Genomic DNA, 115,343 nt, shown 5'->3' with positions numbered 1-115,343 from the left:
GCTCGAGGTCGAGGCATACACGATCCTCGCCGAGATCCTCGGCGATCTCGGCGACGTGCAAGGCGCCATCGACGCGTGCGAGCGCGCGCTCGAGGTCGCGCATGTCGCCAAGCTCCAGCCACGCCTACGTGCCGAGGTGCTCCGCTCGAAGGGCGTCCTGCTCCGCCGCATCGGCCGCGTCGAGGAGGCCGCCGCGGCGCACGCCGAGGCCATCGCGGTCTTCCGCGCCGTCGGCGCGCGTCGCAGCGAAGCGCGCGCGAAAAACGCCCTCGCCTACGCGATGTTCGTCATGGAGCGCTTCGAGGACGCGATCGCGCTCGGCCTCTCCTCCATCGGCATCGACCTCGCCATCGGCGGCCGCTTCCAGATCGCCAAGACCTTGAGCAACGTCGGCCAGGCCTACGCGCGCCTCGGCGACACCGAGCGGGGCCTCAGCTACCTCAAGCGCGCCCGCGAGGCGCACGAGCGGTACGCCGATCAGGACTCGCGCGCCGACACGCTCCTCTGCTCCGCGGAGATCCTCCTCGAGCTCGGCATCGTCGCCGAGGCCTCCACCATGTGCGGCGACGCGGGCGCGCTCGTGGCCGTCACCGGCAGCGCGTACGACACCGTGCACGAGCGCATCGTACGCGCCCTGCTCGCGCGCGCCGAAAATCGCCCGCACGAGGCCGTCGTCCACGCGCAGGCCGCGCGCAAGCTCGCCGAGCCGCAAGGTCTTTTGAGCTACCACATTCACGCGACCGCCATCGAAGCGGCCGCGCGCGTCGACGCGGGCGAGCATCACACCGGTGTCCTGCTCGCTCGTACGGCGCTCGGCGCGATCGAGGCCACGAGCTTCTCCGAGTACGGCATCGAGGTCCGCGCGCTCTGCATCGAAGCGCTCCGCAAAGGAGGCTCCAGCGGTGCTCGTGACGCGCTGCTCCGCGCCGCGACGCACGTACGCAAGGTCGCCGGCTACGTCCGAGATGGCCGCCTCCGCGCGCTCTTCTTGCGAAGACCCGTCGTCGAGCGCATTCTGTCCGAGGCAGACGGATCGGACCTCGCTTCTCGGTCAGATCCGCTCCGTCGCGGCGGAATGGCATGAGTTCGAAGACCACGAAGCGAGCGGGGGCGGGCCGACGAAAGGTCGCGTTGATCCTGTCGGGCGGCGGCGCGCGCGGCGCGTATGAGGTCGGCGTGTTGTCGTACGTGCTCGACAACTTCGCCCGTGTGCGCGGCGCGGTCCCGCGCATCGACATCCTCTGCGGCACCTCGGTCGGCGCGATCAACGCGTGTTTCCTCGCCGCGCACCTCGGCGACGCCACGACCGGCATCCGCCGCCTCGCGAACCTCTGGACCGAGCTCGATCTGCCGGACGTGCTCGGCTTCGGGCTCCGCCAGGCCGTGAGCCTCCCGCGTGTCCTGCTCGGCGGCGGCAAGGCGGCGGCCGGCGTCTTCGACGTCACGCCGATGGCCAAGCTCGTCGAGCGCGAGATCCCGTGGCGGGCCGTCGCGCGCACGCTGCGCCGCGGCCACCTCAGCGCGCTCAGCGTCTCGGCGACCGAGGTCGCGTCGGGCCGCACGGTCACCTTCATGCAGACCGGACCCGACGGCGCGCTCCCCACGACGGCGCCGCCGCGCACGCTCATCCGCGGCGCGCACATCGGCCCGCTGCACGCGCTCGCCTCCGCGGCGATCCCCATCTTGTTCCCGCCGGTCCGCATCGGCCGCGAGCTCTTCATGGATGGCGGCGTCCGTCAGAACACGCCCATCGCGCCGGCGCTTCGGCTCGGCGCGACGCACGTCTTCGCGATCGGTTTGTCGCGCGAGATCACCGGCCCGAGCACCATGCCCGAGGACGAGAAGCCGCCGGGCGCGGCCTTCTTGCTCGGCAAGATCCTGAACGCGTTCCTCCTCGATCACATCCAGACCGACCTCGAGGTGATGACGCGCTTGAACCACATCATCGAGGACGCGGAGAACACCTTCGGCGGCGAGTTCCTGGAGAAGGTCAACGTGAGCGCCGAGCGGCGCGGCGGCATGCCGTACAACCGCATCCACTCGCTCGTCGTGCGCCCGAGCGAGGACATCGGCCGGCTCGCGGCCGAGTACGTGCGTCGCGGCAACATCCACGGCGGACCGGCGTTCGCGCGGCGCATGCTCACGCTCGTCGACGTCGGCGAGGCGACCGAGGCGGACCTCGCGAGTTACCTTCTCTTCGACGGCGCCTTCGCGCGCAGGCTCATCGATCTTGGACGCGCCGACGCCGAGGCGCGCAGACATGACATCGCCGACTTCTTCGGCAGCGCGGACGAGGACGACGAGCCGCGCCACGCCGAGAACACGAGCTGGACCATCCCGCCGCCGGTCGAGTGATGCTCGATCGAGGGACTATCCCTCGATCGACGCGACCTTCCTCCCCGCGCGGCTCGCGGCGTACGTGGCAGCGCGCATCATCTGGAACGGTCCGACCGGCATGATCCCGCGGCCCGCGTGGAACGGCGTGAACGACAGCGCCTCCTGATCCACGAGCGATCGCTCCTGCAGATCGATCAGCGCCACCCCTTCCCATCGCGAGAGCCGCAAGCTTTGCTCCGCCGAGCGTAGCCGCACGCCGAGCACCCCGGCGCGCGTGACCTCGAGCCGCAGCACCGCGTTCCCCGCCGCGACGGCCCGCTCCAGCCGCTCGCGCCGGCTGCCTTGCGCCCCCTTCTGCCGCGCCGGCACGAGCCGGAATTTCACGCGCCCGAGCCCGAGCACGTAGAACGGCAGGATCGCGTGGTAGTCGTTCGCCAGGTAGTCGTGCACGTTCGTGGTGAGCGGCGCGAACGGCAGTGACCAGACGTGCTGGAACGTCGCGAAGAGCAGGTCCTGATCGCGCGCAGAAGCCTCCACCGACGTCGCCGTCGGCGCGCGGCCGCAGAAGCGCACCGCGATCCCGAGCGCGTCTGGCAGCTCCTTTTCGTGACGCCACCACGCGCTCGACAGCCGCACGAGCGCAGGCCCCGCGAGCCTCTGCGCGAGCTCGCCCGCGGCGCCCTCGCGCGCGAGCGGCCGCACGTCTGCCCGGAACAAGACACCGTCCGGATGAAAGAGCCTCGCTCGACGAAGCAGGCTCCCCTCCCCCGTGATCGGAGACAAAACGCCGCCGATCGCCCGCCCCAACGCCTCCGTTGCCCGCATCGCTCCCCTCCGCCTCGGTAGAACCTGGGCGTCCGCGCCACCCTTCGGCAAGCCCTCGCGAGGCCCCAAAACCCCCTCGGGCCGCCGCCGACGGACCTCATACGTTCCCAATGATTTCGAGCTGTTAGGAGATCCCCTGGCAGGCGTCCGACGCGTCGCCGTGCCATCCTTAACGTAATGCATCACACGCTCGTGATTTCGGACATCCACCTTTGCGAAGTGGAGCCGGGTGCGGGTCCGTGGATGCGTCATCGGCAGCGAGCTTTCCTGCCGGACGGCGAGATCGCGGGCATGCTGAGCGCGGTCCTGCATGCCGTCCGCGGGCAGCGGATGACGCTCGTGCTGAACGGCGACGTCTTCGACTTCGACGCCCCGCGCGTGATCGACCGCCGCAGCGTCTGCCACGATCTCCCGCGCGACGCCGAGCATGGCGTGCCGGCGATCGCGGCGATCCTGGACGATCACCCGATCGTCCTCGAAGCGCTCGGGCGCGTGCTCGACGAGGGGCACGAGATCGTGATCGTGTCGGGCAACCACGACATCCTGCTCACGCTGCCCGAGGTCCGCGCGCACCTCGCGGCCCGCCTCTGCGACGCAGCGTGCGCCCTCCTGGCGCGTGATCGCAGCCCGAGCGCGCGTGCCGCGATCGCCGCGCGGATCCACTTCCGCGCGTGGATGCACGTCACGCCCGATCGTGTCCTCATCGAGCACGGACACCTCTACGACCCCTACTGCAGCTACCGCTACCCGATGGCCCCGTATGACGACGGCGGGCGCGAGATCGTGGCGACGATGGGCTCGATGGGGACGCGGCTGCTCGTCTCGCGTCTCGGCTACTTCAACCCGCACGACGACAGCTCCGTCATGATGACGAAGCTCGGCTATTTCCTGCACTGGGCGCGGTACTACCTCCCGTCACGCCGCTGGCTCGCGCTCATCTGGGCGTTCGGCACCGCGCGCATCCTCGCTCGCCTCTGGCGCTCGCGGCGGCCCTTCTGCCGCGCGCGCTACCGCGGCAACGTCCTCGCCTGCGCGCGTGAGACGGGCGAGCGCGTCGCGGCCGTCGCGCGTCACGCTCGCCTCTTCGAGCCGCCCGCCGAGTCGCGTTTCCTCCGCGTCGTGCGCGAGCTCTGGGTCGATCACGTGTTCGTGATCCTCGTCGGCGCGGCGCTCGGCGCTCTGTTCCTCGGCGTCGTGGGCATGCCGCTCGGGCTCCTCGGCGCGCTCGTGCCGCTGCTGCTCTTCGTGCTCTACGATCGCCTCGTCCCGAAGCCTCCGCTCGCCGAGACGTGGCTCCGCGTCAGCCGCGTGATGCACAACGTCGCGCGGATCCACGACGCGCGCGCCGTCATCTTCGGCCACACGCACAACCCCGACGGCTCGTGGGAGGGCTCCGTGTTCATCGGCAACAGCGGCTCGTGGTCCGCGGCCACCTCGGGCCCCGACGGCGCGCCTTGCATCGGCGAGCACCCGTTCGTCTGGCTGTCGAGCGACGACCACGGCGCGCTCTCGGGCGGGCTCTACGCCTGGAAGCACGGCAGGATCGAGCCCCGCATCGTCCGCGAGCCGCAGCCCGAAGCACCGCCCCGCAGCGAGGCCGTCCCGCGCAGCGAGGCGCCCGAGATCCGGAGCGACGACGCGCGGGCCATGTAGCCCCGAGGGGACGCTCTACGCCGACGCCTCGTCCGCGCGGTTCGTCGGGACGAACATCGACAGGATCACGCCCGGGATCGAGGCCGCGAACGCGAGCAGGAAGAACGTCGTGAACCCGACGCTCTGCGCGAGGTGCCCGCTCACCGATCCCGCGAGCGTCGTCGCCAGCGACATGAGCGCGCTGCCGATCGCGAAGTGCGACGCGCGGTAGGCGCCCTGGCAGCGCCGCATGATGAAGACCATGAACGCGGCCGATCCTGCGTAGGCCACGAACTGCTCGACGAGCACCACGGCGGTGATCGCCGCGATCCCCGGTCGCGTCCACGCGAGCCACGCGTAGAGCGGGATCGCCGCGCTCTGGAGGATCGAGATCGGCAGGAGCGTCCGCTCGAGGCCGAGCCGCGAGACCAGCATCCCTCCGAGGATCGAGCCCGCGATCGAGGAGACCGTGCCCCACGTGCCGCTCACGAACCCGCGCTGCGCGAGGTTCAGGCCGAGATCCTTCAGGAAAGGCGTGTGCATCGCGAACATGAGCGCGTCGCCCGCGCGGAACGTCAGGATGAACGCGAGCACGAGGCCGACCTTGGGCTGGCGCAGGAACGTGACGAACGCCTGCATGTACGAGGCGTCGACGTTTCGAACCACGCTCGCCTCGCCCTCGGCCCGCACGGGCGCCGAGGGACGCGGCAGAAACAACGCGTGCCCCACGCCGAGCAGGAGCATCATCGCGGCCGCTGCGAAGAACGCGTAGCGCCAGCCACCCGCGATCCCCGCGAGCACCACGAGCCCGCCCTTCGCGACCAGCATCGCGACCCGGAACGCCGCCACGCGCAGCCCCGAGAACGCCGCTTGCCGCTTCTCCGGCAGCGCGTCGAGGTAGAAGCCGTCCACCGCGATGTCCTGCGTCGCCGCGAGCATCGACACGGCGATGAGCCCCCACGCCACCACGGTCAGATCCCCGCGATCGGCCGGCATCGCGAGCGCGAGCACCGCGAGCCCGAGCGCGATCTGCGTCGCGACGACCCAGCCTCGCCTCTTGCCGTACACGTCGACGAGCGGGCTCCAAAGGAACTTCGCGTTCCACGCGAAGCCGTAGAACGCCGTGTACCCGATCGCCTGCAGGCTCGCGCCGAACGCCGTGAAGAGCTCGGCGCTCACCTGATGCACGATCGAGTACGGCAGCCCCTCGCCGAAGTACGTCGTGGCGACCCACGGCGCCGCTCGGAGCGGGCTCTCCGCGGCCTTCTCCTCGGCCTCACGCCGCGGCTCGACCGGCTCCGCGTTCTTCGGAGGCGCGTAGACCTCTTCGAGGGAAGCCCCTGGAGAGGCCACCTCCGCGCGGGCGGACGCTCGTTCGACGACGGACACGTTGCCGAGTCCCCTACACCAGAAAGTTCCGGCGGGCCCACCTTCTGGCCGACGCGCCGCGGAAATACGGGGGGCCTCCTTCAGAAGGTAGCGGTTTTCAGCCGTCTCGGTTAGACGTGGAGACGACATGTCGAGGCTCTGCCGGCGCCGCTCTGGGGCCACGGATTCCGTGATGAGGGAAGCGCGGTGAACGTCTACACCCGACGCGAGGAGATGCGCTGGACGATCATCGCGCTGACCGTGCTCGTGCTCTCGTTCGGAGGCGCGGTCGTGCGGCTCGTCACAGCCGAAGGACGGCTCGTCCCCGACCCCGCGGCGATCGCCGCCGCGAAGGCCGCGGACGCGAAGGCGCAGCAGGGGAAGGCCTGCCAGACCGCCGCCGATCGGCTGAACACGGAGATCCCTGTGTTCAAGGCCTCCGCGAAGGCCGCGCGCCTCGCCGCGACGGCCACGCCGAGCGCGACGCCGCCGCCGGTGAAAGGCAAGAAGCCGCCGCCGCCGAAGGAGAAAGAGCCCGACGTCGAGCTCGCCTGGCCCTCGGCGCTCCCGTCCTACAAGCAGGTCAAGCTGCTCGCGCCGTGTCGGCCGATCGTCGAGGCCGTGACCGGCGCCAAGACCGAGGCGACGGGCGGCTGGGAAGCGGTCTCGACCGCGGCTGCCGTGACGCCCGGCGAGGACTACAAGTCGCAGGTCGAGGCCGCGCGCAAGCTGCTCGCGGCGCTCGGCGAAGCGCCCGTCGACAAGGTGCTCGAGTCGACGAAACAGGCCGAAGCGGCGCTCAAGAAGGCCGCCGACGCCGAGCAGGAGAAGGCGAAGACCGCGCAGGTGCGCGAGCCCTTGCCGAAGGGCCTGCTCTCGCGCGAGCTCGCGGTCGGCCTCGGCGTGCTCATCGGTGTGATCGCGCTGCTCGCGAGCTTCCTCAGCGTGCGCGCGGCGGCCTCGCGGCGCCTCTCGACGCTCCTGCCGCTGCGCGAGGCCGCCAAGACGGGCAACTCCGGCATGCAGGCAGCGGCGCTCCTCACGCTCGCCTCGCAGCACAACGGCGGCGAGCCCGGCCTCGTCATCGGCGCGGGCGTCGGTGGGCTCATCGCCGCCTTCGTGTTCCCGCTCGACGCCGACATCTTCGTCGCGGGCGTCATGGTCGGCCTCCTCCTCGGCCTCGGCTTCCAGTGGACCGTGCGCATGTTCGAGGGCCTCTCGAACTGGCGCAGGCGCGCCACCGAGCTCGCGGACATCGAGAAGCCCGCGGTCCCCATCGTGCTCGTCCTCTCCACGGTGCACGTCGGCCGCGAGCCCGAGTTCTGGGCCTTCTTCAGCAAGCTCTCCGCGCAAGAGCAGGCCGCCACGGTCGCGCAGCTCGCCTCGCAGGCCGAGGAGCAGATCCTCGCCGCCGCCGACGCCGGCGCGGCCCAGCCCTACCCGATGCAGGCCGTCCCGCAGGGCTATCCCCCCGGCGGCGGTTATCCCCCGGGCGGTGGTTTTCCCCCGGGTGGAATGCCCCCAGGCGGCGGTTTTCCCCCGGGTGGCGGCTACCCCGGCCGCTGAGACCGACGAACTTTCTGCACGCGTCTGGCCGTCCGCGGCAATAAAGTGGCCTCTCCGCCGTATTCATGCGAGGAGGCAAAGACCCGGATGCGCTTCTTTTCCCTTTCCTCGAAGAGCCTCTACCGCATCGGCGCGCTCGTCTCGCTCCTCGGAGCGACGTCCCTCCTCGCGTCCCTGCCCGCGTCGGCCGAGGACGCCGCGCCCAAGCCCGAGGCCCAGGAAGCCAAAAAAGAGGCCGACAACAAGCCCGCGGTCCTCGTCGCGCCCAAGGCCGAGTCGGCCGGCGCGGAGGCGCCCAAGGGCGAAGCGAAGTCGAGCGCGCCCGCGAAGAAGCGCCGCGGCGGCATCCACCCCTGCATGACCCCCGACCCGGGCTTCGGGATCTACGACCGCTGGTCGAACGAGCCCTCGATCGGCCAGATGATCGCCCCGAAGAAGGGCGGCATCACGAAGAACGGCGGCTTCGACCTCGTCGTCCACTTCCACGGCCACGAGCCCATCCGCAAGGAGTTCGTCAAGACCGCCAAGGGCAGCGTCCTCGTCGGCATCGACCTCGGCATTGGCTCGGGCGCGTACGCGCAGGGGTTTGCCACGCCGAACACGTTCACGCAGCTCCTCGCCAGCGTCGAGGCGGCGATGGCGAAGAAGACGGGGAACCCCAAGGCGCACGTCCGCAAGCTCGCGCTCTCGTCGTGGAGCGCGGGGTACGGCGCGATCGAGCAGATCCTCCGCCAGCCGGCCGGCAAGAAGGTCGACGCGGTCATCCTGCTCGACTCCTTGCACACGGGCTACACCGACGAGCGCTCGAAGGCGCTGAAGACGCAGCAGATCGACGTCTTCCTGGATTACGCCAAGCGCGCCGCGAAGAAGCAGGGCTTCATGTTCCTGAGCCACTCGTCGATCATCCCGCCCGGCTACGCGTCGACGACGGAGGTCGCGAGTTACGTCATCGGTGAGCTCAAGGGCAAGCCGAAGAAGGCCAAGCGCGCGGACGTGCTCGGGCTGGATCTCATCCGCCGCTACGACAAGGGCGATTTCCACGTCCGCGGTTACACCGGCGACGACAAGCCCGATCACTGCGCGCACATCGGGCTCATGGCCGATATCGTGCGTGTCCATCTCGAAGCCCGCTGGAAAACTCCACGCGGGAAGTCGTGATCGAACGCTTCGAGCTACGCGCGTAATCGAATCGCCACCTCCGCGAAGGCCATTTCGCAGGCGTTTTGAAGCATTTCGCCGTCGCGAAGTTCTTGACGTTTCGACGCAATCCCGTAACGGATGATCACATGGGTGGCATTGGCGTCGTTCTGAACCCTCGCTCCCGACAGAACCGTCGTGACCCGGCCGCGGCCTCGCGGCTGGCGCGGACCCTCGGTGATCGAGGCGTCGTCCGCACCGCGCGGACGCGGGAGGACCTCGCGCGAATCGCGGAGGATTTCCGAAAACTCAAGATCGACGTGCTCGGCATCTCCGGCGGAGACGGCACGAATCACATCACCCTGACCGGATTCCTCGAGGTTTACAGCGACGAGCCGCTGCCGCCGATCGCGTTCCTGCGCGGCGGCACGATGAACACCGTCGCGAACGCCGTGGGTGTGCCCCGCGGCAAGCCCGACGGCCTGCTCTCGGCGCTGATCGCCCGCTACAACGAGCGCGGAAAGGCCTCGCTCCGGGTGGTCGAACGCAACACGATGCGTATCGACGACCATTACGGTTTCATTTTCGGCACGGGCGCGATCCACGGATACATGGCCGAGTACTACCGGCACCCCGAGCCGAACCCCGTCCACGCCGCGTCCACGCTTTACGAGGCCAGCAAGAACGTCATGCTCGGGCACCGGACGCCGGTCGCCGAGCGCTGGGAAGGCTCGGTCGAGCTGTCCGGCGGCGTGCGTTTGCCCATGCGGGACTACCTCTGCATCGCCGCGGGCACGGTCGACCAGATTGGCCTCGGTTTCCGGCCTTTTTATCGCTCGGGGCACGTCCCCGGCCGCTTCCACATCCTCGGCATCCACACGAGCGCGCTCGGGTTCGTCAAGAAGCTCCCGGACATCTGGCAGGCGCGCCCGATGGGCGAGGAGCACACGTACGACCACCTCGCCGAGCACGCGATCCTGGAGGCCCGCTCGGGTGTGGTGCGGTACGTGCTCGACGGAGATCTCCACGAGCATCACGGGCCGCTGGAGATGCGCGTGGGACCACGCGTGCAGATCGTCGTGGAGCACAAGGCGGGCATCCGGCCGCCGGGCGGGAGCACGTTCACGTTTCCCCCGCCCTGGATCCAGCCTGGCAATTCTTGAGGCTCACGCCTCCGGCATCTCGGAGGCGTCGAGCCGCACCGTGACGAACGTCCCGTAGCTCATCACGGTGAGCGACTCCTGATCGACGATCATCACGCGGACGCAACGCGCGGGCGCGGCCGTCCGGAGATCCTCGTACGGATCGAACGGAGCATCCTCCGCGGGAGGAAGCGCCGATCGCAGGAATGCGTGGACCTTGTCGCGATGCCCGATGAGCACGCACGTGCCGACGGGCTCATCGTCCTGGAAAAACAGCTCGTGCGCGGAGACGTCGACGACGAGCACGGCCACGTCCACGACGTCGAGCCCGCTCGTCACGCAGATCTGCTCGATGCGCGAGCAGACCGCGTTCTCCACGCTGCGGAACAGCGCGATCCGGCGCCTCTGGCCCTCCGTCAGCGAGGCATCGGCGAGGAAATTCGACAGGCTCGCCGGGATCTCCGGCTTCGCGGTGTCCTTGTTCTTGGCGTCCCCCATGCTGCTACCGCGAGGACCGCGCCGTCGGACGGGCCCGCCGCGCCTCCCGCAGGGGTTTCATGCACGAGCGTCGCCAACACCCGTCGCCGCCAAGAAGGAACGTGCCGCACGGAAAACGCCGCGGAGCGGACGGGATCGCCCGCTCCACGTGCGCCCGTCGTGCGCGTCAGGGTGCGGCCCCGAGCGCGGCTTTCGTCTCCGTTTGGATCACGAGCTGCTGACCCGCCGGCTGATTCGGTGATTTCAGGAGGGACTGCATCACGAGCGCGATCTGCCCTCGCTCGGGCATGAACCGCGTGTCGCCGACCTCGAGCTCGCCCTTGCCGCGCGACTCGTAGCGCTCGAGCGACACGGGCACGTCCTTCGGCAGGCCGGGCAAACCGAGCGTCGTGTTCGCCGCGTATTGCCGGACCTCGAGGGAGAGCGTCGCCCGCTTGCCGTCGAGCTTCTCCACCTTCGCCACGCGGTAGCGCAGCACGTCCACGCCCGACGAGCGCGCCCGATCGGTCACCATCCAGTACGCGCCGACGCCGACCGGTTTGTCGGGCAAGGGCACGGTCGACGCGAGCACCGCGTCGACGAGCGAGCCCGTCACGAGCTCGATCCCCGGCGTCGAGTCCTTGGGGTACTCGACCGCCAGATCCGTGGCGATCCCGGAAGGCTGGAGCCGGTACCGGATCACGCTGTCTTTCAGGTTCTTGAGCTCGGCCGGCACGTCGCCGCGGATCGCCTTCACCGCTCCGAGCTTCACGACCACGGGCTTGCCCGCCGGGGCCGCTTCGGCCGCCTTGTCGGTCTTCTTGTCGTCCTTCGCCTTGTCGGCCTTGAAGACGAGCTCGACGATGAGCGGCGGCAAACCTTGTTGCGCCGCGCGCACCTGGAGGAGCAGCGTCGTCTTGCGCTCGTCGCCGCCCGCGAATGCGTACGAGAGCGGGACCTTCGGCTCACTGCCGTCGCCGAAGAGCTCGATCTTGGGCGCGGCCGTGGGCGCGTGGGCGGCGTCGGCCGCGGCGGGCTCGAAGATGCCGGACTCGGGCGGACCTCCCGCGGGGCCGTCCTTCGGCGCAGCGGACTGCGCGGGCGGCGCCTGGGCTGCGGCGGCGAGGGCCTCGCCGAGCTTGCCGCCGACGACCGGCCCGGTCTGGGCATCCGTGCCCGCGTCGACGATGGGCGCAGCGGGCTTCTTCTCTTCCTGACAGCCGATCGTGGAGACCACGAGGCCGAGCGCGATCATGCTCGCGCATCGGGCTACGTTCGCGCGTAGAGCCATGGCGCACGATGTATCTCGTTTTCGCGAGGGTGTCAGGTCCGACCGGGCCGAACCGCTCGCGACGGAGACCCCAAGCGTCGACCGGGGGTTTGGGGGCGTAGCCCGGCTCGTCCGGGCGTAGCCCCCAAGCGTCGACCAGGGATGGGAGGGCGGCGCCGCGGGCCGCAGATGTTCCAGGCGCCGCGCGTGAAACGACCACGGGCGCCGGAGGAGGAGCATGCTGACGATCACGTCCACCGCGTTCGCGCCGAACGGCCACATCCCGAAGGAGCACACCTGCGAGGGCGACGATCGATCGCCGCCGCTCGCCTTCTCGTCGGTCCCGCCGGGCACGCAGAGTCTCGTGCTGATCGTGGACGATCCGGACGCGCCGGATCCACGCGCACCGAAGCGGACGTGGGTGCACTGGGTCGTCTACAACCTCCCGCCGACGGCGACGGACCTGTCCGCGGGCGCCGAGCTGCCTGCGGGCGCGCGGGCGGGGAAAAACGACTGGGGCCGCGACGCGTACGGCGGACCGTGTCCGCCGATCGGACGGCACCGTTATTTCCACAAGCTCTATGCGCTCGACGTGATCCTGCCGGACCTCGGCACGCCGACGAAGGCCGAGCTCGAGCGCGCCATGGAAGGGCACGTGCTCGAGCGTGCGGAGCTCGTGGGTACGTACGAAAAAGCCGCCTGATCAGCGGCTCTTTCGCGTCACTTGCGGGTGGCCGCCGCGATGGCCTGGATGTCCTTCAGGAGCTCGAGCGGCCGGAAGGGTTTGGCGTAGAACGCGGTCGCGCCGGCGTCCTTCACGCGCGCGCGCGACTCGGGGTCGTCCATCGCGCTGATCACGAAGATCGGCAGATCCTTCGTCGACTCATGGGCGCGCAGGCGCGCGCAGACCTCGAAGCCGTCGAGCGCGCCCGGCAGCATGAGGTCGAGTAGCAGGATGTCGAACCGCTCGGTCGAGGCGAGCTCCACGGCCTTCGCGCCCGTGGCGACGCCCACCACCTCGTGACCGCTCGAACCGACCAGCGTCTCGATCATCCGGCGGATGGCGTCCTGATCTTCGCAGACGAGCACTCGCATGATTTCACTCGCTCCGGCCCCCGAAGGGCCCGTTCGTCCCTTCTACATCGAGACCCGGGTGCGGGCCAGATCGAGCCGCGCCGATCGCCGCTCGGCCTCCCCGGAGCGCGGGTCGGGGGTATTGTCTCCAGGGTCACCTGCCCCCAAGGCCTCCCCCATGACCGTCCTGTACGAAGACCCGCACGTCGTGTGTGACGACGATGCGCTCACCATCAAGCGATATTACTTCCCCGTCGGCAGCAAGCGGATCCCGTACAGCGAGATTCTCCGCGTGGACGACCTGCCGATGGGCTGGCTCACGGGCAAGCTGCGCCTCTGGGGCATGGGCCCGGCGCCGTACTGGTTCCACCTCGACATGGAGCGACCGGGCAAGGATCGATGCATCGTGATTGACCGGGGAGGCTTCCTGAAGGTCGTGGTCACGCCGGACGATCACGCGGCCGTGCTCTCGGTGCTGCGCGAGCGCGCGAGGCGGACGTAGGGCTCGATGGCGCTGCCGATCGAACCTTCGCTCCCCGAGATCTGCGCGGCGATCGCCGAGCGGCGCCGCCTCGTCCTGGAAGCGCCGCCGGGCGCGGGCAAGACGACCCGCGTGCCGCGCGCGCTCTTCGAGGCCGGCCTCGCGGGCTCGGGGGAGATCTTGGTGCTCGAACCGAGGCGCCTCGCCGCGCGGATGGCGGCGCGGCGCGTCGCCGAGGAGATGGGGCAGAAGCTCGGCGAGACCGTCGGCTGCACGATGCGCTTCGAGGACGTGTCGAGCGCCGCGACGCGCATCCGCTTCGTCACCGAGGGCGTGCTCACGCGCAGGCTCGTGCGAGATCCGATGCTCGAAGGCGTCTCGGTCGTCGTCCTCGACGAGTTCCACGAGCGGCACGTGCACGCGGACGTGGCGCTCGCGCTCCTCGCGCGCCTCACGCGCCAGCGTCGCAAGGATCTCGGGCTCGTGGTCATGTCGGCGACGCTCGAAACGGATCCGATCGCGGCGTGGCTCGACGCGCCGATCGTGCGGTCGATGGGCCGCATGTACGACGTCGACATCGAGCACCTCGAGCGCACGGACGATCGGCCGCTCGAAGCGCAGATCGCGTCCGCGGTGCGCCGCCTCGCGCGGGACGGGCTCGACGGCGACGTGCTCGTGTTCTTGCCGGGCGCCGCGGAGATCCGCCGCGCGGGTGAGGCGCTGCGTCCGATCGCGGACGCCGAGCACCTCCTCGTCTTGCCGCTGCACGGGATGCTCACGCCGGCCGAGCAGGATCGCGCGGTGCGTCCGGCCGATCGTCGAAAGATCATCCTCTCGACGAACGTGGCCGAGTCGAGCGTGACGATCGACGGTGTCGTCGCGGTGATCGACAGCGGACTTGCGCGGGTCGCCTCGTATGCGCCGTGGTCGGGCCTGCCGACGCTCAAGGTCGCGAAGATCGCGCGTGCCTCGGCGGCGCAGCGCGCGGGTCGCGCGGGACGCACACGACCAGGCCGAGCTCTGCGTCTCTTCACGCGCGGCGATCTGCTCGCGCGTCCCGAGCACGACGCGCCCGAGATCCTGCGCGTGGATCTCGCCGAGACCGTGCTCGAGCTCTGCGCCTCGGGCGTGGGCCCGCTCGAAGAGCTTCCCTTTCTGGATCCACCGCCCCGCGCCGCCGTCACCGCTGCCGAAGAGCTCTTGCGGCGCCTTGGCGCGATCGACGAGGCGCGCCGCGTGACGCCTCTCGGCCGGCGCATGCTCCGGTTCCCGGCGCATCCGCGGCAGGCGCGGCTCGTCGTGGAGGCCGAGGCGCGCGGCGTCGCCGAGGAAGGGTGCGTGCTCGCGGCGCTGCTCGGCGAGCGCGAGGTGAGCGTCTCGGGCGCGTCGCATCGGCGCGGCGGTGGGCGCGGAGAGGAGCACCGATCGGATCTGCTCCACGCGCTCGATCAACTGGAGATGGCCGAGCTCGAAGGGCACGCGCCGGATCGGCTGCGCGCGCTCGGCCTCGATCCGACGCGCGTCTTCGCCGTGGATCGCGCGGCGAAGCAGCTCGCGCGCCTCGTCGATCGTCGCAAGGCCGAGCGGCCCGCGAGCGCGCTCGATCGCGAGCGCGCGCTGCTCCTCGCGACGCTCGCGGGCTACCCCGATCGCGTGGGCCGCATGCGCAGGCCCGAGACGGCGACGGGGAGGAGCGGCCGCGAGATCGTGTTCGCCACCGGCGGCTCGGCGGTGCTCGCCGAGTCGAGCGTGCTCGGCGTGGAGGAGTACGTCGTCGCCGTCGACGTCGAGGAACGAACGGAGGGCACGAAGGGCCGCGTCGTCGTGCGCGCGGCGAGCGCCGTCGAGGCCGACTGGCTGCTCGACCTGTTCACCGACGCGATCACCGACACCACCGACGTCCGATGGAACGCGGCGCAGGAGCGCGTGGAGGTCACGCGGCGCCTCGCGTACGAGGGCCTCGTGCTGGAGGAGTCGCGCGTAGCGGCCACCGATCCTGCTTCGATCGAGCGCATCGGCCAGGCCCTCGCGGAGGCGGCTTGCGCTCGCGGTTACCGCGCGTTTGTCCGCGGAGATGGCCTCGACCTATGGCTCGCGCGCGTCGCGTTCGTCCGGACGCACTGCCCCGAAGCGGGCATCCCCCTGTTCGACGAGGCGGCGATCGTGGAGACGCTGCGCGCGCTCTGCGTGGGCCGGCAGAGTTTTTCCGATCTGCGCGAGGCCGATCTCGGCGCGGCGCTGGCCCATCGCCTCACGGCGGAACAAGCGCGGCGCGTCGCCGAGTGGGCGCCCGAGACGATGCAGCTCCCGGGCGGGCGGCGGCTGCGGCTCGAATACGGCCCCGACGGCACGGTCTCGGCGGCCTCGCGCCTGCAGGATTTTTTTGGGTTGGCCGAAGGGCCGCGCGTGGCGCGGGGCCGGGTGCCGGTCGTGCTGCACCTCTGCGCGCCGAACCAGCGCCCGGTTCAGGTGACGACCGACCTCGCCGGTTTCTGGGAGCGGCACTACCCGGCCATCGCGCGCGAGCTCAGGCGGCGCTACCCGAAACACGCCTGGCCGGACGATCCGCGCCATGCGACGCCTCCTGCGCCCAAAGGAATGCGCCCGTCCTGAAGCGTTCGCCGTGACCGGCGTGCACGTTCGAGATGGAAACACTCCACTCGTGCTTGACATGCCCGGCCTCTTCCGCCACTTTCCGCAGCCCCGAGCGACGGGTCCCGCGCGTGACGCGCGCGAAAATGCCTGCTGAGGACGTCATGGCGAAGAGCGACATCACTGGGAAACGGAAGCTTCTGGCGCAGAACGTCTCCCACTCGAACATCAAGACCAAGCGCTGGCAGAACGTGAACATCCAGACCCGCAGGCTCTGGGTTCCGGAGCTCAAGCGCTACGTCACGCTGAGCCTCACGACGCGCGACATCCGCACCATCGACAAGCTCGGCGTCGTCGCGTACGCGAAGCGGTACGGCGTCACGCTCTAGGCTCGGCCTGGGCTCGTCGCCGCGCCGTGCGGAGCGTGTAGAAGGCAAAGCTGGCACGGAAGAGCGCGCCTCCATTCGGGGGCGCGCATGCTTTTTGTCTACCGACCGCATCGCAGCGTTTGCCCGCGAGGTCCAGCCGTGGATCGAGCGCATCGACCGCATCGCGGTCGATGCACCAGAGGTCCAGGGCTTGCCCTGGTCCGGGTCCAGGGGTGGAGAACCCCTGGTCGGGTCCGGGGTGAAACCCCGGCGAGGCGCTGCTGCAGCACCCTCTCAGGGTTGGTCGTCGGCTCGCGCGGCGCCGTCTCCGGTCGAGACCAGGAATCGCGCGTCGCGTGCGTCCCGCAGCAAGGCCATCGCCGTGAGCGCGCCCGCCTGCTCTCGCAGGTCTGCGACGGCCGTCTCTGCCGGCCATCCCTCGGCGAGCGATCGCAGCCCTGCGACGTCGACGCCTGCCTTCCCGAGCAGCGCCACGGCTGCGTAAAACCCGGCTTTGCTCACGATGGCGAGCGGGGCGGGCATGTCGAGGGGCGCGCCTGGCGACGTCCGCGGGACGCCGCGCCGCACTGGCTGCGCATGTCGGCCGAGCACGAGCTCGAGCTCGGGCACGAGCACGCCTTGCTCGCGGCGCGTCGGCACGAAGGCCAGCGCTGCGACGAGGCCTCGACCGTCGCAAGCGAGGATTGCGTCGGCCACCGGGAGCCGGCCGAGAGGCGCGTCCCAGGGCACGCTGATGGCCGTCACGTCCGATGCGACGGATGTCGACCGGGCCGGCACATCTTCCGGCATTGCGCTCTCCAGATCCTCGGCCGTGAGGATGCCGCCCGCCACGGGCCCACCTGCCGCGAGCAAGGCGCTCACGGCCTCTTCGGAGGCGAGCGCGAGCGGCCCTGCCGACCCTACGCGCTTGATCAGCGCTGCGCGTTTCGTGGCGCCTGCGGCCTCTGCCGCGGAGACGCCGGCGCGCGCGAGCCCGCCGAGCCCTGATCGACCTCGCGCTGCGTGCAGGATCGCGATCAGCCCGAGCGAGCGCGGCACGGCGACGTATGCGCCGAGCGGGATCTCTTTTTCGGTCTTCCAGCCGCGCGGACGAGCGGCGCCTTTCCCTGGCTGGAGCGAGCGCCCGTCCATCACGCGCGCTCCGGCCCCACCTCCTGCGACGATCGCCACGACGGGCGAGAGCAGCACGGAGGCGTCCTGGCCGGCGGCTGCGAAAAACCCGGCGATGACCGCGTCGGCCGCGCTGCCTCCGGCGTCGAGCGCGGCCTGGGCCGGGCCCTGCGTGGTCGACGAGCGCGCGAGTGCGAGGGCGCCGCGGATCACTGCTCCTCGTCCTCTGCGACGAGCGGGCGCACGATGGGCGCGACTGGCGCCGCGATCGATCCCGCTTCCGGTGCGCGGCTCGAGCGCGCGAGTGCGGCGACGAGCGTGGTCTTCGTGCGGATGGCTGCGCCGCGCGTTCCTTCGACCACCAAGAAAATCTCCCGACGCTCGCCGAGCCTCTTCGCCACGCGATCGAGCGCTGCGGCCGAGAGCGTCGCTTGCGCGCCGAGCGATCGAAGGCGCGTGTAGACCACGGAGCCGCGCGGCAGATCATCACGCGCGGCGTCGAACACGGGCAGCACGCCTGCCGCGCGTGCCGTGTCGATCACGTCTTCACGCTCCCACATGCCGCGCGGCTCCCAGAAGCGGAGCGCGCCTTCGGCAGGCATCCGCGCGAAGAGCGCGGCGATGCGCTTCCTGTTCGCTGCGGTCGGTCGGATCTCGGTCGAGGTCGAGAGCACGATGCATCGCGCTTCGAGCGTCGTCGCGACCTCGAGCGAGGTGGCGAGCGCGTCGTCGAGCGCCTTGCCGGGAGCGAGCTCGGCGACGACGCGCGGCAAGACCACGCTGAAGACGAACGCGGGCGGCGCCGCTTTGCGCAACTTCCGCAAGCCGGGCGGGCCGGGCAGCGACGTGTCGATCGGGCGGATCTCCACCAGATCGAGCTGATCCTTGTACTTCTTGATGTCGCCCTGAAGGGCGTGCAGGCCCACGTGGAGTCTTGCCATGGCGGGGTCTCTTTACTCGAAGTGGAACCACTGCGTGGGGTTCTCGCGCAAAAAGCTTTCCATCGCGGAGGCGATGCGACGCGCGGCGAGCGAGAGCTCGTCCTCGCTGGGCCGGCGCGGCAGCGAGATCGGCGGACAGCTCCGCACCTCGTAGCGCATGTAACCCAGCCGCCGCGTGAAGACGGGCACGATTGGCGCCCCGCTCAAGGCGGCGAGCGAGAGCGGGCCCTCGGGGACGACGAAGGGCTCGCCGAAGAGCGTGACCTCTCGCCCGCGCATCCCCTTCGGGAGCCTGTCGATCTGGACCGCCACGACGCCGCCGCGCCGGAGGTGCGACAGGAGTGGCAACGCGTCGAGCGGGCTCGTCCCCACGTGCACGATCCGCACACCCGCCTTGTCGCGCGCGTCGTCCGTCAGCGCCTCGGCGCGCTCGTCGCGCTCGTGCGCCATCACCACGACGACGTCGGCCGTGTGCACGCTGCGCAGGATCGGGCCCGCGGCTTGCCAGCCGCCCGTGTGCGCCGTCGCGATGATCACACCGCGCCCCTCGGACGCTGCGCGCACGTAGTTCTCGTCCGACGCGCAGAGCCCGACGAGACGCTCGGGCCGATCGCGCCCGACGAGGAACGCCTCCGTCAAGCAGCTCGCGAAGCTCGCGAAGACCCGAGCGACGTCGACGTTCTCGACGATCACGTTTCGCGGCCCGAGCGCGCGCCGAAGGTGCTTCCGGACCGCGCGTCGCTGCCGACCGAGCGCGATCGCGAAGGCGAGGCCGATGAGCGGCGGCGCGTAGCGCACGAAGGGACGTGGTCCGTGCGTCACGCCTGCGTCGAGCGCGCGGCGCCAGAGCACCGAGTCGTGCCGGCGCAGATCGTCGAGCAGCTTGCCGAGGTCGTCTCCGATCCCCACGGGGCCCACCTAGCGGCTCAGCGGCGCGGCGCAAAGGGCGGCGCGTCGGGATCGACGACGCCCTCGTCGGGACCGCTGGATCCAGGCTCCGGGAGAACCTTCCCGATCCGCAAAAGCCCCCACACGCCGACCTCGCGCGCCGCCGCGTCGTCGTGCGCCGCGGCCTGCTCCAAGGTCCTGAGATCATCCGCGGCGCTCGGCCCCTCGGGATCACGCGCGAGCCTGTTCGCCGCGACGATCGCGGCGTTCCGCGCGAGCCCTCCGCGCCGCGCACGCCTGAGCGGCGTCCCCTGGATCGTCTCGGGGAACGACGCCTCCTCGATCGACGCGAGATCCGACAAGCGCATCTCGGACCAGCGCGGCAGCGGATGAAACTGCTGCGTGCGCGCCTCGGGCGGCGGCGCCGTCCGGTTGTAGGGACAAACCTCCTGGCAGACGTCGCAGCCGAAGAGGTGCTCGCCGATCCCCGCGCGCAGATCCTCGGGCGGCGCCTCGTACTGCTCGATCGTGAGGTACGAGATGCACCGCCGCGCATCGAGCACGAACGGCTTGGGAAACGCGCCCGTCGGACATGCGTCGAGGCAACGCGTGCACGCTCCGCAACGCTCATGCATCGGCACGCCCGGCGTGAGCGCGAGCGTCGTGACGACCTCGCCGAGCATGACGAAGCTCCCCTGCCCCGGCACGATCACGAGACCGTTTTTTCCGACGAACCCGATCCCGGCGCGCGCGGCCCACGCGCGCTCCATCACCGGCTCGATGTCGCAGAGCGGACGCGCGTCGATCCCGGGTCCGAGCTCGCGGATGAACTCCGCGAGCCGACGCAGCTTCTTGCGGAGGAAGAGGTGATAGTCCTGCCCGCGCGCGTAGCGGGCGATGCCACGCGCGACCTCTGGATCGTGCGCCTCGGCCTCGGCCGTTCGGGCGTAACGACGGCCCACGCACACGACGCTCCGCGCGCCCGGGAGGATCGCCTCCGTGTCGAGCCTTCGCCGCTCCTCGACGTGCTCTTCGAGGTAGCGCATCGTGCCGTGCATCCCGGCTTCGATGAACGCGCGGTAGCGATCGTGCTCGACGTCGAGCGGCTCGTCGGCGCGCGCCACGCCGACCACGTCGAAGCCGAGCTCGAACGCGCGCTCCCGGACCCGCTGATCGACGTCGCTCGCGGACATCCGCGTTGCCTCCCCGCGCGCGCGGCCCGCTGCGATCGAGCTACCCGAACAGCCGATCGAGCACGATCGCGCACGCCGCGCGCACGCTCAGGTGATTGTAGCCCGTGTCCTTCGCCGCGTGGATGGGCGCCAGGCGAACGTCAGCAGCCGCGACGAGCTCACCCGAAAGGCCCCACCCCGTCCCGAACGTGATCAACACGGGTTTGTCCGTTTGCGCGAGGCGCGCGCGCGCGTCGGGATAGTTCGTCACCGGGCCCCGCTTCGCCGAGGCCGCCGTCGTCCAGAGCTCGATCCCTGCGCGCCCCGCGTCCGGCGCGAGCGACGCGTACACGTCTTCCAAGCTCGGCACGATCCGCAGGACGTCGAGCGCGTCCGCGCGATCCGGGATGCGCTTCTTGCCCGAGCCGTGGACCCAGTGATCGCGGATGCGCTCGGCGAGAAGCCTTTGCGCCGCGACCGGATGCACGACGTGAAGCTCGTGCACGCCGAACGTGCGCGCGCTCCGGGCCATGTCGTGCAGATCCAGGTTCGTGATCGCGGTCGTCACGATCTCTCCGCCGCGATCGAGCACGGGGTGGTGGACCAGGGCGAGCGCGACCTTCGTCACGACGAACCTCGCTCGGCCCGGAGGCGCTTCGCTCGCTCCAGGAGATCGGGCCTGCGCGAGGCTGTGCGCGCCTCGGCTTGCTCGCGCCGGAAGGCTGCGATCGCTGCGTGGTTACCGCCTTTCAACACCTCGGGCACCTTCATCCCTCGGAACTCCTCGGGCCGCGTGTAGTGAGGGTACTCGAGCAGCCCGTCCATCGTGGTGCTGTGCGACTCGTGCATCGCAGAGTCTGCGCTGCCGAGCACGCCGGGCAGGAGCCGCGAGCACGCGTCGACGATCGCCATCGCCGCCACCTCGCCGCCCGCGAGCACGAAGTCGCCGAGCGAGATCTCCTCGTCGATGAACGCGTGCACCCGGTCGTCGAAGCCCTCGTATCGACCACACACGAGCGTGATCCACGGCAGCGAAGCGAGCGACTCGACCTTGCGCTGGTCGAGCACGCTTCCTTGCGGCGAGAGCAGCACGCGGTGCGAGCGCGTGGCGTCCGCGCCCTCGCGCCCCTCGCGCGCCTTCTGCTCGAGAGCCTCGATGCACTCGACCACGACGTCGACGCGGATCACCATGCCTGAGCCGCCGCCGTACGGCGTGTCGTCGACGCTGCGATGGCGGCCGAGCCCGTGCTCGCGCAGGTTCGCGCAACGCGCGTCGAGCGCGCCTGCGCGCACCGCGCGGCCGACCATCCCCGTCGACAGGAATGGCTCGAACATCTCGGGGAAGAGGGTGACGATGTCGACACGCATGGTGCGCGCCTCGTCAGGTGAGGCCGTCGATCGTGACGAGCCGGACGACCCCGGCGTCGATGTCCACGGCTTCGACGAAGCCGTCGAGCAGCGGAACCTCGATCTTGGTGCCGTCCGTGCGTTCGACGACGAGCACCTCGCAGGTCGGATACGAGGTCAGCGTGAGGACGTGCCCCACGACCTCGCCGGAGCCGAGCTCGGCGCGCGCGCCTTCGACGTCGCACGCGTAAAACTCGCCTTCTTCCAGCGGAGGAAACTCGTCCCTCGGCACGAGCAGGATCGCACCGTGCAGCGCCTCGGCGGCGTCCCGATCGGCGACGCCCGCGAGTCGCGCGAGCACCGCCTTGTTCGCGCTCCGGATCGACGTGATGTCGGCCGCGCGCTCCGCGCCGTCGGGGAGCCGCAGCTTGAGCGTCGGCCGCTGCCCGAGGAGATCGGAGCCCTCGTGGTAGAGCTTGAGGCGCACCTCGCCCTGGATCCCATGGGCGCGCGCGATCTCCGCGACGGCGACGAACCGTCGCGGGGCCTCGAGCTCGGTTGTGGCGCGCTTACGCGGGATCAATCCAGGATGTCGAGGTGGGCCCGGAGGCCCGCCTTGCTGGCGGCCGCGTTGAGGAGCGCGCGGATCGACTGCGCGGTCCGGCCATCCTTGCCGATCACTTTGCCGATGTCCTCGCGCGCCACGCTGAGCTCGATACGGGGGAACCTGTCACCCGTGACCTCGCGGACCGTCACCTTCTCGGGGTGATCCACGAGCGAGCGCGCGATGAGCGCGACGAGATCCAGCAGCATGGTGGAGGACGCAGGAGACGGCGCCATGCCTCGTTACTTCGCCACCGTCGCCGCGACGACGTCCGGGCGCTTCAGCAGGAGCTCGACCGTGTGCGAGGGCAGCGCCCCGACATCGCGCCAGTGCTTCACGCGAGCCGTGTCCAGGCGGATCTCGTTGCGGCGCGGGTCGTACGTGCCCAAACGTTCGATGAACCGGCCTCCGCGGGCAGCGCGCTGGTCGGCGACGACGATACGGTAGAACGGGGTCTTCTTCGTGCCCGCCCGGGCGAGGCGGATATGAACGGCCATCGGTGAACCTCGGTCTTCTTGGAGATCCGGCGCTTGCCGGGCGCGGGCATGACCCGCTCGCATTCGCGATCCCCCGACGCAACACGCCAGGGGAACGGGGGGCGAAGGGTAGGCAGAACCCCTCCACCGGTCAAGACCGACAAGACGCAAATTCGTCCCGTCCGGTCCGCGACTCGACTTCGCGCGAGCTTGCGGCCCGGACGCACGCCGCGGCCGCGAAAAACATGGGGGCTGGGTGAAAACGAACGAGAAAGCGCCGCGCGGGAGCCCGCTCGGCGATGGGGACAGACGGGAAATCAGCCGATCTCGAGGATGATGACGCCGCGATTCGGGTCGTCTTCGTCCTCGTGAGGGTCCTTCGGCCCGCCTCCAGGGCGACGCGGGGCCGGGTACCGCTCGAGCGGAAGCTCCAGGCGCGGTCGGTTCTCCTCACGCTGCCGGCGCTCCCTCTCTTCCCGTTGTCGGATTTGTTCGATGATGAAAGGAGGTAGCATCCGGACTCCTCCGCACCGCGTCTGTGGCGTCGCTCGGATGAACGTGCCTAGCAAGAATGGGCCCGTTCATGAGTCGAATCTAGCAATGAGAGTAACGGGGTCAAGCTTATCGCCCGGGACGACGGTGATATGCTCGCCGCCTCTATGACGCAGGATGGCGTGGGATCGCCGGAGCAAGAGCGCCATGAAGCGCACGCCTCTCGGGCTTCGTCCTCGTCGCCGAAGCCCCCGGAGCGAGCGCGGGGCGCGGCGAAGCAGGCGCGCCGTTCCCTCGTGATCTGCGTGGCGCTCGGCATCGGGCTCGCCTCCGTGGACGCACGCGCCGCCGCGTTCGACGTCGCGGACACGACGTGGGAGGGCTGCTCGGAGCTCTACGGGCTCGCGGTGAACGAGCTCGGCGACGGACGCGTCAAGGCCGTCGCCGTGCTCGACTGGAACGAGGTCACGCCGAACGACGGTGTGCTCGTCCTGCACCCCTTGCAGAGCATGGATCCCGAAGAAACCGCCGCCTTCATGAAGGCCGGCGGGCGCCTGGCGATCGTGGACGACTACGGCCGCGGCGAGGAGACGCTGCGGCGCTTCCACATCGAGCGGACCGTTCTGCCCTCGCGCCCCGTGGCCGCCCTGCGCAACAACCCCCAGCTCGCCATCGCAGAGCCCGTGCTCACCGGTGACAAGGGGCAACTCACGGGCCCGCACCCGGTCGTGGCGAACGTGCAGCAGTTCGTCACGAACCACGCGACGGGGCTCCGCCACCCGAACCTCTCGCCCGTGCTCGAGGTGCGCGCCGTCGGTGAAGCGCCGACGATCGTCGCGGTCGCGGGCCAGGTCGGCAAGGGCCGGCTGTTCGCGCTGAGCGACCCCTCGGGCCTCATGAACCAGATGCTGCGCTACCCAGGTAACCGCTCGTTCGCCGTGGGCCTCGCGCACTACCTCGTCGACGAGGACGGCGGCGAACGGCAAGGCGGCCGGCTCTTCATCGTCGCCAACCGCTTCTCCGAGGAGGGCTCGTTCGGCGGGAAGTCGACGCTGCGCAAGGACATCGAGAGCCAGCTCCGATCGATCGCCGACGCCCTCGCGGAGGCGCGTCAGAACGGGCTGCCGACCTGGGCGCACTGGGTGCTCGCCTTGCTCGCCGTGGTCGGCGTGGCCGCGTGGGTCGCGCGGGCCGCGGGGCGCCCGTACAAGAGCCCGCAGCCGCGGTTCGCGCGGCCCGTGCCGCTCGTCGCGCAGGGAGGCGTGGCCGGGCGCTTCGCCTTGCTCTCGGCGCCGTCCTCGCCGCCGGGGCTGCTCCTGCTCGAGCTGAAGAGCGCGCTCGTCGAAGCGCTCTCGCACAAGCTCGGCGCGCCCCTCGATCCGTCGGCGGACGCGGTGATTTCTGCGGCCGAGCGCGCGGGGGGCCTTGACGAGCGTGGCCGCTCAGCCTTGAAAGAGGTCCTCGCCGTGATGCAAAAAGCCGAAGCGTCCGTCGTCGCCGGTCGGCCGGCCCGCGTGCCCCGCGCGGCGCTCCGGCACGCCGCCGCCGTCGTGAAGGACGTGCTCGAAAAGGCCGGCGCGATCACGCCCGAGCCGCTCGGTAAAGGCGGCGCGGCCGGCGAGAAGACTTCCGATCGCCCGTCGGGAACGAGCCCGACGAGCGACCCCTCACGAACCCCGAGCCCGCCCGCACCCGCAGAGGAGAGCGCCACTTGACCCAGGCCGTCGCCATCGAGGAGATCGCCGCCGCCAAAGAGCGGCTGGACGTGCTCCGTCGGGAGATCACGCGCGTCTACATCGGTCCCTCGCGCACCGTGGATCTCATGCTCACGGCGCTGCTCGCGCAGGGCCACGTGCTCCTCGAGGGCGTGCCCGGCGTCGCGAAGACGACGCTCGTGAAGGCGTACGCGTCGGCGCTCGGCGCGTCGGTGCGGCGCATCCAGTTCACGCCGGATCTCCTGCCCGCCGACATCACCGGCACGTACGTCCTGTCGCCGAAGGAAGGCACGTTCTCGCTCCGGCCGGGGCCGATCTTCGCGAACGTCGTGCTCGCCGACGAGATCAACCGCGCGCCCGCGAAGACGCAGTCCGCGCTGCTCGAAGCGATGCAGGAGCGGCAGGTGACGATCGAAGGCGATCGGTTCGAGCTGCCTGCGCCGTTCATGGTCCTCGCGACGCAGAACCCGATCGATCTCGAAGGGACGTACCCGCTGCCCGAGGCGCAGATCGATCGGTTCCTCGTGCGCGTCGCCATCGGCTACCCGAACGCGAAGGACGAGGTCGCGATGCTCCGCGCGCACAACGCGGAGCCGCCCCGCGCGCGCTCGGTGCTGAGCGTGGAGGAGCTCCTCTCGCTGCAGAGCATCGCGCGGAGGATCCACGTGGAGGACGATCTCTACGAGTACGCCGTCGGCCTGACGACGTTCACCCGCTCGCATGCGCGCGTGCTCCTCGGCGCCTCACCGCGCGCGACGCTCGGGCTCGTGCAGGCCGCGAAGAGCGCGGCCGTGATCGCGGGCCGTCCGTTCGTCACGCCGGACGACGTGCGCGGCGTGGCGACGTCGGTGCTCTCGCACAGGCTCGTGCTCGTGCCCGAAGCCGAGGGCGACGCGCGCGCTCGGGACGCGGTCGTGGAGGACGCCGTGCAGCGCGTGGCCTACCGGCGCGCAGTGCGGCCGGTCTAGCGCGATGCAGCTCTTTCCCACGCGCACGGCGGCGCACCTCAGCATCGCCGCGATCTCGGTCGCGGGCATCGGCCTCGTCGCGCGCGAGCCGGCCATCGTCGGGTGGGGAGGAGCGATGCTGCTCGCGATGGCGCTCGCCCGCGCCGTCACGCTCGTCTCCGTCTCGCGCATCCGCGCTGCTGGCTTCGAGATGCTCTGGAGCGGGCCGCGCCGCGTCGTGCGCACGGGCCGCGGCAGCACGATCGAGATCGAAGCCGAGGTGCGCAACCGCGACACCCTCGCCGCGCGGTACGTGCGCCTGCGGCCGATCGCCTCGTCGCAGCTCCAGATCACGATCGAGCCCTCCGCGGGCGAGGTGATGGCCTCCGGGCGGCTCAAGGTGAAGGTCTCGGTGCACGCCCCGCGCGTGGGACAACACGGCCTGCACGGCCTCGCGCTCGAAGTCCACGGCGCGCCCGGGCTCTTCGAGGTGCCTCTCACCTTCGCGAACCCCTTCGGCGTCGAGGTCCTGCCCCGCCCCTTCGCGGCGTGGCTCCCCTCCCCGCGCGGCGGTCGCAGCAAACTCCTCGCGTCGAGTGGAAGGCCCGGTCGCGCGCGCGGCGAGGGCAGCGATCTGCGCGAGCTGCGCGAGCATCGGCCGGGGGATCCGTTCCGGCGCATCGCGTGGAAGGCGAGCGCGCGGCGCGGGATCTTGCTCGTGCGCGACTTCGAACGCGAGGAGCGCGACGTCGTGTGGGTCGTGCTCGACGCCTCGGTCGAGCTCTGGGCCGGCCCGCTCGGCCGCGCGCCGCTCGATCTCGCGATCGACGAGGCCGCCTCGATCTGCGCGCGGTACCTCTCGCGCGGCGATCGCGTCGGCCTCGCGATCTACGCGTCGACCGTGCGCGCGTTCGTCCCGCCCGACCAGGGGCCCGCGCACGGGCAGAAGCTCGCCCACCTGCTCGTCACGGCGACGGGCACGCACGACGCCTCGCGCAGCGATCTCGACGAGGCCGACGTGGCCGTCCGGGTCCTCGAGCACCTCCGACCGCTCGACTCGCGAGGCCTCGCGGATCTGCGTCGCGGCGATCTCGACAGGCTCGCGTCACGCGCCGACGCGGTTCGTCCCCGCGCGCCCTTCGCACCGCCTCCGCCCGAGGGCCGCAGCCCGCGCGAGCGAACGCTGCGCCGCTACCTCGCGGCCTACGGCATCGAGTCCCCTCCGCGCGGTGAGGCCGAGCGCCACGAGTCCGGCTTCATGCTCGCCGAGATCCTCGCGCAGATCGTCAAGAGCAAGCCCAAGCCGAGCGTCGTGCACGTCGTCGCGCCCGCGCCCTCCGAGGTCGCCCAGGAAAAACCCGTCATGGACGCCCTGCGCCGCCTCTCGCGTCACTCGGCGTCGGTCACCTGGTCGATGCCGCAGTTCGATCCGGGCCTGCTCCCGCCCTGGGATGCGCCGACGCGCGCGGATGGTTCGCCCTCGGAGGAAGTCGCCGACGGGACGCGCCGGGCTGCGTGGGAGGAGACGGCCGGGGTCGCCGCCGAGGCCGTGCTCGTCCGCACGCGTGTCGCGGTCAGCCGCAGCGAGGCCGTGCTCCGCCGCCTCGGCGTGCGCGTCACGAAGATCCGCGCCACGACGACGAAGCGCCCCGACGCCGCGGACCCCAAGGCGACCTGATCGGTACGCCGCCCGTCCGCGCATCGGTTGCAACACCAACGAACATCTTCCGAGATCACGAGCCACCCATGTCGATCGCCGAACGCCTCCGCTCGCGTGGCCTCTCGCCCAAGAAGAGGTTCGGCCAGAACTTCCTGGTCGACGTCTCCGCGTCCCGCGCGATCGCCGAAGCTGCGACCACGCCGCCGGGCGGCACCGTGCTCGAGATCGGGCCCGGTCTCGGCGCGCTCACGCGCCCCTTGCTCGAACGCGCCGCGAAGATCGTGGCGATCGAGCGCGACCGGGATCTCGTGCCGCTCCTCTCGGCCGAGCTCGAAGCGCCGATCGCCGAAGGGCGCATCTCCATCCTCGAGGCCGACGCGCTCGCCGTCGACTGGGCGGCCGAGCTCGTCGGCCCGCGCCCGCACGTGATCGCGGGCAACCTGCCCTATCAGATCACGGGCGCGCTCCTCGAGCGGGCCACCGGCCTCGCTGATCGCATCGATCGCGCGGTGTTCATGGTGCAGGCCGAGGTCGCCGATCGGCTCGTCGCGCGTCCTGGATCGAAGACCTACGGCGCGCTCACCGTCTTCATGCAGGCCGCGTTCGACGTGAAGCGCCTGCTCACGGTGCGCGGCGGCGCGTTCTACCCGCGCCCGGACGTCGACTCCGCGGTGGTCGTCCTCGCGCCGCACAGGCCGCCGCGGGCCGCGGAGACCGAGGCGTTTCGCGAGGCCGTCCGTGCGGCGTTCGGCGCACGACGCAAGACGCTGCGGAATGCCTGGCGCTCGCTCTACGGTTGGTCCAAGGACGAACTCGAAGCGCGCGCCCGGGAAGCCGGGATCTCGCTCGACGTACGCGGTGAAACGCTGGCGGTCGAGGATTTCGCCCGGATTGCGGCGATGAAGGGGTAAAAACCCCTGTTCATCCGCTCCGGACCCCTCGACAGTCCACGGTGGCCGTGGTAGTGGCCGCGCGCATTCGTCGTCATGGCGATTCGCTGGAGGAGCCCCGCCCCATGTCGGTTGGAAAGATTACCCAGGTCATCGGCCCCGTCGTCGACGTCGACTTTCCGGCGGGCCAGCTTCCGAAGATTTTGAATGCGATCAAGGTCTCGAACCCGAGCATCTCGGGCGAGGCCGACAACCTCACGCTCGAGGTTGCGCAGCACCTCGGCGAGTCGACGGTGCGCGCGATCGCCATGGACACGACGGACGGCCTCGTGCGGGGCATGGAGGTCCGCGACACGGGCAAGCCGATCATGATGCCGGTCGGCCCGGCTTGTCTCGGACGCATCCTGAACGTCGTCGGCGCGCCCGTGGACGAGGCGGGGCCCGTGAACGCGGACAAGTTCGCGCCCATCCACAAGGATCCGCCGAAGTTCGTCGATCAGTCGACGAAGGTCGAGATCTTCGAGACGGGCATCAAGGTCATCGACCTCCTCGCCCCGTACCGCAAGGGCGGCAAGATCGGCCTGTTCGGCGGCGCCGGCGTCGGCAAGACCGTGCTCATCATGGAGCTCATCAACAACGTCGCGAAGGCGCACGGCGGCGTGTCGGTCTTCGCGGGCGTCGGTGAGCGGACGCGCGAGGGCAACGACCTCCTGCTCGAAATGAGCGAGTCGAAGCTCGAGTCCGGCGCGCCCGTCATCTCGAAGGCCGCGCTGATCTACGGCCAGATGAACGAGCCGCCCGGCGCGCGCGCCCGCGTCGCGCTCTCGGCGCTGACGGTCGCCGAGTACTTCCGCGATGAAGAGGGCCAGGACGTGCTCCTCTTCGTCGACAACATCTTCCGGTTCACGCAGGCCGGCTCCGAGGTGTCCGCGCTCCTCGGCCGTATCCCGAGCGCCGTCGGTTACCAGCCCACGCTCGCGACGGAGATGGGCGCGCTCCAGGAGCGCATCACGTCGACGACGAAGGGCTCGGTCACCAGCGTGCAGGCGATCTACGTCCCCGCCGACGACCTCACGGACCCCGCGCCCGCGACGGCCTTCGCCCACCTCGACGCGACGACCGTTCTCTCGCGCGCGATCAGCGAGCTCGGCATCTACCCGGCCGTCGATCCGCTCGACTCGAACTCGACGATGCTCGACCCGCAGATCGTCGGCCAGAAGCACTACACCGTGGCGCGCCGCGTGCAGCAGACGCTCCAGCGCTACAAGGATCTGCAGGACATCATCGCCATCCTCGGCATGGACGAGCTCAGCGAGGACGACAAGCTCGTCGTGCAGCGCGCCCGCAAGATCCAGCAGTTCCTCTCGCAGCCCTTCTTCGTCGCCGCGCAGTTCACCGGCCGTTCCGGCAAGCTCGTGAGCCTGAAGGACACGATCTCGGGCTTCGAGGAGATCATCGACGGCAAGCTCGATCATGTCTCCGAGCAGGACTTCTACATGGCGGGCGGCATCGACGAGGTGAAGGCCCGCGCCGAGGGCGGCAAGCGAGCCTGATCATGGCCGACACCATCATGCTGGAGATCGTGACGCCCACGGGCGTCGCGCTGCGCAAGGAGGTCACGGACGTGACCGCGCCGAGCGTGGCGGGTGAGTTCGGCGTGATGCCGGGCCATCTGCCGCTGCTCGCGGCGCTCCGCACCGGCCTCGTCACGTACCACGAGGCCGGCAAGGAGCATCGCCTCGCCGTCGCGCACGGGTTCGTCGAGGTCGTGGGCGACAAGGCGCTGCTCCTCACGGAGAAGTACGTGAACAAGGACGACGTCGATGTCGTCCGGGTTCGCCTGCGCCTGAAGGAGGTCGACGCAGAGCTCGACCACTGGCAGGGCGACCTCACGGATCCGAAGCGGCGCACGCTCATCGAGGAGGAGCAGTGGCTCGCCACGCAGCTCGAGCTGATCGGCGATCCGCCGCTGCCGCTCGTGCGTGAAGACACGCGCTTCCTCGTGGATCACGCCGAAGCGCCGCCCGTCGAGGAGATGGTCGAGGGCCAGACCCCCGACGAGAGCCTCACGGATCACAAGAAGCCGGGCTCCGCTTTCCCCGAGGCCTGAAAGGCTCCACGCGCGTCAGGCGCATCAGGGGCATCACGAACACGAACGCGCCGATCGATCTCGAGACGAGGGCTCGGGACGACCGGCGCGTTCGTCGTTATCTTGATGCCGTAGGACGATGATTCACGCCGACACGATCGCGCGGGTCAAAGAGCGCACGGATCTCGTGTCGCTCGTCGGCGAGACCGTTCGCCTCACCCGGCGTGGTCGATCGTTCGTCGGGCTCTGCCCCTTCCACAAGGAGAAGTCGCCGAGCTTCCACGTGAATCCGGAGCGCGGCATCTTCCACTGCTTCGGCTGCAAGGAGAGCGGCACGGCCATCGACTTCATCATGAAGGTCGAGGGCATGAACTTCGCCGAGGCGGTGCGCGCGCTGGCCGAGCGGAGCGGCGTGGAGATCATCGAGACCGCCACCGAGGCGGAGCGGCGCGAGGCGAACGCGGCCAGGCGCGCGCGCGACGACCTCTACGCCGTCAGCCACCTCGCGGCGACGTTCTTCGAGCAGAGCATGCGCGGGCCGAGCGCGCATCCGCTCGCGCACCACGCGCTCGCCGAGCTCGCGCGGCGCGGGCTCGACACGCGGGAGGCGACGGGCCCCATGGCCGACGCGCTGCAGGCGTTTCGCGTGGGCTACGCGCCGCCGGGCTGGGATGGGCTCGCGAACTTCCTCAAGCGGCAAGGCGTCTCGCCGGTCGTCGCGGAGAAGGTCGGCTTGCTCGTCGCGCGCGGCTCGGGCACCGGGTTTTACGATCGGTTCCGGCATCGCCTCATGTTCGCGGTGACCGACGTGCAAGGCCGCGTGATCGCCTTCAGCGGCCGGAGCCTCCCCGAGCCCACGCCCGACGAGATGCGACGCTTGGGGCTCCAACCATCGACGACGGGCGAATCGCCGGCGAAGTACATGAACAGCCCCGAGTCGCCGATCTACACGAAGGGCGAGCACCTCTTCGGGCTGCACCAGGCGAGGCACGCGATCCGGCAGGAGGGCCAGGCGATCCTCGTCGAAGGCAACTTCGACGTTCTCAGTTTGCACGCGCGGGGCATCTGCAACGTCATCGCCCCGCTCGGCACGGCGTTCACGACGCCGCAGGCGAAGCTCCTGAAGCGCTTCGCGCCCACCGTGACGATCCTCTTCGACGGCGACGCGGCCGGGCGCAAGGCCACGTGGGCCGCGCGCATCCCGGTCCACGAGGGCGGCCTCGAAGGCCGCGCGGCGACGCTGCCCGCGAAGCTCGATCCCGACGAGCTCGTACGCACCAAGGGCCCCGAGGCGCTGAAGAGCGTCCTCAAGAGCGCGAAGGAGGTCTACGAGCACCTCATCGAGGACGCGCTCCAGAACGACTCCTTCAACGACGCCACGACCGACGGCAAACTCGCGCGCATGCGTGCGGTGGCAAACCTTCTCGGGGAGCAGAAGGACCCCGTGAAGCGCCTCATGCTGAAGACGTACGCCGATCGGCTGTCGTCGAAGCTCATCGTGGGCGGCACGGCGCCGACCGATCTGCGTCAAGTCGAGCAACTCCTCGAACATGCAACGAGGTACGACGCAGAACACCCCATGGAACTCCGCGCGGCCGAGACCACCGTGCCAGGTCACCGCGCGCGTTCGCGTTCCCAGGTCCAAGAGATGGGGGAGTACATCCTGGGTGCACTTCTCGACCATCCCGTTCTGCTCGACGACCCTGAAGTGATGGATGCACTCGACGTGGTGGATGGTGACCTTGCACTGGCCGCTGGCGCGGTGCGTCAGTCCCTTGGGACGGAAACGCAACTTATTCCCGACGAATTTCTTGCGCACATCCCGGCGTCGATCCAAGCATTCGCGGCTGGACGGCTCGCGTCGCCCGTCTTCGAGACGGCCGATGTGGCGAGGGAAGAGCTCTTAAAGAACGCAGGGAAGTTGAGACGCTTGAGCTTGTCACGCGAGAAAGCCGCGACGGTGGACGAGCTCCAACGAGTCGCGCCGCTGGGGGATGTGGAGCGCGAAGCGGCACTGCTTCGCGAGGCGGTGCGGAAGGCGAAGGCCAAGTTGGGACTCGGCTGACGTTTTTTGGGCGCGCGCATGCGTCCGCGCGGGCGTGACGAACGTTTTTTTTCTCGGTGGGTTCCTTGAAGCACGTGGCCCGACGTGGGCCCGGTGGAGCGAATGGGATGGCGAGCAAGGCCAAGCAGTCTGCGGGTCGGGCAAGCGGATCGGGCGCGGGGAAAAGTGGCGGCGGAGCCGCACAAGGCGCTCGGGGGGACCGCGGGACGAGGCCGCAGGCACCGGATGGGGCGGGGAAGTCGGATCCGCGCAAGGCGCTCGAGAAGCTCGTCGATGCGGGCAAGACGAAGGGCTTCCTCACGTATGACGAGGTGAACGACGCGCTGCCCGCGGACGTTTCGCCCGATCAGCTCGACGACGTCGTCGGCGCGCTCGGCGACGAGGACATCGAGATCGTCGACGGCGCGACGCAGGTGAAGATCGCGCCGAAGCGCATCGCGGACGAGGAGGCGAGCGACAAGAAGCTCGTCGTCACGCAGGACCGCGAGGAAGAGGACGTCGACTACTACTCGAAGTCGAACGATCCCGTCCGGATGTACCTGCGCAAGATGGGGAGCGTCTCGCTCCTCACGCGCGAGGGCGAGGTCGAGATCGCCAAGCGCATCGAGCAGGGCGAGCAGTCGGTCAACGCCGCGATCCTCGACTCGCCGATCGCCGTGCGCGAGATCATCGATCTCGGCGAGAAGCTCCGGAAGCACAAGATCCGCGTCAAGGAGCTCATCAAGGACGCAGAGAGCGACGATCAGGAGTTCGACGAGGAGGAGGCCGATCGCCGCATCATCCGCCTCATCGACAAGGTCAAGCGCCTCGACAAGAAGAAGGCGGACCTGCTCGAGGAGCGCAAGGAGGTCAAGACCGACGGCCGTCGCAAGCAGCTCGACGCCGAGGTCGTCCTGACCACGGGCGAGCTCGTGACGACGCTCGAGGAGATGCGCCTCAACAAGAAGACGATCGACAAGATCGTGCAGAAGTTGAAGGGCCTCATCTCGAAGGTGGAGAAGGCCGAGGCCGGCGCGACCGAGATCGAGAAGCGCACGGGCATGAGCAAGGCCGAGCTCCGCCGCGAGCTCGCGAAGGTGAAGGGCAACAAGCTCGCCGAGGCGCGGCTCGCGAAGAAGCTGAACGTCTCGCGCGAGGACCTGCTCGACCTCGAATCCACCCTGAAGAACGCGCAGAAGGGGCTCAAGCGGGTCGAGGAAGAGCTCAACATCGACGTCGAGGCCATCCGCGGCACCTACGAGAGCATCCGCGAAGGCGAGCGCATGGCCGAGCGCGCGAAGGCCGAGCTCGTCGAGGCGAACCTCCGGCTCGTCGTCTCGATCGCGAAGAAGTACACGAACCGCGGCCTGCAGTTCCTCGACCTGATCCAGGAGGGGAACATCGGCCTGATGAAGGCCGTCGACAAGTTCGAGTACAAGCGCGGCTACAAGTTCTCGACGTACGCGACGTGGTGGATCCGGCAGGCCATCACGCGCGCGATCGCCGATCAGGCCCGGACCATCCGCATCCCGGTCCACATGATCGAGACGATCAACAAGCTCATCCGCACCTCGCGTTACCTCGTGCAGGAGTACGGCCGCGAGCCGACCCCCGAGGAGATCGCCGAGAAGATGGAGCTGCCGCTCGACAAGGTCCGCAAGGTCCTGAAGATCGCGAAGGAGCCCATCTCGCTCGAGACCCCGATCGGCGAGGAAGAAGATTCGCATCTCGGCGACTTCATCGAGGACAAGAGCGTGATCTCGCCCGCCGAGGCCGTGATCAACATGAACCTCGCGGAGCAAACCCGGAAGGTTCTGAAGACGCTCACCCCTCGCGAGGAAAAAGTCCTCCGCATGCGCTTCGGCATCGGCGAGAAGAGCGATCACACGCTCGAAGAGGTCGGCCAGGACTTCGAGGTCACGCGCGAGCGCATCCGGCAGATCGAGGCCAAGGCGCTGCGCAAGCTCCGGCACCCGAGCCGCTCGAAGCAGCTCAAGAGCTTCATCGACAGCTGACGAACGCGGGGGAACGAATGGAATCGAGGGGTGCTCCGATGCGATGGATCGCGAGGGGAGCGCCCCTCGTTCTTTTGGGCCTCGCGCTCCCGCCATCAGGCTGCGCGCGGAGCGTGACCGAGAGCGACTGCAAGGCCGTGGGCGAGCACCTGCACGCCCTCTGGACCGCCGAGGCGAAGTTCCCCGATGCGGCGAGCCCATCCGCCGAGAAGGCCGTCGCCGTCGTGAAGAGCGAAGGGCAACGGCTGGAGGAGTCGTTCGTCACCGACTGCAAGCGCGACCTCGTCGGCAAGCCGCGCGCGTCGGGCGAGTTCTCCTGCCTGAGCCACGCGAAGACGCTCGCCGACGTGCGAACGTGCGCGACGATCCCGGCGCATTAGTCCCGATGGGCACCGCCGCGCCGGGGCGCTGCCCCGGACCCCGCGGGGGCTGTTCGCCCCTCGACCCGAACCAGGGCCAGCCCTGGACCTTTTGGGGAAGAACTGCGCGATGCGCAGTTCTTCCCACAGGCTGGTGGTGTCGCGTCGCCGGTTGAACCGTCAGCGCTGCTGTCTTGGTTGGCAGGGTCGTCGCTGGTCTTGACCCGGCTGTTCGATGCACTGCGCATCGCGCAGTTCATCAACCCTCAGTCCAGCGCGGGCGCTGGTCCAGGTCCAGGAGCGGATAGCTCCTGGTGGGGCCTGGGGCAACGCCCCAGCGCAGCGCCCCCTCGATGAGAGGGAGAGAGGGTATGAGCGTACTAGTTGAGGTACCGCTTGTCCTTCGGGGGCGCCTTCGAGCCGCCCTCGATCACGCGCAGCGGGGGCCCCGAAGCGCGGCGCGCGCGAGCCGCCGCAGCCGACGCGGCAGCCTCGGCGCGCAGGGCCGCCGTCTGCGCCTGCATCTGGCGCAGGCGTAGCTTGAGGTAGAGGCGCCGGAGCGGCGAACGATCGCCGAAGAGCCAGCCGGCCAGCATGCCGCCGAACGGGGTCACGAGGCCCTCGGACGTGTGCCGGTTGAGCGCGATCACGTTCAGCACGGAGAGCACAAAGATGATCGCGACCATCGCGCCCGCCGACACTGGCAGCACGAAGAACATGCGCACCTGCGCGTCGCGGTTCTGCAGCGCCCACGCCACCGCGACGGCCTCGATCATGCCGAGCCCGCCGAACCACACGGCCTGATTCAGCTTGGGCACGAGCGCGCCCACGGCGACCTGCGTGGCGAACGCGAAGGCGCCCGAGCCGAAGAGGAAGATCAGCATGCGCCGCGCGCCCCAGCGGGATTCGAGCGTGGGCGCGAGGAAGTAGAGCCCGAGGAGCGTCATCAGGAAGGGCCCGGGGCTCGAGGTGTCGTGGAGGAGCGGCGCCGTGAAGAGGCGCCAGATCTGGCCGCGGAGCACGCCCGAGGTCGTGCCGGCCATGAACTGGGCGATGCCCGTGCCGACCTCCACCCAGTTGATGCTCAGCGCGAGGGCGACCCACAGGACGGTGATGCCAATCATCATCCCGCTGATGGCCTTGCCAGGGCGAGGCAGGACGAATTGGAACGGGCTAGGGCGCATCGTCCATGGAGCTACCAACAGGAACGCGGACGGGCAACCAGAGGGCGCGGGAAAGGGCAACGGCGGCCGTCCGGAGCGTAGCGCCGGGGTTTCACCCCGGGCCCGACCAGGGGCTGTTCGCCCCTGGACCCGAACCAGGGCCAGCCCTGGACCGTGGGTGCAAAGACCGCGATGCGGTCGATGCAGCGGATCGGTTCAGAAGAAGTTGCCGATGGTGAATTCGAAGCGGCTCGACTGTTCGTAGGGGAGCGGCCTGAACGGGAAGCCGTACTCGAAGCGCAGCGGGCCGAGCGGCGAGAACCAGCGCAGACCGAAGCCCCAGGACGTGCGGACGTTGAGGAGCTGGTCGGCCGTGAAGCAGGGGTTCGTCGCGGAGAACGGCGACGCCGGGTTCGCCTCGCAGTAGTTGCGCTCGAGGTTCCAGGCGTTGCCGAGGTCGGTGAAGAGAACGCCGCGGATGCCCACCTGCTCGAGGATCGTGAACTCGAGCTCGGCGTTCTGGTAGTACATCAGGTTGCCGCCGATGTTCGTCCCGTTGGCGAAGGGACGCGCGTTCGGATCGAGCGTCTGGTTCAACGTCAGGCGCGGGCCGACGCTGCGCAGGAGGAAGCCGCGGAGGTCGAGGATGCCGCCGAGGAAGAAGCGCGCGAAGATCGGCACGCCCTCGGGCGAGGGGCTCGTCACCGCGCCGAACTCGCTGTTCACCTTGAAGACGAGCCAGTCGCGGATCGGGTAGTAGAAGCGCGCGGTATTCCGGAACCGGACGAACTGCTGCTCGCTGCCGATGTACTTCGAGGCGAGCTCGACCGAGCCCTGGAGGAAGATACCCGACGACGGGAAGAGCTGGTTGTTGCGGGTGTCGTACGTGATCGTCGGCCGGATGCTCGACGTGATGCCGTCGTTGTAGACGTTCGCGAGCGGCACGCTCTGGAAGTAGTTCACCGACGACGCGGTGCCGAAGAGCGTCGACGTCGTCTGCGTGGAGATCTCGTTCGACTCGAGCGTGTACGTGAGCGACGCGCGGAGCTCGGGCTGGATGATCGGGTAGCCGAGCGTGAGCGCGCCGCCGAGCGAGGTCTGCGAGAAGTCGTTGTAGACGCGGAGCTGATCGTAGGCGCTGATCGCCGCGGAGAACTGCGTGTCGAAGAGGTACGGCTCGAAGAACCGCACGTCGATGAGCTGGCGGAGGCCCGAGATCTGCGCCTGCAGCGAGAGCGACTGGCCGCGTCCGAAGAGGTTCTGCTGCTGGACCTGCGCCGTCGCGATGAAGTTCTCGATGCTGGAGAAGCCCGCGCCGACCTGGAACGTGCCCGTCGGCTTCTCGACCACCTCGACGTTCACGTTGATGTGCTCGGCGTCGTCGCCTTGCTCGGTCGAGATGTCGACGCGCTCGAAGTAGCCGAGCATCGTGATGCGACGCTTGCTGCGCTCGAGCTTCGACTCGCTGAAGAGCTCCTCCTCGCGAACCTCCATCTCGCGGCGGATGACCTTGTCGCGGGTCTTCGTGTTGCCGCGGATCTCGATGCGACCAAACTTGACGGGCTGGTTGCGCCGGATCGCGACGATGATGTCGACCTCCTGACGCTCGGGGTCGAGGTCGGTCGCGGGCGGGGCCTCCACGTTCGCGTAGCCCTGATCCCGGTACATCGTCTGGATCTGGCCGAGGTCCGCAGCGAGCTCGGCGCGGTTGAACCAGTCGCCGCTCTTCGCGCGGACCATCTCGCGCAGGCGCCTGCGGCCGCCGATGGGCTCGATCTCCTTGCCCTCGGCGTCGCGCTCGTAGACGCGCATCTGCCGGATCTTGTAGCGCGGGCCCTCGTTGATCGTGAGCGTCACCTCGATGCCCGTGCGATCCGGCGTGAGCATCACGCGCGGCGTCGCGATCTGCACCGAGAGGAAGCCGCGATCGTAGTAGAGCGCCGAGAGCACGAGCACGTCGCGCTCGAACGCGTCCTGTCGGAACGCGCCACCCGTGCCGAAGTCGAAGAAGCTGCCCTGCCCGGTGATCATCACCTCGCGCAGCTCGGCATCGGGGATGTTGTTGTTGCCGATGAACGTGACGCGCCGGACCGTGACCCGCTCGTGCTCCTTGATCTTGAAGCGGAGCAGCACCTCGTTGTCGCGCTGCGGGACGGTCTCGTACGAGACCTCGGCGAGGAAGTAGCCCTCCTCCGCGTACTTGTCGCGCAGCTTCTGGATGCCGCGGCGGATCGCGTTGTAGCTGAGGATCGTGCCGGTCTTGACCTCGACGCTGAGCGCCTCCGTGAGGTCTTCCGCGCTGACGTTCTGGTTGCCGTCGAACTCGATCGTTTTGATGTTCGGACGTTCGCGCACGAGGATCCGCAGGTGGACCCCGTCGTCGCGGCGGGTCAGGTCGACCTCGACGTCCTCGAAGAAACCCGAGTCCCAGAGCTCGCGCACGTCGCGCGAAAGTCCTTCGGGCGTGAAGGGTTTGCCCACGCGCGCCGTGCCGAGATACGCGCGGATGTCGTCGGCCGAGATGCGACGGTTGCCCGCGATCACCACGCGCGCGACGGGCTGACCACGCGCGAGCTCTGCTTCGGTCGGCGCGAGCGTGGGCGCCGGCTGAGCGGCCTCTTCCGGACGCGCGCCGGGCGCAGCAGCGCCGGTTCCGTTCGGCGCCGTGGGCTGCGCTTCGCCTTCACCCGCGCCTTCGTCGTCGCCTTGTCCTGCCGCTTCTTTCGGCGCAGGAGGCTGCGCTGCGGCAGCGGGCGGGCCCCCTTGTGCAAAGGCCACCCGAGGCGCGTGCCCGACGATCGTGAAGACGACCAGAAGGGCGCTCGTCCACAGGAGCCGGAGCCGGCTCGTCAGGCGGTTGGGTCGGGTGGGCGTCATGTACAAGAGGCGCCTCCCCGTAGCCCAGCGGGCCGGAGGTCTCAAGGTGAGAACGGCTGGTTTTCCATGTCCATGTGTGGACGGCAGGGCGCCCGGGACGAGGGGCGTCCGTCGGGAGAGGGGGGATCGATGGGGACGGCCTGCGTGTTCACCGGCAGAATCCCTGCGGACGAACGCTTTTCGGGGTTCGGGGGCCCGCCCCGTCCGTGCCGCCGTGGCTTGACCGATCGGCGCTCCGTGGGTAATGGCATCCCCTGCCTGCGGCCTACTGAACGCGGGTACACCGTCGATTTCTGGGGGGCACGCGCGAGCCGAGGCGGCCGCGCCTCGCCTCCCTACCCCTGGAGATAACGACCGTGCCCCCTGCCCAGCAGGTCCCGTTTCCCCTCGATGGCGAGGGTGGTCAGAAGAAGCCTCGGCGCGCCCCCAAGACACCGGGTGGGAGCGAGCCGCCGCCGCCGCCGCCGGTGCCCGACACCTCGCTCGCGGAAGAGGCGCAGCGCAAGTACCTGAACTACGCGCTCAGCGTCATCACGTCGCGCGCGCTGCCCGACGTGCGCGACGGCCTGAAGCCGGTGCAACGCCGCATCCTCTACGCGATGCTGCACGACCTGCACCTCGCCCCCGACGGGCGCTTCCGCAAGAGCGCGGCCGTGGTCGGCGACGTGATGGGTAAGTATCACCCGCACGGCGACGTCGCGATCTACGACGCGATGGTCCGGCTCGCGCAGGACTTCGTGATGCGCGCGCCGCTCGTCGCGGGCCACGGCAACTTCGGCTCGATCGACGGCGATGCACCCGCCGCGATGCGTTACACCGAAGCGAAGCTGCGGCCGCTCGCGATGGAGCTGCTCGGCGAGCTCGGCAAGCGCACCGTCGAGTGGCGGCCGAACTACGACGGCACGAAGAGCGAACCCGTCATCCTGCCATCGCGCTTCCCGAACCTGCTCGTGAACGGCTCGCAGGGCATCGCCGTCGGCATGGCGACGAGCATCCCGCCGCACAACCTCATGGAGGTGCTCGACGCCTGCATCGAGCTCTCGAACCAGCGGGATCTGCCCGTGAGCCGGCTCTTGAAGAAGATCAAGGGCCCGGACTTCCCGACGGGCGGGCAGCTGCACGCGACGAAGGAGGAGCTCGAGGCGGTCTACACGACGGGCCAGGGCTCGCTGAAGCTTCGCGGCGAGTGGAAGCTCGAAGAGGACGACTCGAAGCGCGGGCCTTCGTTCCTCGTGATCACGTCGATCCCGTACGGCGTCGAGCGCAAGGCGATCGTCGAGAAGATCGCCGAGGTGATCATCTCGAAGAAGCTGCCGCCGCTGCTCGACGTGCGCGACGAGTCGACGGACATCGTGCGCATCGTCCTCGAGACGAAGCGCGGGACCGATCCGCAGCTCGTGATGGCGTACCTCTACAAGCACACGCCGCTCGCGGTGCACGTGCCGGTGAACCTCACCTGCCTCGTGCCCACGGACAACCCCGACGTCGCCGCGCCGAAGCGCCTCGGGCTCGACGAGATCCTGAACCAGTTCCTGACGTTCCGGTACTCGACGGTGACGCGGCGGCTGGAGTTCGATCTCGGCGAGCTGCGCGCGCGGATCCACGTCCTCGAGGGCCTCGAGATCGTCTTCGACGCGCTCGACGAGGTGATCGCGATCATCCGCAAGAGCGAAGGCAAGGCGGACGCCGCGAGCAAGCTGATCAAGCGCTTCAACCTCTCGGAGGAGCAGACGGACGCGATCCTGGAGCTGCGCCTCTACCGCCTGGCGCGGCTCGAAATCCAGGTCGTGCGCAAGGAGCTCGCGGACAAACGCACCGAGGCCAAGCGCCTCGACGCGCTGCTGAAGAGCGACACGAGGCGCTGGGACCTCGTGCGCGACGAGCTCGCCCAGATGAAGGAGAAGTACGGCGACCGCCGCCGCACGAAGATCATGGGCGCGGTCGACGAGCCTGAGTTCCAGGCCGAGGACTTCATCGTCGCGGAGGACGCGAACGTCGTTTTGAGCTCCCAGGGTTGGGTGAAGCGCGTGCGCGAGCTGAAGGACCCGTCCGCGACGCGCCTCCGCGACGGCGACAGCGTGCTCGCGGCCGTCGCGGGCTCGACGCGCTCGGCCGTCGCGTTCTTCTCGAACCTCGGCGCCTGCTACGTCTGCCGCATCCACGACATCCCGCCCTCGACGGGTTACGGCGATCCGGTGCAGAAGCTCTTCAAGCTGGCCGACGGCGAACGGATGGTCGCGATGATGTCGCTCGATCCGCGCGCGCTCGGCGAGGAGCTCTCCGCGCCGACCGAAGGCGCGGCCGATCCCGAGCCTCCCTTCGCGCTGGCGCTCACGCGCGGAGGCCTGGGCTTCCGCTTCTCGCTCCGCCAGCACCGCGAGCCGAGCACCCGCGCGGGCCGCAAGTTCGCGAAGCTCAACGAGGGCGACGACATCCTCGCCGTGTTGCTCCCGAGCGCTGGCCGCGCCGTCGTGTGCGTCGCGAGCAACGGCTTCGCGCTCGGCGTGCCCGTCGAGGAGATCGGCGTGCTCTCGGGCGCAGGCAAGGGCGCGATCGTGATGAAGATCGACGAGGGCGAGCGTGTCGTCGGCGCGATGCTCGACGATCGCGACGCCATCGAGGTCGAGACCGAGAAGGGCAAGGTCGCGCGCGAACCCACGCAGAAGGTTCGAGGCACGCGCGGCGAGTTCGGCCGGCAGGTCTTCCCCAAGAAGGACCGCGTCGTCCGGCTCGTCCCGGTCCCCGTCGCGACGCCCGTCCTCGGCAAGCCCGAAGAGGAGAGCTGATCCATGGCAACGACCGCTACCCCGCAGCCCGCCTCCGGATCGCGCTACACCGCGAAGGACATCGAGGTCCTCGAGGGCCTCGAGCCGGTGCGCAAGCGCCCCGCGATGTACATCGGCGGGACCGACACGCGCGGCTACCACCACCTGCTCTGGGAGATCGTCGACAACGCGGTCGACGAGGCGATCAACGGCCACGCCAAACGCATCGAGGTCACGCTCGACGCCGACCATCGCGGCGCGACGATCGGCGACGACGGCCGCGGCTTCCCGGTCGACGTCCACCCGAAGTACAACCGCCCCGCGCTCGAGCTCATCCTCTGCACGCTTCACGCCGGCGGCAAGTTCGCGAGCTCGAACTACAAGGTCTCCGGCGGCCTGCACGGCGTGGGTTCGAGCGTGGTGAACGCGCTCTCCGTCGAGCTCGACGTGAAGGTCCTCCGCGACGGCTTCGAGCACATGCAGGCCTTCAGCCGAGGCATCCCCACGGGCAAGCTGAAGCGCGGCGCCGCGACCCGCAAGCACGGGACCATCCTGCACTTCCGCCCCGATCCCGAAATCTTTGGGGACAAAGCATCGTTCGATCCGGACACCATCCGCGAGCGCCTCGAAGCGAAGGCCTACCTGCACGGCGGCCTGGTCATCGTCTTCAAGGACCAGGCGACCGGCGAGACGGTCGAGCTCGTGCACCCGAACGGGATCTCCGACTACCTGCCGAAGCTCGTCACGCAGCGAGGCAAGCCCGCGGTGCACGCGTCGATGTTCCACGTCGCGAAGGACGGCGACATCCGGCTCGAAGCGGCGCTGCTCTGGACCGAGTCGCCCGACGAGTCGCTCCGCTCCTACGTGAACGGCATCCCGACGCACACGGGCGGCTCGCACGAGAGCGGCTTCAACACCGCGATCGTGAAGGCCGTACGCGCCTTCATCGAGGCCAAGAAGATCCAGCCGAAGGGCGTGACGCTCACGGCCGAGGACATCCGCGAAGGCATCGTCGGGCTCCTGTCGATCTACATCCAGGAGCCTCAATTCCAGGGGCAAACGAAGGACCGGCTGAACAACCCCGAGGCCGGCCCCGCCGTCGAAGGCATCGTGCGCCCCGCGCTCGAGCAATGGCTGCTCGAGAACGGCACGGCCGGCGAGGCGATCGTGATGCGCGCGATCCTGGCCGCCCGCGCCCGCGAAGCCCGCCGCGAGGCGACGCAGCAGGTCGTCCGCAAGACGGCCGTCTCGCACCGCCTGAACCTGCCCGGCAAGCTCGCCGACTGCAGCTCCACCGACCCGAACGAGAGCGAGCTCTTCATCGTCGAGGGCGACAGCGCAGGCGGCTCCGCCAAGCAGGGCCGCGACCGGCGCACGCAGGCGATCCTGCCCCTGCGCGGCAAGGTGCTGAACGCCGAGCAAGCCTCCACGTCGAAGGTGCTCTCGAACAAGGAGCTCCAGGACATTGTCAGCGCGCTCGGCTGCGGCTTCGGCAAGGACTTCGACGCCTCGAAGCTCCGTTACGGCCGGATCTTCCTGCTGATGGACGCCGACAGCGACGGCCAGCACATCGCCACGCTGCTCCTGACGTTCTTCTACCGCCACCTGCCAGGCCTGATCCGCGGCGGTCACGTCTACCTCGCGCAACCCCCGCTCTACCGGATCGACGCCGCCAAAGAGACGCACTGGGCCCTCGACGACAAGGAGCGCGACCGCATCCTCGTGAAGCTGCCCAAGGGCAACAAGGCCGAGATCTCCCGCTTCAAGGGCCTCGGCGAGATGCCCGCCGAGGACCTCAAAGCCACGACGCTCGACCCGCGCCGCCGCCGCGCCCTGCGCGTGGTCATCGACGGCGAGCTCGAGACCGATCGCATCCTGAACGAGCTCATGGGCAAAGACGCCTCGGCCCGCTTCCGGTTCATCATGGACCGAGCCCCGAACGCCGAAATCGACGTCTGATCCCGGCCGCCCCCGCCCCCCTCCCCCTCACATCCACGGTTGGTCCCCACGCACCCCACGTGCGTCCGGGATCACGCGCGCCCACGCGCTTGCGCAACCTCGCCCCCACGGCGAAGCGCCGCCTTCGGCCATCCGGAGCCGAACCTGCGCGAGTTGAGCAGACTCGGCGCAACACGAGATCCACCCGCTCATACGCAGAGTTAGGCCCGAGCACCCAACGCCGCAAGGGTCGGAACGATGCTCGGAAGCCCCCTCCCCTCCACCAAAGATCCGCCATATCCGCGCAAAATCCCGGCACATTTGCGCTCCGGGTCACTCCACGATCCCGCTATCAGGCACACACGTAGCGTTATGCGCATTCGTTCTTGGTATGCCTGCATGGTAAATTCAGGTACCAGTCACCCCCCCTGACGACCTTCGGCCCGAGGGTTGCAAAGGCGGAATGTCGAGATGCCGTCACGGCGCCGCATGCAGCGGCGAGATTCCCCGTGGCAAGGAGAGGTTCCCGTGAGCGATGCGCTTCCTTTGTCGATGCTGAACGCACCCTCCGCCGCCCGTAACCCCTCGGCCTCGCACATGCCGCCATTTGCGGTTCGCCAGGCCCCCATCACCCAGACGATCCCCAAGATCCCCGCGCCGCAGCCGTCGCAGATCATCCCGAAGAGCACCCCCGAGCGCATGCGCGTCGCCCGCGAGCGCATCCGCGCCGCCGCAGAAGCCGGTCAACGAATCCGCTCGTACGAGGTCGCCCTCGATCTCGACCTGTCGGAGTTCCACTTCGCCCGGCAATTCCGCGCCGCCTTCGGTCGCTCCCCTCACGTCTTCTACGATGAGGTGCGCGCCCAGAAAGCCCGCGAGCTGCTCACCGACGGCATGAGCGAAGGCGACGTCGCCCGCCGCATCGGCTTCCGCAGGCCCGCCGAGCTGCGCGCCCTGCTGTCGAAGCGTTGAGCCAAGGTCGCTCGACCAACGGCCCGCCAGTCCCCCCCGGCAGGCCTCCCCCCTTCTCGACCACAGCGTAGCGCCGGGGTTTCACCCCGGACCCGACCAGGGGTTGTCCACCCCTGGACCCGGACCAGGCGCGGCCTGGACCGAGGTTCGATGAACTGCGCATTGCGCAGTTCATCGAACGGGCCCGTGGCAAGACCGGCGACGGCTGGCCAGCCAAAACAGCAGGGCTGACGTGTCTGCTAAGGCGGGCAGCGCTGCTGTCTCCGCTGGCGAGGTCGCTCGTGGTCTTGCCACAGGCCGTCGGAGAAACCGCGCATCGCGCGGTTTCTCCGCTTTCGGTCCAGGCCGCGCTTGGTCCGGGGTGAAGGGGGCGGACAGCCCCCTTCTGGGGCGCGGGGCAACGCCCCGCTCTCGCCCACGCGGACGCCATGACGCGGCTCGGCCTCCGCTCTGCGGAGTGCGTGTCGCGGGCTCAGCGTGCTGCGCGACGGAGGACGCTCACGCCGGGCCAGGTCTTGCCGCGGTCGGTGACTTCCCACTCGTCGGGGCCGAGGAAGCGGCACTTGGCGCCGTCGAACATGCCTCCGCTCGTTCGTAGCGTGAAGGCGTCTCCGGACTCGGCGTCCACTTGGTAGGGGGCGCTCTCGTCGGGGGTCTTCGAGGTTCGCACGCTCTGCGCGTCCTTCTCGAAGCGGATGCGCAGGGACTCGAACAGGTCGGCCATCAGCGGCATCGCCTCGTTCGGGATCGGGTGATCCGACGTGTAGCGGACGATCTCCCACGTCCCCTGGAGCTTCTTTTTTGCGCCCGTGAGCTCGGGCTCGACGGGTTTGTCCGTCTCGATGGCCGTCCCCTGCGACGGCCCTTCCACGGGCTGCCCGCCACTTCCACCGGCGCAGCCCACGAGGAGCGGCACGAACATGATCCCGAGGCGTAGACGTCCCACGATCCGGGAAGGTACGCCTACTCTGGGAGTCACCTCAAGTCTGCCGCGAAACGATCCCGATCCGCCGGTGCTGGAGCGAGGGCAGGCTCGCCCGCACCTGCACGAGATAGGCCGGATCGAGCGTGGTCACGACGAGCCCCTCCCCTTCCGACGCTTGCGCAACGACCTCCCCCCAGGGATCCACGATGCACGACTTGCCGTACGTACGGCGCCCCTTCGGATGGCTCCCCCATTGCGCCGCCGCGATCACGTAACACTGCGCCTCGATCGCTCGCGCGCGCAGGAGCACGTGCCAGTGGTCTTTGCCTGTCGCGAGCGTGAACGCTGCGGGCACGATGAGCACCTCTGCGCCGCGGGAGACGAGCTCGCGATAGAGCTCGGGGAAGCGCAGGTCGTAGCAGATCGAGAGGCCGATCCGCGCTCCGCCGGCGTCGACGACGACGGCCTCGTCGCCTGGCATGCACGAGGCCGATTCGCGGTAGCGCTGGCCGTCGCCGACCTCGACGTCGAAGAGGTGGATCTTGCGGTACCGCGCGACGATCTCGCCGGAAGGCGCGACGGCTGCGCAGGTGTTGTGGACACGCTTCGGATCGGCAGAGCGCTCGGGCAGGCCGCCCGCGAGGATCCAGAGACCGTGCTTCGTGGCGTTTTCCGCGAGGAAGGCGCGGATCTGACCGCCGTCCTTCGCGTCTAGGTCCTCGGCGACGCGCAGCCGCTCGTCGTCGTCGCCGCCCATGAAGGCGAAATTCTCGGGCAAGACCACGACCTTCGCGCCGCGGGAGGCGGCTTCGGCCACGAGGCGGCCGGCGCGGCCGAGGTTCTCGGCGAGGTCCGCCTGGCTGTTCATCTGCACGGCCGCGACGACGAGGGGCTCACGCATGCGGGGAAGCCTACCTCGCGCGGGGGTGCATGTGTCCAGTGGGCACCACGTCCACTGAAATCGACCGGACTGCGCGCATGCCTCTTCCCGACCCCGGATGGGCCGCTATTCTGCGCGCCGCATGGGGCCCCTCTCGTACCTGCCGCGGTCGGTTCTCGGCGTGGCGCAAGAGATCGTGCGGCACCTCCTCAAGCGACCCGTGGTCGGCGTGGCCGTGGCCGCCCGGACGGAGGACGGGAGGTGGCTGCTCATCCGCCGCGCCGACACAGGGACCTGGGCGCTGCCCGGCGGCACGGTCGAGTGGGGCGAGACCCTGCGGACGACGGTCGCGCGTGAGCTCGACGAGGAGGCCGGCGTCGACGAGGTGACGATCGGCCCCATCGTGGGCGTGTTCTCGCGGCCGGATCGAGACATCCGGTTTCACGCGGTGACGATCGTTGTTTCCGCGCGTGTAGCTGCACCCAACCGATCGCCGAAGAATCCGCTCGAGATCCGAGAGGTGAGATTGTTCCGCGACGAGGAGCTGCCCGCGCCGCTGGCGATGGGGATGGACGACATGCTCGCCGCCGCGCGGCGCGGCGAGGTGGTGTTCGAGTGACGTTCGAAGCGACTTCAGGGAGGACACGAGGATGACGCACCTGCACCACGGTTGGGACAAACAGCCGGATCCGGCCGTGCGAGCGCGGATCGACGAGCTCGCCGAGCGCATCGAGCGCTATCGCGCGAGCTACTACGCCGGCAAACCCGACATCTCGGACGCCGCCTACGACGCGCTCGAAGACGAGCTGCGTGATCTCGATCCGACGCACCCCGTGCTCGCGCGCGTCGGCACCCCCGTGGCCGTGACCGAGTGGGAAAAGGCGCGGCACGAGATCCCGATGGGCTCGCTGAACAAGGTCGTGAACGAGGCCGAGCTCGAAGCCTGGGCCGCGCGCTGCGACGAGCTCGTCGTGAAGGAAGGCGGCAAGGCGATCTCGGATGATCTCTTCGTCGCGGAGAAGCTCGACGGGATCTCGATCGAGGTGATCTACCGCGACGGCAAGTACGCCGACGCGATCACGCGCGGCGACGGCATCATGGGCGAGCGCATCTCGCCGAACGTCGCGCGCATGCGCGGCGTGCCGCAGAAGCTGAAGGAAAAGATCAACCTCAGCGTGCGCGGCGAGATCATCCTCAAGCTGTCGGACATGAAGAAGTCGTTCCCGGGGGTCGCGAACCCGCGGAACGCCGCCGCCGGCACGTCGAAGCGCTTCGACGGCCAGGGCTGCGAGCACCTGACCGTGCTGTTCTACGACCTCGCCGATCACCTCGACGTCGCGACCGAGGAGCAGAAGATCACGTTCCTGCGCAAGCAGGGCTTCGGCACGCCGTGGACCGCGAAGGGCACACTGAAAGACGTGCTCGCGATCTACCGGAAGTACTCGTCGGAGATCCGCGCGGGGCTCGACTACGAGATCGACGGGCTCGTGGTGCGGGCGAACTCGACCGCCGCGCAGACCGTGCTCGGCGAGCTGAACCGCAGGCCGCGCGGCGCGACCGCGTTCAAGTTCGCGTCGCAAGCGAAGGTGTCGAAGGTCGTGGAGATCCTCTGGGACACGGGGCCGAGCGGGCGCGTGACGCCCGTCGCGATCGTGGAGCCGGTGGAGCTCGCGGGCGCGACGGTGCAGCGCGCGAGCCTGCACAACGTGGGCAACGTGCGCGCGCTCGGGATCGGCGTGGGCGACGAGGTGCTCGTGTCGCGCCGGAACGACGTGATCCCGTACGTCGAAGAGGTCGTCGAGAAGGGCGGCAAGACGGAGCAGCCGCCGACGCGCTGCCGCCGCTGCTCGGCCGAGCTCGTGGCGAGCGGCGAGTACCTGCTCTGCCGCAACCAGGAGTGCCCGGCGCTCGTGGAGGGCCGGATCCACAACTGGATCGACGCGATCGGCGCGCTCGAATGGGGCGACAAGCTGATCGAGCAGCTCGTCGAGGCGAAGCTCGTGAAGGAGCCGGGCGACCTCTACAAGCTGAAGCCGAAGCAGATCGCGGACCTCGAGCGGCGCGGCGACAAGATCGCGAAGAAGGTGCTCGACGAGCTCACGAGCCGGCTGCCGCTCACGCTGCCCGTGTTCCTGGCCGCGCTCGGCATCGAGGGTTTCGCGATCCAAACGGCGCGGCTGCTCGTGTCGTCGGGCTACACGACGATCGAAAAATTGCTCGCGGCGACGGAGCAGGATCTCGCGGGGATCTCGGGGCTCGGCCCGATCAAGGCAGGCATGATCGTGCGCGGGATCCAGGGTCGCAAAGCCGAGATCGAGCGATTGATCGCGCAGGGCATCGTGCCCGTGACGCAGGAGCAGGAGGGCCCGCTCGCGGGGATGTCGTTCTGCTTCACGGGCGCCCTCAGCCGCCCGCGCGGCGAGCTGACGAACCTCGTGGAGGCGAACGGCGGGCGGGTGCTCTCGGGCGTGACGAAGGAGCTCAACTACCTCGTCAGCGCCGAGGTCGACTCGACGTCGAGCAAGGCGCAGAAGGCGAAGAAGTACGGCACGCAGCTCCTCGACGAAGCCGGCTTCTTCAAGCTCGTCCAGGACAAGGGCGTGAAGGTCTCCTGAGGATGTCCTTTGCATCGACCGCATCGCGGTCGATGCACCAACGGTCCAGGGCTTGCCCTGGTCCGGGTCGAGGGGCGGACAGCCCCTCGTCGGGTCCGGGGTGAAACCCCGGCGCTACGCTGTGACAGCCCCCCTCACCAGTACGTGTCCTGATCCTCGGTGACCCCGGCGAGCCGATCGACCGTGATCGGCTCGCGGCCCGGGACGTGGATCCGCCCCGAAAATTCCCCGGCGAGCTGCAGGAACCGCGAGCGGACGATCCCGAAGTCGTGGCGCTCGGCGTGGAGGCCGCTCGGCGTGAAGCCGAGATCGACGCGATCGTCGGGCGCGCGGACCTGCCAGCTCGACAAGGGTCGTTCGTGGTCAAACGAAAAGCGGACGGCCGAGAGCGGCACGACCTCGCCGTCGATCCAGGCGACACACTCGCGATCCCCGACGAACCCCTCGGTGAGGTTCAAGGCGATGGGTTTGCCCTCGGAGGTGCGGCCGAGGCCGAAGCCCCAGCGCCACGCGGTGTGCCGTTCGAGCAGGCCCGCCGTGAAGTCGTACCCGGCGAGCGCGCCGTCGAGCGAGAACCTGCGTCCCCCGGCGACGAGCGAGCCGGAGACCGAGAGGAGCGCGCGTTTCTCCGTGGTCGAGAAGAGGCCGTCCCGCAGCGCCGCGACCACACCAAGCGCAGGCGGCGCCTCCGCGGTGCCGAGCCGCGCCTGAAGCTCGAGGCCCTGCATGCGTACGTCGATGACGTAATCGCTCTGTCCGACGGGCCGCGAGACGGAGAGGTGGTTATTCCCGAGGTGGTAGGAGGCGAGGCAACCCTCGCCGCCGCTGTCGCCGACGAAGGCGCTGAACGGCGGGCCCTTGGTGGTCTCGTCGCAGAGGGTGCGGCCCTCGCGGCGATCCACGACGAAGGCGAAGGCGTTGGCGGCGTAGCCGAGGCGGATGATCGCGGCGGCGCAGATGAGCTCGTCGGAGGCGAGAGCCACGTAAAACCAGCGTTTTTCGCGGCGCACGCGGGTGAGCGGGTTCTTCGCCGCGGCCCCGAAGGCGACGGGCGGCAGCCCCCCGACGTACGTGCCGAACCGGGGCCTCTGGGTGGTCGGGTCGAGGATCGCTTCGGGCGGAGTCCGGTGGATCTGCATCCACGGGAGAATAGCGAGCCCTGGGAAGACGGCACGGACCTGCGCACGGCGCGAGAGCGCCATCGCGGATCGCAGTGGTAGACTCGCGCGCCATGCAGGCCGCGATCGTCAACACGCCCCACCCCGTCAACGAGCCGACGCGTTCCTATGCGCCCGGTACGACCGAACGCGCGGAGCTCAAGGCCGCTCTCGCGCGCATGTCGGGCGAGACGATCGAGATCCCGATGGTGATCGGGAAGAACCATGTCTTCACGGGCCGCCTCACCGAGGTGCGCGCGCCGCACAAGCGGAGCCTGATCCTCGCACGTGCGCACGACGGCAGTCGCACGGACGTCGCGGACGCGATCGAGGCCGCGCTCGAAGCGTCGAAGATGTGGAGCGAGATGCCGTGGACGGCGCGCGCGGCGGTGTTCCTGCGCGCGGCGGAGCTGCTCGCGACGCGCTACCGGCCGCTGCTCAACGCGGCGACGATGCTCGGGCAGAGCAAGACGGCGCATCAGGCCGAGATCGACGCGGCCTGCGAGCTCATCGATTTCCTGCGCTTCAACGTGGCCTACGCGCGGCAGATCGCGACGGAGCAGCCGCAGAGCTCGCCCGGGATATGGAACGTGATGGAGCCGCGTCCGCTCGAAGGGTTCGTCTTCGCGGCGACGCCGTTCAACTTCACGGCCATCGCGGCGAACCTGCCCGCGGCGCCGGCGATCATGGGCAACACGGTCGTGTGGAAGCCGTCGCAGAACGCGCTGCTCTCGGCGCACTGGATCATGACCCTCTTCCGCGAGGCGGGGCTGCCCGACGGCGTGATCAACCTCGTCATGGGCGATCCGGCAGAGGTGACGACGGCGGCGCTCGAGCACCCGAGCCTCGCGGGCGTGCACTTCACGGGCTCGACGCCGGTGTTCCGGTGGATGTGGCGCAAGGTCGGCGAGAACATCGATCGGTACCGGACGTACCCGCGCCTCGTGGGCGAGACGGGCGGAAAGGATTTTGTTTTTGCTCACACGAGCGCGGATCCGACGGCGCTCGCGGTCGCGCTCGTGCGAGGCGCGTTCGAGTACCAGGGCCAAAAGTGCTCGGCGGCGTCGCGTGCGTACGTGCCGAAGTCGATGTGGCCGGCGCTGAAGGAGCGGATCGTGGAGCTCACGCGGATGATCCGCGTCGGCGACGTTTCCGACTTCCGGAACTTCATGGGCGCGGTGATCGACGGTCGCGCCTACGCGCGGATCACGGGCGCGGTGGAGGAGGCGCGGAAGGGCGGTCGCGCGCGGCTCATCTGCGGCGGCGAGTGGAGCGACACGGAGGGCTTCTTCATCGAGCCGACCGTGATGGAGACCGACGACCCGAAGCACACGCTGATGGAGACGGAGCTCTTCGGGCCCGTGCTGACGGTGTGGCCGTACGACGACAACCAGGTGGACGAGGCGCTCGAGCTTTGCGACCAGACGAGCCCGTACGCGCTGACGGGCGCGGTGTTCGCTCGCGATCGATCGTTCATCGAGAAGGCGAGCCGCGAGCTCCGCCGTGCAGCCGGCAACTTCTACGTGAACGACAAACCCACGGGCGCCGTGGTCGGGCAACAGCCGTTCGGCGGCGACCGCGCGTCGGGGACGAACGACAAGGCCGGCAGCGTGCTGAACCTCCTGCGCTGGACGTCGCCGCGCTTGATCAAGGAGAACTTCGAGCCGCCGCGCGCCGTGCCCTATCCGTTCCAGTCGGAGCCGTAGACCGGGCCTCGCCGCGTCACTGCGGCGAAGCCTGGCAAGCGCCGCCTTCGAGGGCGACGCACACGCCCTTTTCGTCCTCGTAGTACTCGGACTGCTCCTCGTAACAGTCGGCCTGCGCGGAGAGGGACGCGGCGTAGGCCGTGTCTTCGGCCGCGAGCTCGAGGCACGTCGACGTGCAGAGCGACTCGCTCGCGCCAGGCTGGCAGAGCGCGTTTTTCTGGCAAACGACGGCGCAGCTGTCCTCGGGTGAACGGTCGCCGCAGCCGGAGATCACGAAGGAGAGGAGAAGGGCGAAGAGAGTCGAAGGGCGCATGCGTCGAGGATAACGCAGGCGGGTTTTGGCAGAGCGCGCCGAATGGTATACGGGCGCTCCGATGCGCACTCCGAGCTTCACCCTCGTCTCGCTCGCCCTCGCCCTCCTCGCCTGCGGTGGCTCGACGCCCGAGCCCGTGACGCCCCCGAACACGGACGGGGACACGGCCAAAACGACCGTCGCCGCGACGACCGAGAAACCCGCGGATCCGCCTCCCGCGCCCGCCGCAAAGCCCGTGTTCGATCCGGTGGCGATCGGCACGACGCCGGACGGCGCGCGCAAGCTCTGCGACGAGCACCTCGCGAAAGCGAAGAGCCTCGCCGACGACATCAAGACGCTGAAGGGCGCCCCCGCGGACAAGCTCACGTTCGCGGCGACGGTGGGCCGCTTCGACGACGTGATCCTCGAGCTCGCGAGCGCCGGAGAGTTCCCGTACCTGATGGGCGTGGCGCACCCGGACGCGGCCGTGCGCGAAGCCGCGAAGTCCTGCGAGCCGAAGACGGACGCCTTCCAGACGTCGCTCTGGCTCGACGCGGACGTGGCCGCGGTGATCCAGGCCTACGCGAAGAAGGGCGAGAAGCTCGAAGGCGAGCGCGCGCGGCTGCTCGCGGACGTGCTGCGCGACTTCCGACGCAACGGGCTCGAGCTGCCCGCGGAGAAGCAGGCGCGGCTGCGCGAGCTCAACGCCGAGATCACGAAGAAGGGCCAGGCGTTCATGTCGAACATCGGCGCCTCGACCGAGTGGATCGAGGTCGATCCGAAGGAGCTCGAAGGCCTGCCGAAGGAGTACGTCGCGAGCCACAAGCCGAACGACAAGAAGAAGGTCCGCATCTCGACGGACTACCCGGACTACTTCCCGTTCATCACGTACGCGAAGAACCGCAAGCTCGCGCTCGAGCTCTACGTGAAGTTCACGAACCGCGGCGGCAAGCAGAACGTGAAGCTCCTCGAGGAGATGCTCGCGCTGCGGACCGAGAAGGCGAAGCTGCTCGGCTACGAGACCTGGGCGGACTACGCGATCGAGCCGCGCATGGCGAAGAGCCGGAAGAACGTGCGCGAGTTCCTCGACAACCTCTCGGCCGCGCTGAAGGAGCCGGTGAAGGGCGAGCTCGACGAGCTGCGCAAGGAGCACGTGCGGCTCGGCGGGAAGAAGACGGACGTGCTCTATCCGGCGGATCGGTACTACCTCGAGGACAAGGTCCGGAAGGCCAAGTACAACTTCGACTCGCAGGCGATCGCCGAGTACTTCGAGATCGGCGCGGTGAAGAAGGGCCTGATGGACACCACCGCGCGGATGTACGGGCTCGAGTACCGCGAGGTGCCGGCCGCGGCGTGGCACGCGGACGTGACGGCGTACGAGGTGTGGTCGAAGGGCGAGAAGATCGGCAAGTTCTATCTCGACCTCTACGCGCGCCCCGACAAGTACAAGCACGCGGCGATGTTCGGCGTGCGCACGGCGAAGCGCCTGTCCGACGGGACGTGGCAGCAGCCGATGGCGGCGCTCGTGTGCAACTTCCCGAAGTCGGAGGGCGGGCAGCCGGGCCTGATGTCGCACGACGAGGTGACGACGTTCTTCCACGAGTTCGGCCACGTGCTGCACCAGCTGCTCACGCGCTCGGAGCTCGCGTCGTACTCGGGCTCGAACGCGGTGCGCGACTTCGTGGAGGCGCCGTCGCAGATGTTCGAGGAGTGGGCGTGGTCGCGTGAGGTGCTCGACACGTTCGCGCGTCACTACAAGACGGGCGAGAAGATCCCGGACGCGCTCTTCACGGCGATGACGAAGGCGCGCACGTTCGGGCTCGCGCTCGGGACGCAGCGGCAGCTCTTCCTCGCGTCGCTGGATCTGGAGCTCCACGCGCGCGCGACGCCGTTCGACACGACGAAGGTGGTGGAGGAGGTGCAAGGCAAGGTGGACGTGTTCCCGTTCGTGAAGGGGACGCACTTCCAGTCGAGCTTCGGGCACCTCATCGGCTACGACGCCGGTTACTACGGCTATCAGTGGGCGCTGAGCCTGTCGCGCGACGTGCTGACGCGCTTCCGCAAGGAGGGCCTCCTCAACACGACGACGGCCGACGCGTGGCGCACCGAGGTGCTGTCGAAGGGCGGCGGCGAGGACGAGCGGACGATGATCACGCGCTTCCTCGGCCGCGCGCCGAGCCACGACGCGTACTTCGCGTACCTCAAGGGCAAGGAATAACTCGTCGCCGGTCTACAACGCGGGGGGTGTGGGGGGCAGAGGAAGGACCGCAACGCGGTCCGACCGGCGCCCCCCACCGCTAAGGCTGTACCGAGATCCCCATCGCTTCGCGCAACGTGCCGTGCCCCTCGGACACCGTGAATCCGAGCAGGTCGGCGATCTTCGTCTCCGCGTCGAGCGCGCCGCGCGGCTCGGCGCGGAGGAGCGTCGCGACCACGTCGAGGCTCCCGCAGAGCAGGTAGCCCGCGCGCGTCGCGCATCGCTCCACGGCCGCGGCCCAGCGCGGTAGGTCGGGACGAACGCCCGCCACGGCGAACGCGTTGACGGCTTCTTCCAGCGCCTTGCGTTGCTCGTCGTCGAGGTGCGCTTCGAAGAGCGGCTTGTACGCGAGCACGACGTCGCGGACCTTCGCGGGGATCGGCTCGTCCGGCAAAGCGATCGCGATGGCGCTGACGAAACACGCGCTGAGCTCTTCGAGCGACGGGTAGAAGAGCAAGAGCCGGTGATGGCCCACGTGGTACGTGAGGTGCCGGCCCACGAGGAACGCGAGCTCCGCGAGCGTGCGGCCGCGCAGCGCGTGCTGGCCCGCGAGGACCGTGGCGTCCGGCGCGGGGATGGCCACGAGGCTCACGGCGGCGTCTTCGCGCACGTACACGTCGGGCGGCGTCACGCCGAGGAAATGGCTGCCCCAGGCGAACGAACGCACGATCGAGATCGTGCTGCGCTGCAGGTCTTGCTTCTGCGAAGGATCGAGCGCGGGGAGCCTGCCTTCGCTTCCGAGCTGTTCGAGCCGCGCGGCGATCGCGGCGCCCGCGATCGCTTCGAGCACGCCTTCGGTGAGCGTGTCCCTCCGCTCGTCTCGCAGGAAATCCCAGCCCTCGGTGGGCATCGCGCTCAGGAAGCGCGGCACGCCGTTCGGCTTGTGCTCGTCGTAGAGGAATTTTTCGCGCGCCTCGACCACGCCGAGGTGCGCGGTCACGACGGCGGCCGTGAACGCAGCGTCCGGCTGGCGGAGCTTCTGCGCCACGTCGAAGATGTCGTGGAACGACTGGGCGCGCTGCGGATCGAGCTTCGCCGCGTCGCGCAGGTGGACGAGCGCGCGCTCGTGCCGGCCGATGTTGCGGGCGAGATCCGCGACGACGAGGTGGCCGCCGAGATCGTCGGGGCGCTCGTCGACCGAGCGCTCGAAGTAGGCGAGCGCCACGAGCGGGTCCTCGAGGTGATCGCGGAAGAGGAGCCCGAGGCGACGCCCGATCTCCCACGCCGCGCGGCGCCGCGCCTCGCCTTGCGGGAGCCGATCGAGGCGGGAGAGCGCGCGCCGGTAGATCGCTTCGAGCTGGCTCCACTCCTGGCGCTCCGAGAGGACACGCGCGAGGGTGTCGAGCGGCTCGATCATGCTGGAGTCGCTGTCGATCGCGAGCTCGAGGATCTCGATCGCGAGCTCCTCGCGGCCGATCTCCTGGCAGTAGGTCGCGAGCTCCAGGTAGCTCGCGGCGCGGTCGCGCGGGACCGGCGTGAGCTCCGCGATGCGGCGGCGGATCTCGATCACCTTGTCGATCTCGCTCGCGTGCTCGTAGAGGCGGCGGAGCTTGCCGAGGACCACGAGATCCTCGGGGCGGATGTCGCGGGCGCGCTCGAACGAGGCGCGCGCGCGGCCGGGATCCGAGCCGATGCCCTCCCAGCGCTCGCCGAACTCCATCAGGTGCTCGAAGCGCTCGGTCGTGCTCGTGAGCGTCGCGAGCAGGCGCTCTTCCGCGGCGTGCACGGCGCGGAAATCACGCTCGGTCACGTTGAGCACGATGAGCGCTTCGAGCGCGGGGCGATACTCGGGGCGCAGCGTGAGCGCCTTGTCGAGGTTCGAGATCGCCTCCTTGCGTTTCTCCTGCCCCCACTTCGCGGTCGCGAGGCGGACGTAGAGCTCGGCGCGCTCCTCTGTGTCGCCGGGCGCGAGGTGGCCGAGCGCCTTTCGGTACTCGCCGAGCGCGCCCTCGTGATCCTTGGCCGCGAGCATCGCGTCGCCCGTGTCGCGATGATGCACCGCCGGCGACGTCTCCACCGCCGGCGCCGTCTCGGGCGCAGGCGACGTGGTCGGCACGTCCGGCGGCGAGATGGTGCCGGGCGACGCGACCGTGGGCGCCGAAGGCTCCGGGAGAGCCGGCACGACGGTGATGCGCGGCGCCGGGTCGGAGACGTGGCCTTCCGTCTGCGGGCTCGGCGTCGTCGCCGGCGCGACCGACGGAGGCGCTGGCTCCTGGATGATGACGCGAGGGACCGACGCTTCGGGGCGCGTGAACGAGCGATCCTCGGGCAACGTCGTCGCCACGTAGGCCGCCGACGGCTCGCTCGCCTGCAGCAGCGGAGCGAGCTCGGACGCGCTCTCCGGCGCGACCTCGGACGCAAGAGGCTCGGACGCGCTCTCCGGCGCGCCCTCGGTCGCTGCAAGCTCGGGCGCAGTCGAGCTCGGCATGATGCGCGAGCGCAACGTCGTCGCGGGACCGCGCTCGCCGAACGCGGCGTCGTCGAGCACGACCTCCACGCTCGACGGCGTGTTCTCGGTCTCGCGGAGCGGCGGCGCGTCGATGGCCTCCACGCGCACGGAACGCGCGAGCGGCTTGCCAAGCGTCCCGAGCAGCGCCTCGGCCGCCTCCGATTCGAGCGTCACCTCTTCGAGCCGCTCGCCGAGCTCCATCGCGTCCGCGTCGAGCGTCGCGGGCGCGTCGGCCAACGCCGGCACACCCGCGTCCTTCCAGATCGCCGATCCGACGGGCACCGGGATGAGCGCGAACGGCGTCCATCCACGCGCGTGTGCGAAACACGGCACGACGCCGACGAGCCCTTCCTTGATGCGCTCGTAGAGCATCCGCGCGAGCAGGCCGGTCTCCGCGTCCGCGTCGTCGAACGCGTTGATGAGCGCGCGCGTGAACGGCGACGGTCGATCCTCGACGCCGGGCGACGAGGGCCGCGCGGCGATGAGCAGCTCGATGCCGCTGCGCTGCGGGTTCACGGCCTCCTTCGCGGCGGCGACGACGGTCGCGCTGCGGAACGGATCGGCGGGCGCCGGCGCGTGGCGACACTCGAGCACGAAGGCCACCGGCCCCGACACGTGATCGTGAAAGACGGCGACCACGTCGGTGAGCGCGTCGCCGGTCTGCGGGTTCTCGGGATCGAGGCAGAGGAAGAACTCGCCGTCGACCGAGACCGCGACAGGGCTCGATACGTAGAAGAGGATCTCGTCTTCCGGTCCCGGCTTGCGCTGCTCGAAGAGCGTGTCGAGCTGCTCGGCGAGATCCACGTGGGGATCGATGTCCACCACCTCGAATCCCGTGTCTTCCAGAGGGAGACGCGAGCGCAGGATGTCGCCGTCGAGCGCGCCCGGCGGGGCGCGCATGTCGGACAGAAGCGAGGGCGTCGCGACGATCGCCAAGCGCATCAGGCTGCTCCCGGGCCGCGGGCCTTCATCGAAGCAGAGAATCTACCAGGCCTCGGCGCGGAGAGCGCGGCGAACGACAACCCTTCGTGGGTCGGGCGCTTCCCCGGTATCCTGGGCCGCACCCGCCCCGGGGAGGCTCACGGGCCCTTCGCCCGCGTCGTGGGCAGACGCCCGACCAGGTCGGCGCCGTTCGCCGGGCGCCGATCGTCCGGACCGATGCACACGTCCGCGACCGCGCGCCACCGCGCGGCCTCTTCTGTAGAGATCCCCCGCTCCCCGAGCCTGTGGAGCACGTCTTCGAGCACGCGGCCGTAGCCGTACACGTCGTCCCGCGGGTCGCTCGATCGGCCGGCGATACGTTCGGGCGAGACGTAGCCGGCGCTTCCCCCTTCCCCGCGGGCGCCGAGCGGACGCGCGATGCCGAAGTCGCCGAGCAAGGGCTCGCCGGTGTCCCGGAGGAGCACGTTCGCCGGCTTGACGTCCGCGTGGACGAACCCCCCCGCGTGGAGCCGCGCGAGCGCCCGAGCGAGCGGGAGCGCCCAGCGATCGATGGGGACGAGCGCCGCGAGGTCGCCCCGCGCGAGCACGTCGCGCACCGAGCCCCGCGGGATCCACTCGAGCGCGAGCCAGCCTTCCTCCGGATCCGCGTCGAGCACGCGGAGCACGCCGGGTCCGCGCATCCGATCGGCGAGCCGCGCCTCCCGTTCGAGGTGCTCGCGGTCGCGACCACGCCGGTGGTAGACCTTGAACGCGAGGCGCCGGCCGAGCAGCTCGTCCTCGGCTTCGTAGACGGTCCCAGCGCCGCCGCGCGCGACCTCGCGCAGGAGCCGGAACGGCGCGCGCGCGCCTGCGTCCGTCACCACCGTGGCCTCGTCGAGTCGCCGCGCGGGTCCTGGCGCCGCGCCGAGCGCCGCGCGCCATCGCGTGTGCCGTTCACGCGCGCCCGGCGTGTCGATGTTCCGCGCGAGCACGCGCTCGATCGTCCCGAGCGCCCGCGGGAGCTGGCCGAGCGAGGCGTGCAGATCCGCCGCGAGCAAGAGCGCCGGCGTGCTCGACGCGTTCGAAAGCGCTTCGAGCGCGCCCTTCTCGTCCCCACGCGCCGCGAGGATGTCCGCGCACGCGAGCCGCACGGCCTCCGCCACCGCGTGATCCTCCGCGGCTTCGAGCACGCGCGCCGCGGCCTCGGCCTCGCGCACCGTCCCGCGCGCCTTCCGGAGCAGCAGGATCGCTCGTTCCTCGCTCGGGCCGTCCGGCGCGCCCACGCGCGCGAGCTGCGCGAGCTCGGCGGATACTTCGTCCACCTCGGCGCGCGCGCTCTCGCGACGCGCGCCTCCTACCGCAGCGGTCGTCCCCTCATCCGCGCCGCGCGAAGCCTCCTCGCTCGTGGCCTCGTCGCCTTCGCCGAAGAGCCTCCCCTTGATCTTCCGCCACAAGCTCACGCGCCGCTCCCGCTCCCTTCGCGGCTGCCCTTGGCCACGCGCAGCACCACCGGCCCGCCGCGGCTCGCGCGGATCTCGTCGCCGACGCAGAGCTCCACCTCGGGGGCGAGCTCGAACTCGCCCAGGATCGGCCGCGGCGCGCCGCTCGGCGTCCGCAGCACCACGAACCCGCTGTCGCCCTGTACCACCCGATCCACGTGCAGCGCGCCCACGACGAGCGCGCCGAGCGGCGCGAGGAAACGCATCCCGGCGATCGTCACGACCACGCCGTCCGGCACGAGCTCTCGCTCGGGCGACGCCGTCGGCCGCTCGATCCCGCACGGCACCTCGCCGCCGAGCTCGAGGCGAATCCCCTCGCCCACTGGGATCGCTCCCTCGATGCGCGCGCCGGCGAGCATCGTCCCATTCCGCGTATCGAGGTCCTCCACGAAGATCTCGCTCCCCTCGCGGCGCATGCGCAGGTGCGTGCGGCTCACCGCCCGCGCGCCGACGAGGATCGTCGCTTCGCCGCGACCGATCGTCACTTCATCGCCGAGCGCCGCGTGGAAGAGCTTCCCGCCGATCTCCAGATCCACGAGCGGCCCCGTCGCGAGGCGCGCTCGGATCGCGCGGGCGGCGTCGGCGACGACGTCGTCGTCTCGCTCGACGAGCGCGGCCCGCGCGACCTCCAGCGCGGCGCGCCGCTCGGCGGTCCGGTCGAGATCGGCGACGCGCCTGCGCACGTCCGTCACCTCGCGGACCTTGCGCGACTCGGCGTGGGACGCCTTGAGGCGCTCTTCGAGCTTCTCGATCGCGCCCATCTCCGTGAGCACCCGGATCTCCGACTCGGCCTCGCCGAGCTCCGCGTAGATCTCGGCCGCGCGCTCGAGCTCGCCTGCGCCCTCGAGCTCACGCGCGACCCGCGCGAGCTCGCTCTTCAGCGAGGCGCCCCCGCGGGCGCGGATCACGTCGAGCGTGAGCCGTGCCTTGCGACCGAGCGCTCGCTTCTGGATCTCCTCGCTCTTCGCGGTGCGCGCGGCGACGTCGCAGAACGCGATCCGTTGCTCGGCCGAGCCTTCGGCGTCGGCGCGGAGCAAAAGCACGCGCGCCGCTTCGTCCGGCATCTCGGCCTCGACGTACAGCGTGGCGGCGGAAGCGAGGTCACCGGCGAGCTCCCGGGCGCGCGCGTCTTTTGCTCGTCGGCCCTCGCCCCAGCGCAGGAAGCGATCGAAGAGACCCACTGCGCGGCATGGTAGCGCGCATCGGAAGCCTCGCGCGAGGGCTCTCGTGCGGCTCGCCGTGCCCGGCTGTTGACTCTCCCCTTCCCTCCGCGGACCATCGGAGGCTCGATGTCCAACTTCACGACCGGTCAGACCCGCCTGGGCGAGCTGCTCGTCCGCGAGAAGCTCATCAGCTTGCAGCAGCTCCGCCAGGCGCAGGAAGAGCAACGGAAGAGCGGAACCAACCTGGGCCAGGTGTTGACGAAGCTCGGCTACCTGTCCGACGACGACATCGCGAGCTTCCTCGCCACCCAGTACGGCGTCCCCGTCGCCGACCTCGACGGCACCGAGTTCGATCCCGACGTCCTGAAGCTCGTCCCGCGCGACGTCTGCGAGAAGCAGAAGATCATCCCGCTGTTCCGATCGGGCACCTCGCTCGTCGTCGCGATGGCGGATCCCACGAACCTCCACGCGATCGACGACATCAAGTTCCTCACGGGCTCCATCGTCGAGCCGCGCGTCGCCTCCGAGGGCGCGATCACGCAGGCCATCGAGCGCGCCTACTCCGCCGGCCCCTCGTACGACGAGATGCTCGCGGAGTTCGGCGACGAGCAGGTCGACTTCACGGTCGACACCGAGGACGTCAACGTCCTCGAGCTCGAGAAGGCGGCCGAGGGCGCGCCGGTCGTGCGGCTCGTGAACGCGATCCTCCTGAACGCCATCAAGAAGGGCGCGAGCGACATCCACATCGAGCCCTACGAGAAGAAGCTCCGGGTCCGCTACCGCATCGACGGCGTGCTCGTGGAGGAGATGCAGCCTCCGATGAAGCTCAAGAACGCGATCGCGAGCCGGCTCAAGATCATGAGCTCGCTCGACATCGCGGAGCGCCGCTTGCCGCAGGACGGGCGCATCAAGCTGAAGCTCGGCAAGGGCAAGGAGATGGACTTCCGCGTCTCCGTCTGCCCGACGATCTGGGGCGAGAAGATCGTCATGCGCCTCCTCGACAAGTCGAACCTCCAGCTCGACATGACGAAGCTCGGGTTCGACAGGAAGCCGCTCGAGGACTTCCAGTGGGCGATCAACCAGCCCTGGGGCATGGTCCTCGTCACGGGCCCCACGGGCTCCGGCAAGACCACGACGCTCTACTCCGCGCTCTCCGAGCTCAACCAGATCGAGACGAACATCAGCACCGCCGAGGATCCCGTCGAGTACAACCTCCACGGCATCAACCAGGTGCAGATGCAGGACTCCATCGGCCTGAACTTCGCGGCCTCGCTGCGCTCCTTCCTGCGCCAGGACCCGGACATCATCATGGTCGGCGAGATCCGCGACTTCGAGACCGCCGAGATCGCGGTCAAGGCCGCGCTCACGGGCCACATGGTGCTCTCGACGCTGCACACGAACGACGCGCCGTCGACGATCTCGCGCTTGCTCAACATGGGCATCGAGCCCTTCCTGATCACCGCGAGCGTCAACCTCGTCCTCGCGCAGCGCCTCGCGCGGAAGAACTGCGCCGACTGCAGACAGCCGTACAAGGCCGATCCCCGCCACCTCGCCGACTTCGGCTTCACGCCCGATCAGATCAAGAGCGCGAAGCTCATGAAGGGCGCGGGCTGCAAGACGTGCAACGGCTCGGGCTACAAGGGCCGCGTCGCGCTCTACGAGGTCATGCGCTTCACGGACAACCTGAAGGAGCTCGTCCTGCAGGGCTCCTCGACGGCCGAGCTCAAGACGGCCGCGATCAAGAACGGCATGATGACCCTGCGCATGGCGGGCATCGAGAAGGTGATGCAGGGCATGACGACGACCGAGGAGATCGGCCGCGTCACGATGGGAGACTAGCGATGACCGCGGAGACGCCGGGGCGCGAGCCCCTCCGTTACACGATCCAGCAGCTCCTCAAGGTCATGGTCGACAAGGGGGCGAGCGACATGCACATCACGCGGAACTCGCCTCCGCTGCTGCGCATCGACGGCTCGGTCGTCCCGCTCAAGCTCCCGCCTCTGAACGAAGAAGACACGAAGGAGCTCTGCTACTCGGTCCTCAGCGAGGATCAGAAGATCGTCTTCGAGAAGAAGAACGAGCTCGACCTCTCGTTCGGCCTTTCGAATATTTCCCGCTTCCGCGCCAACATCTTCATGCAGCGCGGCGCCGTCGCGGGCGCGTTCCGCCAGATCCCCTTCAAGATCCTGAGCTTCGACGATCTCGGCTTGCCGCCCGTGGCCTCCGAGATCGCCAACAAGCCGCGCGGCCTCGTGCTCGTCACCGGGCCGACCGGCTCCGGCAAGAGCACCACGCTCGCGAGCATCATCGACAAGGTCAACTCCGAGCAGCGCCTGCACATCATCACGGTCGAGGACCCGATCGAGTACATCCACAACCACAAGCTCTCGGTCGTGAACCAGCGCGAGGTCGGCGCCGACACGGCGTCGTTCAAGGACGCGCTCAAGTACATCCTCCGCCAGGATCCGGACGTCGTGCTCGTCGGCGAGATGCGTGATCTCGAGACCATCGAGGCGGCGCTGACGATCGCCGAGACGGGCCACCTCGTCTTCGCCACGCTGCACACGAACAGCGCCGTCTCCTCGATCAACCGCATCATCGACGTCTTCCCCGCGCATCAGCAGTCGCAGGTCCGCGCGCAGCTGAGCTTCACGCTCGCGGCCGTCATGACGCAGCAGCTCGTCCCCAAGATCGGCGGAGGTCGCGCGCTCGCGGTCGAGGTCATGGTGCCGAACGCGGCCATCCGGAACCTCATCCGCGAGGACAAGCTCCACCAGATCTACTCGCAAATGCAGGTCGGCCAGGCGGGCAGCGGCATGCAGACGATGAACCAGTGCCTCTACGGCCTCTACCAGCGCCGCTCGATCTCGCTCGAAGACGCGCTCGCGCACGCCGGTGACATCGAGGAGCTGCGCGCCATGATCGAAGGGCGCGCCGTGCGTCGCGGCCCCGCGACCTAGCGAGCCCGGCGGATCCAGCCTCCTCGAATCCTCCGGTAAGAAACAAAGCAGGAGTTTTGACACCCCCCCGCCCGTTCAGTAGGGTAGGCGCCGCGATGCAAGGGCTCACCGAGCGCCAACAGCAGGTTCTGCATTACATCCGCCAATCCATCAACGAGCGGGGGTATCCGCCCACGCTGCGAGAGATCGGCGCGCACATGGGCATTCGCTCCACGAACGGGGTGAACGACCATCTGCGCGCGCTCGAGCGGAAGGGGTACTTGACGCGGGAGGACATGAAGAGCCGCGCCTTGCGGCCGAAGGACATGTCCGCCGCGAATGGACGAGCCGACGAGTCGCTCTCGATGCCCGAGGCGCCCGAGGACGACCTGCTCGAGGTCCCGGTCGTCGGCCGGATCGCCGCGGGCCTGCCCTTGCTCGCCGAAGAGCACCTCATCGACACGGTCCGCATCGATCGGATGCTCGTCCGGGGCGGCCGCGAGATCTTCGGCTTGAAGGTCACGGGCGACTCGATGATCGAGGCCGGCATCCTGAACGGCGACTACATCTTCGTGCGTCGCCAGCCCACGGCGCAGCGCGGCGAGATCGTGGTGGCGCTCATCGGGGACGAGGCGACGGTCAAGTACTACTTCCCCGAGAAGGACTACGTCCGGTTCCAGCCGGCGAACTCGAAGATGGCCCCGATCCTCGTGCGGGCCTCGGACTTCAAGCCGACGATGCTGCTCGGCGTCGTGGTCTCGGTATTCCGTCGACTTTGACCGTATCCCGCGTGTCACAGCACCGTTGACGCGCGGCGCGCACGCTTGGTAGCGTCCCGGGCACGGATGGGAGCGACGGATCGGTTCCGTCGTCGCTCCAGAAAGAACGCGGATCGTGAAGGCGCACGTGCGGCGGTTCCGAAGCGGGGTTTGGGGCGGAGGGTGCCGGGAGGCAACCCGGAGCCCCAAGCGTGGAGCTGGGGTGCTGGCAGCGATGGGGACTTTGTTCCTCGTCGGCGCGACCGGCTGTGGTGGATCGATTTACGCGATCACCTCGAGCAGCGCTTCCTCGAAGCTCGAGACGGCGGAGGCGCTCGGCGCCGAGCGCTACGCGCCCTACGAGTTCTGGTACGCGAAGGAGCACCTCCACAAGGCCATGGAAGAGGCCTCGACAGCCGATTACGGCGACGCGATCAAGTTCGCGAGCACGGCTGAAGAGTTCGCCGACAAGGCCATCGTTCTGGCGAAGCAGGCGCACGAAGGATCGGGCCGATGAAGAGCACGCGCGGCGCAACCAGGATGCAGAAGCCGGCGCGTCGTCCGGCGGATCGTTCGTACGGACGCTGGGCGCTTCCGGCGCTCGTCGTCGTGGCGCTCGGTCAGGCCTCGTGCTCGCAGGTCTCCGTCATGCGCGGCGACATCGAGGGGCTCACGAAGATCGCAGGACAGGCCGAGCGCAACGGCGCGATCCGCTGCGCGCCGCGCGAGCTCGCGACGGCGAAGAGCCACCTCACGTTCGCGGAGACGGAGCTCGATCAGGGCTTCCTCTTCAAGGCGAAGGCGCACCTCGACATCGCGCGCGCGAACACGCACGCCGCGTATGATCTCTCGCCGCCGCAGAAGTGCGCCGAGCGTGGCTTCGTCGAGGAAGAGGCGCCGCCGCCGCCCCCGCCGCCGCCGCCCCCCGGAGATTGCGACGGCGACGGCTACCTCGACCCGCAGGACACGAAGTGCCCGTGCGAGGCCGAGACGTGGAACGGCTTCCAGGACGAGGACGGCTGCCCCGACGATCCGGACACGGACGGCGACGGCCTTCCGAACTCGAAGGACAGCTGCGTCCTCTTGCCGGAGGACAAGGACGGCTACCTCGACGACGACGGTTGCCCCGAGCTCGACAACGACCTCGACACGATCCTCGACGACGCGGACAAGGATCCGTCGACGGGCAAGAGCTGCGCGAACGATCCCGAGGATCCGGACGGGTACGAGGACGTCGACGGCTGCCCTGAGCCGGACAACGACAAGGACACGGTCCCGGATCTCGAGGACCAGTGCCCGAACGAGCCCGGCGTGGTGGGCGGCGACAAGCCTGGGTGCCCGAAGAAGCCCTCTCTCGTCATCGTGACGGAGAAGGAGATCAAGATCACCCAGCAGATCCACTTCGAGTTCGACAAGGACAAGATCAAGCCCGACAGCTTCGCGATCCTCGACGCTGTCGCGCAGGTTCTTCAGGACAACCCGAAGATCAAGATCGAGATCCAGGGCCACACGGACAACAAGGGTGCTGCCGTGTACAACAAGAAGCTCTCGGATCGCCGCGCCGCGGCCGTTCTCAAGTACCTCGTCGCGAAGGGCATCGACCCGAGCCGGCTCACATCGCACGGCTACGGTATGGAAGTGCCCCTCGTTCCGAACACGACCGATCAAAATCGCGCGCTCAATCGACGCGTGCAATTTGTCCGGACCGAAGGTCAGAAGTAAAACCTCGGTTCCGAGCCCTCCCCCATCGCTCCTCCCGGAGGACAGACCGCCGTGTATCTTCGTCCGTTTGGGTCGTTCGCTGCCTTTGCGCTTTCCGCTGTCGTCATGGGTGGCCTCTGTGCTTACCCGGGCACGGCCTTCGCGGCAGGCGAGAAGGACAAAGAGGCCCTCAAGCTCCACGACCAGGCGATGGACGAGGACTACCTCGCCGTCGAGTTCGACAAGGCCGAAAAGAAGCTCAAGGACGCGCTCAAGAAGTGCGGCGACGATGGTTGCAGCCCAAAGGTTCTGGGCAAGCTGCACATCGCCCTCGGCACGGTCTACGGCGGCTCGAACAAGCTCGACAAGGCCAAGGAAGAGTTCGTCGAGGCCCTCAAGGTCGACCCGAACGCCGCGCTGCTCGAGTCGTTCACCACGCCCGAGCTGACGAAGGCCTTCGAGGAGGCCAAGAAGCAGGCGAAGCCGAGCAAGCCCTCGGGCCCGTCGAAGCCCCCGCCGGGCGGCGAGGACGGCGGCGAGGACGGCGGCGAGAAGCCCGGCGGGGATCTCGAGCACACGCCGATCGCGGAGCAGGCGGTCAACACGCCCGTGCCCGTGTACCTCGAGGTCGGCGAGGACGTCACGGTCGAGAAGGCGACGCTCCGGTACAAGCCCTTCGGCGCCACGAAGTGGACCTCGCTCGAGATGCAGCGCGTCGGCAAGGGCTGGGGCGTCGAGATCCCGTGCGCGGACGTCACCACGACGGGCGACATCAAGTACTACATCGTGGTCACGGACGACAGCGGCGAGCAGCTCAAGGCGGGCTCGCAGAAAGATCCGTACCGCGTCCCGATCAAGCGCGAGCTCGAAGGTGACGAGCCCTCGCTCCCGGGCAAGAAGCCCCCGAGGGAGTGCAAGGCGAAGGAAGACTGTCCGCCGGGCCTGCCGGGCTGCGAGAAGACCTCGAAGGAGGAGAAGCGCGGCGAGAAGGGCTGGGGCGCGACCTGCGAGGCCGATCAAGAGTGCCAGGCCGGGCTCATCTGCCAGAACGGCCAGTGCGAAGAAGGCAAGCGCGAGGGCGACGAGACCGGCCCCCAGCCTGCCGGCAAGGGCAAGAAGAACATCATCGGCGTCGGTGGTCAGCTCGACCTGATGCTGATCAGCAGCGCCGAGAACGTCTGCTCGGGCTCGAACGACGCGTACTACTGCTTCTACCCCGGCAGCAGCGATCGCTTCTTCGGCGATCCGATCGCAGCGCAGGGGACGAACGGCATCCAGGGCGGCTTCGCGCCCGCGGGTGGTCGCGTCTTTGCCTCGTACGATCGCGAGCTCGTGACGCTCGGCTCGGGCGCGCTCGGCCTCGGCGCGCGCTTCGGCGTCTCCTTCGGCGGGCACCCCTCGTCGGATCAGCAGCCGCCGAACTCGCTCCACCCGAGCATGTCCGGCTTCCCGCCGATCCACGCCGAGGCGCGCGCCTGGTACTCGTTCATGGGCAGCCAGTTCGAGCAGGGTCAGGTCCGCCCGTTCGGCTTCCTCGGCGTCGGCTTCGCGAAGGTCTCGGCGGCCGTGCCCGTCACCGTCTGCGACAAGCTGCAGAAGAACGGCGAGGACAAGATCGATCCGTCCGACGACTCCTGCCCCGGCAGCACGCCGGCAGTCAGCCGCGACCTCGACGCCTACCAGATCTCGGGCCTGAACTTCGTCTCGCTCGGCGCCGGCGCCACCTACGCCTTCACGCCGAACTTCGGCCTGACCGCCGAGGTCAAGGCGATGTTCATGGTGACCACGTTCGCCGTCGTCATCGCGCCCTCCATCGGCCCCGTCTTCGCGTTCTGACATCCGTCGGCGTCGCTCGACGCACGACCGAGCTCCTCTACATCCAATCGTCCGTACACCAACGATCTTCGATGCGCTGCGCCCTCCACCGGCGAGCACTAGAAGATCGCTGGTGAGCTACGAGAATTTTCAGGTCGAGGTGATCGAGCTCGGCAGCCGCGGCGTCACGCTCACCGTGGCCAACGTGGTCGCGCACCTCAGGACGCCACCCGAGCGCGTTCAGCGGGGACTCGACAGGATGGCTCGCGAGGGGCTGCTCGATCTCGAGGTCGACGAGAGCGAGGGCTTTGTCGTGTACCGCGTCCGCGGCCTCTCCACGTCCGCGCCGCTCGCGCGACGTCGCGACGCGAGGTCGACGCGGCTCGCTCGCATCCCGACCATGACGTATGCGCAGCAGGGCCTGCTCACGGTCCCGCGGAAGAGCGTGACGCTCGCGGTCGTGCTCGGCGCGCTCGTCCCGGGCATCGGGCTCGCGTACGCCGCGCCGCTGCGCGTGGTGCTCGCCGCGTCGCTCCTCGTGATGGTGTTCGGTCGCGTGCTCGGCGCGAGCTTGATCTTCGCGCCTCTGTTCTGGGTGTTCGCGATCGGCGTGTCCGCGCTCTTCGGCGGCCTCTACGCCGTCCGCTACAACCAGGAAGGGCACCGCGCGCCGCTGCTCTCCTGAAAGTCGATAGCGATCTCGCGAAGATGCCACGTCGAGGCTCGTGTCGTCCGCGAGGGGCGCGCCGCGCCTCACGTGTCACGTGAAGCGCGGCGTGCGTAGCTACGAGAGGATCTGAAACAACGAGAGCAGCGTGGCTGCGTCGTGGTGTTCGAAGCGAATGCCGGCGCGTGTGCGACGACCGCCGGGCGTGCCGCGGCGGATCCACGCGACGGTGCCGTTCAAGCGGAGCGGGTCCCAGAGCGACGGCGTCGTCACTTCCAGCGTGACGGACGTATCGGGCGTCAGCTCATTTCCCGCGTTTGCCGAGATGTCGCGCTCGAAGAGCTCGATGCCCGCGCCGCCGAGGCCGAGGTCGCGGATGGTGACGCCGCGGGCGTGGCCCTCCGGGTCGACGAGGGTGGCCTCGAGCTCCATGCGCTTTCGTCCGTGCGCGCGGAAGTGGTCCCGAACGGACATGCGGAAATGATATCTCTATCGTGGAGGCGACACATGCGCGGCGCGCTCGATCTGCAGGATCAGCGAGCGAGCACGAGCGTGCGGGGTCTCGGGGCAAACGACGGTACGGAAAAGTTTCCGGCCGAAGGCGGTTACAACGTAGTTGGGTTTGTGCGCGACCTCAAGGTAACATCCGCGCCGCTGCTCGCGCCGGGGCGACCCGGAGCGACCCTTCGTTGATCGAGATGGGAGCTCTACCCTGATGGCTGAGGACACTCGTAAGGACCCGCGGGCGAAGGTGCTCTCGATGACCGTGCGCTACAAGAGCGCCACCGTCGACGAGTTCATCGAGAACCATTCACATGACGTGAGCAAGGGCGGCATCTTCATCAAGACGTCGTCGCCCTTCCCCCCCGGGACGCTGCTCAAGTTCGAGATCCGCATCCAGGAGGAGAAGTCCGTGCTCAGCGGCGTCGGCCGCGTCGTCTGGAAGCGCGATTCGGATCAGTCGACCGATGAGTCGCCCGCCGGCATGGGCGTGAAGTTCATCAAGATCGACGACGACTCGAAGGCGATGATCCAGCGCCTCGTCGACAACCAGAAGGGTGGCCCGAACGCCTACGACGCGGGCAAACCCGAAGGCGCGAGCGACGACGGGGACGGAGCAGCGACGCCCGCACCCGCAGCGGCCGCATCCAAGACCGGTCCGCGCGCCTCGACGATGCTCGGGCTCGGCGCGGTCGGCGCCGCGGCGAAGGCCGCAGGCAGGCCGACGACGTCGACGCCCGAGGCGAAGAAGACGGAGTCGAGTGGCGGCGGTGGCGGGTTCTTCCCGTCGACCACGCCCGAGGCAGACATGCCGCCGCCGGAGGAGCGCACCGTGATGCGCCAGGCCGCGGAGCTCCTGCAGCAAGCCCTCGCAGGCACGGGCAGCTCGCTCGACGACGTGAGCGGCGGCAAGATCGAGCTCGCCAAGGAAGCGCCGAAGGCCGAGGAGAAGAAGGCCGAGGAAAAGAAGGCCGAGCCCAAGGTCGAGGAGAAGAAGGCCGAAGAGCCCAAGGCCGAAGCGAAGGCCGAGGAGCCCAAGGCCGAAGAGCCCAAGGCCGAAGCGAAGGCAGAAGAGCCCAAGGCCGAGGAGAAGGCCGAGGAGCCCAAGGCCGAAGCGAAGGCCGAGGAGCCCGAGGCCGAGGAGAAGAAGGCCGACTCCGAGAAGCCCGTCTCGAAGAAGCCCGAGGCGAAGGCCGCATCGACCACGAAGAAGAGCGAAGGCGAGGGTCGCCGCGAAGCGAAGACCGTCGACGTCCGCGGCTCGAAGGCAAAGGAAGGCGAAGGCAAGAGCGGCGGCACGAAGCCCAAGGCAGCCGCGGCGAAAGCAGCGCCTCCGCCCCCCGAGCCCGTCGAGGAGAGCAGCGGCGGCGGCGGCAGGATCCTGACGATCCTGCTCATCGCGGCAGCGATCGGCGGTGGCCTCTTCCTCGCGCTCGGCCAAGGCAAGAACGAGACGCCCCCCGCGCCCACCCCCCCGCAGGTCCAGCCGACGGTCAAGCCCGAGGTCAAGCCCGCGCCGACGCCCGCTGCGACCCCGGAGGTCGTGCCCGCGGCCTCGGCCTCGGCCGCGCCGGAGCCTTCGTCCTCGGCGAACGCCGCTCCCCCCACGACGGCGAGCGCCGCGGCGCCCCCCGCGTCGGCAGCGCCGGCCGCGGAGCCCCCGAAGACCGAGACGAAGACGGAGCCGAAGCCCGAGACGAAGACGGAGCCGAAGCCCGCCGCGACGCCGGCCGACAAGCCGAAGCCGCCGCCGGCCGCACCCAAGCCCCCCTCGGGCGGCGACGACTACGAGTGATCCACCACGGGCGGCCGCATCCAGCCGCCCGCGCATCCCTCGCCCCCTCCCCCTCCCAACTCCTCCTCAAGACCCCGCACCCGCCCCGCGCTTCGCAGCGCGGGCGGATGCATCGTGTCCATCTGTGAACAGCACATCAGTTGCATGGTGCGCGCCGCGCGTCGCCCGTATCATGCGGACCTGAATGAGCGGCGCTGGGTCGTCGGGTTCCAGGCAAGGCGGAGAGCGCGGCGTGATCGCCGAAGCAGCCACCGTGTACGCGCCGGCATTGCCCGGACAGGCGCCGCGCGCGCGACCACTGCCGACGCGCAGCCGAGGCGTGCAAGCCGTGATCCTCGCAGGCGCAGGGCTCATCGGCGTCGTGGGGATCGTCGCGCTCGCAATCACGCTGCGCGGCACCGCGCCGATCGACGCACTCGAGCAGAGTTCGTCCGTGGCGGAGGTGAGCGACGCAGGTTCGGCGCAGGACGCCGCGCCGGTGATCGCAGTATCGGCATCAGCCGCGACGAAGGAGCCGCCCCCGACGACGAACCGCGCATCGGTCGCAGAGGAGCTCAGCGAGGCGCGGCCGAAAGGCGCAACCGCGCTCGCGACGCTCGCAGAGCGGTACCCCGAAGAGCCCGAGGTGCTCAAGGCGCTCGCCCTCGCATACACGCGCGACAAGGCAAACTACGCGAAGGCGATGACGACCGTGCGCAAGCTCTTCGCAGTCGCGCCGGACATGGCCCGCGATCCGGACATCAAGCAAGCGCTCCTGATCGTGGCCAACGGGCCCGTCGACGTCGCAGCGACAGCGCTCGACATCATGGGCAAGGAGATGGGCGCGCGTGGGCCCGAGCTGCTCTACGAGCTCCTGAGCGCATCGGGGCTCGGCAAGTTTCCGAAGGAGCGCGCAACGCGGTTGTTCGCAGATCCCAAAGTCAAGGAGCTCGCCGGCCCCGGCCTGCTCGTCGCGAACGATCTCCGCGCAGCCGCCGGCTGTGATCGCAAGAAGCTCTTCGCACGCGCAGCCAAGGAAGGCGACGAGCGCGCCCTCGCGCACCTGAAGCCTCTGCTCGCGACGAAAGGCTGCAGCTGGCACCGCCAAGCCGACTGCTTCGCATGCCTCGGCGATCGCAAGGACCTTCGCGCGACGATCGACGCCATCACGAAGCGCCTCGAGCAGGCGAGCGCGTCGAAGTGATGCTGCCGTAGCGCCGGGGTTTCACCCCGGACCCCGACCAGGGGTTGTCCACCCCTGGACCCGGACCAGGGCCAGCCCTGGACCTTTGGTGCATCGACTGCGCGAAGCGCAGTCGATGCAGGGGATTTTTAAATAGCTATCCGCCCCTTTGCGGGCGCTGCCCTCGCCCCTTGGGCATCAACCGCGATGCGGTCGATGCGGAGAAGTTTTGGATAGCTATCCGCCCCTCTGCGGGCGCTGCCCTCGCCCCTTGGTGCATCGACCGCGATACGGTCGATGCGGGGAAGTTTTGGATAGCTATCCGCCCCTCTGCGGGCGCTGCCCTCGCCCCTTGGTGCATCGACCGCGATGCGGTCGATGCAAGGGAGGGTTTGTGCTGTGAACCTCGCGAGGGCTCCGGAGAGCAAGGTCAACGAGGTTGGATACGGGGTGGGCGCAACAGGATTTGAACCTGTGACTTCATCCGTGTGAAGGATGCACTCTACCGCTGAGTTATGCGCCCGTTCGGGAGTTTGGCGGGGCGTGGTTCACGCTCCGCGCCGCGGCTCGACGACGGCGACATGACTAGCTCAAGCCATGTCGTCCGACAAGTGTTTTGATGATGGGGACGCTCGGTTTGTCAGACCCCGCCACGAGCAGCCGCGATGACCGCCCGGATCGCCTCGATCCCCCCATCGATGTCGCTCTCCGAGCACGCGTACGAGAACCGCACGTAGCCCGGCGCCCCGAAGGGCGTGCCCGCCACGCTCGCGACATGCGCCTCCTCGAGCAGCCACATCGCGACGTCGAGGTCGGTCTTGATCGCGCCGTCCTTGTACGGAATGCCGTAGAGGCCCCGGACGTCGGCGAACGCATAGAAGGCCCCTTCGGGCATCCTACAGCGCACGCCAGGGAGGCTGCGCAAGCCCTCGACCATGCGATCGCGACGCTTCGCAAAAGCGTCACGCATCACGCGCACGGCATCCTGCGGGCCCGAGAGCGCAGCAGCCGCCGCGACCTGCGCCACGGCGGTCGCGTTCGTCGTGCTCTGGCTCTGCACGACGTCGAGCACCTTCGAGAGCTCCGGCGGCGTGATGCTCCAGCCGATGCGCCACCCCGTCATCGCATACGTCTTGCTCACGCCGGAGATCACGATCGTACGGCTCCGTAGATCCTCAGCGATCGCAGGCACCGACACGTGCCGGAAGCCGTCGTAGGTGAGGTCGGCGTAAATCTCGTCGACGACGAGCCACAGATCGTGCCGACGCACGACATCGAGCAAGGCACGCAGCTCCGACTCGGCGTAAGCCGAGCCCGTGGGGTTCGAAGGCGTGCAGAGGATGACCGCCTTCGTGCGCTCGGTGATCGCGCGCTCGAGCGACGCGGCATCCATGCGAAAGCCCTCGTCCTCGCGCGTCTCGACGATCACGGGCGTGGCGCCGACGATGCGGACCTGCTCGGGATAACTCACCCAGTACGGCGCGGGGATCACGACCTCGTCGCCGGGCTCGTAGAGGCCAAGGGCAACGTTGAAGAGCGCATGCTTCGCGCCGCACGACACGGTCACCTCGTTCGGCGCGGGGCGATAGCCGCGATCACGCTCAGTGGCCGCGCAGATGGCGGCCTTGAGCTCGGGCGTGCCGGTGACGGCCGTGTAGTGCGACACGCCCTTGTCGATGGCGGCCTTCGCAGCGTCGAGCACGTGGCGCGGCGGCTCGAAGTCCGGCTCCCCGACGCTGAACGAATAAACCTTGTGGCCCTGGCTTCGCAGGCGAGCGGCCTGAGCGGCCATCGCGAGCGTGGCGCTCGGGGCCACAGCAGAGAGACGATCAGCGAGCTTACGAGGCATCTCTGAGATCCTTCTCACCTGAACTACGTGCCTTTCCCCGCCGACGCAAGCGGACAGGCAGCCTCTCCGCTCGCTTCCGTTCGCGCGAGGATCATCTCGTGGATCTCCCGCCCATCCGTCCGGTGCACGTGCCGCGTCCGGAAGCCGAACGGTTCGTAGAACCCCATGGCATCCCGCGTGCGCAAGAGCACCGTCTCCGCGCCGCGCACCGCCGGATGATTCAGGAGCAGCCGCATGAGCGCGCGGCCGAGCCCGCGACCTCGCCAAGCGTCGTCGACGATCACGTCGTAGATCCACGCGCGCCGCGCGCCGTCCGCGATCGCGCGCGCCGTTCCCACGAGCGCGCCCGAGCGATCTCGCGCGCCGACCCAGGCGGACGAACCAAGCAAGCTCCTGCGAATGCGATCGGACGAGGTGCCTTCGCACCAGTACGTACCCACGAGGAGCGCCGTCGCCTCATCGGCGTCCGCTTCCCCCATCGCACACAAGAGCGTCGCGTCCGCGGGCGCTTCGAGGAACGACGGCGCGGCCAAGGACGGGCTCGCCGCGCGCACGAGATCGATCGCCCGAGCGTCGCCCGGCGCGCCTCGCGCCCAGAGCAGATCGAGGAGACGACCGATCTCCGCGGGCGTGCGGTTCTGCCCGAGCTTCGCTTTGCCATCGAGCCGTTCCAGCGACACGCCGAGCACGAGCACGCCCGCAACGGCCTTTTTGTAGAGCGGATGCTCCGCGTCGATCGGCGCGTATCCACCCTCGGGCTGATACTTCTCCATGAGCGCCGCGAGCATCGCGGCCTTCAGATGCGGCGCATCGACGCGCTCGATCGTGCCGTGCACCTGCGCGCTCCGGTAGAACGTGGTGGCCGGACACGCGCGCTCCGGATCGACGAAGTAACTCGGGATCGAGGCGACGATCTCTTCGGCGGAGATCACCGCACGCCGGCCGACGACGTCCATCTTCTCGCCCACGGGCGCGCCGTGAAAGAGCAGGTGGTCCCCCACGACGACGCCGTGCAACACGCGCAGCACGGGCTCGCCCTCCGGCGTCGTCGAGGCGAGGTGCACCGCGGGCGCGCGCGCGAGGAGCGCAACCGCGCCCGCACGATCCATCCGAAAGATCTCCCTACGCATGGCCGGAAGGTGGTCTCGAGCTGGTACCCCGAGAAGGACCAGTTCCGAAAAATCGGGTAGACCAGTCAGGTGCGCGAATACCCCTTCGAGCTCGCCCTGGATCCCTCCCCCGACGTCCCGCTCTTCGTGCGGATCACGCGCGCCCTGATCGAGGACATCCGCCGTGGGAGGCTCCGCCCGGGCGCCGCACTCCCGGGGAGCCGCGCGCTCGCGCGCTCTCTCGGCGTTCATCGCAACACGGTGGTCGCCGCGTACCGCGAGCTCGCCGCGCAAGGCTGGGTCGAGACCCGCAGCGCCACGATGACGTACGTCTCGACCACGATGCCCGAAGTCCCGCGGCGCCGCGCCACGCCCGCCACGCTCGGCACGATCGCGGCGCGCGCAGGCTTCGATCTGCCGGCGCGTGCCTCCGCGGTGGGCGGGGCGTACGAAGCTCCACCGGGCGCGATCGTGTTCTCCGGCGGCACGCCCGATCTACGGCTCTTGCCGACGGAGCTGCTCGCGCGCGCGTACCGGCGCGTGCTGCGCGGATCGGCTCCACGGCTCTTCGAATACGGCGACGCGCGCGGGGACGAACGGCTACGCGCCGCGCTCGCGAACATGCTCGCGTCCGTGCGAGGGCTCGGCGCGTCGGCCGAAGACGTGCTCGTCACGCGTGGCAGCCAGATGGCGCTCGATCTCTGCGCGCGCGCGCTGCTCGGGCCCGGCGACGTGGTCGCGGTGGAAGCGCTCGGATATCGCCCCGCGTGGGAAGCGCTCGCGCAGACGGGCGCGCGCCTCGTGCCGCTCCCCGTCGACGCGGAGGGGCTCTCGATCGACGCGCTCGCCGCGCTCGTCGCGCGTGAGCCCGTGCGCGCCGTCTACGTCACGCCGCACCACCAGTACCCATCAACGGCCCTGCTCTCGCCTGCGCGCCGCATCCGCTTGCTCGATCTCGCGCGCGCGCACCGCATCGCGATCCTCGAAGACGACTACGATCACGAGTTTCACTACGACGGACGCCCGGTCTTGCCGCTTGCGAGCGCCGATCGCGCGGGGGTCGTGGTCTACATCGGCACGCTGTCGAAGATCCTCGCGCCGGGCCTGCGCATCGGCTTCGTCGTCGCGCCCGCGCCGCTCGTGGAGCGCCTCGCCGCGATCCGCACGTTCGTCGATCGGCAGGGCGATCTCGCGCTCGAACGCGCCGTGGCCGAGCTGCTCGAAGACGGCGAGGTGCAACGCCACGCGCGCCGCATGCGCCGCATCTACCAGGCGCGACGCGACGTCCTCACAGAGGCGCTACGCGTGAGCCTCCCGAACGCCGTCGAGCTCGCTCCTCCGCCCGGCGGCATGGCCATGTGGGTCCGCGTCGCCCCGGGGATCGACATCGACGCCTGGGCCGAGCGCGCGCGTGATCGCGGCGTCGTGATCCACCCTGCGCGCCGCTACGCCTTCGACGGCCGCTCGCGCCCCTTTTTCCGCGCCGGCTTCGCCGCCCTCGACGAGCACGAGATCCACGAGGGCGTCGCGCGCCTCCGCGCGGCCCTGCCCACGAAGGGCGTCACGCGGGCCGCTTCATGAAGCGCTTATCTACTTGTTCTGCGCCGCCGGCTCTTCTTTGCCCGGCGTCACCTCGACGCCTGGCTTCTTCTCGTCGTGCTTGATCGAGTACCGCACGAGCGCGCGGAGGATGTCGTTGCGGCTCACGTTGCCGACGATCGCTTTGACGTCCTCGTAAATCGAGGGATCGACGAGGAGCGCGCCCACGGTGCCCTTGCCCTTGCGCACGTCGGCGACGATGGCCCGCAGATCCGCGGTCATCGCCGTCACGTTCGCCAGCGCCTCGGCGCCGTTGCCTTTGCCACCGTAAAGGACGTCATGGGCAAAACTGTCGCTCTCGCGGATGCCCTTCAGCGTGGAGGCGACCTCGCCCGCCGCCGCGCCGAACTGCGCGATCTCCTTCTGCGGGCCGTCGCCGTAGATGACCTCGTGCGCAAAGCCGGGCCCCGACTTCACGCGCGTCACCACGCCGCGCACCTCGGCCAGCGTGAGCGCGAGCTCGGAGGCCGCGCGATCGAGGTTTTGCAGCGTGCGCGAGATCCGCTCGGCTTCCTCTTTGTCCGTGAGGAGCTTCTTCGGGTAGCCCTCGCCCTCGGCCACGTCCTTGAGCAGCTTGTTCATCGACGACACGCTGCCGCGCAGATCCTGGTGCAGCCGTTCGTCCGCGAGGCTCTCGCTCATCTTCGACAGGTTGCCGAGCGCCGTGTCGGCCTTCGACGTCATGCCCTGCGCGATGCCCATCAGATCCGTGGGCTCCTCGCTCAGGATCTCGCCGCCCGGGGGCACGGCCTCCGGCGCTTTGCCCTTCGAGATCTCGATCATCTTGTCGCCGAGCAGGCCCTTCGCGGCGACGCGCGCGATGCTGTCCTTGCGGATGCGCTCGGCCTCGGCCTTCACGACGTCGAGCTCGACGTAGACGACGGCCTCGGCCTGCCCGGGCCGATACCCGACCTTCTTCACGTTGCCGATGTCGATGCCGCCCATGCGCACCGGCGCGCCGGGCTTCAAGCCCTGCACATCGGCGAACGTCGTCGTGAACTTCACCGACGAGCTGAAGAAGCGCCGCTCATCGCCGATCAAGAAGATCACGAGCGCGGAGAAGAGCAGCCCCGCCAGCACGAAGAGCCCGACCTTGACGTCGCGCGACCTGTTCATCTGCTCCCCCCATCATGCGCGAAGACGCGCCGCTCGTCACGCGCGGAGGAGCGTCTCGACGTCCTCGTTGACCGGGGCGATGCCGTTGATGAAGTTCTTCACCCGCGGGTCGGTCGACCGCTGGAAGTCCTCGACGCGGCCGGACAGGATGATCTCGCCCGCCTGCACCATGGCCATGCGGTCGGAAATCGTGAACGCGCTCTTCATGTCGTGCGTGACCACGATGCTCGTCACGTCGAGCGCCTTCTTGAGCCCGCGGATCAAGTGATTGATGCGCTCGGTGTTGATCGGGTCGAGCCCGGTCGTCGGTTCGTCGTAGAGCAAGACCTCGGGCTGCACCGCGATCGCCCGCGCGAGCCCGACGCGCTTCTTCATGCCGCCCGAAAGATCCGAGGGGCGCATCGCCTCGATGCCCGGCAAACCCACGAGCGAGAGCGCCCAGTCGACGCGCTCGGCGATCTGCGTCTCGGTCATCTCGTCGCGATAGTGCTCGTGCAGGCCATACGCGACGTTCTCGCCCACCGAGATCGAGTCGAAGAGCGCCGCGCCCTGGAAGAGCATCGCGATCCGACGGCGAATGAGGCGCGCCTTCGCCTCCTTCATCTGCGTGATGTCCTCGCCGTGAAACGTGATCGACCCGCCGTCGGCCTCGAGCAGGCGGATCAAGAGCTTCAGCATCACGCTCTTGCCCACACCCGAGCCGCCGATGACGGTGAGCGTCTCGCCGGCGAACACCTCGAGGTTCAAGCCGCGGTAGATGACCTTCGGGCCGAACGCCTTGCGTACGTCGCGGAAGCGGATGATCGGCTCGCTCACGGTCATCCCTCCTAGCTCGTTCGCTCGACCCGATCGATGCGAATCTCGACCGCGCTGCCGCCCCGGAACGTGTCGCGCCGGAGCCGACCCACGATGTCCACGCGCCCGCCCGCGAGGCCGTTCGAAAGGCCCCCAAGCTCGTACCCGAAGGCGCCGATCACGTGCCGCTTGAGCGAGACCTCGAGCTTCAGGTGCCCCTTGATCACGCGCGATACCCGCACCGGCACGCCACGCACGAGCACCCGCGGCGCCCGGTTGCCCTGCCCGCAAGGCTCGAGCCGCTCGAGATCGCGCGCCACCGCGGCAGGCTCGTCGCGATCGTCGAGGCGCACGTCCGCTTCGCCATCGAGCGGACCCAGGTTCAACGCGCCGAGCGCGATCGCCGAATCGCACCAGAGCGCGCGCAGCGCCTCGACACGATCCGCCCGCACCTCGACGCCCGCCGCGGCCTGATGTCCGCCAAACCCGACGAGCTCGGCGCGCGAGAGCACGAGCGCGTCGTGCAACGGAAAACCCGCCGGCCCGCGGACCGATCCACGCCCCGATCCGCCGTCGAGCGCCACGACGATCGTGGGCTTGCCGAACTTCGACGCCACACGGCCCGCCACGATCCCCACGATCCCCGGGTGCCATCCCTGCCGCGCGAGCACGATGGCCGGCTCCTTCGCCCACCCGTTCGCCTCGATCTCGCGCAGCGCCTGCCCGATCATCTCCTCCTGGATCGCGCGCCGCCGCGCCGTGAGCTGCTCGATCGTGGCCGCGATCCCCGCCGCGCGCGTGCTGTCGCGTTCGAGCAAGAGCTCGAGCGAGAGGTCCGGATCTTCGAGCCTCCCCGGCGCGTTGAGGCGCGGCGCGATGCGGAACGCGATGTCGTCCGCGCTCACGCTGTGCCCGAGATCCAGCCGCGCGAGCTCGGCCAGGGCCCGCAGGCCCGGCCGGCTGCCCTGGCCGAGCACCGCGAGCCCTGCCCGCACGAGCGCGCGGTTGTCGCCGACGAGCGGCGCCACGTCGGCCACCGTCCCGATCGCGACGAGATCGAGCCACTGCCGCATGTCGAGGTTCGCGCCGAGCGCCCGACGCACCGCCGCGCCGAGCGAGAGCGCGAGCCCACACGACGCGAGGCCCTTGAACGGAAAGCCGCACTCGGGCCGATGCGGATTCAAGAACGCGATCGCGGGCAGCGGCTCCGCGGGCACGAGGTGGTGATCGATCACCAGCGTCTCGATGCCGTGGCGTCGCGCCGTCTCGAGGCGCTCGTGATCACTCGATCCACAGTCGCACGTGACGAGCAACGTCGCGCCCGTCTTGCGCACGCGCTCGAGCGCCTTCGCGTTGAAGCCGTAGCTGCCGTCCTTGCGCGTCGCGAGCAGCGGCACGACGTCGCCGCCGAGCGCGCGCAGCACCTCGGTCACGATCGCGCACGACGTGATCCCGTCGCAGTCGTAGTCGCCGAAGACTGCGATCTTCTCGCGCGCACGGATCGCCCGCGCGAGACGATCCGCGCTGAGCTCGCGATCCGCCATCGCGTCGGGCGGCGTGAGGTGGGCGAGGCGCGGATCGAGGAAGAGACGCGTCTCGGCGTCGGCGCGGCGACCTGCGCGGAACAAGGCGTCGGCCACCGTGATCGAGAGCCCGAGCGCCTTTGAGAGCTCCAGCGCCTCGACGGACGCCTCACCCGGATCACGAATCGCGTTCTCGCGCTCCGAGCTCGCCGCGCCGGACGGAAGGAGGAGGCTCCGCGCCTCGGGATCCGTCGTCTGTGCCCACGCGGCCTCGCTCAACATCCGTGGGGTCCACGCGTAGCGCAGCCCCCGTCCGGAGTCCATGCCGGTCGGAAAACCCGCCCGTTTGGCGTGCCTGGTTCCTGGAAAAACGAAACGCCCCGCGGTGGTGCGCACCGCGGGGCGTCGTTCGCTCGGACAGAGAGCGAGGTCTAGACCACCGCGTCGGCGCGCTTGACGGCCTTCGTGCGGGTGATCTTCTTCTGGGCCGTCGCCTGGCCGCCGAAGAACCTGCGGTCGATCCACTCCGTGAACGGCGCGGCGACGTAGATCGACGAGTACGTGCCGACCAGGATGCCGATGAGCAGGGCGAAGGCGAAATCCTTGATGACGCCGGTGCCCCACACGAGGAAGCACACCATCGAGAGCGCCGTCACGCCGGACGTGATGATCGTGCGTCCGAGCATCTCGGAGATCGACAGGTTGATGATCGCCGAGAACGACATGTTCCGGTGCTTCGTCAGGTTCTCGCGGATACGGTCGTACACGACGACCGTGTCCGTGATCGAGTAACCGACGATCGTGAGCATCGCGGCGACCGTGGAGAGCGTGATCTCGCGGTGCGTGACGATCATGGCCCCGAGCGCGATGCCGACGTCGTGGACGAGGGCGAGGATGCCGCCGGGCGCGAACCGGAGATCGAACCGGAACGCGATGTAGGCCATGATGAACACGATCGCGATCGCGATGCTGCGGATGGCCGCGTCGCGGAGCTGCGCGCCCGCCTTGGGGCCGATCCACTCGACCCGCAGCGCGCGCTCGGGCACCACGTCGGCGCCGAGCTTGCTGCGCAGGCCGTCGAGGAGCTGATCGCCGCGCGACTTGAGCTGCGCCTCGACCTTGTGGTCACGCGCGCTCACGACGACGGGGTTGTTCTCGCCCGTGCGGAGCTCGACGCCGGGGATGCCCGTGAGCTGCGAGCGGATGGCCGCGAGGTCGGGCTCGACCTCGTACCGCATCGTGATCTTGTCGCCGCCGGGGCTGAACTTGATCTCGCTGGCGCGCGCGTTCCCGGGGCAACGCGCCTCGAACTCCGCGCTTGCCGCCGTGCCCTCGGGCAGGATGCAGAGCTTCTGGCGGATCGCCTCTTTCTGCTCCTCGCCGAGGGAGCTGACCTCTTGCACGCGGATCAGGAAGCGGTGCGTGTCCTCGGCGCCGCTGTCCTTCACGCGGATGACGTCAGGCGCCGCAAAGCCGAGCGACTCGACGGCCGCACGGATGTCGCCGGCCTCCGTCGACTTGAGGAAGGCGACCTCGAGCTCCGTGCCGCCCTTGAAGTCGGTGCCGAGGTGGGGTCCCGGCTTGATGAAGGCGACGATCGACGCGAGCAGGAGCAGTGCGCTGAGGCCCATGAAGAGCCAGCGCTTGCTCATGAAGTCGAACTGTCGCCCAGGCTTGATGAATTCCATTGCTGCGCCTCAGCCTAGGTGGAGCTTCTTGACCTTACGAGCCCGCACCGCCCAGTCGAACATGAGCCGGGTGCAGACGACGCCGGTGAACAGGCTGACCGCGATGCCCACGATGAGCGTCACGGCGAAGCCCTTGATGGGACCCGAACCGTACTGCGCCAGGATGAGGCCCGAGATCAGCGTGGTCACGTGCCCGTCGAGGATGGCGCTGAAGGCCTTGTCGTAGCCCACGTCCACCGCCGCCCGCGGGCTCTTGCCGTGCCGCAGCTCCTCACGGATGCGCTCGTTGATGAGGACGTTCGCGTCGACCGCGATGCCGACGGTGAGCACGAGGCCCGCGATCCCGGGCAGCGTCATCGACGCGCCGAACATCGCGAGGATCGCCACCTGCAGCACCATGTTGAAGAGCACGGCGAAGTTCGCGATCGCGCCCGCGCGGCTGTAGTAGACCTGCATGAACAGGAGCACCAGGATGACGCCGGCGAGGCCGCCCTTCGCGCCCTGCACGATCGCGTCCTGACCGAGCGACGGACCGATGCGCTGCTCGTTCGAGGGCGAGATCGGCGCGGGCAGCGCGCCCGAGCGCAGCACGAGCTCGAGCTTGCGCGCGTCCGTGACCTGCTGGTCCACGTTCGCCGAGCCCATCGTGATCGTCGCGATGCCGCCCGGAATCTTCGTCTGGATGACGGGCGCGCTCTCGACCTTCTGGTCGAGGATGATCGCGAAGCGACGCTTCACGTTCTTCTCGGTGATGTCCTCGAACCTGTCCGCGCCGACGCCCGTGAGCTCCATGCGCACGAGCCAGCCGCCGAGGCCGCGATCGCTCGGATCCGGCATCGCCTGCGCGTCGCGCACCATGTCGCCGGTGACCTCGGCCTTGCTGAAGAGGTAGTAGGTCCTCCAGCCGACGTCCTCGACCGTGCCCTTCTCCTCGTCGAAGGCCTGGTACTTGCCGTACCCGATCTCGTGATCGTCGGGCACCGACAGCGACGCGGTCCACTCGCGCAGCCGCGCGAGCGCCTGACGCATGTCCTCGCCCTCCATGTGCTCGAGGACCGCGTAGTAGTTGACCTTCTGCTTGCCGGGGCCGACCGAGACCTGCTCCTGCTGGAAGCGCAGGCCCTTCACTTCCTTGTTCTTCGGGTTCCGGACCTCGGCCTCGAAGAAGTTCACATCATCGTCGAGCAGCTTGAACTCGAGGCGCGCCGTCTGGCTGACGATGTCGCGGATCTCGGCGAACGTCTGATCGTTGTCGCCCGGGATCTCGATGATGATGTCCTCGTCGCGCGTCGTGACGCCGGCCTCCTTGAGGCCGAGGCTGTCAACGCGGCGGAGCACCGTCTCCTTCGCCTGCGCCACGGCCTTCGTGCGGATCTCGGACTCGACCTCGCTCTTGATGCGAAGCGTGACGCGCTTGCGATCCGACGAGAACTGACGCTGCATCTCCTGGAACGGACGCATGAACTCGTCGTTCACCTTGTCCGCGTCCGCCGCGTCCTCGAAGTTGATGAAGAGCGTGCCCGCGTTCTCGCGCGACTTCTCGACGCGCACCTTGCCGGCGAGCTTCTTCAGATCCTCGACCGACGCCTGCTGCTCCGCCCCGATGATCCCGTACGAGCGCGCGAGCGCCTGGCGCAGCTCGTCGTAGTACCGGTCGCGCTTGTCCTTGATCGCCTCGTCGACGTCGACCGTGTAGACGAGCCGGAGGCCGCCCTTCAGATCGAGGCCGCGCACGAGGCGGAAGTCGATGTTCGAAAGCAGCCACTCGCGCACGCCGCGGTTGCCCACGCGCGCGTCCTCTTCGACCTTCGCGCGCTCCTCGGGCGCGAGGCCCGAGCGGTCGATGCGGCCGTACCGCTCGTCCGAGTACGTCGGGTAGATGCAGAGCCACGACCCGAGCGCGAGGAACAGGACGAACCCGGTCTTCGTGCGCCACGAGAGATCGATCGTGTTCAGCGCGCAGAACAGGGCCCACGGCACGGCGAGCCCGAACGTCGCGGTCGCCCAGAACACGTGGTAGTGCGCGGCGATCGCGGTGCAGAACGACGCGATCGCCGACATGACGAAGACGCCGCGCTTCGACCTCTGCCACGCGCCGAGCCCGAGGGACAGCGCGCCGAGGCCAGCGAAAGCGTACTGGAGGATGTTGTAGATCATGGGAGGGTCGACTCGGGGGGCGGTCGCGAGCCCTTCTTAGCCGAAGCGCGCGCGCTACGCTTTCTTTTCCTGCGCCTTGTCCTTCGCCTCGGCCGCGGGCTTCGGCTCGCCGTCGACGCCCTGGATGGCGGCCTTCAGGACCTGCACGTTCACGCCGGGCGCGATCTCCAGCTTGACCGTCCTGTCGCCGACCTCGATCAACTTGCCGATGAGCCCCGCCTGGGTGACGACCTTGTCACCCGGCTTCAGGGCCGCCTCGAGATCCTTCTGCTTCTTCGATTGGTTCCGCGTCATCAGGAACACGAAGAGCAACGGCAGCAGGAAGAACAGGATCGTCATCCCGCCGAACGGCTGGCCGCCGCCGCCGCCGCCCCCCTCGGGGGCCTGCGTCGGAGCGCCCTGGGACGGCTGGGCAGGAGCGGGCGCGGGCGGCGCGCCCTGGCCCGGCGAGACGGTGGTCGGCTGAGACAAAAACAGCGTGGTCACGAGGCGGTAACCTCCACGGGGACGAAGCTTGGCTCCCCGAATGCGAGCCCCCGATCATTCGGAAAGCGGCCGTCCATACCCACGATCGAGGTTCCACGCAAGGAACCGCCGGAGAACCCGGAACAAATGGTCGCCCCCTACCCTGGCCTCCCGTCCCCCCGGCTACCGGTCCCCCTCCTTCGCACCCCCGGATTCGTTTTTTTTCTTGACCGGACCGAAAGGGCCTGGTAGCCATGCGCCTCCCTTCGACGCACCGCACATCGGCGGGCGGCGGAGGAAGCGGTACAGGCGCGTAGCTCAGTGGTAGAGCACTACCTTGACACGGTAGGGGTCGCCGGTTCGAACCCGGCCGCGCCTACAAAGTTTCGGCACGAGGACCCTTCTGCAGGTTCCCGCCTCCTGGCGGATGTCGCCTGCCCGTCCTCGTGAGGACCTTTGGGGTCAGCAAGGACGTCGGATACGTCCAGTTCGCTCGGCTCGCGCGAAGCGCACGCATCGGTGGATGCGGGGCGAACGCGATGCACGCCGGGCGAGCGGCGCGCGTCCTGCATGGGGTCTCCGTCGTGCACGAGGCGCCCGCGGCTCCCGCGCGTGGAGGACACGTCGCCCGCGCAAATCCCGCGGGAGGCGCCGAGCGCGCCGCGATGGCCCACGCCTCCGCGCCGCCGCGCCGCCCGGGTCGGCGCCCGTGTCGTCCCTCCCCCGCACGAGCCCTCCCGACCGGCCGTGCCTGGTGGAGAACGAGCGCCGGACGTGACTTCGCGCCCGGAGACAGCTTCCGCCCGTTGATAACGCGGACCATCCGGGCGAGATTGTGGGGGCCCTGTTCCCGTCCTCCTGACGGGCGAACGGGGCGAGCCGTGGATTGTCCGTAGAGCACAAGCAAGGAGACAGCGAGACCACACATGAGCATGCGACGCTTCGACCCTCGACAGGCCCAGCGAGGACCGCAGATCCGAATCAATCAGCGAATCCGGGTTCCGGAAATCCGGGTCATCGGGGAAGAGGGCGAGATGCTCGGCATCATGCCGACCCACGAGGCCCTGCGGCGTGCCCAGGAGCGAGGCCTCGATCTGGTGGAGGTCAATCCCAAGGCCGATCCGCCCGTCTGCAAGATCCTCGACTTCGGCAAGTACAAGTACGACGAGAAGAAGAAGGCGCGCGAGGCGAAGCGCAAGCAGAGCGTGGTCGAGATCAAGGAGATCAAGCTCCGTCCGAAGACGGACGATCACGACCTCGCGTTCAAGTCGCGCGCGGCGCTCCGCTTCATCGAGGCCGGTCACAAGGTCAAGTTCACCGTGCGCTTCCGTGGTCGCGAGATCACGCACCCCGAGAAGGCGCAGGAGCAGCTCGACTGGATCGTGCAGCAGTGCGAGGAGCTCGCGAACGTGGAGGTGCGCCCCGCCATGGAGCAACGCACGATGACGCTGCTCATCGCGCCGAAGCCTGCCGTCATGCAGAAGGTCGCGCAGGCCCGCGCCGCCGCCGAGAAGGCGCGGCAGAAGGCCATCCAGGAGGGCCGCACCGCACCGGCCCTCAGCGAGCAGGACGAGGCGCTCCGCAAGCTCGAGGAGCAGCTCGACGAAGAAGAGGATGAAGACGAGGATGACGACGAGGAAGAGAGCTGAGCAGCTCTCTCTCTCGCTCGGGCGCGGTGAGCAGCGGACGCTCGTTCGCTTGCTCGCCGCGCTCCTGATCGTCCTTCCGCTCGTCACCCTTCCTTTCGCCGCACGCGCGCTCGTCGACCACGGCGCGCGTTCCCTCGGCGCGCTCCTCGCCGACGCGCTCGATCGAGCGTTCGCCTTTCGCAACGCCGACGAGACGGACGCTCCCGCGCGGGGCCCTGCCTCCCTCGATCTCGACCTCGACCTCCCGCACGTGCCCGGGCTCGACGTGCTTCGAGCGCCCGTCGAGCCACCGAGCGACACGCTCGACCCCGCGAAAAAAGGTTCGTCCTCGCGAACCCCGGCGCCGCGCGGCGGCATTCACGTGCGCGCCGACGTCGTCGCGCGCGCGGTGCAAAGCGGCGTCGTCCCCTCGGGTGTCCCCGTGCCCGCGAGCGGCCCGAGGCCCGCGGGGATCGCGCTCCAGGGCGTCGGCGGCTACGGCGCGGGGCTACGTGATGGCGACGTGCTCACGCGGATCAGCGGCGCGCCGGCGACCTCGACCAGCGTCGTCATCGGCGCGGTCGCGGCCGCGCTCAAGCAAAACGCGAAGGTGGTCACGGGCGAGGTTTGGCGTGGCGATCAGCGGCTCAGCGTGGCCGTCGAGATCCCGTCGATCGGCCGGCAGGGCGTCGCGGCACCGGGGCGCGCGCGGCCGAAGACCCGCGCCCCGGTGAAGCGCGCTCAGGGCCCGAACAACCCGCCGTAGTACGCGCTGGCCGCGAGCAAGAGGACCGCGGCGGCGACGTAGAGCCACATCACGTTGCTGCTGCCGGCGGCCTCGGCGGGCTTCGTGATGGGCTTCTTCTTTGCGACCGCGGCCGTGCTCTCCTGACTGAGCTTCGCGCCTTCGCGCTTCTTCCCCTTCGCGCCCGCCTTCCCTGCCTTGCCGGTCTTGCCCGCGGCGTCCTTTTCCTTCTTGGGCGCCGGGCTCCTCGTCGCGGCCGGCGCGCTCTCGACGGATCCCTCGTCCGCCTTCGCCAGCGGCGTCTCCTTGACCGTCTCGGCTGGCTCGCTGAGGGCCGCGCCCTCGTCCGCCTTCGCCTGCGGCGTCGCCTTGACCGTCTCGACTGGCGGGCTCTCGATCGGCGCGCTCTCGTCCGCCTTCGCTTGCGGCGTCGCCTTGACCGTCTCGGCTGGCAGGCTCTCGATCGGCTCGCTCTCGTCCGCTTTCGCCTGCGGCGTCGCCTTGACCGTCACGGCCGGCAGGCTCTCGGCCGGCAGGCTCTCGGCCGCCTTGCTCTCGGCAACCGTGCTCTCGGCGACCGTGCTCTCAGCAGCCTTGCTCTCGGTAGTCTTGCTCTCGGCCGGCTTGCTCGGGACCGGCTTGCTCTCCGGCCCGCGCTCCGTCCTCGCCGACGCTGGACCGAACCGCGCCGAGCGCGCCTCGCTGCTGAGGGGCGCGAGATCCATTTCTTCGGCCCATTTGCCGATGTCCTCGAACTGTGAGACCCGCCCCCGCGGCCGCTCCTCGGGCGGCGGCGGCGCGGCAATCTCGGGCTTCGACTTCTCCCTCGGCGCGCCGGGCCGCGGCTCGTCTTGCAGCGAGTTGAACTCGAGCAGCGCGGCCTCGATCAGCTTGTGCAGCGTCGTGTCTTTTTCCTGGGCCGCGGTTTTACGCAGCGCCACGGTCCCGCTCACGAGATCGGCGACGTCGTGCGCGCCGACGGGCTTTCCGAGCTTGAACAGAAGACCGTTCAGGGCGCGGCCGAGCTCTCGCGCGCTCGGGTAGCGCTTCTCCGGATCCCGGGCGAGCGCGCGGTTGATGATCTTCTCGAGCTCCGGCGGCACGTCCTTGTTGATCGGCGCGAGCGGCGGCACGACGGCCTCGCGGACCCGCATCACCGTCTGCAGATCATTTTCGCCGAGAAAAAGCCGCTTTTGCGCGAGGGTCTCCCACAGGATGATGCCCACGGCGAACACGTCCGTGCGCACGTCGACCTCGAGCCCTTGCGTTGCTTCGGGCGAGAGGTAGCCGAATTTTCCTTTCACGATGCCGGGCTCGCTCTTCTCGAGCTGGCTCGTCGCTTTGGCGAGCCCGAAATCGACGATCTTGATTTCCCCGTATTTCGTGATGAGCACGTTCGCGGGCGAGACGTCGCGGTGCACGATGCGGAGCGGCTGGCCCTCGGGGTTTTTCGCCTCGTGCGCGTAGGCGAGGCCGTCGCAGATCTTCTCGGCGATGTAGACGGCGACCTCCACCGGGAAGGGCCGCTTCGTCTTGCGCATGAATTCGATGATGGCCTTCAGGTCCGAGCCATCGACGTACTCCATCACGATGAAGTACGCGTTATCGCCGACGCCGATGTCGAATACCTGGGCGACATTCGAATGCGTGAGGTTCGCCGAGAGCCGGGCCTCGTCGAGGAACATCGCGATGAAGCGCTTCTTCTCGGACAGGTGGGGCAAGACCTTCTTGATCGCCACCCGCTTCTTGAATCCCTCGATCCCCGCGCTCTCCGCGAGGAACACCTCGGCCATGCCGCCGGACGCGAGGCGATCGAGGACGCGGTACCGCTGCTGCTGATGCCCCTGCTTCATGCCTGACGAGGACTACCCTCTCCTCGGCCGCCGGTCGAGCCCGCGCGCCGGGATCCAGCATCCTACCACGACAGCGGCCCCAGGCGGATCCAGGAAGGACATCCCGCTCGCATTTCCCCCTTGCCTCGTGCAAGCACGGGTTCGTAGGCTGGCCCCCATGCTTCGAGCGCGATCCAATAAGGGAATTCTTCTGGTTTCGGCCCTTCTCGTGGCCACGCTGCCGGCGGCGTGTGGCAGCGAGGTCAACGAAGGAAGCGGCGGCGCGGGCGGCAGCGGCGGCAGCGGCGGCACCGGCGGCGCTGCTCCGAATTTCGGCGCTTGCACGGGACCGGGTCAGTGCACCCTCGCCAAGAATTCCTGCTGCGGCCCGTGCAGCGAGCCCACGCTCGCCGACGTCGAGCCCGTGCACGTCGATCAAGTCGACGAATACAGCACCTTCGTTTGTCCCGAGCCCACGGCCTGCCCCGCCTGCGGGGGCGCGCCGAACCCGGACCTCTTCGCATATTGCGAGGCCGGCAGCTGCGTGGAGGACGACGTCTCGAAGCACGCATTCAGCGAATGCAACGCGGCCGCCGATTGCACGCTCCGGTTCGGCATGGACTGCTGCGAGGCCTGCATGGGGGGCGTGGCCAACCTCGTCGCGGTCGCGTCGAGCTCGCTCCAGGCGATGTCCGCTCTCGTATGCCCGCCCGCGTTTGGCTGCCCGCCCTGCGCCCCGGTGTATCCGTCGGAATGGAAAGCCGATTGCGTCGCTGGCCATTGCGCGGTCGTCCCGGCCATGCCTTGAGGCCCTGGCCGGGACGCGGGCCCTTCGCATCGGCTCAGCGGCCCGCGCACGAGCCGCGTGCCATCCGGATCGCGGTACACGAGAAACGGCTGCGTCATGGTCGAGAAGACAAGAATGCTGGATTGGCAGGCCATGCGGTCGCGGTTTGGCACAGGCCATGCCGCGCGCAGACCGTGACCTTCACCCTTGCGACCTCGTTCTCCTCCGCTGTAGCATTGCGGTTTATGTTGAAACGTCGATCTCGCTTGGGAATCGTACTCGTATCGGCCCTCGGCACGGCGGTCTTCGCAGCTGCGTGCGGGGGCGGCGGCTCCACGGGGCTCCCCGGGGGCAACACATCGAGTGGCACGGGCGGCGCGGGCGGCTCGAACAGCGGGGGGAACGGCGGCATCGGCGGGGACGGCGGCGACATCTTCGTCGGCCCCTCGTCCAGCAGCGGCAGCGGCGGCGGCAGCCAGATGCAGGGCTTCAACGTCCTGCCGAGCGCGCCGCAGGAGATCACGGTCGTTGCGGGTCAAAACACCCCGACGGTCACGTACACCTCGTACCTCGACGGCAACCCCATCGGCGCGGGCTGGAGCGTCGATCGCGGCGAGATCGGAAGCATCACGGCGGGTCCGTCGAGCACGGCGACGTTCACGCCCAAGGGCACGGCCGGCGGCGTCGTCCGCGTCCGGGCCGGCCTCAACGGCGAGGTCCTCGAGCGTAATGTTCTGGTCAAGCTCACATCGCAGCAGAATGGAGCGGACCCGAACAACCCCGCGCAGCAGGGTCAGATCGCCACGACGATCCCCCAGCTCACGGAGGGCGGTGGCGTCGGCGGCGTCGGCGGCGAGGGCCTCGGCGTCGGCGTCGACAATCCCGTCGTGATCGCGGCGCTCGACGCGCCGAGCGGCAATGGGCAGGCCGAGGGGCTGAAATTCCTCTATCCGTACGATCGCACGGTCTGGCCGCGCGGGATGACGGCGCCGCTCCTCCAGTGGGATTCGACGCTCGGCGACGTCGACGCCATCAAGATCGAGCTCACGACCACGAGCGGCTCGTTCTCGTGGAAAGGCACATTCGGAAAGCCGCAGATCCTCGCGCAGACGGGGGCGCCCTTCCTTCGCCACCCGATCCCGCAGGACATCTGGACCATGGCCACGAATACGGCGGGCGGAAAGACGCTCGACGGCGCGCCGGATCAGCTCACCGTGAAGCTCACGGTGGCGAAGGGCGAGGTCGCGTACGGGCCGATCACGGAGACGTGGACGGTCGCGCCGGGGCGGCTCTCGGGCGCCATTTATTACATCTCATATGGCACGAAGCTCGCGAAGAACCTGGCCGGCGCCGTCGGCGGCGACGGCATGTTCGGCGGCGCGGTGCTCTCGATCAAGGTCGGCGACACGGCGCCCAAGCTCACGGCGGGCAAGAGCGGGGCCGAGTCGGAGTGCCGCGTCTGCCATTCCGTCGCGGCGGACGGCTCGCGCCTCGTCGCGACGTCGAACGGCGGCGGCACCCCGTGGGCCTATGACATCGCGCCGAACATGGTGACCGAAAAGGCGCTCCCGAATGGCAGCTCGTTCCCGGGCATCACGCCGGACGGCGCGCTCGCGCTCACGACCGTGGGGCAGCTCGTCTCGCTCGTCAATGGCACGGTCCAGCCCGTTTCGGGGCTGAGCGGGGTCGCGACGAACGTCGGCACGCCCTCGTTCTCGCCGGACGGCAAGCGCGTCGTCTTCAACCCGATGACGAGCGCGTCCATCACGAACGCGAAGCAGAAGCTCGTCTTGATGGATTTCGATGCTGCGACGAACACCTTCGCGAACCCGTTCGTCGTCGTGGACAACACGGGACAACCGGCGGAGACGCGGCCCGGCTGGCCGGCGTTTTTCCCGGACGGCAAGGCCGTCGTATATCACCAGCAAACCACGGCGGGCGTCGACGGCAACAACCTCGGAGATCTGCGCACGCGCAAGGGCGCCAAGGCGTACATCGCGATGGCCGGCGTCGACGGCAGCGCGCCCGTGCCGCTCGACCAGCTCAATGGCAAGGACGCCGGCAACGTGTACCTGCCGAAGCTCGCGCAGCCCCTTGCGATGACCTGCACGGGCGACGGCGCACAGGTCGGCGCCATGAATGCGGACCACGGCGACGACGTGAACCTGAACTACGAGCCGACGGTGAACCCCATCGCGTCGGGCGGTTATGCCTGGGTCGTCTTCACGAGCCGCCGCATGTACGGTAGCGTCGCGGCGATCCCGCCCTTCTGCAGCGATCCGCGCGGCGTGAACCTCTTCACGAACATCACGCCGAAGAAGCTCTGGGTCGCGGCCGTGGATCTCAACGCGCCGGCGGGCGTGGACGGGAGCCACCCGGCGTTTTACCTGCCCGCGCAGGAGCTGCTCGCCGGCAACGCGCGCGGCTTCTGGGTGCAGGAGCCCTGCCGCGCCGACGGCGCCGGCTGCGAGTCGGGCGATCAATGCTGCAATGGCTACTGCTCGCCCGATCCGATGGGCAGCGGCGCGCTCGTCTGCGGCGACACGCCCCCGAACGGCATGTGCTCGAACGAGGGCGACAAGTGCACGACGGCGGCCGATTGCTGCAACCCCGAGCTCATCTGCCTGAACGGGTTCTGCACGCTGGACGGGCCGAAGTGACAAACAAGCGAAGGCGCGGGGGTATGGAAAGCCCCCGCGCCTTTGCGCGTAGCGGGTGAAGCGCTCACCAGCGGAACGGGGGGCGGGCGCAGGTTTGCCGGCAGTCGCGCAGGGATTCGAAGTTGTTCAGGTTCCCCCGGCAGCCGCCGTAAATGAACGGCACGCACCGGCCGACGGCGCTGTTGAAGGCATACCGGCGGAAGGCCGCGCGGCAAGGGCCGGTCACGATCGGCTGGAGGCAGATCCCCCGCGCCGGTAGCGCGTTCGGCAAATCCTCCACGGCCTCCGCATTCTCCGCCGCGTTTTCCGCCGCGGATACAGGCAGCACGAACAAGAGCGAAATCGCCGCGAATCCCCACGCGAGTCCACGCTTCATGGCGCACCTCCCCCTCCGAGCGGGAGCCACGCGGGCGAGCCCGCTCGGTAGGAACATAATGCGCACGTGCACGGTGTCCCCTGGCCGGGGCGTTCACGCGCGCTTCGAGGAGGTGGGAGCGGAGGCGGGAGTTTTTTTCAGACGTTGAAGTGGAAATGCATCACGTCGCCATCCTTGACGACGTATGCCTTCCCTTCCTTGCGCATCTTACCGGCCTGCGCCGCGCCGCTCTCGCCGCCGAATTTGACGAAATCGTCGTAGGCGATGGTCTCGGCGCAGATGAAGCCCTTCTCGAAATCCGTGTGAATCTCGCCCGCGGACTGGGGCGCGGTCGCGCCGATCGGAATCGTCCACGCACGCGCCTCCTTCGGGCCGACCGTGAAGTACGTCTGGAGCCCGAGAAGCGCATACGCCTCGCGGATGAGGCGATTCAGGCCAGGCTCCGTGAGCCCCAACGTTTCCAGGAACTCCGCGCGCTCGGCGGCGCCGAGCTGGGCGACCTCCGCCTCGATCTGCGCCGAGATCACCACGGACTTCGCGCCATCACGCGCCGCACGCTCGGCCACCGACTGGGAGAGCGCATTGCCCGTCCCCGCCGCAGCCTCGTCGACGTTGCACACATAAAGCGCAGGCTTCGCCGTCAAGAGCTGCAGCATGCGCCAGGCCTTCTGATCGTCCGGATCGACCTTCGCCGTGAACGCAGGCCGCCCCGCGTGGAGCTGCTCGAGCGCGAGCTTGAGCAGGCGCAGCGTGGTCGCCCCCTCCTTGTCCCCGCCGCGAATCCGCTTCTCCAGGTTGGGGATGCGTTTCTCCAGGCTGTCGATGTCCGCCAGCATCAGCTCCGTCTCGATGATGTCCAGATCGGCGAGCGGATCGACGCGCCCCTCGACGTGCGTGACGTCGTCGTTCTGGAAGCACCGAGCCACGAAAGCGACGGCGTCGCAGTCGCGGATGTTGGCCAGGAACTGGTTGCCCAAGCCCTCGCCCTTGGACGCGCCGCGCACGAGGCCCGCCACGTCGACGAAGTTGATCCGAGCCGGGATGATCTCCTTCGAGCTGGCGAGCGCTGCCAGCTTGTCGAGGCGCGGCTCAGGAACAGCCACATCGCCAACATTCGGCTCGATGGTGCAGAACGGGTAGTTGGCCGCCTGCGCGGCCGCCGTCTGGGTCAGAGCGTTGAAAAGGGTGGATTTGCCGACGTTCGGCAGACCGACGATCGCAACTTTGAGGGCCATGGCGCAGTTCGGGGGAAAGAGGGCCGCGCGACCTAGCACGTCCAAGGCAGATGCACCACCCCCCGAGGCGCTGGATGGCGCTTCGCTGGGGCTTTGCCCCAGACCCCAGGGGGGGCTGTCCGCCCCAGGAACCGACCCCCAACAAATCCGCGATGTTACCCCCCGCTCGCACGTTTCCCGGAACGATTCAGTAGGGAAGCAGGCAGCGGGGGGAAGACCTCGCCCACGTTCCGCCCCATGAGCTGGGCCTCATCGAAGTAGACGTCGGTGGTCTCCTGCTTCTGGTGCCCGAGGATCCGGCGAAGCTCGATCGCCCCGTAGCGTCCCGACCGCGCCGCCCACGTCGCGCCCGTCGCCCGTAGCCCGTGCATCGTCATCGGGATGTGCATCCTCGTTCGCTGGCGTAGGTCCGGGCGCGTCAGCCCCGCGCGGTCGAGGTACTTACTGAACGCGTCCGACACCTTGTAGACGTTGATGGGACAGATGAGCCCGCTCCCGCCCGCCTCGTCGATCATCACCCGCAAGAGCGGGATCACGTTTGCTTCGAGCGTGAACGATCTCCCGCGCCCGTTCTTGGGCGCCTTCTCTCGCTTGCGCTTGCGATCGTACGAGCGAGAGATCGTGATCCGCTCGTGTGCAAGATCGATGTCCTCGCATCGCAGACGCGCGAGCTCGCTCAACCTGCACATGAGGTACACCGCGAGCGCGACGAGACGACGCGTGCGGATGGAGATCGCCTCGCACGCAACGAACCGGAGAAACTCTTCGGGGTAGAAGCAGGCGCGCGTCTGCTTCTTCGGCGTGGGGGGGCCCTTCACGCCTACCGCGGGATTGTCCGGCCGAACGTAGAGATCGGGGTCTCCATCCTCGTCCGATGCCGCGGCGAGCATCGTGCGGAAGTAGGAGAAGTACCGGGACGCGGTGTTCTCTGCGAGCCGATCGGCCGCTGCTTCGTTGCGGAAGTAGGCGGCAACGCGCTTGACGTCATCGCGTGTGAGCGCCGCCAGCGGCTTCTCTCCGATCGTCCCGTCGTCCACCTTCACGCGGAGCGCATGCACCTTCAGGCCCGACGTGTAGGAGGACAGCGAACCGTTCCCGTGCTTGTTACGCCATGCGAGCCAGCGATCGGCGTAACTCTCGACCGTTTCGAGGAGCGATCCCGCGGTGCTCGCCGCGGTGGGGTTCGCCGTCGCTCCGCGGAGCAGAGCGTCACGGGGGACCAGCTCGATCGGCACCCAATCGGGCAACCGTCCTTCCTCCGCGAGGCGAGCCAGCGCGAGGTCCGGACGGTCGGTGTAGAGCTTGGCCAGCTTGTCAAGGTCGGCCTCGGTGAGGGCCCGACCGTTGACCCCCTTCCGGACCACGATGCCAGGCAGGCGACGATCCTTCACGCCTGGAACGGCCGACTGTGGAAGGGTGACGTAGACTAGGAAGTGATCGCCCGATCGCTTCCACGTGCCCTTGCGCGCTCGTCCCATGGATCACCCTCCGATCCAGGGCGCCCAGGGCGCGCAGAAGTTGGACGCAAAATAGACGGATGCTACCCTATTCATAGGTCAAACCTCGGTCGATACGGGGTTTGGCTCAGGGCTCCCGTGCATGATTTCAGCATGCATGGGGGCCCACCTTGTCATACCCCCTACCAGGCGAAGGCCCCCGCGTCAAGGAAGGGGCCGGACGGCTCATCGGCGAGCCTTTCCCGCGCGCTGCGATCGGCGCGGCGGAAGGTGGTGACCGGCGGCCCGGTTCGCCTCGTGTAACGCGAGCGCGTCTCCATACCCGTCCGAAGCAGGGGCCTCACGCGGCGAGCGATGCGGCGCAATGGTCGCGCGGGATTCGATCCACGCGTCGACGTCCTCTTTGCGAGCCAGCACCTTGCGGCCGATCTTGGTTGCCTTGAATGCACCTTCCCGCGCGAGGCGTAGAAACGCCGTCCGGCCCATCGGCGCGGTTTTCGCGTCGTAGAAGCCCCCACCATTGCCGCTAGGGCTCGCCTCGATGGCTTCACGCATAAGGCCCCCGGCATAACGGAGCAACGTGGCGAGCGCCGCGATCACCTCGGGAGGCAAATCGTCGGTAGCCACGCCCCTACCTCGATTGACTCCGGAGTAGCCGCAAAGCTTCCGCTAGCTGTCGCTCGACGGTATGGAGCCGCTCCTCCATGCTGTCCTGACGCTGCATGACCGCCGCGGTAAAGGGCGTGAGTTCAAGCAGGCCATCCATACGCACGAGGCAACCCGTGCGCCCCCTCTGGGAAATGAGGATCGACGTGCCCGTGGCACGTTCCGCGGCGCGGATACGACGCATGACGCGCCGCCGCCATGAAGTGTCGTGCGTTGGGATTCCAAGGACGAGCGCCGCGGCATCCAACCGCATTACGCCCTTTGGTTTCGCACGGGTTCGCCGGCCCCGGTGGTCCTCGGGCGTGTCGGCGGCGTCCTCGGGCGCGGAAGGGTGGCGAGGCATCAAGCCAAAGCGAGCCTCGACCGTTACGCCCCAATTCGATTGCAGGGACCGCGGAGCCATGCGCCCATCGTCCCGAACGGCCGGGCATCAGGGCAAGGGAAAACAGGGCAGGAACGCGACATGGATAGGACGCTAAACGTCCTATCTGCGGTTCGCTGCACGATTCCAGTGAGGCGACGATAGGACATCAATTGTCCTATCGTCCTCGTCTGTTGGCACGCCCCAGCGAAATCAAGCGATTACGAGCGGTCACTCCTCGAAAATGTACGATTCTCGACAACAAAGGGTCACGGCGTTCTCGTCATCCTCGACCGCCTCACCGATGGGCTCCCCCCCTCCGGCCTCGCACATGCCCGCGATGTAGGCGTGGTCCGTGACCGCCTTCCCGCCCATCGCCCGGCCGGCGGGGAAGATGACATCGCATGCACCCGAGACCGAGGAGATCGGGCGCTTCATGAACTCCGACGAGCACGCTCCATCATCGAACAGCCGCAAGGTAGCATTGCACGTACCCCCTTGCGGGGGCCCACACGTGCATGCTGTACAGTCTCGCGATTCCTTGGGCTGAAACGGGTACATGGTCCGGGGCAGCTCCCAATTGTAGGGCTTGGGGCATTTCGTATGCTTCCCCTTCTGCCAGATGCATTGACGGTAGGGGTAGAGAACCTTCGGAACGCAGAGCTTATCCCCCGAACCACAGAGCGACGTGTCGAGGCTCGACCGGCAGGCGAGCGCGCTCGTCTCCCATTCCGTGATCCTGGTTCCGCCCGCCTTGATGATGGGCGACGGCTTGACGTCACACTTCTCGTTTACCGGAGGGGGAAGCGCGGAGAACGTGATCGACTGCGCGCATGGGACGCCGCTTCCCGGGGGACACTGCGCCCCCGCGGGTAGCGCGTTCGCATCCGTGCAGGTCCCATCCCACCCCCCCGGGCCGTCAAAAGGGAGCGACGGCACCCCCACCGCGCCGCACATGCCAGCCCCGATCGTGATCTCCCCCGGGACGCCGCTGCATTGCCCCGTGGCGTCCTGGCATTTGCAGGGGTCACACTGCATGGGGGGAGCCGTGAGGCCGGCGTAAAGCTTGAACTGCTCGCCCCCAACGAAGGGGCACCCCTTCGGAATGTCTGGGGCCGGGCCGATCCAGACGGCCCATGGTACAGGGCTCCAGAAGCCAGCCGGGGTCTCGGAATCGTCGGGGATCTCGACGCATTCCCCGCCTTGCGCCTCGCATGCAGCTTGTGGATCCGAGGCGTCCGCGTCGGCGTCAGAGCCAGCATCGGGCAGACAGTCCGGAGGGGGAAATGGAAACGCCGGATCGCACTTGTCCAACCAAGTTTCGGGCGGGGCATTGCAGCCGTAGACTGTTGCGACTCCGAACGTTCCAATAGCAATACCAATACCACACAATAGCCCCGACGGCAGACGTGTACTCATGGGGATCTCCGCTAAAAGGACCAATCAATCATCGTGGTACCAGCGATCATGACTGCGGGCTGCTCTACAATGATCTGATCATTGACACCGATTCGCGTACCGTGAGAGAGGCCCAAAGCGTCCCCTGCGACACGTACGCTAAATGGACCTCCCACGCGGATTATCCCGCCTACGCGTCCTCCAAAGCCGGGACGGAAGCCAACGAAAGACGCTCCGAGGTACGGGCCCTTGTCAAAGTCCACCTTCAAGACGCCTAAATGCCCCACGGCACAACCGAAGAGCCATCGCCAGTGACCGCACAAGCTGACTAGACCCCCGGCGGTCATCGCACGAATCGGTCGATCTCCCACCCCGGAGGGCAACCATGCGGCTCGTGCATCAATGCCAATGGAAAAGAAACCTGCGGGCTGTAGGTGGGCCGCGATTGTGGCACCGATCGCCGGTTGCCACGAGGCCACCCCGATCACCATTGCCGGCCCCACGCCAATCGACCCCCTCACCCCCGATTTCTTCCCGCCACTCTCCGGAGGATCGTCGTACGCATACGGATCCTCTTGCTTGGGCAAGGGCTTCCCATCCACGACCGCTACCGCCCCAGCAATGCCCAGCCTGGGATCCCCCAGCGTCTCTAGGCGTACTTCGGGTAGACCGGGGGGCCGCGGGATCGCCGCTGGCTCCGGGGGAGCCGTGGGCGCTGGGATGGGCTCGATGGGAGGATCCGGGGGGAGCGGCGTCAAGGTGACCGGGACGTCCATGCTCCCGCCCTTGCACGCCGTGAACACCGCGCGCCCGTCCCGATAACCCGTGAGGGTCGCGCGGATCTCGTGCTCGCCTGGCATTACAAACGTAAAGAATGCCGAATGACGCTTCCCGTTGATCCGCTTCCCGTCGAGCGTCGTCGTATCGGGCATGTGAGATATCTGCACGTCGACCATGCAGACGGCCGCCCTCGCCACGCGGTAAGCCTCGGAAAACTGACGGCTTTCCCGTTCGTCCGCGCTCCAATCGCGATTGACCGCATCATGAAGCAGATCCGCCGCTTCCGCTGGGCTATTAAGCGCGACGAGCACCACGCCGAGACGTCCGGCGATGAGCGGGTCCGGTCGGATCGCGAGCGCGTCCGCATAGGCGTCCAGCGCATCGACGAGCTTGCCCGCGGCTTTCGCGCGGTGCCCGCGGCGCGCGTGCTCCCTAAAGCGCGCCTCCTCCGCGGCAGCCCTGATTGCCTCGGGATCCACGGTCGCCCCCGGTGCCGTATCTTGCGCATGCACGGAGGGCGCGACCCCGAAGCTACAGGCGAGAACCACAGCCGCGAGACGTCCCGACACCATGGGATCGGAGTTTAGACAAACCTCGTGCGATAGGCAAGCGGGTTTGTAAGGTACGAACCTTGGAACAATACGCCCACGAAACCAGCGTGATCAATGGTCCTTCGGGTCGTGGGTGTTTTCCCGGCGGAGTGCATCGAGCTTGCGCTTGATCGTGCTGGGAACGGTCGGCGCGACGTCCGGGCGCGCGGTGGGGACCGGTTCGGGACACGGCGCGCGCTCAATCTCGGGGCCGATCTCCGGCTCACCCTCGGGGATCTTGCACTGGATCACGGCGTGAGACGCGAAGGATGCATCGGTCACGTGAACCTGGATCTCGGGCAGATGGGAAGCCCAGCGCGCCCCGGGGAAAAGGAGCAGATAGGCGCCCATGATCGCGCCACCTAGCACGAGACCCCCGAGCCACGATCCCGCGGCATCGGCGAGCCGGGGGAGGGCGGGAAACTCGGGGAGCAGGTTCGTCCCGAGCGACCGCCCGGAGGGCTCGCCATCGTCGCGCGAACCATCGCCCCGAAACCATTGCTGGATAAACAAGGGGAGCACGATCCCCCGGCGCTTCCGCTTCGCCGTTGCCATTGCAGCGGCGATCCGTTCCATCGCCTGGCAGAGGTAGACGCGCGAGCGTTCGGGCGGGATCCCCAGCGCTTCCGCGATCTCGTCGTGAGTCATGTGCTGATCGCAATACGCCGAAAACACCGCTTGCATGCGGGGCGGGAGTTCAGGACGGACGGCGGCGACGAGTTCCAGCGCGTTCGTATTCGTCGCGATCTCCTCGGGGGAAGGCCCGGCCGATGGGATCCGCAGCATGGCCCCGACGCGACGCGCGAGGCGCACGCCCGGCATTTGCTTCCGTCGCAGGAAGCGCGCCGCCGTGCGCGCTGCGATGACCCAAAGCCAGGGCGGCAGGGGGCCGACGGGGGGGTTTGTCTGTCGGCTCTTTTCGGCCTCGAACATCACCTCTTGTGTGATGTCGTCGCGGTCCTCGGGGCACGTGGTCCAACGCTCGGTCCATGCGAGGACAACGGGCCGGAGCGCCGCCAGCTCGTCGGCGGAAGGATGCCCGGGGGGCGTCGAAAGAGAAGGGGCCAGGTTCATGACCTATAAAAGTGTCGGGCGACCCCCGCGACGTTACCCCACCTCGTGCGATTTTTGTAGCAGGTTCACGCATACAAACGTACCTGCTCGCGCGTTCATGTACCCCCGACTAAGCCCCCTCCTCGGCGAGCCGCTGTAGCTCGGCCCATACCCCCCGGGCGATTTCCTCGGCGTCTCCTTTGCCGCCGTCGCCCTGCACCGTGACATTGATCTCGATCGTGCCGTAATTGAAGAACCCGCCCCCCGCCCCACGGGCGAGGGATCCGGCCACGTGCGCGCGTGCTGGGCTCGTTCTTCCGGTGGGGGCGACCGCGGCCCCTGTGCCGGCCATGTTGTCATTCGCGGCGCGCGTGGTAGCCATAGCCATGGACTCCGCCGCGCGAATCACCCGCGCCGCGCCCCCCGTGATGCCTATGGCCGCACCTTCCGAGAGGTACCCGCCGATCGCCATGAACTCGCGGGAAGGGCTTCCGATTCGGAGCGTCTTACGCGCCGTGATGATGGTCCCCCCAGCAAGGGCCGCGATTGCCTCCGTCACGCGGGCGGCCCCTCCCTTGATTCCCCCGACCATCCCGTCGACGATCGCGACCCCGAGGCCCGACCCCTTGGCCGCAAGCGTCTCGCCGGAAAAGAACGCGTAGACCGCTTCCGCGACTTCTGCAATCGCGCCATAGGTGGCAAGGATGCCACCGTAAACCGTGGTTGTGAACCCAACCCAAGCCACGGCAACCGCGCCGATCGTCGCGAGCGCGACCCCCGCTACTCCCGCAATCAAGCCCACCCCGCGCGCGACGAGCTCGATCCAGGGGACCTTGTCGATCCCCAGCACCTTGGCGATACTCCCCAAGGGGCCATCCCCCGCGAACTTGTCCAGTTGATCGAATACACGAATGGCACCGCTGAAACCTGTACTGAAGCCGGACATAGCGGCGCTAATGATCGGCGCGGCGGTCTCCAGTTTCGTGATAATGCGGTCTACGAGTGCCCCCGGATCCTTGCCGCCGAACATCGAGCCGAATGCCGAATTGACGACCCTTCCGAGAACGCCTTTGATCCGTTGCCAGCGGGGCCCGGAAGGGTCCAGGCTATCGACGATCCCGCCGAGAAAATCCTTGTAGGCCCGCATTCCCGGGGTCACCTCCAGATCCCCGAGAAGGTTGCCGGGGATGGCCTGGATCCGAGCCATGAGGCCGGACATGTTGGCGATCGACTTTTCCCGCGCAGCAAGCCCCGCGGCCCGTCCGCCCGACATTTCCTTGACCGCGTCTAGAATGGCCTGCGTCGTCGGATCGGCCTCCAGTTTCCCGGCCGGCTGCATCTTCTTTACCTCGTCCACCGTCTTCCCGAGTATCCGAGCAAGGTGCTTGTAAACTAACTCGACCGATAGCCCCGCCTCCGCGAGCATCATTAGCTCGTCCCCCTGTAGCTTGCCTTGGGCCTTGATCTTCCCAATGGCGCGGAGGATCCCGTCGACGTTCGCCTCGGGGTTGACCGTCCCGAGGTCCGCCATCGAGCGGACGATCTGATCGACCCTCTCCGCGCTGAACCGTTGCCCGAGTAGGTTTACGTATTGGCTGAGTGTTTCGCGTCGGCCTTGCCCGATGAAATCAGCCGTCGCCATGGCCGTGCGCATGGCCCGATCCGCCGCGTCTCCCGTTTTAAGGATGTTCCGTAGCGCGCCCGTGGCATCTTCTCGGAATGCCGCGGCGTCGATCGCCGCTTTGGCGAAACCGAATGCCGCGCGTCCCCCCGCAGACGCGACTTGTGATCCAATCTCGACGAGCGCAGCGGCCTTTATGCCGCGCTTGAAGGTGCCCCATCCTCCCTCATCGTCGGGTTGTTGGTCGATGCCCGCCCGGGCGGACTCCTTCATGCGGCGTAGCTGGCGCTCGAGCATCGCCTCGCGCCGCTCTTGTGCAGGGTTGAATTTCTGGATCGATTCCCACAAGCGCGCCTCGGCTTTGGTGACTTCGCCAGCCAGCCCTTTTGCCCGGCGCTTTTCTTCCTTCTCGGCGCGCTTCTTCGCTTTTTCCGCGGCCTTGACCGCCCCAGCCTCGGCTTTGCTTTGCGCCCGCGCAGCGTCCGAACGTGCCCGTTCGGCGATTGAGGCCCGCTTTTTCGCCGTCGACTCCGCCCGCTCCGCCGCGCCCCGTTGCTTCGCGGCTTTCTCGGCCGCCTTCTCGGCTTGCCGCTCCGCCACGGATTGCGCGCGAGCGACGGCGCCCGCTCGCTTTCTGGCGATCTCCTCTGCCTTTTCCGCAGCGATGCGCAGGCGCGCCGCTTTGGCCGCCGTCCGCGCCGCTTCGCGGTCGGCCTTGCTCGCGCGTACTCCCGCCTCCCGTAATCGCGCGGCATTCTCTGCCGTCTCCGCGGCTTTTGCGGCGGCCTTGTTTGCGTCCTCGCGAATTCGCGCCGCCTTTTTGGCAGCTTCCGCGGCCCGCTCCCCGGCGTCCCGCGTGGCAGTCGCGGCGCGTTCGGAAGCTATCCGGGCGTTGTCTTCCGCTTTCGAGGCGGATTCACGAATGAGAGCCGCACGCTTCGCGGCTGCTGTGGCCCGATCTTGCGCATCGGCGGCCTTGCGCGAAATGCGCTCGATCTTCGCCGCGGCCCCCGCGTCGATGTTCGCGGAGCCCAGCTCCCCGAGGGCGCCCGCCAGGCGTTCGACGCCCGCCGCTGCACGCGCCGCGGGGGCGGAGACGTCCTCACGAAGGGCGATCTTCTCGGCTACGGTCATGCGTCAACGGCTCCGGTTCGGTCACGGTCGGCGGAAAATGGGCGCAAGTCACCCAACCCGGCGCACGAATGGCACGCCGTTTCGAGAATGGGACCGGAGTATCTCACGGGGTCGGCGGACCACGCGCCGTGGCACGCGGCGCCGTCGTTCGCCGATTGCGGCGCGTGGGGCGCTCGACGTCCGGCGCTCGATGGCCCGTCGCGGCGCATGGCGGGGCGCTGGACGCGTCGAGCGCCTCGGGCTCGACCGTCGGCCCCGGCAGGCTCGTCGCGGCGCATGGCGGGGCGCTGGACGCGTCGGGCGCCTCGGGCTCGACCGTCGGCCCCGGCAGGCCCGTCGCGGCGCACGGCGGGGCGCTGGACGCGTCGGGCGCCTCGGGCTCGACCGTCGGCCCTGGCAGGCCCGTCGCCACGCATGGCGGGGCGCTGGACGCGTCGGGCGCCTCGGGCTCGACCGTCGGCCCTGGCAGGCCCGTCGCGGCGCATGGCGGGGCGCTGGACGCGTCGGGCGCCTCGGGCTCGACCGTCGGCCCTGGCAGGCCCGTCGCGGCGCATGGCGGGGCGCTGGACGCGTCGGGCGCCTCGGGCACGCGTTCCACGCGGATCCGTTTCCCGGGATCGCGGGAAAGCGCGTCCAGTTGTTCGGGGGTCAATGCATCGTCGGGTAACTCCGTCACCCCAGCGGGCCAAAAGAGGCCGACGCGAACGACACGATCACCGCGGATTTCTTCGCGGAAGCCACAGCGGTAGCCATTGAACCCCGGCACGGGGGAGCACGTGATGCGGATCATGGGCGTTCTCCAGCGCGATCAGTTGATCGTCGGGGGCATGTCGGCGGGGTCGCCCTGCTCGGTTTCGAGATCCGTCAAGAGCTTGCGAAGGGCGCGGATCTGCTTGGGGCGCGAGGTCTCGCCCGTTGCCCAGTAGATTTCCAATTCGCGGTTGAGCTTCGGATCCTTCCAATGCTTCTCCGCGGCCTCCCGCCAGATGGCGCGGAGTTCCTTCGGAAGGGTCGGCGGGATGTCGAGCGGCACGTTTTCAGCCGTCTCGATGCGCGCACGACGCTTGCCCCATCGTTCCGGATAGCGGGCCCGGAGGACGTCGAGCGCAAAGCGCGGATCCTTGGTCGCAGCCTTCACCACGACGCGGGAAAGCTTCGCCTCGCCTTCGGCCTCCGCATTGCGGAGCGATTCACGAAAGGCCGGATCCTGCTTGATCCAGCGTCGCAAGGTGCGGGGCGAGATTCCGACGAGCTTACAGACGGTTCCGCGATGGAGAAGACCGTCGCGGATTCCTTCGAGAATTTGCGCGGTTATCTCGGGGGTTCGCTGGGTAGGGCGTCCGACCATACAAGCCTCCTACCCTTGGGAAGAAATCGACCAATTGCGTACGCTTCCGGCACGTTTCCGGCAGAAATGCGAGGTCGGGAAATTTTTAGGGGACCGCGGTCATGGCCGCGAGACCTTGGGGGAGATTTCGACGCTCGACGCTCTACGCGCCGCCTCAATGCCCGAGGCCGACGTCGAGCGCCGCGCCCCTCGATGCCCTCGGGGTCGGTCGCGAGGCACCCGCCCCCCGCGTCGAGCCCGCGGATTTACGCGGTCGAGCGCGGTCACGGTCGCGAGACCTCGGGGGAGATTTCGACGCTCGCCTCGCCGTCCGCATCGATGCCCGAGGCCGGCGAGCAGGGCGACGAGCACGAGGCGCACGTCGAGCGCCGCGCCGCCTCGATGCACCCGCCCCCCGCGTCGAGCCCGCGGATTTACGCGGTCGAGCGCGGTCATGGCCGCGAGACCTCGGGGAAGATTTCGACGCTCGACGCTCCCCGCGCCGCCTCGATGCACGAGGCCGACGAGCTGGGGCCGGCGTCCAGGGCGACGAGCACGAGGCCGGCGTCGAGCGCCGCGCCCCTCGATGGCCTCGGGGTCGGTCGCGACGCACCCGCCCCCCACGTCGAGCCCGCGGATCTACGCGGTCGAGCGCGGTCATGGCCGCGAGACCTCGGGGGAGATTTCGACGCTCGACGCTCGCCGCGCCGCCTCGATGCACGAGGCCGGCGAGCACGAGGCCCACGTCGAGCCCGAGGCCGACGAGCTGGGGCCGGCGAGCACGAGGCGCACGTCGAGCCCGAGGCCGACGAGCTGGGGCCGGCGTCCAGGGCGACGAGCACGAGGCCGGCGTCGAGCGCCGCGCCGCCTCGATGCACGAGGCCGGCGAGCTGGGGCCCGCGTCCTCGGGGGTACGTCCCGACGCACCCGCCCCGCGCTCGACGCATCCGAGCGAAAGCGCGCGTGCAAGCGTGTGTCGCGACAAGCTTTTTGGCCGAATTATGGCCGCTCGACCCCCCCCGCATGCGGGGGTGGCCAAAATTCGACGTCGAGCGCGGTCATGGCCGCGAGACCTCGGGGGAGATTTCGCCGCTCGCCGCTCGCCGCGCCGCCTCGATGCACGAGGCCGACGAGCACGAGGCGCACGTCGAGCCCGAGGCCGACGAGCTGGGGCCGGCGAGCACGAGGCCGGCGTCGAGCGCCGCGCCCCTCGATGGCCTCGGGGTCGGTCGCGACGCACCCGCCCCCATGCAGGGCAGGCGCGTTTACGCGGTCGAGCGCAATCATGGCCGCGAGACCTCGGGGGAGATTTCGCCGCTCGCCGCTCGCCACGCCGTCCGCCTCGATGCCCGAGGCCGGCGAGCAGAGCGACGAGCACGAGGTCGGCGTCGAGCGCCGCGCCCCGGGGTCGGTCGCGACGCACCCGCCCCCCACGTCGAGCCCGCGGATCCACGCGGTCGAGCGCGGTCATGGCCGCGCGACCTCGGGGGAGATTTCGCCGCTCGCCGCTCGCCGCTCGCCGCGCCGCCTCGATGCACGAGGCCGACGAGCACGAGGCGCACGTCGAGCCCGAGGCCGACGAGCTGCGGCCGGCGAGCACGAGGCCCACGTCGAGCCCGAGGCCGACGAGCTGGGGCCGGCGTCCAGGGCGACGAGCACGAGGCCGGCGTCGAGCGACGCGCCGCCTCGATGCCTGGGGCCGGCGTCCTCGGGGGTACGTCCCGACGCACCCGCCCGGGCTCGATGGACACGAGCGAGACCGCGCGTGCGTGCGTGTGTCGCGACAAGCTTTTTGGCCGAATTATGGCCGCTCGACCCCCCCCGCATGCGGGGGTGGCCAAAATTCGACGTCGAGCGCGGTCACGGCCGCGAGACCTCGGGGGAGATTTCGCCGCGGAGATCGCCCACGCCGTCGAGCGCGAGCAGGCCTTCCGCGTCACGACCGTCGAGCGCGGGGCGCGAGGGACCGCAGAAACGCGCGGTCGAGCGCGGGATGCTCTCGGCCGATCTCGCGGCGGAGGGGCTGGGACGGGTGACCGAGGGGCAGAAGCTCCGCGCGGCCTAGCGGTTTTCCTTCACTTCCCGGCACCTATCAGCAGCACCAGCACCGATGGAGGGTGCGGCAACAGCCGCGCGTGCAATAGCAGTCCCTTCTGCGGTCCGACGAAGAGCAGCTCCTTGCTGCCAATGCCTCTTCGCTAACGCCTACCGTTTCAACGCTGCTGCTCGCATCATCCGTGCTCGCCAGATTTTGGTCTGATACCTCGCTGGACTCTGTCGAAACAAGAGCAGCGTCGCTCGTGTTGTCGATCGGCTCTTCCAGGTTCGCTTTCGCTGTGCCTAAAAAAGCCAGCGGAGCGACGGCGATGGCAACGAGCGCTGCAATCTTCGATAATTTCATGGCGACCCCCTCTGCTTTCCACCAGACAGCACGGAAGGTCCCAAATCGCTTCCCGGTGAAGGTGCGCAGCTTCAGGACCCGTCAATCGCTCTCATGGCGCAGTACCGACGGGGTGTCGAGTGTCCTGGGAATAACAAGGCGCGCGCGTCATCGGCCTGCGGTCGTGCTTGTGGACCGCCTTGATCTCGGGGATATCCAGCCTGGTTTTCACGCCTCCCCGAGAATCGGCACCGCCGTTTCCACGTGCTCGTCGAGCAGCCCCGCCTCCGCGTCCGTCTTCACCTGGAAGGCCGCGAGCATGTCGAGGTCGATGTCGTCGAGGATGACGAAACTCTCGGGTCGCGCGGGCCGGCTGTCGAGCCATTGCTGTATTTCTTGGCACCGGGTCTCGCCGGGGTTCGGGTCGCGGACGCGCATGGTCCGTCGGTGCAGGACGGGCGTGCTATCGAGGACCTCGCCTTCATATCCCTCGGCGGCGAGTAGCGCCCGGGAGCGCGCGTCGTGCCGTCGATGAACAAGCACGTGGCGTGCTCGACGCGAGCGTGGACGCACGGGAGCACGTGGCGTGTGCGCCGCTCGTCGGGACATCGAGCGCCGGCCGTGCCGTCGAGCACGCGGTCCCGCCGCGTCAGCCTCGGGGAAGATTTGCCGCTCGCCGCCCTCCGCGCCGTCGAGCGCGAGCAGGCCTTCCGCGTCGCGACCGTCGAGCCCGAGGCGCGAGGGCCTGCAGAAACACGCGGTCGAGCGCGGTCCCGCCGCGCCGGCCTCGGGGAAGATTTCGCCGCTCGCCGCCCTCCGCGCCGTCGAGCGCGAGCAGGCCTTCCGCGTCGCGACCGTCGAGCGCAAGGCGCGAGCGACCGCAGAAACACGCGGTCGAGCGCGGTCCCGCCGCGTCGGCCTCGGGGGAGATTTCGCGGCGAAGCTCGCCCCCGCCGTCGAGTCCGAGCAGGCCTTCCACGTCGCGGCCGTCGAGCGCGAGGCGCGAGGGGCCGCGGAAACACGCGGTCGAGCGCGGTCCGGGCGCGCCGGCCTCGGGGGAGATTTCGCCTCGGAGTTCGCCCTTGCCGTCGAGTGCGAGCAAGCCTTCCACGTCGCGACCGTCGAGCGCAAGGCGCGAGGGGCCGCGGAAACGCGCGGTCGAGCGCGGTCCGGCGCGTCGGCCTCGGGGGCGACTTCGCCGCGGAGCTCGCCCGCGCAGTCGAGCGTGTCGAGCGTCGAGCCCGGCGGGTGCGCCCGTGCAAACCCTCGCCCGTCCACGTCAAGCGTGCGCGTCGGGCCGCCTGCGTTTCCGCCACCCTGCGTCCGGGCGCGGCGGAAACACCGCGTCGAGCGCGGTCCAAGCCATCGAAAGCACGCGAAGATTTGAACGGGAGGGGGGCCGGCGGAAATGCCGCCCCGCCGCGCCCCGAGGGCTCCCCCATGTCCCACCGTCGAGCGTGTCGAGCGCGTCGAGCGCCGCGACCTGGCGACCGTCGAGCGCGGCGAGCATGGCGAGTTGGTGCCTATCGCGAAAAGGCCGAATGACCGCCGCATCCGGCATCATGCAGCGATGGACGCGTCCGCCTCGCGCGGCGCGACGTCGACACGGTGCATGCGACGAGCACGAGGTACGGGGTGCGATTGGAGCGGCAATTCAAGGGGATTGCGCGCCCGAGCGTCGAGCGCCGGCCGGTGGATTCGTGGCCCGACAGACGGCCGGCGGAAACGGACCCCTTCAAGGGGAGGCCTATTTCACGGGTAAACGCGCACCCCGCGTGCCTTTGATTGAAGCGTGCTCGCCGCGCTCGTCGTGCGTCCGGTACGTCGAATGCACGCGCGGCGCATCCTTAGTTTCCGCCACCTCGCCCCCCCCGCATGCGGGGGTGGCGGAAATTCGATGTCGAGCGCGGTCACGGCCGCCAGACCTCGGGGGAGATTTCGACGCTCGACGCTCGCCGCGCGCCTCGATGCACCCGCCCCCCACGTCGAGCCCGCGGATTTACGCGGTCGAGCGCGGATTTACGCGGTCGACGGCCCGCGACACGCGGCGTGGCCGCGAACCAGACGAGCTTCGGTGGCTACAGACCGCTGGGATTGTAGTCTACGGGGCGATAGACGTAGAAGAGTGCTTGCTTGTTGTATTGAGCATTGAGATCGCCAAGGCCCTTATTGGTGGTATTGTTGGTCTGATACGTGAGCCGGATCTGGTTGTACCCTGTGTAGCTCGAACTGATGGCGGTGACGATCATCGAGTGATCCATTGTCCCGTCGTGTTGCCAATCCGCAAACACCACGTCTCCTACTTTCACAAGGCTTACGTTCAGTGCCGTCTGTAGCGTATCGTTGGTCACGAAGCTAAAATGAAGGCCCTTATACGTGGACTTGTTACTCTTTGCGTAGGTGTAAAGCTGGTGTGCTCCGGTGAATGCAGGGGCGCGATCGCCATCAGAATGGAAGTACCACGAGTAGCTCGAACCAGCGTCGGAGTCGAAATCATATCGACTCTGAAACGCTGTGGTAGCGGACGAGTTGTTCAATAGGCCGCCGATAATGGCTTGGCTCACGAAGTTGGTACAATTCCCGCCATTGGGCACCCAGTTGTAATCTGTCCAAGGATTCTGAGTCGTTCCGGTTCCGTATCCTCGACTGTAGTTATTGGTTGCGTACGATGCGGCCCAGCTCCCGCTGTATGTTCGGTAGCTATCTAGTTCCTGGATCGCCTCACTCAGATCCGCTTCGTCATCCAGGAAGTCGGTTCCATCATCGAGGGCTGGACCGCAGCCCGTAACCACTGCACCCAAGAGAAAGAGGCCAAGGAACCCGGAGCCTTCGACGATGTATTTGAATATTTTCATGATTATCCTCCGCTACCCATGACACCTTGCGGCCGGCCTCTGCGGCGTGGCCGCCGCCGTAGGCCTCAAGGTAGTGGCAAGAATGCTCTTGGGCGGCGTCTGTGTCAGTACGCAAAAGCGCTTACAGCACGTAGTGCGGCCTACGTTCTGAGTATTCGCATTGCGAGTTCACTTCGCGATTGAACATCGAATTCGCGATAGAGGCTTTCGATATGCTTGTCTACAGTCCGGGTACTGATTCCCAGATGACTGGCAATTTGCTTGCTGGACATGCCAGTATTGAGCAGTAGTATCGCTATTTCTTCGTGTCTGGGGGAAAGACCAAACCTCTTTACATGCCGGATCACGACTTCTTCGGGGGCGTCATCGCGCGACACTTCCGTCCACACGAGCAGCAATCGATCCTCGGGCAAATCGTAGACGTCAGGATGGAGGGAGTGTATTGACGCCTCCAAGACGCAAGGTTCAATATGGTGATAGATCCGGCGCCTACCATCACCAAAGTTCGCAGGTCCACCCGCGATCCTCCAAATAAAATTCTGGAGGAGAGCTTCTTTGCCGCTAATCCCCAACGCTGGAGCGTATCGCGCCGCCATAACATGCGCGACAACATTGGCCTCTACGAGCCGAAGACCGGTGGTACATAGCAAGACGCCGCTCTTCTGCTCGTCAAATATTTGAAGCGCCAGTCGCTCGCGTAGTAAGAAATGCACGCGAGCTCGGTCCAAGGACGCTCTGACCTCGCCATGAAGCAGCTCGATTACGAGCATTTCTTCGGGCGATATCGATTGCACATCTGGCAATGTTATCAACGCAATGTAAGTATTCTTGTGGTGGCGGCCGATCTTGGCGGTGGATAGCTTAAGGGCCGACGCGTGGCCGTACCCCAGATCCTTTAGGGCACGATAGCCATCGATACTATTCCAATCCGCATCGCTCATTACGTGTTCGTCCCAAACAAACCTGCCTACCGCTGCGTTGCTAACGGCATCGAGCGCACGCTGTGCCTCATACGGCTTTCGCTCCATTATAGATTGGGTAAATTCTGGTGGAAGATTGATTGCTGTATGAATTGCCTCCCAGGGACGCACATCGGAATATGTCTCAACAAATCCAGCGCCGAACTTCTTGCTTTGGTTAATGGCGTTGAATATGTCCGATGCATTCGAGTTTGGGCCAAGCCGACGAAGAGAGGTTGTTGCCTGTCTTAATGCTAGTTGAGAGTGGCGGGACAGATTCGGCATTGTGTCACCCCTAGTACATAAACAATGGTGTCTGAGATTACTGTCGGTGTCACAAGTCAGCCAGTTGTTTCTTCGGCCATCCGTAACGGGGGAGTCTGCCGTCAGTCCAGTGATCAAGGCGCGAGGCCGCGTTCTCCGGCCGGGAGCTGACGATCTCGCATCTCGCGCCGAGCGCGGTCACGGCGGCGAGACCTCGGGGGAGATTTCGCCGCTCGACGCGCGCCGCGCCGCCTCGATGCCCGAGGCTGACGAGCCCGCGGTCGGCGTCCAGGGCGACGAGCCGAGGCCGACGTCGAGCGCCGCCCCTCGATGGCCTCGGGGTCGGTCGCGACACACCCGCCCCCCACGTCGAGCCCGCGGATGTACGCGGTCGAGCGCGGTCACGGCCGCGAGACCTCGGGGGAGATTCGACGCTCGACGCTCGACGCCTCGATGCACCCGTCCCCCACGTCGGGCCCGCGGATCCACGCGGTCGAGCGCGGTCACGGCCGCGAGACCTCAGGGAAGATTTCGACGCTCGCCGCTCGCCACGCCGCCTCGATGCACGAGCCCGACGAGCACGAGGCCGGCGTCGAGCGCCGCCCCTCGATGGCCTCGGGGTCGGTCGCGACACACCCGCCCCCCACGTCGAGCCCGCGGATCTACGCGGTCGAGCGCGGACATGGCCGCGAGACCTTGGGGGAGATTTCGACGCGCGCCGCTCGTCGCGCCGCCTCGATGCACGAGCCCGTCGAGCACGACGCGCACCCGCCCCCCACGTCGAGCCCGCGCATTTATGCGGTCGAGCGCGGTCACGGTTGCGAGACCTCGGGGGAGATTTCGCCGCTCGCCGCTCACCGCGCCGCCTCGATGCACGAGGCCGACGAGCACGAGGCCGGCGTCGAGCGCCGCGCCCCTCGATGGCCCCGGCGTCGGTCGCGACGCACCCGCCCCCACGTCGAGCCTGCGGATCTACGCGGTCAAGCGCGGTCATGGCCGCGAGACCTCGGGGGAAATTTTGCCGCTCGCCGCTCGCCGCGCCGCCTCGATGCACGAGGCCGACGAGCACGACGCGCACCCGCCCCCCACGTCGAGCCCGCGCATTTATGCGGTCGAGCGCGGTCATGGCCGCGAGACCTCGGGGGAGATTTCGACACTCGCCGCGCCGCCTCGATGCACGAGGCCGACGAGCACGAGATCGGCGCGCCCTGCTCGTCGGGGTCGGTCGGGACGCACCCGCCCCCCCGTCGAGCCCGCGGATCTACGCGGTCGAGCGCGGTCACGGCCGCGAGACTTCGGGGGAGATTTCGACGCTCGACGCTCGCCGCGCGCCGCCTCGATTCCCGAGGCCGACGAGCACGAGGCGCACGTCGAGCACGAGGCCGACGAGCACGAGGCGCACGTCGAGCACGAGGCCGACGAGCTAAGGCCGGCGTCGAGCGCCGCCCCTCGATGGCCGTGGGGTCGGTCGGGACGCTCCCGCCCCCACGTCGAGCCCGCGGATCTACGCGATCGAGCGCGGTCACGGCCGCGAGACCTCGGGGGAGACTTCGCCGCTCGCCGCGCCGTCCGCCTCGATGCCCGAGGCCGACGAGCAGGGCGACGAGCACGAGGCGCACGTCGAGCGCCGCGCCGCCTCGATGCTCCCGCCCCCCGCGTCGAGTCCGCGGATTTAAGCGGTCGAGCGCGGTCACGGCCGCGAGACCTCGGGGAAGACTTCGACGCTCGCCGCGCCGTCCGCCTCGATGCCCGAGGCCTGCGCCCCTCGATGGCCTCGGGGTCGGTCGCGACGCACCCGCCCCCCACGTCGAGCCCGCGGATCTACGCGGTCGAGCGCGGTCACGGCCGCAAGACCTCGGGGGAGATTTCGACGCTCGCCCCTCGCGGCGCGCCGCCTCGATGCACCCGCCCCCCACGTCGAGCCCGCGGATTTACGCGGTCGAGCGCGGTCATGGCCGCGAGACCTCGGGGGAGATTTCGACGCTCGCCCCTCGCGGCGCGCCGCCTCGATGCACCCGCCCCCCACGTCGGGCCCGCGGATTTCGAGCGCGGTCACGGCCGCGAGACCTCGGGGAAGATTTCGACGCTCGCCGCGCCGTCCGCCTCGATGCCCGAGGCCGGCGAGCACGAGGCCGGCGTCGAGCGCCACGCCCCTCGATGGCCTCGGGGTCGGTCGCGACGCACCCGCCCCCCACGTCGGGCCCGCGGATTTATGCGGTCGAGCGCGGTCGTAGCCGCGAGACCTCGGGGGAGATTTCAACGCTCGCCGCTCGCCGCGCGCCGCCTCGATGCACCCGCCCCCCACGTCGTGCTCGCGGATTTACGCGGTCGAGCGCGGTCACAGCCGCGAGACCTCGGGGAAGATTTCTACGCTCGCCGCTCGCCGCGCCGCCTCGATGCACGAGGCCGACGAGCTGGGACCGGCGAGCATGAGGCGCACGTCGAGCCCGAGGCCGACGAGCTGGGGCCGACGTCCAGGGCGACGAACACGAGGCCGGCGTCGAGCGCCGCGCCCCCTCGATGCACGAGGCCGACGTCGAGCCCGAGGCCGACGAGCTGGGGCCGGCGGCCAGGGCGACAAGCACGAGGCCGGCGTCGAGCGCCGCGCCCCTCGATGACCGAGGCCGACGAGCTGGGGCCGGCGTCCTCGGGGGTACGTCCCGACGCACCCGGAAATGTACCGATCGGAGATGAGACCAATGCTCAGCTCCCGCCCCGGGAGATGGGAGCGGAGCAGGCTGAGAGAGCCCCGGGACCAAGATTCCCGCATGGTTACAAACGGCGCGGGAGAGGATGTCCCAGAGCCGCTCTTTCAGCTCCTCCGATCCGACCACACGCGCGAGGTCGTGCGCGCAGTCTGCTCGGTCGAGAGCACCGCGGGGAGGCTGTCCGGGGTCTCGTCACGGCCCTCAGTCCTGGTCGTGCTCGGTCATGACGCGCCTCTCTTCCGCTTCGGGGGCGTCACGAGGGAGAGCGCAGGCGCTTTGCGGGGCGGCGCCTTCCCGGCGAGGGCATCGTCGACGACGAGCCCACGGCGCGCGCGATGCTCCGGGCCAGCGCCATGTTGCCGGGGTTCGTGCCGTCCAGGAACGCGAGGTCCACGGACCGGCGGAAGCGCAGGAGGTGAGCGACCTTCGTCCACGTCCCGTGCGTTGGGGGGCCCTCGGAGCACGTCCGGGAGAGTTGCCACATGGAGGAGGCCATGCGCCGTGGCACCCTGGGGAAAGCCTTACGCTCGAGCCCTGGCGGACTCCTGCGCCTCGCTGGCGCTGCCTCCCTCGATGGGCGTGCGCCCGAAGGTGTTGTCGGCCGGCACGAGGATGTGGCCGTCCGAGGGATCAGCGTGGAGAGGATGTACGAGGAGCGTTCGCGGAAGGTTCCTTTTCGCGGTCCCGATTTTACATTCACTATGGCAAGCAGGCATTGAACAGCACGCTTACCGTGCTTGCGCCCGCGACCACGAGATCGGGTCGGCCATCGAAGTTCAAATCCGCCGCCGCGACCGACAGAGGAGACATCGCAGTGTAATTGACAGCGGCGGCGAAGGTCCCGTCGCCTTGGTTCTGCAGCACGCTCAGGGTGGAGCCGTTCAAGTTTGCAACGGCGAGGTCGAGCTTGCCATCGCTATTCAGGTCCGCTGCCGTGATCGAAGAGGGATCCGAGCCCGCAGCGTAGTTGACGGCGGTGGCGAAGGTCCCATCGCCTTGGTTCTGCAGCACGCTCACGTTGTTGCTGTCCCTGTTCGCGACGACGAGGTCAGCCTTGCCATCGCCGTTCAGATCCGCCGCCGCGACCGACTGGGGGTTCGAGCCCGCAGCATAGTGGACCGCGGCGGCGAAGGTGCCGTTGCCCTGGTTCAGCAGCACGCTCACGTTGTCGCTGCCGACGTTCACGACGGCGAGGTCAGGCTTGCCATCGCCATTCAGGTCCGCGGTCGCAACCGAACGGGGGCTCGTGCCCGCAGGGTAGTTGACGGCGGCGGCGAAGGTGCCGTTGCCCTGGTTCAGCAGCACGCTCACGTTGTGGCTGCCCCAGTTCGCGACGGCGAGGTCAGGCTTGCCATCGCCGTTCAGGTCCGTCGCCGCCACCGAATGGGGGCCCGTGCCCGCAGCATCGTTGAACGCGGCGGCGAAGGTGCCGTTGCCCTGGTTCAGCAGCACGCGCACGTTGCCGCTGCCCTCGTTCGCGACGGCGAGGTCAGGCTTGCCATCGCCGTTCAGGTCCGCGGTCGCAACCGAACGGGGGCTCGTGCCCGCAGGGTAGTTGACCGCGGCGCCGAAGGTGCCATTGCCCTGGTTCAGCAGCACGCTCACGTTGTCGCTGCCCGCGTTCGCGACGGCGAGGTCAGGCTTGCCATCGCCGTTCAGGTCCGCCGTCGCGACCGAAGAGGGGTACGAGCCCGCAGGGTAGTTGAGCGCGGCGGCGAAGGTGCCGTTGCCCTGGTTCGGCAGCACGCTCACGTTGTCGCTCTCCCCGTTCGCGACGGCGAGGTCAGGCTTACCATCGCCGTTCAGGTCCGTCGCCGCCACCGAATGGCCCGAGCCCGCAGCGTAGTGGACCGCGGCGGCGAATGTGCCGTTGCCCTGGTTCAGCAGCACGCTCACGTTGCCGCTGGCGTAGTTCGCGACGGCGAGGTCAGGCTTGCCATCGCCGTTCAGGTCCGCCGCCGCGACCGACAGGGGGTTCGAGCCCGCAGCATAGTGGACCGCGGCGACGAAGGTGCCGTTGCCCTGGTTCAGCAACACGCTCACGTTGTTGCTGCCCCAGTTCGCCACGGCGAGGTCAGGCTTGCCATCCCCGTTCAGGTCCGCCGCCGCCACCGAACGCGGGCTCGAGCCCGCAGGGTAGTTGACCGCGGCGGCGAAGGTGCCGTTGCCCTGGTTCAGCAGCACGCTCACGTTGCTGCTGCCGCCGTTCGCGACGGCGAGGTCAGGCTTGCCGTCGCCGTTCAGGTCCGCCGTCGCGACCGAGTGTGGAC

General features: G+C 68.9%; 91 protein-coding genes and 2 tRNA genes (1 of these 93 running past the window's edge). 41 read left to right on the top strand and 52 right to left on the bottom strand.

The genetic code is table 11. The features are described 5' to 3' along the window. Positions 1-1,084, top strand: the 3' portion of a protein-coding gene (locus tag QHF85_RS17505; protein WP_281328345.1) for a protein kinase. It extends 3,386 nt beyond the left edge of the window; only the last 1,084 of its 4,470 coding nucleotides appear in the window; the start codon falls outside the window, past its left edge; it ends in the stop codon at positions 1,082-1,084. Continuing rightward, the gene (locus QHF85_RS17500) at positions 1,081-2,355 is read left to right on the top strand and encodes a patatin-like phospholipase family protein (RefSeq protein ID WP_281328344.1); all 1,275 of its coding nucleotides are present in this window, start codon (positions 1,081-1,083) and stop codon (positions 2,353-2,355) included. Before QHF85_RS17505 ends, QHF85_RS17500 begins: the two co-directional genes overlap by 4 nt. Positions 2,356-2,370: 15 nt before the next feature. Here QHF85_RS17500 and QHF85_RS17495 read toward each other — a convergent pair whose 3' ends face one another. Beyond that, entirely contained in the window at positions 2,371-3,162 is a 792-nt protein-coding gene (locus QHF85_RS17495; protein WP_281328343.1) for a hypothetical protein, read from the bottom strand. Between the two features lie 243 nt (positions 3,163-3,405). Here QHF85_RS17495 and QHF85_RS17490 point away from each other — a divergent pair, with 243 nt between their 5' ends. Continuing rightward, on the top strand, positions 3,406-4,815 hold the full coding sequence (locus QHF85_RS17490) for a hypothetical protein (protein ID WP_281328342.1): 1,410 nt from the start codon (positions 3,406-3,408) through the stop codon (positions 4,813-4,815). A 15-nt stretch (positions 4,816-4,830) separates the two neighbouring features. Here QHF85_RS17490 and QHF85_RS17485 read toward each other — a convergent pair whose 3' ends face one another. Further along, a complete protein-coding gene (locus QHF85_RS17485) occupies positions 4,831-6,183 on the bottom strand; it encodes an MFS transporter (protein WP_281328341.1) in 1,353 nt (450 codons plus the stop codon). 186 nt (positions 6,184-6,369) lie between these two features. Between QHF85_RS17485 and QHF85_RS17480 the strand changes: the two genes are divergently transcribed. The 3 genes from QHF85_RS17480 (at position 6,370) to QHF85_RS17470 (ending at position 10,028) form a co-directional block, all read left to right on the top strand. Further along, entirely contained in the window at positions 6,370-7,728 is a 1,359-nt protein-coding gene (locus tag QHF85_RS17480; RefSeq protein ID WP_281328340.1) for a hypothetical protein, read from the top strand. A gap of 87 nt (positions 7,729-7,815) precedes the next feature. Next, on the top strand, positions 7,816-8,886 hold the full coding sequence (locus tag QHF85_RS17475) for a hypothetical protein (RefSeq protein ID WP_281328339.1): 1,071 nt from the start codon (positions 7,816-7,818) through the stop codon (positions 8,884-8,886). A 128-nt stretch (positions 8,887-9,014) separates the two neighbouring features. Next, positions 9,015-10,028, top strand: a complete 1,014-nt coding sequence (locus QHF85_RS17470) for a diacylglycerol kinase family protein (protein WP_281328338.1) — start codon at positions 9,015-9,017, stop codon at positions 10,026-10,028. Between the two features lie 3 nt (positions 10,029-10,031). On the opposite strand, the gene QHF85_RS17465 is transcribed toward QHF85_RS17470, so the two are convergent. Further along, on the bottom strand, positions 10,032-10,505 hold the full coding sequence (locus tag QHF85_RS17465; RefSeq protein WP_281328337.1) for a hypothetical protein: 474 nt from the start codon (positions 10,503-10,505) through the stop codon (positions 10,032-10,034). A gap of 166 nt (positions 10,506-10,671) precedes the next feature. Then, positions 10,672-11,775: a hypothetical protein gene (locus QHF85_RS17460; RefSeq protein ID WP_281328336.1), complete on the bottom strand. Its 1,104-nt coding sequence runs from the start codon at positions 11,773-11,775 to the stop codon at positions 10,672-10,674. A 217-nt stretch (positions 11,776-11,992) separates the two neighbouring features. Between QHF85_RS17460 and QHF85_RS17455 the strand changes: the two genes are divergently transcribed. Beyond that, positions 11,993-12,457: a YbhB/YbcL family Raf kinase inhibitor-like protein gene (locus QHF85_RS17455; RefSeq protein ID WP_281328335.1), complete on the top strand. Its 465-nt coding sequence runs from the start codon at positions 11,993-11,995 to the stop codon at positions 12,455-12,457. 17 nt (positions 12,458-12,474) lie between these two features. Here the strand turns inward: QHF85_RS17455 and QHF85_RS17450 are convergent, their stop codons facing one another. After that, a complete protein-coding gene (locus QHF85_RS17450) occupies positions 12,475-12,849 on the bottom strand; it encodes a response regulator (RefSeq protein ID WP_281328334.1) in 375 nt (124 codons plus the stop codon). A 157-nt stretch (positions 12,850-13,006) separates the two neighbouring features. On the opposite strand from QHF85_RS17450, the gene QHF85_RS17445 reads away from it, so the two are divergent. From QHF85_RS17445 to rpmB, 3 genes are all read left to right on the top strand, one after another. Continuing rightward, positions 13,007-13,330, top strand: a complete 324-nt coding sequence (locus QHF85_RS17445) for a hypothetical protein (RefSeq protein ID WP_281328333.1) — start codon at positions 13,007-13,009, stop codon at positions 13,328-13,330. Between the two features lie 6 nt (positions 13,331-13,336). Then, positions 13,337-15,922, top strand: a complete 2,586-nt coding sequence (hrpB, locus tag QHF85_RS17440) for an ATP-dependent helicase HrpB (RefSeq protein ID WP_281328332.1) — start codon at positions 13,337-13,339, stop codon at positions 15,920-15,922. Between the two features lie 143 nt (positions 15,923-16,065). Further along, positions 16,066-16,290, top strand: coding sequence for a 50S ribosomal protein L28 (gene rpmB, locus QHF85_RS17435; RefSeq protein WP_281328331.1), 225 nt, complete (start codon positions 16,066-16,068; stop codon positions 16,288-16,290). Positions 16,291-16,563: 273 nt separating this feature from the next. Here the strand turns inward: rpmB and QHF85_RS17430 are convergent, their stop codons facing one another. From QHF85_RS17430 to rpsP, 9 genes are read right to left on the bottom strand one after another with little or no spacing between them, the layout of a single operon-like run. Further along, positions 16,564-17,613, bottom strand: coding sequence for a hypothetical protein (locus tag QHF85_RS17430; protein WP_281328330.1), 1,050 nt, complete (start codon positions 17,611-17,613; stop codon positions 16,564-16,566). Then, entirely contained in the window at positions 17,610-18,341 is a 732-nt protein-coding gene (locus tag QHF85_RS17425) for a DUF72 domain-containing protein (protein WP_281328329.1), read from the bottom strand. The genes QHF85_RS17430 and QHF85_RS17425 overlap by 4 nt, the downstream gene beginning before the upstream one ends. Positions 18,342-18,353: 12 nt before the next feature. After that, positions 18,354-19,250, bottom strand: a complete 897-nt coding sequence (locus QHF85_RS17420; RefSeq protein ID WP_281328328.1) for a lysophospholipid acyltransferase family protein — start codon at positions 19,248-19,250, stop codon at positions 18,354-18,356. A gap of 17 nt (positions 19,251-19,267) precedes the next feature. Next, on the bottom strand, positions 19,268-20,422 hold the full coding sequence (gene queG, locus QHF85_RS17415; RefSeq protein ID WP_281328327.1) for a tRNA epoxyqueuosine(34) reductase QueG: 1,155 nt from the start codon (positions 20,420-20,422) through the stop codon (positions 19,268-19,270). A gap of 40 nt (positions 20,423-20,462) precedes the next feature. Continuing rightward, the gene (locus tag QHF85_RS17410) at positions 20,463-21,029 is read right to left on the bottom strand and encodes an RNA methyltransferase (protein WP_281328326.1); all 567 of its coding nucleotides are present in this window, start codon (positions 21,027-21,029) and stop codon (positions 20,463-20,465) included. Beyond that, positions 21,026-21,769 carry a tRNA (guanosine(37)-N1)-methyltransferase TrmD gene (trmD, locus tag QHF85_RS17405; protein ID WP_281328325.1) on the bottom strand — a complete coding sequence of 248 codons (744 nt, stop codon included), beginning with the start codon at positions 21,767-21,769 and terminating at the stop codon, positions 21,026-21,028. Before trmD ends, QHF85_RS17410 begins: the two co-directional genes overlap by 4 nt. A 13-nt stretch (positions 21,770-21,782) precedes the next feature. Then, positions 21,783-22,331, bottom strand: coding sequence for a ribosome maturation factor RimM (gene rimM / locus QHF85_RS17400; RefSeq protein WP_281328324.1), 549 nt, complete (start codon positions 22,329-22,331; stop codon positions 21,783-21,785). Further along, positions 22,328-22,561 carry a KH domain-containing protein gene (locus tag QHF85_RS17395; protein ID WP_136930783.1) on the bottom strand — a complete coding sequence of 78 codons (234 nt, stop codon included), beginning with the start codon at positions 22,559-22,561 and terminating at the stop codon, positions 22,328-22,330. The genes rimM and QHF85_RS17395 overlap by 4 nt, the downstream gene beginning before the upstream one ends. A 33-nt stretch (positions 22,562-22,594) precedes the next feature. Continuing rightward, on the bottom strand, positions 22,595-22,849 hold the full coding sequence (gene rpsP, locus QHF85_RS17390; RefSeq protein ID WP_281328323.1) for a 30S ribosomal protein S16: 255 nt from the start codon (positions 22,847-22,849) through the stop codon (positions 22,595-22,597). Positions 22,850-23,472: 623 nt separating this feature from the next. Here rpsP and QHF85_RS17385 point away from each other — a divergent pair. The 9 genes from QHF85_RS17385 to QHF85_RS17345 all read left to right on the top strand — a co-directional run bounded on the left by QHF85_RS17385 (position 23,473) and on the right by QHF85_RS17345 (position 35,060). Beyond that, positions 23,473-25,035 carry a DUF4350 domain-containing protein gene (locus QHF85_RS17385; RefSeq protein WP_281328322.1) on the top strand — a complete coding sequence of 521 codons (1,563 nt, stop codon included), beginning with the start codon at positions 23,473-23,475 and terminating at the stop codon, positions 25,033-25,035. Next, positions 25,032-26,003, top strand: coding sequence for a MoxR family ATPase (locus QHF85_RS17380; protein ID WP_281328321.1), 972 nt, complete (start codon positions 25,032-25,034; stop codon positions 26,001-26,003). Before QHF85_RS17385 ends, QHF85_RS17380 begins: the two co-directional genes overlap by 4 nt. 4 nt (positions 26,004-26,007) lie before the next feature. Next, positions 26,008-27,660 carry a DUF58 domain-containing protein gene (locus QHF85_RS17375; RefSeq protein ID WP_281328320.1) on the top strand — a complete coding sequence of 551 codons (1,653 nt, stop codon included), beginning with the start codon at positions 26,008-26,010 and terminating at the stop codon, positions 27,658-27,660. A gap of 68 nt (positions 27,661-27,728) precedes the next feature. Further along, on the top strand, positions 27,729-28,553 hold the full coding sequence (gene rsmA / locus QHF85_RS17370) for a 16S rRNA (adenine(1518)-N(6)/adenine(1519)-N(6))-dimethyltransferase RsmA (protein WP_281328319.1): 825 nt from the start codon (positions 27,729-27,731) through the stop codon (positions 28,551-28,553). A gap of 104 nt (positions 28,554-28,657) precedes the next feature. Continuing rightward, a complete protein-coding gene (gene atpD / locus QHF85_RS17365; RefSeq protein WP_281328318.1) occupies positions 28,658-30,085 on the top strand; it encodes a F0F1 ATP synthase subunit beta in 1,428 nt (475 codons plus the stop codon). A gap of 2 nt (positions 30,086-30,087) precedes the next feature. Then, entirely contained in the window at positions 30,088-30,642 is a 555-nt protein-coding gene (gene atpC / locus QHF85_RS17360; protein WP_281328317.1) for an ATP synthase F1 subunit epsilon, read from the top strand. A 118-nt stretch (positions 30,643-30,760) separates the two neighbouring features. Then, positions 30,761-32,686, top strand: a complete 1,926-nt coding sequence (gene dnaG, locus QHF85_RS17355) for a DNA primase (RefSeq protein WP_281328316.1) — start codon at positions 30,761-30,763, stop codon at positions 32,684-32,686. Positions 32,687-32,793: 107 nt separating this feature from the next. Then, positions 32,794-34,680: an RNA polymerase sigma factor RpoD gene (gene rpoD / locus QHF85_RS17350; RefSeq protein ID WP_281328315.1), complete on the top strand. Its 1,887-nt coding sequence runs from the start codon at positions 32,794-32,796 to the stop codon at positions 34,678-34,680. A 113-nt stretch (positions 34,681-34,793) separates the two neighbouring features. Next, positions 34,794-35,060: a hypothetical protein gene (locus tag QHF85_RS17345; RefSeq protein ID WP_281328314.1), complete on the top strand. Its 267-nt coding sequence runs from the start codon at positions 34,794-34,796 to the stop codon at positions 35,058-35,060. 359 nt (positions 35,061-35,419) lie between these two features. Here QHF85_RS17345 and QHF85_RS17340 read toward each other — a convergent pair whose 3' ends face one another. Both QHF85_RS17340 and bamA read right to left on the bottom strand, forming a co-directional pair. Further along, complete coding sequence (locus QHF85_RS17340) at positions 35,420-36,223, bottom strand: rhomboid family intramembrane serine protease (RefSeq protein WP_281328313.1); 804 nt, start codon at positions 36,221-36,223, stop codon at positions 35,420-35,422. A 195-nt stretch (positions 36,224-36,418) separates the two neighbouring features. Further along, positions 36,419-39,079: an outer membrane protein assembly factor BamA gene (gene bamA, locus QHF85_RS17335; RefSeq protein ID WP_281328312.1), complete on the bottom strand. Its 2,661-nt coding sequence runs from the start codon at positions 39,077-39,079 to the stop codon at positions 36,419-36,421. A gap of 356 nt (positions 39,080-39,435) precedes the next feature. Here bamA and QHF85_RS17330 point away from each other — a divergent pair, with 356 nt between their 5' ends. The 3 genes from QHF85_RS17330 to QHF85_RS17320 all read left to right on the top strand — a co-directional run bounded on the left by QHF85_RS17330 (position 39,436) and on the right by QHF85_RS17320 (position 44,754). Beyond that, on the top strand, positions 39,436-41,865 hold the full coding sequence (locus QHF85_RS17330; protein WP_281328311.1) for a DNA topoisomerase IV subunit A: 2,430 nt from the start codon (positions 39,436-39,438) through the stop codon (positions 41,863-41,865). Positions 41,866-41,868: 3 nt separating this feature from the next. Next, a complete protein-coding gene (locus QHF85_RS17325; protein ID WP_281328310.1) occupies positions 41,869-43,803 on the top strand; it encodes a DNA topoisomerase IV subunit B in 1,935 nt (644 codons plus the stop codon). A gap of 507 nt (positions 43,804-44,310) precedes the next feature. After that, complete coding sequence (locus QHF85_RS17320; protein WP_281328309.1) at positions 44,311-44,754, top strand: helix-turn-helix domain-containing protein; 444 nt, start codon at positions 44,311-44,313, stop codon at positions 44,752-44,754. A gap of 472 nt (positions 44,755-45,226) precedes the next feature. On the opposite strand, the gene QHF85_RS17315 is transcribed toward QHF85_RS17320, so the two are convergent. Further along, the gene (locus QHF85_RS17315) at positions 45,227-45,700 is read right to left on the bottom strand and encodes a hypothetical protein (protein ID WP_281328308.1); all 474 of its coding nucleotides are present in this window, start codon (positions 45,698-45,700) and stop codon (positions 45,227-45,229) included. Between the two features lie 34 nt (positions 45,701-45,734). Next, the gene (locus QHF85_RS17310; RefSeq protein ID WP_281328307.1) at positions 45,735-46,580 is read right to left on the bottom strand and encodes a carbon-nitrogen hydrolase family protein; all 846 of its coding nucleotides are present in this window, start codon (positions 46,578-46,580) and stop codon (positions 45,735-45,737) included. Positions 46,581-46,701: 121 nt separating this feature from the next. Here QHF85_RS17310 and QHF85_RS17305 point away from each other — a divergent pair, with 121 nt between their 5' ends. Both QHF85_RS17305 and ligA read left to right on the top strand, forming a co-directional pair. Further along, entirely contained in the window at positions 46,702-47,178 is a 477-nt protein-coding gene (locus tag QHF85_RS17305; RefSeq protein WP_281328306.1) for an NUDIX hydrolase, read from the top strand. Between the two features lie 31 nt (positions 47,179-47,209). Continuing rightward, a complete protein-coding gene (gene ligA, locus QHF85_RS17300; protein ID WP_281328305.1) occupies positions 47,210-49,174 on the top strand; it encodes an NAD-dependent DNA ligase LigA in 1,965 nt (654 codons plus the stop codon). A 134-nt stretch (positions 49,175-49,308) separates the two neighbouring features. On the opposite strand, the gene QHF85_RS17295 is transcribed toward ligA, so the two are convergent. Then, positions 49,309-50,313: a DUF2804 domain-containing protein gene (locus QHF85_RS17295; protein WP_281328304.1), complete on the bottom strand. Its 1,005-nt coding sequence runs from the start codon at positions 50,311-50,313 to the stop codon at positions 49,309-49,311. A gap of 92 nt (positions 50,314-50,405) precedes the next feature. Between QHF85_RS17295 and pruA the strand changes: the two genes are divergently transcribed. Then, complete coding sequence (pruA, locus tag QHF85_RS17290; RefSeq protein ID WP_281328303.1) at positions 50,406-52,037, top strand: L-glutamate gamma-semialdehyde dehydrogenase; 1,632 nt, start codon at positions 50,406-50,408, stop codon at positions 52,035-52,037. A gap of 16 nt (positions 52,038-52,053) precedes the next feature. Here pruA and QHF85_RS17285 read toward each other — a convergent pair whose 3' ends face one another. Next, positions 52,054-52,350, bottom strand: a complete 297-nt coding sequence (locus tag QHF85_RS17285) for a hypothetical protein (RefSeq protein ID WP_281328302.1) — start codon at positions 52,348-52,350, stop codon at positions 52,054-52,056. 61 nt (positions 52,351-52,411) lie between these two features. Between QHF85_RS17285 and QHF85_RS17280 the strand changes: the two genes are divergently transcribed. Next, positions 52,412-54,547 carry a M3 family metallopeptidase gene (locus QHF85_RS17280; RefSeq protein WP_281328301.1) on the top strand — a complete coding sequence of 712 codons (2,136 nt, stop codon included), beginning with the start codon at positions 52,412-52,414 and terminating at the stop codon, positions 54,545-54,547. Between the two features lie 79 nt (positions 54,548-54,626). Here QHF85_RS17280 and QHF85_RS17275 read toward each other — a convergent pair whose 3' ends face one another. The 3 genes from QHF85_RS17275 to QHF85_RS17265 all read right to left on the bottom strand — a co-directional run bounded on the left by QHF85_RS17275 (position 54,627) and on the right by QHF85_RS17265 (position 60,636). Beyond that, positions 54,627-57,977 carry a hypothetical protein gene (locus tag QHF85_RS17275; RefSeq protein ID WP_281328300.1) on the bottom strand — a complete coding sequence of 1,117 codons (3,351 nt, stop codon included), beginning with the start codon at positions 57,975-57,977 and terminating at the stop codon, positions 54,627-54,629. 137 nt (positions 57,978-58,114) lie between these two features. Beyond that, positions 58,115-59,416 (bottom strand): serine/threonine-protein kinase, encoded by a 1,302-nt coding sequence (locus QHF85_RS17270; RefSeq protein ID WP_281328299.1) that lies wholly within the window; start codon positions 59,414-59,416, stop codon positions 58,115-58,117. Then, positions 59,413-60,636, bottom strand: a complete 1,224-nt coding sequence (locus QHF85_RS17265; protein WP_281328298.1) for an FHA domain-containing protein — start codon at positions 60,634-60,636, stop codon at positions 59,413-59,415. Before QHF85_RS17265 ends, QHF85_RS17270 begins: the two co-directional genes overlap by 4 nt. Before the next feature lie 108 nt (positions 60,637-60,744). On the opposite strand from QHF85_RS17265, the gene pilB reads away from it, so the two are divergent. The 7 genes from pilB to QHF85_RS17230 all read left to right on the top strand — a co-directional run bounded on the left by pilB (position 60,745) and on the right by QHF85_RS17230 (position 68,516). Next, complete coding sequence (gene pilB, locus QHF85_RS17260; protein ID WP_281328297.1) at positions 60,745-62,457, top strand: type IV-A pilus assembly ATPase PilB; 1,713 nt, start codon at positions 60,745-60,747, stop codon at positions 62,455-62,457. Positions 62,458-62,459: 2 nt separating this feature from the next. Next, positions 62,460-63,578: a type IV pilus twitching motility protein PilT gene (locus QHF85_RS17255; RefSeq protein WP_281328296.1), complete on the top strand. Its 1,119-nt coding sequence runs from the start codon at positions 62,460-62,462 to the stop codon at positions 63,576-63,578. Between the two features lie 95 nt (positions 63,579-63,673). Further along, the gene (gene lexA, locus QHF85_RS17250) at positions 63,674-64,336 is read left to right on the top strand and encodes a transcriptional repressor LexA (protein ID WP_281328295.1); all 663 of its coding nucleotides are present in this window, start codon (positions 63,674-63,676) and stop codon (positions 64,334-64,336) included. Between the two features lie 214 nt (positions 64,337-64,550). After that, complete coding sequence (locus QHF85_RS17245) at positions 64,551-64,832, top strand: DUF4398 domain-containing protein (protein ID WP_281328294.1); 282 nt, start codon at positions 64,551-64,553, stop codon at positions 64,830-64,832. Next, positions 64,829-66,037, top strand: coding sequence for an OmpA family protein (locus QHF85_RS17240; protein ID WP_281328293.1), 1,209 nt, complete (start codon positions 64,829-64,831; stop codon positions 66,035-66,037). The genes QHF85_RS17245 and QHF85_RS17240 overlap by 4 nt, the downstream gene beginning before the upstream one ends. A 105-nt stretch (positions 66,038-66,142) precedes the next feature. Further along, complete coding sequence (locus tag QHF85_RS17235; protein ID WP_281328292.1) at positions 66,143-67,852, top strand: hypothetical protein; 1,710 nt, start codon at positions 66,143-66,145, stop codon at positions 67,850-67,852. A 112-nt stretch (positions 67,853-67,964) separates the two neighbouring features. Further along, positions 67,965-68,516 carry a hypothetical protein gene (locus tag QHF85_RS17230; protein WP_281328291.1) on the top strand — a complete coding sequence of 184 codons (552 nt, stop codon included), beginning with the start codon at positions 67,965-67,967 and terminating at the stop codon, positions 68,514-68,516. Positions 68,517-68,615: 99 nt separating this feature from the next. Here QHF85_RS17230 and QHF85_RS17225 read toward each other — a convergent pair whose 3' ends face one another. After that, entirely contained in the window at positions 68,616-68,972 is a 357-nt protein-coding gene (locus QHF85_RS17225) for a PilZ domain-containing protein (protein WP_281328290.1), read from the bottom strand. Positions 68,973-69,213: 241 nt separating this feature from the next. Here QHF85_RS17225 and QHF85_RS17220 point away from each other — a divergent pair, with 241 nt between their 5' ends. Both QHF85_RS17220 and QHF85_RS17215 read left to right on the top strand, forming a co-directional pair. Next, the gene (locus QHF85_RS17220) at positions 69,214-70,794 is read left to right on the top strand and encodes a TIGR02266 family protein (RefSeq protein ID WP_281328289.1); all 1,581 of its coding nucleotides are present in this window, start codon (positions 69,214-69,216) and stop codon (positions 70,792-70,794) included. Between the two features lie 232 nt (positions 70,795-71,026). Continuing rightward, entirely contained in the window at positions 71,027-71,977 is a 951-nt protein-coding gene (locus QHF85_RS17215) for a hypothetical protein (protein ID WP_281328288.1), read from the top strand. Positions 71,978-72,407: 430 nt separating this feature from the next. On the opposite strand, the gene QHF85_RS17210 is transcribed toward QHF85_RS17215, so the two are convergent. The 3 genes from QHF85_RS17210 to QHF85_RS17200 all read right to left on the bottom strand — a co-directional run bounded on the left by QHF85_RS17210 (position 72,408) and on the right by QHF85_RS17200 (position 74,914). Next, positions 72,408-72,479 (bottom strand) — tRNA-Val (locus QHF85_RS17210). Between the two features lie 117 nt (positions 72,480-72,596). Further along, on the bottom strand, positions 72,597-73,805 hold the full coding sequence (locus QHF85_RS17205; protein ID WP_281328287.1) for a pyridoxal phosphate-dependent aminotransferase: 1,209 nt from the start codon (positions 73,803-73,805) through the stop codon (positions 72,597-72,599). A 23-nt stretch (positions 73,806-73,828) separates the two neighbouring features. Next, positions 73,829-74,914, bottom strand: coding sequence for a GNAT family N-acetyltransferase (locus tag QHF85_RS17200; RefSeq protein ID WP_281328286.1), 1,086 nt, complete (start codon positions 74,912-74,914; stop codon positions 73,829-73,831). Between the two features lie 90 nt (positions 74,915-75,004). Here QHF85_RS17200 and QHF85_RS17195 point away from each other — a divergent pair, with 90 nt between their 5' ends. Continuing rightward, positions 75,005-76,495, top strand: coding sequence for a PLP-dependent aminotransferase family protein (locus tag QHF85_RS17195; protein ID WP_281328285.1), 1,491 nt, complete (start codon positions 75,005-75,007; stop codon positions 76,493-76,495). Between the two features lie 9 nt (positions 76,496-76,504). On the opposite strand, the gene QHF85_RS17190 is transcribed toward QHF85_RS17195, so the two are convergent. The 6 genes from QHF85_RS17190 to yajC all read right to left on the bottom strand — a co-directional run bounded on the left by QHF85_RS17190 (position 76,505) and on the right by yajC (position 84,278). Next, positions 76,505-77,629, bottom strand: a complete 1,125-nt coding sequence (locus QHF85_RS17190; protein ID WP_281328284.1) for an MlaD family protein — start codon at positions 77,627-77,629, stop codon at positions 76,505-76,507. A 36-nt stretch (positions 77,630-77,665) separates the two neighbouring features. Then, positions 77,666-78,451, bottom strand: coding sequence for an ATP-binding cassette domain-containing protein (locus QHF85_RS17185; protein ID WP_281328283.1), 786 nt, complete (start codon positions 78,449-78,451; stop codon positions 77,666-77,668). 5 nt (positions 78,452-78,456) lie between these two features. Continuing rightward, a complete protein-coding gene (gene recJ, locus QHF85_RS17180) occupies positions 78,457-80,271 on the bottom strand; it encodes a single-stranded-DNA-specific exonuclease RecJ (protein ID WP_281328282.1) in 1,815 nt (604 codons plus the stop codon). Positions 80,272-80,378: 107 nt separating this feature from the next. After that, positions 80,379-81,635, bottom strand: coding sequence for a protein translocase subunit SecF (gene secF, locus QHF85_RS17175; protein WP_281328281.1), 1,257 nt, complete (start codon positions 81,633-81,635; stop codon positions 80,379-80,381). 9 nt (positions 81,636-81,644) lie between these two features. Next, entirely contained in the window at positions 81,645-83,792 is a 2,148-nt protein-coding gene (secD, locus tag QHF85_RS17170) for a protein translocase subunit SecD (RefSeq protein WP_281328280.1), read from the bottom strand. Positions 83,793-83,846: 54 nt separating this feature from the next. Further along, entirely contained in the window at positions 83,847-84,278 is a 432-nt protein-coding gene (gene yajC, locus QHF85_RS17165) for a preprotein translocase subunit YajC (protein ID WP_281328279.1), read from the bottom strand. Positions 84,279-84,564: 286 nt separating this feature from the next. On the opposite strand from yajC, the gene QHF85_RS17160 reads away from it, so the two are divergent. The 3 genes from QHF85_RS17160 (at position 84,565) to QHF85_RS17150 (ending at position 86,651) form a co-directional block, all read left to right on the top strand. After that, positions 84,565-84,636, top strand: a tRNA-Val gene (locus QHF85_RS17160). A 547-nt stretch (positions 84,637-85,183) separates the two neighbouring features. Further along, positions 85,184-85,906 carry a translation initiation factor IF-3 gene (infC, locus tag QHF85_RS17155; RefSeq protein ID WP_281328278.1) on the top strand — a complete coding sequence of 241 codons (723 nt, stop codon included), beginning with the start codon at positions 85,184-85,186 and terminating at the stop codon, positions 85,904-85,906. Beyond that, positions 85,884-86,651, top strand: coding sequence for a hypothetical protein (locus QHF85_RS17150; RefSeq protein ID WP_281328277.1), 768 nt, complete (start codon positions 85,884-85,886; stop codon positions 86,649-86,651). The genes infC and QHF85_RS17150 overlap by 23 nt, the downstream gene beginning before the upstream one ends. Here QHF85_RS17150 and QHF85_RS17145 read toward each other — a convergent pair. After that, positions 86,627-88,483: a serine/threonine protein kinase gene (locus tag QHF85_RS17145; protein ID WP_281328276.1), complete on the bottom strand. Its 1,857-nt coding sequence runs from the start codon at positions 88,481-88,483 to the stop codon at positions 86,627-86,629. The genes QHF85_RS17150 and QHF85_RS17145 overlap by 25 nt on opposite strands. Positions 88,484-88,640: 157 nt before the next feature. On the opposite strand from QHF85_RS17145, the gene QHF85_RS17140 reads away from it, so the two are divergent. Continuing rightward, the gene (locus QHF85_RS17140; protein ID WP_281328275.1) at positions 88,641-89,270 is read left to right on the top strand and encodes a hypothetical protein; all 630 of its coding nucleotides are present in this window, start codon (positions 88,641-88,643) and stop codon (positions 89,268-89,270) included. A gap of 245 nt (positions 89,271-89,515) precedes the next feature. Next, positions 89,516-91,909 carry a hypothetical protein gene (locus QHF85_RS17135; RefSeq protein ID WP_281328274.1) on the top strand — a complete coding sequence of 798 codons (2,394 nt, stop codon included), beginning with the start codon at positions 89,516-89,518 and terminating at the stop codon, positions 91,907-91,909. Between the two features lie 64 nt (positions 91,910-91,973). Here the strand turns inward: QHF85_RS17135 and QHF85_RS17130 are convergent, their stop codons facing one another. The 18 genes from QHF85_RS17130 to QHF85_RS17045 all read right to left on the bottom strand — a co-directional run. After that, entirely contained in the window at positions 91,974-92,285 is a 312-nt protein-coding gene (locus tag QHF85_RS17130) for a BPTI/Kunitz domain-containing protein (RefSeq protein ID WP_281328273.1), read from the bottom strand. Between the two features lie 137 nt (positions 92,286-92,422). After that, positions 92,423-93,520: a redox-regulated ATPase YchF gene (gene ychF / locus QHF85_RS17125; RefSeq protein WP_281328272.1), complete on the bottom strand. Its 1,098-nt coding sequence runs from the start codon at positions 93,518-93,520 to the stop codon at positions 92,423-92,425. A gap of 155 nt (positions 93,521-93,675) precedes the next feature. Beyond that, entirely contained in the window at positions 93,676-94,998 is a 1,323-nt protein-coding gene (locus tag QHF85_RS17120; protein ID WP_281328271.1) for a tyrosine-type recombinase/integrase, read from the bottom strand. Between the two features lie 204 nt (positions 94,999-95,202). Continuing rightward, positions 95,203-95,604 (bottom strand): helix-turn-helix domain-containing protein, encoded by a 402-nt coding sequence (locus tag QHF85_RS17115; protein ID WP_281328270.1) that lies wholly within the window; start codon positions 95,602-95,604, stop codon positions 95,203-95,205. A 631-nt stretch (positions 95,605-96,235) separates the two neighbouring features. Further along, positions 96,236-96,442 (bottom strand): hypothetical protein, encoded by a 207-nt coding sequence (locus QHF85_RS17110; protein WP_281328269.1) that lies wholly within the window; start codon positions 96,440-96,442, stop codon positions 96,236-96,238. 992 nt (positions 96,443-97,434) lie between these two features. Further along, entirely contained in the window at positions 97,435-98,661 is a 1,227-nt protein-coding gene (locus QHF85_RS17105) for a hypothetical protein (RefSeq protein WP_281328268.1), read from the bottom strand. A gap of 183 nt (positions 98,662-98,844) precedes the next feature. Beyond that, positions 98,845-99,846, bottom strand: coding sequence for a sigma-70 family RNA polymerase sigma factor (locus QHF85_RS17100; protein WP_281328267.1), 1,002 nt, complete (start codon positions 99,844-99,846; stop codon positions 98,845-98,847). A 109-nt stretch (positions 99,847-99,955) separates the two neighbouring features. Continuing rightward, positions 99,956-102,580, bottom strand: coding sequence for a tape measure protein (locus QHF85_RS17095; RefSeq protein WP_281328266.1), 2,625 nt, complete (start codon positions 102,578-102,580; stop codon positions 99,956-99,958). 103 nt (positions 102,581-102,683) lie between these two features. Next, a complete protein-coding gene (locus QHF85_RS17090; protein ID WP_281328265.1) occupies positions 102,684-103,370 on the bottom strand; it encodes a hypothetical protein in 687 nt (228 codons plus the stop codon). An 18-nt stretch (positions 103,371-103,388) separates the two neighbouring features. After that, entirely contained in the window at positions 103,389-103,808 is a 420-nt protein-coding gene (locus QHF85_RS17085) for a hypothetical protein (protein ID WP_281328264.1), read from the bottom strand. Between the two features lie 1,098 nt (positions 103,809-104,906). Next, the gene (locus QHF85_RS17080) at positions 104,907-105,194 is read right to left on the bottom strand and encodes a hypothetical protein (RefSeq protein ID WP_281328263.1); all 288 of its coding nucleotides are present in this window, start codon (positions 105,192-105,194) and stop codon (positions 104,907-104,909) included. A gap of 1,321 nt (positions 105,195-106,515) precedes the next feature. Beyond that, positions 106,516-107,154 carry an HAD domain-containing protein gene (locus QHF85_RS17075; protein ID WP_281328262.1) on the bottom strand — a complete coding sequence of 213 codons (639 nt, stop codon included), beginning with the start codon at positions 107,152-107,154 and terminating at the stop codon, positions 106,516-106,518. Between the two features lie 1,211 nt (positions 107,155-108,365). Next, positions 108,366-109,142 carry an amidase domain-containing protein gene (locus QHF85_RS17070; protein ID WP_281328261.1) on the bottom strand — a complete coding sequence of 259 codons (777 nt, stop codon included), beginning with the start codon at positions 109,140-109,142 and terminating at the stop codon, positions 108,366-108,368. Positions 109,143-109,282: 140 nt separating this feature from the next. After that, positions 109,283-110,386, bottom strand: coding sequence for a helix-turn-helix transcriptional regulator (locus QHF85_RS17065; RefSeq protein WP_281328260.1), 1,104 nt, complete (start codon positions 110,384-110,386; stop codon positions 109,283-109,285). A 177-nt stretch (positions 110,387-110,563) separates the two neighbouring features. Next, a complete protein-coding gene (locus tag QHF85_RS17060) occupies positions 110,564-110,722 on the bottom strand; it encodes a hypothetical protein (protein WP_281328259.1) in 159 nt (52 codons plus the stop codon). 922 nt (positions 110,723-111,644) lie between these two features. Next, positions 111,645-111,776 (bottom strand): hypothetical protein, encoded by a 132-nt coding sequence (locus QHF85_RS17055; protein WP_281328258.1) that lies wholly within the window; start codon positions 111,774-111,776, stop codon positions 111,645-111,647. A gap of 1,550 nt (positions 111,777-113,326) precedes the next feature. Next, on the bottom strand, positions 113,327-113,569 hold the full coding sequence (locus QHF85_RS17050; RefSeq protein WP_281328257.1) for a hypothetical protein: 243 nt from the start codon (positions 113,567-113,569) through the stop codon (positions 113,327-113,329). 203 nt (positions 113,570-113,772) lie between these two features. Next, positions 113,773-115,343: VCBS repeat-containing protein (locus QHF85_RS17045; RefSeq protein WP_281328256.1), on the bottom strand; the 1,571-nt coding region annotated here is incomplete at its 5' end.

The organism is Polyangium sp. 6x1, from assembly GCF_029946515.1.
Taxonomy (GTDB): domain Bacteria; phylum Myxococcota_A; class Polyangia; order Polyangiales; family Polyangiaceae; genus Polyangium.
This window is presented reverse-complemented; position numbering and strand designations above follow the sequence as displayed.

Coding starts and splice junctions, on each gene's coding strand:
- queG (WP_281328327.1), bottom strand. CDS start 20,422: ATGTCCGCGAGCGACGTCGATCAGCGGGTCCGGGAGCGCGCGTTCGAG.
- QHF85_RS17185 (WP_281328283.1), bottom strand. CDS start 78,451: ATGACCGTGAGCGAGCCGATCATCCGCTTCCGCGACGTACGCAAGGCG.
- QHF85_RS17460 (WP_281328336.1), bottom strand. CDS start 11,775: ATGGCTCTACGCGCGAACGTAGCCCGATGCGCGAGCATGATCGCGCTC.
- hrpB (WP_281328332.1), top strand. CDS start 13,337: ATGGCGCTGCCGATCGAACCTTCGCTCCCCGAGATCTGCGCGGCGATC.
- QHF85_RS17110 (WP_281328269.1), bottom strand. CDS start 96,442: ATGAAGCGCCCGATCTCCTCGGTCTCGGGTGCATGCGATGTCATCTTC.
- QHF85_RS17065 (WP_281328260.1), bottom strand. CDS start 110,386: ATGCCGAATCTGTCCCGCCACTCTCAACTAGCATTAAGACAGGCAACA.
- QHF85_RS17225 (WP_281328290.1), bottom strand. CDS start 68,972: ATGTCCGTTCGGGACCACTTCCGCGCGCACGGACGAAAGCGCATGGAG.
- QHF85_RS17100 (WP_281328267.1), bottom strand. CDS start 99,846: ATGAACCTGGCCCCTTCTCTTTCGACGCCCCCCGGGCATCCTTCCGCC.
- QHF85_RS17375 (WP_281328320.1), top strand. CDS start 26,008: ATGCAGCTCTTTCCCACGCGCACGGCGGCGCACCTCAGCATCGCCGCG.
- recJ (WP_281328282.1), bottom strand. CDS start 80,271: ATGGACTCCGGACGGGGGCTGCGCTACGCGTGGACCCCACGGATGTTG.
- QHF85_RS17205 (WP_281328287.1), bottom strand. CDS start 73,805: ATGCCTCGTAAGCTCGCTGATCGTCTCTCTGCTGTGGCCCCGAGCGCC.
- QHF85_RS17280 (WP_281328301.1), top strand. CDS start 52,412: ATGCGCACTCCGAGCTTCACCCTCGTCTCGCTCGCCCTCGCCCTCCTC.
- QHF85_RS17285 (WP_281328302.1), bottom strand. CDS start 52,350: ATGCGCCCTTCGACTCTCTTCGCCCTTCTCCTCTCCTTCGTGATCTCC.
- pruA (WP_281328303.1), top strand. CDS start 50,406: ATGCAGGCCGCGATCGTCAACACGCCCCACCCCGTCAACGAGCCGACG.
- ychF (WP_281328272.1), bottom strand. CDS start 93,520: ATGGCCCTCAAAGTTGCGATCGTCGGTCTGCCGAACGTCGGCAAATCC.
- QHF85_RS17310 (WP_281328307.1), bottom strand. CDS start 46,580: ATGCGTGAGCCCCTCGTCGTCGCGGCCGTGCAGATGAACAGCCAGGCG.
- QHF85_RS17495 (WP_281328343.1), bottom strand. CDS start 3,162: ATGCGGGCAACGGAGGCGTTGGGGCGGGCGATCGGCGGCGTTTTGTCT.
- QHF85_RS17095 (WP_281328266.1), bottom strand. CDS start 102,580: ATGACCGTAGCCGAGAAGATCGCCCTTCGTGAGGACGTCTCCGCCCCC.
- QHF85_RS17470 (WP_281328338.1), top strand. CDS start 9,015: ATGGGTGGCATTGGCGTCGTTCTGAACCCTCGCTCCCGACAGAACCGT.
- pilB (WP_281328297.1), top strand. CDS start 60,745: ATGTCCAACTTCACGACCGGTCAGACCCGCCTGGGCGAGCTGCTCGTC.
- atpD (WP_281328318.1), top strand. CDS start 28,658: ATGTCGGTTGGAAAGATTACCCAGGTCATCGGCCCCGTCGTCGACGTC.
- QHF85_RS17140 (WP_281328275.1), top strand. CDS start 88,641: ATGCTTCGAGCGCGATCCAATAAGGGAATTCTTCTGGTTTCGGCCCTT.
- QHF85_RS17425 (WP_281328329.1), bottom strand. CDS start 18,341: ATGGCAAGACTCCACGTGGGCCTGCACGCCCTTCAGGGCGACATCAAG.
- QHF85_RS17475 (WP_281328339.1), top strand. CDS start 7,816: ATGCGCTTCTTTTCCCTTTCCTCGAAGAGCCTCTACCGCATCGGCGCG.
- QHF85_RS17130 (WP_281328273.1), bottom strand. CDS start 92,285: ATGAAGCGTGGACTCGCGTGGGGATTCGCGGCGATTTCGCTCTTGTTC.
- QHF85_RS17145 (WP_281328276.1), bottom strand. CDS start 88,483: ATGAAGCAGGGGCATCAGCAGCAGCGGTACCGCGTCCTCGATCGCCTC.
- QHF85_RS17070 (WP_281328261.1), bottom strand. CDS start 109,142: ATGAAAATATTCAAATACATCGTCGAAGGCTCCGGGTTCCTTGGCCTC.
- QHF85_RS17450 (WP_281328334.1), bottom strand. CDS start 12,849: ATGCGAGTGCTCGTCTGCGAAGATCAGGACGCCATCCGCCGGATGATC.
- QHF85_RS17200 (WP_281328286.1), bottom strand. CDS start 74,914: ATGGATCGTGCGGGCGCGGTTGCGCTCCTCGCGCGCGCGCCCGCGGTG.
- QHF85_RS17385 (WP_281328322.1), top strand. CDS start 23,473: ATGCTCGCCGCCTCTATGACGCAGGATGGCGTGGGATCGCCGGAGCAA.
- QHF85_RS17190 (WP_281328284.1), bottom strand. CDS start 77,629: ATGAACAGGTCGCGCGACGTCAAGGTCGGGCTCTTCGTGCTGGCGGGG.
- QHF85_RS17080 (WP_281328263.1), bottom strand. CDS start 105,194: ATGATTGCGCTCGACCGCGTAAACGCGCCTGCCCTGCATGGGGGCGGG.
- QHF85_RS17240 (WP_281328293.1), top strand. CDS start 64,829: ATGAAGAGCACGCGCGGCGCAACCAGGATGCAGAAGCCGGCGCGTCGT.
- QHF85_RS17305 (WP_281328306.1), top strand. CDS start 46,702: ATGGGGCCCCTCTCGTACCTGCCGCGGTCGGTTCTCGGCGTGGCGCAA.
- QHF85_RS17150 (WP_281328277.1), top strand. CDS start 85,884: ATGACGACGAGGAAGAGAGCTGAGCAGCTCTCTCTCTCGCTCGGGCGC.
- QHF85_RS17465 (WP_281328337.1), bottom strand. CDS start 10,505: ATGGGGGACGCCAAGAACAAGGACACCGCGAAGCCGGAGATCCCGGCG.
- rsmA (WP_281328319.1), top strand. CDS start 27,729: ATGTCGATCGCCGAACGCCTCCGCTCGCGTGGCCTCTCGCCCAAGAAG.
- QHF85_RS17295 (WP_281328304.1), bottom strand. CDS start 50,313: ATGCAGATCCACCGGACTCCGCCCGAAGCGATCCTCGACCCGACCACC.
- secD (WP_281328280.1), bottom strand. CDS start 83,792: ATGATCTACAACATCCTCCAGTACGCTTTCGCTGGCCTCGGCGCGCTG.
- bamA (WP_281328312.1), bottom strand. CDS start 39,079: ATGACGCCCACCCGACCCAACCGCCTGACGAGCCGGCTCCGGCTCCTG.
- QHF85_RS17235 (WP_281328292.1), top strand. CDS start 66,143: ATGGGTGGCCTCTGTGCTTACCCGGGCACGGCCTTCGCGGCAGGCGAG.
- rpmB (WP_281328331.1), top strand. CDS start 16,066: ATGGCGAAGAGCGACATCACTGGGAAACGGAAGCTTCTGGCGCAGAAC.
- QHF85_RS17490 (WP_281328342.1), top strand. CDS start 3,406: ATGCGTCATCGGCAGCGAGCTTTCCTGCCGGACGGCGAGATCGCGGGC.
- ligA (WP_281328305.1), top strand. CDS start 47,210: ATGACGCACCTGCACCACGGTTGGGACAAACAGCCGGATCCGGCCGTG.
- rpoD (WP_281328315.1), top strand. CDS start 32,794: ATGGCGAGCAAGGCCAAGCAGTCTGCGGGTCGGGCAAGCGGATCGGGC.
- QHF85_RS17255 (WP_281328296.1), top strand. CDS start 62,460: ATGACCGCGGAGACGCCGGGGCGCGAGCCCCTCCGTTACACGATCCAG.
- dnaG (WP_281328316.1), top strand. CDS start 30,761: ATGATTCACGCCGACACGATCGCGCGGGTCAAAGAGCGCACGGATCTC.
- infC (WP_281328278.1), top strand. CDS start 85,184: ATGAGCATGCGACGCTTCGACCCTCGACAGGCCCAGCGAGGACCGCAG.
- QHF85_RS17120 (WP_281328271.1), bottom strand. CDS start 94,998: ATGGGACGAGCGCGCAAGGGCACGTGGAAGCGATCGGGCGATCACTTC.
- QHF85_RS17275 (WP_281328300.1), bottom strand. CDS start 57,977: ATGCGCTTGGCGATCGTCGCGACGCCCTCGCTTCTGTCCGACATGCGC.
- QHF85_RS17050 (WP_281328257.1), bottom strand. CDS start 113,569: ATGGCCTCCTCCATGTGGCAACTCTCCCGGACGTGCTCCGAGGGCCCC.
- QHF85_RS17395 (WP_136930783.1), bottom strand. CDS start 22,561: ATGCTGCTGGATCTCGTCGCGCTCATCGCGCGCTCGCTCGTGGATCAC.
- QHF85_RS17220 (WP_281328289.1), top strand. CDS start 69,214: ATGGCTGAGGACACTCGTAAGGACCCGCGGGCGAAGGTGCTCTCGATG.
- atpC (WP_281328317.1), top strand. CDS start 30,088: ATGGCCGACACCATCATGCTGGAGATCGTGACGCCCACGGGCGTCGCG.
- lexA (WP_281328295.1), top strand. CDS start 63,674: ATGCAAGGGCTCACCGAGCGCCAACAGCAGGTTCTGCATTACATCCGC.
- QHF85_RS17455 (WP_281328335.1), top strand. CDS start 11,993: ATGCTGACGATCACGTCCACCGCGTTCGCGCCGAACGGCCACATCCCG.
- secF (WP_281328281.1), bottom strand. CDS start 81,635: ATGGAATTCATCAAGCCTGGGCGACAGTTCGACTTCATGAGCAAGCGC.
- trmD (WP_281328325.1), bottom strand. CDS start 21,769: ATGCGTGTCGACATCGTCACCCTCTTCCCCGAGATGTTCGAGCCATTC.
- QHF85_RS17325 (WP_281328310.1), top strand. CDS start 41,869: ATGGCAACGACCGCTACCCCGCAGCCCGCCTCCGGATCGCGCTACACC.
- QHF85_RS17340 (WP_281328313.1), bottom strand. CDS start 36,223: ATGCGCCCTAGCCCGTTCCAATTCGTCCTGCCTCGCCCTGGCAAGGCC.
- QHF85_RS17500 (WP_281328344.1), top strand. CDS start 1,081: ATGAGTTCGAAGACCACGAAGCGAGCGGGGGCGGGCCGACGAAAGGTC.
- QHF85_RS17445 (WP_281328333.1), top strand. CDS start 13,007: ATGACCGTCCTGTACGAAGACCCGCACGTCGTGTGTGACGACGATGCG.
- rpsP (WP_281328323.1), bottom strand. CDS start 22,849: ATGGCCGTTCATATCCGCCTCGCCCGGGCGGGCACGAAGAAGACCCCG.
- QHF85_RS17245 (WP_281328294.1), top strand. CDS start 64,551: ATGGGGACTTTGTTCCTCGTCGGCGCGACCGGCTGTGGTGGATCGATT.
- QHF85_RS17090 (WP_281328265.1), bottom strand. CDS start 103,370: ATGATCCGCATCACGTGCTCCCCCGTGCCGGGGTTCAATGGCTACCGC.